At 64.0% G+C, this 113,524-nt stretch carries 100 protein-coding genes and 2 pseudogenes (2 of these 102 running past the window's edge); 41 read left to right on the top strand and 61 right to left on the bottom strand.

The genetic code is table 11. The features are described 5' to 3' along the window. On the top strand, window positions 1-630 hold the 3' portion of the coding sequence (locus ACOZ9V_RS18470; RefSeq protein WP_434592444.1) for an ABC transporter substrate-binding protein. The gene continues 351 nt to the left of window position 1, outside the view; the window shows 630 of its 981 coding nt (coding positions 352-981); the start codon falls outside the window, past its left edge; it ends in the stop codon at window positions 628-630. A gap of 31 nt (window positions 631-661) precedes the next feature. Then, a complete protein-coding gene (locus tag ACOZ9V_RS18465) occupies window positions 662-2,017 on the top strand; it encodes a D-serine ammonia-lyase (protein ID WP_434592442.1) in 1,356 nt (451 codons plus the stop codon). 33 nt (window positions 2,018-2,050) lie between these two features. Here ACOZ9V_RS18465 and ACOZ9V_RS18460 read toward each other — a convergent pair whose 3' ends face one another. Next, on the bottom strand, window positions 2,051-5,155 hold the full coding sequence (locus ACOZ9V_RS18460; protein WP_434592441.1) for a hypothetical protein: 3,105 nt from the start codon (window positions 5,153-5,155) through the stop codon (window positions 2,051-2,053). 173 nt (window positions 5,156-5,328) lie between these two features. Here ACOZ9V_RS18460 and ACOZ9V_RS18455 point away from each other — a divergent pair, with 173 nt between their 5' ends. Further along, window positions 5,329-6,195: a hypothetical protein gene (locus tag ACOZ9V_RS18455; protein WP_434592439.1), complete on the top strand. Its 867-nt coding sequence runs from the start codon at window positions 5,329-5,331 to the stop codon at window positions 6,193-6,195. 67 nt (window positions 6,196-6,262) lie between these two features. Here ACOZ9V_RS18455 and ACOZ9V_RS18450 read toward each other — a convergent pair whose 3' ends face one another. Then, on the bottom strand, window positions 6,263-7,684 hold the full coding sequence (locus ACOZ9V_RS18450) for an APC family permease (protein WP_434592437.1): 1,422 nt from the start codon (window positions 7,682-7,684) through the stop codon (window positions 6,263-6,265). Window positions 7,685-7,781: 97 nt separating this feature from the next. On the opposite strand from ACOZ9V_RS18450, the gene ACOZ9V_RS18445 reads away from it, so the two are divergent. Beyond that, window positions 7,782-8,174, top strand: a complete 393-nt coding sequence (locus ACOZ9V_RS18445; RefSeq protein WP_139467532.1) for a hypothetical protein — start codon at window positions 7,782-7,784, stop codon at window positions 8,172-8,174. Here ACOZ9V_RS18445 and ACOZ9V_RS18440 read toward each other — a convergent pair. Next, window positions 8,110-9,036, bottom strand: coding sequence for a LysR family transcriptional regulator (locus ACOZ9V_RS18440; protein WP_139909412.1), 927 nt, complete (start codon window positions 9,034-9,036; stop codon window positions 8,110-8,112). The genes ACOZ9V_RS18445 and ACOZ9V_RS18440 overlap by 65 nt on opposite strands. A 143-nt stretch (window positions 9,037-9,179) precedes the next feature. On the opposite strand from ACOZ9V_RS18440, the gene ACOZ9V_RS18435 reads away from it, so the two are divergent. Together ACOZ9V_RS18435 and ACOZ9V_RS18430 are read left to right on the top strand one after the other, a co-directional pair. Next, a complete protein-coding gene (locus tag ACOZ9V_RS18435) occupies window positions 9,180-10,550 on the top strand; it encodes an aromatic ring-hydroxylating oxygenase subunit alpha (protein ID WP_434592433.1) in 1,371 nt (456 codons plus the stop codon). Beyond that, window positions 10,547-11,821, top strand: coding sequence for a hybrid-cluster NAD(P)-dependent oxidoreductase (locus ACOZ9V_RS18430; protein WP_181271870.1), 1,275 nt, complete (start codon window positions 10,547-10,549; stop codon window positions 11,819-11,821). The genes ACOZ9V_RS18435 and ACOZ9V_RS18430 overlap by 4 nt, the downstream gene beginning before the upstream one ends. 9 nt (window positions 11,822-11,830) lie before the next feature. Here ACOZ9V_RS18430 and ACOZ9V_RS18425 read toward each other — a convergent pair whose 3' ends face one another. From ACOZ9V_RS18425 to ACOZ9V_RS18400, 6 genes are all read right to left on the bottom strand, one after another. Continuing rightward, a complete protein-coding gene (locus tag ACOZ9V_RS18425; protein ID WP_181271871.1) occupies window positions 11,831-13,372 on the bottom strand; it encodes an ABC transporter substrate-binding protein in 1,542 nt (513 codons plus the stop codon). Then, a complete protein-coding gene (locus tag ACOZ9V_RS18420) occupies window positions 13,372-14,187 on the bottom strand; it encodes an ABC transporter ATP-binding protein (protein WP_181271872.1) in 816 nt (271 codons plus the stop codon). Before ACOZ9V_RS18420 ends, ACOZ9V_RS18425 begins: the two co-directional genes overlap by 1 nt. Then, entirely contained in the window at window positions 14,184-15,014 is an 831-nt protein-coding gene (locus ACOZ9V_RS18415) for an ABC transporter ATP-binding protein (RefSeq protein WP_181271873.1), read from the bottom strand. The genes ACOZ9V_RS18420 and ACOZ9V_RS18415 overlap by 4 nt, the downstream gene beginning before the upstream one ends. A 2-nt stretch (window positions 15,015-15,016) precedes the next feature. After that, complete coding sequence (locus ACOZ9V_RS18410) at window positions 15,017-15,946, bottom strand: ABC transporter permease (RefSeq protein WP_181271874.1); 930 nt, start codon at window positions 15,944-15,946, stop codon at window positions 15,017-15,019. 11 nt (window positions 15,947-15,957) lie between these two features. Further along, window positions 15,958-16,896: an ABC transporter permease gene (locus ACOZ9V_RS18405; RefSeq protein WP_139467525.1), complete on the bottom strand. Its 939-nt coding sequence runs from the start codon at window positions 16,894-16,896 to the stop codon at window positions 15,958-15,960. Between the two features lie 92 nt (window positions 16,897-16,988). Then, window positions 16,989-17,663: a TetR/AcrR family transcriptional regulator gene (locus ACOZ9V_RS18400; RefSeq protein ID WP_181271875.1), complete on the bottom strand. Its 675-nt coding sequence runs from the start codon at window positions 17,661-17,663 to the stop codon at window positions 16,989-16,991. Window positions 17,664-17,708: 45 nt separating this feature from the next. On the opposite strand from ACOZ9V_RS18400, the gene ACOZ9V_RS18395 reads away from it, so the two are divergent. Then, a complete protein-coding gene (locus ACOZ9V_RS18395; protein WP_434592425.1) occupies window positions 17,709-18,677 on the top strand; it encodes a quinone oxidoreductase family protein in 969 nt (322 codons plus the stop codon). An 18-nt stretch (window positions 18,678-18,695) separates the two neighbouring features. Here the strand turns inward: ACOZ9V_RS18395 and ACOZ9V_RS18390 are convergent, their stop codons facing one another. Next, window positions 18,696-19,757: a proline racemase family protein gene (locus ACOZ9V_RS18390; protein ID WP_229664143.1), complete on the bottom strand. Its 1,062-nt coding sequence runs from the start codon at window positions 19,755-19,757 to the stop codon at window positions 18,696-18,698. Then, window positions 19,754-21,916, bottom strand: coding sequence for an FAD-dependent oxidoreductase (locus tag ACOZ9V_RS18385; RefSeq protein WP_219922420.1), 2,163 nt, complete (start codon window positions 21,914-21,916; stop codon window positions 19,754-19,756). Before ACOZ9V_RS18385 ends, ACOZ9V_RS18390 begins: the two co-directional genes overlap by 4 nt. Window positions 21,917-22,067: 151 nt before the next feature. Here ACOZ9V_RS18385 and ACOZ9V_RS18380 point away from each other — a divergent pair, with 151 nt between their 5' ends. After that, window positions 22,068-22,814 (top strand): GntR family transcriptional regulator, encoded by a 747-nt coding sequence (locus ACOZ9V_RS18380; protein WP_181271877.1) that lies wholly within the window; start codon window positions 22,068-22,070, stop codon window positions 22,812-22,814. Window positions 22,815-23,017: 203 nt separating this feature from the next. Here the strand turns inward: ACOZ9V_RS18380 and ACOZ9V_RS18375 are convergent, their stop codons facing one another. Beyond that, window positions 23,018-24,556 carry an MFS transporter gene (locus ACOZ9V_RS18375; protein WP_181271878.1) on the bottom strand — a complete coding sequence of 513 codons (1,539 nt, stop codon included), beginning with the start codon at window positions 24,554-24,556 and terminating at the stop codon, window positions 23,018-23,020. A gap of 312 nt (window positions 24,557-24,868) precedes the next feature. Then, a complete protein-coding gene (locus ACOZ9V_RS18370; RefSeq protein ID WP_434592420.1) occupies window positions 24,869-26,413 on the bottom strand; it encodes an aminotransferase class I/II-fold pyridoxal phosphate-dependent enzyme in 1,545 nt (514 codons plus the stop codon). Between the two features lie 91 nt (window positions 26,414-26,504). Between ACOZ9V_RS18370 and ACOZ9V_RS18365 the strand changes: the two genes are divergently transcribed. Next, complete coding sequence (locus ACOZ9V_RS18365) at window positions 26,505-27,509, top strand: LysR family transcriptional regulator (protein WP_181271879.1); 1,005 nt, start codon at window positions 26,505-26,507, stop codon at window positions 27,507-27,509. 34 nt (window positions 27,510-27,543) lie between these two features. Here the strand turns inward: ACOZ9V_RS18365 and ACOZ9V_RS18360 are convergent, their stop codons facing one another. From ACOZ9V_RS18360 to ACOZ9V_RS18335, 6 genes are all read right to left on the bottom strand, one after another. Further along, window positions 27,544-28,929 (bottom strand): tripartite tricarboxylate transporter permease, encoded by a 1,386-nt coding sequence (locus tag ACOZ9V_RS18360; RefSeq protein ID WP_181271880.1) that lies wholly within the window; start codon window positions 28,927-28,929, stop codon window positions 27,544-27,546. Further along, window positions 28,926-29,348, bottom strand: coding sequence for a hypothetical protein (locus ACOZ9V_RS18355; protein ID WP_181271881.1), 423 nt, complete (start codon window positions 29,346-29,348; stop codon window positions 28,926-28,928). Before ACOZ9V_RS18355 ends, ACOZ9V_RS18360 begins: the two co-directional genes overlap by 4 nt. A gap of 48 nt (window positions 29,349-29,396) precedes the next feature. Next, a complete protein-coding gene (locus tag ACOZ9V_RS18350) occupies window positions 29,397-30,332 on the bottom strand; it encodes a hydroxymethylglutaryl-CoA lyase (protein WP_434592415.1) in 936 nt (311 codons plus the stop codon). Beyond that, complete coding sequence (locus ACOZ9V_RS18345) at window positions 30,329-31,603, bottom strand: hydroxymethylglutaryl-CoA reductase, degradative (protein ID WP_434592413.1); 1,275 nt, start codon at window positions 31,601-31,603, stop codon at window positions 30,329-30,331. Before ACOZ9V_RS18345 ends, ACOZ9V_RS18350 begins: the two co-directional genes overlap by 4 nt. 150 nt (window positions 31,604-31,753) lie before the next feature. Next, the gene (locus ACOZ9V_RS18340) at window positions 31,754-33,652 is read right to left on the bottom strand and encodes a helix-turn-helix domain-containing protein (RefSeq protein ID WP_434592410.1); all 1,899 of its coding nucleotides are present in this window, start codon (window positions 33,650-33,652) and stop codon (window positions 31,754-31,756) included. Between the two features lie 78 nt (window positions 33,653-33,730). Beyond that, window positions 33,731-35,011: a pyridoxal phosphate-dependent aminotransferase gene (locus tag ACOZ9V_RS18335; protein WP_434592407.1), complete on the bottom strand. Its 1,281-nt coding sequence runs from the start codon at window positions 35,009-35,011 to the stop codon at window positions 33,731-33,733. A gap of 161 nt (window positions 35,012-35,172) precedes the next feature. Here ACOZ9V_RS18335 and ACOZ9V_RS18330 point away from each other — a divergent pair, with 161 nt between their 5' ends. The 3 genes from ACOZ9V_RS18330 (at window position 35,173) to ACOZ9V_RS18320 (ending at window position 37,488) form a co-directional block, all read left to right on the top strand. Beyond that, a complete protein-coding gene (locus ACOZ9V_RS18330; RefSeq protein ID WP_434592405.1) occupies window positions 35,173-35,808 on the top strand; it encodes a TetR family transcriptional regulator in 636 nt (211 codons plus the stop codon). A gap of 109 nt (window positions 35,809-35,917) precedes the next feature. Then, entirely contained in the window at window positions 35,918-36,757 is an 840-nt protein-coding gene (locus tag ACOZ9V_RS18325; protein WP_434592402.1) for an ABC transporter ATP-binding protein, read from the top strand. Continuing rightward, on the top strand, window positions 36,754-37,488 hold the full coding sequence (locus ACOZ9V_RS18320; RefSeq protein ID WP_434592399.1) for an ABC transporter permease: 735 nt from the start codon (window positions 36,754-36,756) through the stop codon (window positions 37,486-37,488). The genes ACOZ9V_RS18325 and ACOZ9V_RS18320 overlap by 4 nt, the downstream gene beginning before the upstream one ends. A 37-nt stretch (window positions 37,489-37,525) precedes the next feature. On the opposite strand, the gene ACOZ9V_RS18315 is transcribed toward ACOZ9V_RS18320, so the two are convergent. The 3 genes from ACOZ9V_RS18315 to phoA form a co-directional block, all read right to left on the bottom strand. Further along, on the bottom strand, window positions 37,526-38,998 hold the full coding sequence (locus tag ACOZ9V_RS18315) for an amino acid permease (protein WP_434592396.1): 1,473 nt from the start codon (window positions 38,996-38,998) through the stop codon (window positions 37,526-37,528). A 181-nt stretch (window positions 38,999-39,179) separates the two neighbouring features. Further along, window positions 39,180-39,755, bottom strand: coding sequence for a GNAT family N-acetyltransferase (locus ACOZ9V_RS18310; protein WP_410709215.1), 576 nt, complete (start codon window positions 39,753-39,755; stop codon window positions 39,180-39,182). 93 nt (window positions 39,756-39,848) lie between these two features. Next, a complete protein-coding gene (gene phoA / locus ACOZ9V_RS18305; protein ID WP_434592393.1) occupies window positions 39,849-41,642 on the bottom strand; it encodes an alkaline phosphatase in 1,794 nt (597 codons plus the stop codon). A 294-nt stretch (window positions 41,643-41,936) separates the two neighbouring features. On the opposite strand from phoA, the gene ACOZ9V_RS18300 reads away from it, so the two are divergent. The 4 genes from ACOZ9V_RS18300 to ACOZ9V_RS18285 all read left to right on the top strand — a co-directional run bounded on the left by ACOZ9V_RS18300 (window position 41,937) and on the right by ACOZ9V_RS18285 (window position 45,764). Next, window positions 41,937-42,902 (top strand): ABC transporter ATP-binding protein, encoded by a 966-nt coding sequence (locus ACOZ9V_RS18300; protein WP_172173423.1) that lies wholly within the window; start codon window positions 41,937-41,939, stop codon window positions 42,900-42,902. Between the two features lies 1 nt (window position 42,903). Continuing rightward, a complete protein-coding gene (locus ACOZ9V_RS18295; protein ID WP_434592390.1) occupies window positions 42,904-43,770 on the top strand; it encodes an ABC transporter permease in 867 nt (288 codons plus the stop codon). Window positions 43,771-43,870: 100 nt separating this feature from the next. Beyond that, complete coding sequence (locus ACOZ9V_RS18290; RefSeq protein ID WP_434592387.1) at window positions 43,871-45,181, top strand: sensor histidine kinase; 1,311 nt, start codon at window positions 43,871-43,873, stop codon at window positions 45,179-45,181. Beyond that, the gene (locus ACOZ9V_RS18285) at window positions 45,159-45,764 is read left to right on the top strand and encodes a response regulator (RefSeq protein ID WP_434592384.1); all 606 of its coding nucleotides are present in this window, start codon (window positions 45,159-45,161) and stop codon (window positions 45,762-45,764) included. Before ACOZ9V_RS18290 ends, ACOZ9V_RS18285 begins: the two co-directional genes overlap by 23 nt. Before the next feature lie 63 nt (window positions 45,765-45,827). Here ACOZ9V_RS18285 and ACOZ9V_RS18280 read toward each other — a convergent pair whose 3' ends face one another. The 3 genes from ACOZ9V_RS18280 to ACOZ9V_RS18270 all read right to left on the bottom strand — a co-directional run bounded on the left by ACOZ9V_RS18280 (window position 45,828) and on the right by ACOZ9V_RS18270 (window position 48,824). Then, entirely contained in the window at window positions 45,828-46,634 is an 807-nt protein-coding gene (locus ACOZ9V_RS18280) for a hypothetical protein (protein ID WP_434592381.1), read from the bottom strand. A gap of 163 nt (window positions 46,635-46,797) precedes the next feature. Beyond that, window positions 46,798-47,940: an ABC transporter permease gene (locus tag ACOZ9V_RS18275; RefSeq protein ID WP_434592378.1), complete on the bottom strand. Its 1,143-nt coding sequence runs from the start codon at window positions 47,938-47,940 to the stop codon at window positions 46,798-46,800. Next, window positions 47,937-48,824, bottom strand: coding sequence for an ABC transporter ATP-binding protein (locus tag ACOZ9V_RS18270; protein ID WP_434592375.1), 888 nt, complete (start codon window positions 48,822-48,824; stop codon window positions 47,937-47,939). Before ACOZ9V_RS18270 ends, ACOZ9V_RS18275 begins: the two co-directional genes overlap by 4 nt. A 178-nt stretch (window positions 48,825-49,002) precedes the next feature. Here ACOZ9V_RS18270 and ACOZ9V_RS18265 point away from each other — a divergent pair, with 178 nt between their 5' ends. The 4 genes from ACOZ9V_RS18265 to ACOZ9V_RS18250 all read left to right on the top strand — a co-directional run bounded on the left by ACOZ9V_RS18265 (window position 49,003) and on the right by ACOZ9V_RS18250 (window position 54,574). Then, entirely contained in the window at window positions 49,003-49,509 is a 507-nt protein-coding gene (locus ACOZ9V_RS18265; RefSeq protein ID WP_259357951.1) for a DinB family protein, read from the top strand. A gap of 292 nt (window positions 49,510-49,801) precedes the next feature. Then, window positions 49,802-52,165, top strand: a complete 2,364-nt coding sequence (locus tag ACOZ9V_RS18260) for a SpaA isopeptide-forming pilin-related protein (RefSeq protein WP_434592372.1) — start codon at window positions 49,802-49,804, stop codon at window positions 52,163-52,165. A 10-nt stretch (window positions 52,166-52,175) separates the two neighbouring features. Next, window positions 52,176-53,558 carry a SpaH/EbpB family LPXTG-anchored major pilin gene (locus ACOZ9V_RS18255; protein WP_434592370.1) on the top strand — a complete coding sequence of 461 codons (1,383 nt, stop codon included), beginning with the start codon at window positions 52,176-52,178 and terminating at the stop codon, window positions 53,556-53,558. Next, window positions 53,555-54,574, top strand: a complete 1,020-nt coding sequence (locus tag ACOZ9V_RS18250; protein WP_181271899.1) for a class C sortase — start codon at window positions 53,555-53,557, stop codon at window positions 54,572-54,574. Before ACOZ9V_RS18255 ends, ACOZ9V_RS18250 begins: the two co-directional genes overlap by 4 nt. On the opposite strand, the gene ACOZ9V_RS18245 is transcribed toward ACOZ9V_RS18250, so the two are convergent. The 5 genes from ACOZ9V_RS18245 to ACOZ9V_RS18225 all read right to left on the bottom strand — a co-directional run bounded on the left by ACOZ9V_RS18245 (window position 54,546) and on the right by ACOZ9V_RS18225 (window position 61,246). Then, entirely contained in the window at window positions 54,546-57,224 is a 2,679-nt protein-coding gene (locus ACOZ9V_RS18245; RefSeq protein WP_434592367.1) for a helix-turn-helix transcriptional regulator, read from the bottom strand. The genes ACOZ9V_RS18250 and ACOZ9V_RS18245 overlap by 29 nt on opposite strands. Window positions 57,225-57,413: 189 nt before the next feature. After that, complete coding sequence (locus ACOZ9V_RS18240) at window positions 57,414-58,070, bottom strand: response regulator (RefSeq protein WP_181271901.1); 657 nt, start codon at window positions 58,068-58,070, stop codon at window positions 57,414-57,416. After that, the gene (locus ACOZ9V_RS18235) at window positions 58,067-59,491 is read right to left on the bottom strand and encodes a sensor histidine kinase (RefSeq protein WP_434592364.1); all 1,425 of its coding nucleotides are present in this window, start codon (window positions 59,489-59,491) and stop codon (window positions 58,067-58,069) included. The genes ACOZ9V_RS18240 and ACOZ9V_RS18235 overlap by 4 nt, the downstream gene beginning before the upstream one ends. 124 nt (window positions 59,492-59,615) lie before the next feature. Next, window positions 59,616-60,746: a serine hydrolase domain-containing protein gene (locus ACOZ9V_RS18230; RefSeq protein ID WP_434592361.1), complete on the bottom strand. Its 1,131-nt coding sequence runs from the start codon at window positions 60,744-60,746 to the stop codon at window positions 59,616-59,618. Window positions 60,747-60,757: 11 nt separating this feature from the next. Continuing rightward, window positions 60,758-61,246: a hypothetical protein gene (locus ACOZ9V_RS18225; RefSeq protein ID WP_139467500.1), complete on the bottom strand. Its 489-nt coding sequence runs from the start codon at window positions 61,244-61,246 to the stop codon at window positions 60,758-60,760. Window positions 61,247-61,469: 223 nt separating this feature from the next. Here ACOZ9V_RS18225 and ACOZ9V_RS18220 point away from each other — a divergent pair, with 223 nt between their 5' ends. Then, a complete protein-coding gene (locus ACOZ9V_RS18220; protein ID WP_259357940.1) occupies window positions 61,470-62,123 on the top strand; it encodes a TetR/AcrR family transcriptional regulator C-terminal domain-containing protein in 654 nt (217 codons plus the stop codon). An 8-nt stretch (window positions 62,124-62,131) separates the two neighbouring features. Here the strand turns inward: ACOZ9V_RS18220 and ACOZ9V_RS18215 are convergent, their stop codons facing one another. Beyond that, window positions 62,132-62,560 carry a hypothetical protein gene (locus ACOZ9V_RS18215; protein WP_181271906.1) on the bottom strand — a complete coding sequence of 143 codons (429 nt, stop codon included), beginning with the start codon at window positions 62,558-62,560 and terminating at the stop codon, window positions 62,132-62,134. A 119-nt stretch (window positions 62,561-62,679) separates the two neighbouring features. Here ACOZ9V_RS18215 and ACOZ9V_RS18210 point away from each other — a divergent pair, with 119 nt between their 5' ends. Next, entirely contained in the window at window positions 62,680-63,408 is a 729-nt protein-coding gene (locus ACOZ9V_RS18210) for a hypothetical protein (RefSeq protein ID WP_181271907.1), read from the top strand. On the opposite strand, the gene ACOZ9V_RS18205 is transcribed toward ACOZ9V_RS18210, so the two are convergent. Both ACOZ9V_RS18205 and ACOZ9V_RS18200 read right to left on the bottom strand, forming a co-directional pair. After that, window positions 63,409-63,996, bottom strand: coding sequence for a class I SAM-dependent methyltransferase (locus ACOZ9V_RS18205; RefSeq protein ID WP_181271908.1), 588 nt, complete (start codon window positions 63,994-63,996; stop codon window positions 63,409-63,411). It abuts the gene before it with no gap. Between the two features lie 103 nt (window positions 63,997-64,099). Beyond that, entirely contained in the window at window positions 64,100-65,380 is a 1,281-nt protein-coding gene (locus ACOZ9V_RS18200; protein ID WP_229664145.1) for an MFS transporter, read from the bottom strand. A gap of 125 nt (window positions 65,381-65,505) precedes the next feature. On the opposite strand from ACOZ9V_RS18200, the gene ACOZ9V_RS18195 reads away from it, so the two are divergent. Beyond that, complete coding sequence (locus tag ACOZ9V_RS18195; RefSeq protein WP_181271926.1) at window positions 65,506-65,811, top strand: ArsR/SmtB family transcription factor; 306 nt, start codon at window positions 65,506-65,508, stop codon at window positions 65,809-65,811. A gap of 39 nt (window positions 65,812-65,850) precedes the next feature. Here the strand turns inward: ACOZ9V_RS18195 and ACOZ9V_RS18190 are convergent, their stop codons facing one another. From ACOZ9V_RS18190 to ACOZ9V_RS18175, 4 genes are all read right to left on the bottom strand, one after another. Continuing rightward, window positions 65,851-66,702, bottom strand: a complete 852-nt coding sequence (locus ACOZ9V_RS18190) for an anti-sigma factor (protein WP_181271910.1) — start codon at window positions 66,700-66,702, stop codon at window positions 65,851-65,853. After that, entirely contained in the window at window positions 66,699-67,274 is a 576-nt protein-coding gene (locus ACOZ9V_RS18185) for a sigma-70 family RNA polymerase sigma factor (protein ID WP_139467496.1), read from the bottom strand. The genes ACOZ9V_RS18190 and ACOZ9V_RS18185 overlap by 4 nt, the downstream gene beginning before the upstream one ends. A 228-nt stretch (window positions 67,275-67,502) precedes the next feature. Beyond that, window positions 67,503-68,195 carry a fasciclin domain-containing protein gene (locus ACOZ9V_RS18180; RefSeq protein WP_139467495.1) on the bottom strand — a complete coding sequence of 231 codons (693 nt, stop codon included), beginning with the start codon at window positions 68,193-68,195 and terminating at the stop codon, window positions 67,503-67,505. A 155-nt stretch (window positions 68,196-68,350) separates the two neighbouring features. Beyond that, on the bottom strand, window positions 68,351-69,928 hold the full coding sequence (locus ACOZ9V_RS18175; protein ID WP_434592354.1) for a molybdopterin-dependent oxidoreductase: 1,578 nt from the start codon (window positions 69,926-69,928) through the stop codon (window positions 68,351-68,353). Window positions 69,929-70,036: 108 nt separating this feature from the next. On the opposite strand from ACOZ9V_RS18175, the gene ACOZ9V_RS18170 reads away from it, so the two are divergent. After that, complete coding sequence (locus ACOZ9V_RS18170; RefSeq protein WP_052240173.1) at window positions 70,037-70,540, top strand: OsmC family protein; 504 nt, start codon at window positions 70,037-70,039, stop codon at window positions 70,538-70,540. Between the two features lie 68 nt (window positions 70,541-70,608). On the opposite strand, the gene ACOZ9V_RS18165 is transcribed toward ACOZ9V_RS18170, so the two are convergent. Next, entirely contained in the window at window positions 70,609-71,481 is an 873-nt protein-coding gene (locus ACOZ9V_RS18165; protein WP_181271911.1) for an alpha/beta fold hydrolase, read from the bottom strand. A 136-nt stretch (window positions 71,482-71,617) separates the two neighbouring features. Between ACOZ9V_RS18165 and ACOZ9V_RS18160 the strand changes: the two genes are divergently transcribed. The 3 genes from ACOZ9V_RS18160 (at window position 71,618) to ACOZ9V_RS18150 (ending at window position 74,141) form a co-directional block, all read left to right on the top strand. Further along, the gene (locus tag ACOZ9V_RS18160; protein WP_229664148.1) at window positions 71,618-72,310 is read left to right on the top strand and encodes a trimeric intracellular cation channel family protein; all 693 of its coding nucleotides are present in this window, start codon (window positions 71,618-71,620) and stop codon (window positions 72,308-72,310) included. A gap of 94 nt (window positions 72,311-72,404) precedes the next feature. Next, window positions 72,405-73,235 (top strand): hypothetical protein, encoded by an 831-nt coding sequence (locus tag ACOZ9V_RS18155; protein WP_181271912.1) that lies wholly within the window; start codon window positions 72,405-72,407, stop codon window positions 73,233-73,235. A 45-nt stretch (window positions 73,236-73,280) separates the two neighbouring features. Next, window positions 73,281-74,141 carry a PPK2 family polyphosphate kinase gene (locus tag ACOZ9V_RS18150; protein WP_181271913.1) on the top strand — a complete coding sequence of 287 codons (861 nt, stop codon included), beginning with the start codon at window positions 73,281-73,283 and terminating at the stop codon, window positions 74,139-74,141. A gap of 64 nt (window positions 74,142-74,205) precedes the next feature. On the opposite strand, the gene ACOZ9V_RS18145 is transcribed toward ACOZ9V_RS18150, so the two are convergent. The 3 genes from ACOZ9V_RS18145 to ACOZ9V_RS18135 all read right to left on the bottom strand — a co-directional run bounded on the left by ACOZ9V_RS18145 (window position 74,206) and on the right by ACOZ9V_RS18135 (window position 75,674). Beyond that, window positions 74,206-74,628: an OsmC family protein gene (locus tag ACOZ9V_RS18145; protein ID WP_101547144.1), complete on the bottom strand. Its 423-nt coding sequence runs from the start codon at window positions 74,626-74,628 to the stop codon at window positions 74,206-74,208. 67 nt (window positions 74,629-74,695) lie between these two features. Continuing rightward, complete coding sequence (locus tag ACOZ9V_RS18140; protein ID WP_139467489.1) at window positions 74,696-75,115, bottom strand: rhodanese-like domain-containing protein; 420 nt, start codon at window positions 75,113-75,115, stop codon at window positions 74,696-74,698. Further along, window positions 75,105-75,674 (bottom strand): cysteine hydrolase family protein, encoded by a 570-nt coding sequence (locus ACOZ9V_RS18135; RefSeq protein WP_434592349.1) that lies wholly within the window; start codon window positions 75,672-75,674, stop codon window positions 75,105-75,107. The genes ACOZ9V_RS18140 and ACOZ9V_RS18135 overlap by 11 nt, the downstream gene beginning before the upstream one ends. 94 nt (window positions 75,675-75,768) lie before the next feature. Here ACOZ9V_RS18135 and ACOZ9V_RS18130 point away from each other — a divergent pair, with 94 nt between their 5' ends. Both ACOZ9V_RS18130 and ACOZ9V_RS18125 read left to right on the top strand, forming a co-directional pair. Then, on the top strand, window positions 75,769-77,115 hold the full coding sequence (locus ACOZ9V_RS18130; protein WP_434592348.1) for an MFS transporter: 1,347 nt from the start codon (window positions 75,769-75,771) through the stop codon (window positions 77,113-77,115). Then, entirely contained in the window at window positions 77,096-77,935 is an 840-nt protein-coding gene (locus tag ACOZ9V_RS18125) for an MOSC domain-containing protein (protein WP_434592346.1), read from the top strand. The genes ACOZ9V_RS18130 and ACOZ9V_RS18125 overlap by 20 nt, the downstream gene beginning before the upstream one ends. A 75-nt stretch (window positions 77,936-78,010) precedes the next feature. Here the strand turns inward: ACOZ9V_RS18125 and kynU are convergent, their stop codons facing one another. Further along, complete coding sequence (gene kynU, locus ACOZ9V_RS18120) at window positions 78,011-79,303, bottom strand: kynureninase (RefSeq protein WP_181271916.1); 1,293 nt, start codon at window positions 79,301-79,303, stop codon at window positions 78,011-78,013. A 321-nt stretch (window positions 79,304-79,624) separates the two neighbouring features. Here kynU and ACOZ9V_RS18115 point away from each other — a divergent pair. Then, window positions 79,625-80,808, top strand: a protein-coding gene (locus ACOZ9V_RS18115) for an IS3 family transposase (RefSeq protein WP_434592332.1) whose coding sequence is annotated in 2 segments (ribosomal slippage) — window positions 79,625-79,882 and window positions 79,885-80,808 — 1,182 coding nt in all. Because the reading frame shifts where the segments join, the coding sequence is not laid out codon by codon here. A 13-nt stretch (window positions 80,809-80,821) separates the two neighbouring features. On the opposite strand, the gene ACOZ9V_RS18110 is transcribed toward ACOZ9V_RS18115, so the two are convergent. From ACOZ9V_RS18110 to ACOZ9V_RS18100, 3 genes and pseudogenes are all read right to left on the bottom strand, one after another. Beyond that, window positions 80,822-80,962, bottom strand: a complete 141-nt coding sequence (locus ACOZ9V_RS18110) for an IS110 family transposase (protein ID WP_181272576.1) — start codon at window positions 80,960-80,962, stop codon at window positions 80,822-80,824. Between the two features lie 881 nt (window positions 80,963-81,843). Then, entirely contained in the window at window positions 81,844-82,785 is a 942-nt protein-coding gene (locus ACOZ9V_RS18105; RefSeq protein WP_434592343.1) for a substrate-binding domain-containing protein, read from the bottom strand. After that, window positions 82,685-82,963, bottom strand: a pseudogene (locus ACOZ9V_RS18100) (recombinase family protein); the annotation flags it as partial. The pseudogene ACOZ9V_RS18100 and the gene ACOZ9V_RS18105, both read right to left, overlap by 101 nt. A gap of 216 nt (window positions 82,964-83,179) precedes the next feature. Between ACOZ9V_RS18100 and ACOZ9V_RS18095 the strand changes: the two are divergent. Next, complete coding sequence (locus ACOZ9V_RS18095) at window positions 83,180-83,470, top strand: transcriptional regulator (RefSeq protein WP_181272574.1); 291 nt, start codon at window positions 83,180-83,182, stop codon at window positions 83,468-83,470. Window positions 83,471-84,077: 607 nt separating this feature from the next. Here the strand turns inward: ACOZ9V_RS18095 and ACOZ9V_RS18090 are convergent. From ACOZ9V_RS18090 to ACOZ9V_RS18045, 10 genes are all read right to left on the bottom strand, one after another. Next, the gene (locus ACOZ9V_RS18090; RefSeq protein WP_181272573.1) at window positions 84,078-84,533 is read right to left on the bottom strand and encodes a hypothetical protein; all 456 of its coding nucleotides are present in this window, start codon (window positions 84,531-84,533) and stop codon (window positions 84,078-84,080) included. Then, complete coding sequence (locus ACOZ9V_RS18085) at window positions 84,526-85,641, bottom strand: HTTM domain-containing protein (protein ID WP_229664267.1); 1,116 nt, start codon at window positions 85,639-85,641, stop codon at window positions 84,526-84,528. Before ACOZ9V_RS18085 ends, ACOZ9V_RS18090 begins: the two co-directional genes overlap by 8 nt. A gap of 28 nt (window positions 85,642-85,669) precedes the next feature. Further along, complete coding sequence (locus tag ACOZ9V_RS18080; protein ID WP_181272572.1) at window positions 85,670-86,452, bottom strand: DUF5819 family protein; 783 nt, start codon at window positions 86,450-86,452, stop codon at window positions 85,670-85,672. Window positions 86,453-86,465: 13 nt separating this feature from the next. Next, the gene (locus ACOZ9V_RS18075) at window positions 86,466-87,755 is read right to left on the bottom strand and encodes an MFS transporter (RefSeq protein ID WP_434592341.1); all 1,290 of its coding nucleotides are present in this window, start codon (window positions 87,753-87,755) and stop codon (window positions 86,466-86,468) included. After that, complete coding sequence (locus ACOZ9V_RS18070; RefSeq protein WP_181272570.1) at window positions 87,755-89,263, bottom strand: condensation domain-containing protein; 1,509 nt, start codon at window positions 89,261-89,263, stop codon at window positions 87,755-87,757. The genes ACOZ9V_RS18075 and ACOZ9V_RS18070 overlap by 1 nt, the downstream gene beginning before the upstream one ends. A 307-nt stretch (window positions 89,264-89,570) precedes the next feature. Further along, on the bottom strand, window positions 89,571-90,617 hold the full coding sequence (locus ACOZ9V_RS18065; RefSeq protein WP_434592339.1) for a polyprenyl synthetase family protein: 1,047 nt from the start codon (window positions 90,615-90,617) through the stop codon (window positions 89,571-89,573). 225 nt (window positions 90,618-90,842) lie between these two features. Beyond that, a complete protein-coding gene (locus ACOZ9V_RS18060) occupies window positions 90,843-91,565 on the bottom strand; it encodes a hypothetical protein (RefSeq protein ID WP_181272568.1) in 723 nt (240 codons plus the stop codon). Next, window positions 91,562-92,143: a hypothetical protein gene (locus tag ACOZ9V_RS18055; RefSeq protein ID WP_434592337.1), complete on the bottom strand. Its 582-nt coding sequence runs from the start codon at window positions 92,141-92,143 to the stop codon at window positions 91,562-91,564. Before ACOZ9V_RS18055 ends, ACOZ9V_RS18060 begins: the two co-directional genes overlap by 4 nt. Window positions 92,144-92,323: 180 nt before the next feature. Then, window positions 92,324-94,672, bottom strand: a complete 2,349-nt coding sequence (locus tag ACOZ9V_RS18050; protein WP_181272566.1) for an LPXTG cell wall anchor domain-containing protein — start codon at window positions 94,670-94,672, stop codon at window positions 92,324-92,326. Window positions 94,673-95,084: 412 nt separating this feature from the next. Next, a complete protein-coding gene (locus ACOZ9V_RS18045) occupies window positions 95,085-95,972 on the bottom strand; it encodes a helix-turn-helix domain-containing protein (RefSeq protein ID WP_181272565.1) in 888 nt (295 codons plus the stop codon). 923 nt (window positions 95,973-96,895) lie between these two features. On the opposite strand from ACOZ9V_RS18045, the gene ACOZ9V_RS18040 reads away from it, so the two are divergent. The 6 genes and pseudogenes from ACOZ9V_RS18040 (at window position 96,896) to ACOZ9V_RS18015 (ending at window position 102,556) form a co-directional block, all read left to right on the top strand. Next, the gene (locus ACOZ9V_RS18040; protein ID WP_181272564.1) at window positions 96,896-97,258 is read left to right on the top strand and encodes a hypothetical protein; all 363 of its coding nucleotides are present in this window, start codon (window positions 96,896-96,898) and stop codon (window positions 97,256-97,258) included. A gap of 86 nt (window positions 97,259-97,344) precedes the next feature. Continuing rightward, a pseudogene (locus ACOZ9V_RS18035) lies at window positions 97,345-98,651 on the top strand (ISL3 family transposase). Between the two features lie 122 nt (window positions 98,652-98,773). Further along, window positions 98,774-99,139 carry an abortive infection family protein gene (locus ACOZ9V_RS18030; protein ID WP_434595447.1) on the top strand — a complete coding sequence of 122 codons (366 nt, stop codon included), beginning with the start codon at window positions 98,774-98,776 and terminating at the stop codon, window positions 99,137-99,139. A gap of 194 nt (window positions 99,140-99,333) precedes the next feature. After that, window positions 99,334-100,517, top strand: a protein-coding gene (locus ACOZ9V_RS18025; RefSeq protein ID WP_434592332.1) for an IS3 family transposase whose coding sequence is annotated in 2 segments (ribosomal slippage) — window positions 99,334-99,591 and window positions 99,594-100,517 — 1,182 coding nt in all. Because the reading frame shifts where the segments join, the coding sequence is not laid out codon by codon here. A gap of 366 nt (window positions 100,518-100,883) precedes the next feature. Continuing rightward, entirely contained in the window at window positions 100,884-101,960 is a 1,077-nt protein-coding gene (locus tag ACOZ9V_RS18020; protein ID WP_434589899.1) for an IS110 family transposase, read from the top strand. Window positions 101,961-102,127: 167 nt separating this feature from the next. Next, window positions 102,128-102,556, top strand: coding sequence for a VOC family protein (locus ACOZ9V_RS18015; protein ID WP_181271577.1), 429 nt, complete (start codon window positions 102,128-102,130; stop codon window positions 102,554-102,556). Between the two features lies 1 nt (window position 102,557). Here ACOZ9V_RS18015 and recQ read toward each other — a convergent pair whose 3' ends face one another. Together recQ and ACOZ9V_RS18005 are read right to left on the bottom strand one after the other, a co-directional pair. After that, complete coding sequence (gene recQ, locus ACOZ9V_RS18010; RefSeq protein ID WP_434592329.1) at window positions 102,558-104,393, bottom strand: DNA helicase RecQ; 1,836 nt, start codon at window positions 104,391-104,393, stop codon at window positions 102,558-102,560. An 89-nt stretch (window positions 104,394-104,482) separates the two neighbouring features. Then, on the bottom strand, window positions 104,483-105,787 hold the full coding sequence (locus tag ACOZ9V_RS18005; protein ID WP_434592326.1) for an MFS transporter: 1,305 nt from the start codon (window positions 105,785-105,787) through the stop codon (window positions 104,483-104,485). 122 nt (window positions 105,788-105,909) lie between these two features. On the opposite strand from ACOZ9V_RS18005, the gene ACOZ9V_RS18000 reads away from it, so the two are divergent. Next, on the top strand, window positions 105,910-106,368 hold the full coding sequence (locus ACOZ9V_RS18000) for a Rieske (2Fe-2S) protein (RefSeq protein ID WP_181271575.1): 459 nt from the start codon (window positions 105,910-105,912) through the stop codon (window positions 106,366-106,368). A gap of 81 nt (window positions 106,369-106,449) precedes the next feature. On the opposite strand, the gene ACOZ9V_RS17995 is transcribed toward ACOZ9V_RS18000, so the two are convergent. The 3 genes from ACOZ9V_RS17995 to ACOZ9V_RS17985 form a co-directional block, all read right to left on the bottom strand. Beyond that, window positions 106,450-106,824 (bottom strand): hypothetical protein, encoded by a 375-nt coding sequence (locus ACOZ9V_RS17995; protein ID WP_181271573.1) that lies wholly within the window; start codon window positions 106,822-106,824, stop codon window positions 106,450-106,452. Next, complete coding sequence (locus tag ACOZ9V_RS17990; protein ID WP_181271571.1) at window positions 106,821-107,933, bottom strand: serine hydrolase domain-containing protein; 1,113 nt, start codon at window positions 107,931-107,933, stop codon at window positions 106,821-106,823. Before ACOZ9V_RS17990 ends, ACOZ9V_RS17995 begins: the two co-directional genes overlap by 4 nt. Window positions 107,934-108,020: 87 nt before the next feature. Continuing rightward, on the bottom strand, window positions 108,021-108,650 hold the full coding sequence (locus ACOZ9V_RS17985; protein WP_181271570.1) for an ArsR/SmtB family transcription factor: 630 nt from the start codon (window positions 108,648-108,650) through the stop codon (window positions 108,021-108,023). Between the two features lie 124 nt (window positions 108,651-108,774). Here ACOZ9V_RS17985 and ACOZ9V_RS17980 point away from each other — a divergent pair, with 124 nt between their 5' ends. Then, a complete protein-coding gene (locus tag ACOZ9V_RS17980) occupies window positions 108,775-109,611 on the top strand; it encodes an HdeD family acid-resistance protein (protein WP_229664087.1) in 837 nt (278 codons plus the stop codon). A gap of 35 nt (window positions 109,612-109,646) precedes the next feature. Continuing rightward, window positions 109,647-112,292 (top strand): trehalose-phosphatase, encoded by a 2,646-nt coding sequence (otsB, locus tag ACOZ9V_RS17975; protein ID WP_181271567.1) that lies wholly within the window; start codon window positions 109,647-109,649, stop codon window positions 112,290-112,292. 154 nt (window positions 112,293-112,446) lie between these two features. Here otsB and ACOZ9V_RS17970 read toward each other — a convergent pair whose 3' ends face one another. Continuing rightward, on the bottom strand, window positions 112,447-112,899 hold the full coding sequence (locus tag ACOZ9V_RS17970; protein WP_139467477.1) for a MaoC family dehydratase: 453 nt from the start codon (window positions 112,897-112,899) through the stop codon (window positions 112,447-112,449). A 190-nt stretch (window positions 112,900-113,089) separates the two neighbouring features. Here ACOZ9V_RS17970 and ACOZ9V_RS17965 point away from each other — a divergent pair, with 190 nt between their 5' ends. After that, window positions 113,090-113,524, top strand: the 5' portion of a protein-coding gene (locus ACOZ9V_RS17965) for a DUF1990 family protein (protein ID WP_181271565.1). Its footprint extends 183 nt past the window's final position; only the first 435 of its 618 coding nucleotides appear in the window; its start codon is at window positions 113,090-113,092; the stop codon falls past the right edge of the window.

Genomic DNA, 113,524 nt, shown 5'->3' with positions numbered 1-113,524 from the left:
GCCGAGCCGGACATCCTCGTCGCCTACGGCAATGAGGCCGGCGACGGGTGGACCTGGTGGGACGAGAAGGTGAAAGGTCAGGTCAGCGAGCTCGTGCCGTTCGTCCCGGTCAAACTCGGCGGGCAGGGTCCCGACGCGATGTTCGCCCAGTACGCGGCCATCGCCGAGGCGCTGGGCAAGGACACAGACACCGGCGCCATCGCGGACAAGCGGAAGGCCTTCGACGACGCTCGGGCACGCATCCGCAGCGTGGCGAAGAAGCAGGACCAGCTGACTGTGCTGCTGGCGAACTTCACCGCGGAGATCAACTACACCTCGAACTCCTTGGGCATCGCCGAGATGCTCAACGAGGACGGGCTCACCCTCGTCGGCCCCGATGCCACGGGAGAGAGCAGTTGGGCAGAAGTCTCCTGGGAGAAGATGTCGGACTACCCGGCCGACGTCGTCCTCGTCCACGACGCCTCGACCGACTACGAAGACAACCCGGTGTACAAGAGCCTGCCCGCAGTCAAGGAGGACCAGCTCGGCACCTGGGACGACAAACGCGCCTACACCTATGACGGCTACGCGAAATGGCTGAACGAACTCGGCGACGTCCTCGAATCCGCGAAGAAGATCGTCAAGAGCTGAGGCCCGCACCCCGCCGGGCTACGATCGGTGCATGACCGACCTGCCTGACGAACTCAGCACCGACGAGATCATCCGATCCCTCGCATCGGGTGCCCCGACCACATGGCTCCGCTCCACCCCCACCGAGGCGGCCCTGCCCGACCTCGGCGACGTGATGGATTTCGCGGCGGCCCGGTTCGACCGCTTCGCCCCCTGGTTCGCAGAGACCTTCCCGGAGACGGCGACCGTTCCAGCCGAGCTCGCATCGGCGTTTCCAGACGTCAGCGGCGGAATGATCGAATCGGCTCTGGTTCCGGCGCCTGCGGCGCAGCACCGCCTCGACGGTCTGTTCGGATCCGAGCTGGGCGGACGGCTGTGGCTCAAACGCGACGACTCCCTGCCGGTGAGCGGGTCGATCAAGGCCCGCGGCGGCTTCCATGAGGTGCTCGAATTCGCCGAGGCGGTCGCCGCCGATCACGGACTCGACGCTCTTGATCCCGCCACCTATTCGACTCTTGAGTTTCGTGAGATCGCCGCGAACCACCGCATCGTCGTGGGCTCGACGGGCAACCTCGGGCTGTCGATCGGGATTCTGAGCGCTCGCCTCGGCTTCGCCGCCTCGGTGCACATGTCCGCCGACGCCCGGGAATGGAAGAAGACGAAGCTGCGCGACCACGGGGTCGACGTCATCGAACACGCCGGTGACTTCGTCGAAGCCGTCGAGGCCGGCCGTGCCTCGGCCGAGGCCGCCGAAAACACGCACTTCGTCGACGACGAGGACTCGAAGAGCCTCTTCGCCGGATATTCGGTGGCTGCCCTGCGGCTGGAGCGCCAGTTCGCGGCCGCAGGTGTGACCATCGACGAACAGAATCCGCTCACCGTCTACCTGCCGTGCGGAATCGGAGGCGGCCCCGGGGGAGTGACCTTCGGGCTCAAACGGGTCTTCGGCACGGCAGTGCGCTGCGTCTTCGTCGAACCGAGCCAGGCACCGGCGATGTTCCTCGGCGTGCGCTCCGATCGGCACAGCGGCATCTCCGTTCAGGACATCGGGCTGTCCGGAGCCACCGCGGCCGACGGGCTGGCGGTCGCCCGACCCTCACGCTTCATCGGACCGATGATCGGGCCGCTCATCTCCGGCTTCGCCGCGGTCCCCGACGAGGTCATCCGCGCGGGAGTCGGGGTGCTCCATGAGGCCGAAGGCATCGATGTCGAACCCTCCGCTACCGCCGGGCTGACCATTCCGTGGCGGATGGGCGACGCGGCGGCTCGGTCCGCGACCGGCGTCCACCTCGTGTGGCTCACCGGTGGGGCGATGGTCCCCGGCGACGAACGCGCCGCCTACGTTGACGAAGGACTGGGACTCGTCGAACGGATCAGCAGCCCCGCCTCGGCGATCTTCGTCGACTGAACGGCGTGCCCCGAGCGGGTCACGCGGCCTCGGTCACCAGTCCCATGGGTCGTCGTTGACGGTGATGACGATCTTGCCGTCGACGATCTCGGCCGTGCCGTTGAGGTCGAAGGTCACGGTGTCATCGAAGGGTTCGGACTCGTCGAACATGTCATAGCTGCCGGTCACGAGCGCCTCACCGGAGGTGTCGGAGGAGATCAGCCACGCCGGACCGCCGTTCGGACCGGTCGCGTCCTCGGGGTTCGAATACTGGTCGGCACCCATGGAGTCATCGGCGACGGTCACCGTCGGATACGACGAGATCGACCAGGTGAGGCCGGTGGCGTCATAGCTATCGGCCAGCGAGGATCCGAACGGGCACCCGTCGGGCTGGGCGACCGTCTTCTTCGCGCAGCTGTCGATGAGGGTCTTGACCTGCTTGTCGACCTCGCTGCGGAACGCGTCCGAGGGATGGGCGGCGAGCAGCGGCGTGTCCTCACCCTCCATGTTCGCGTCATCGCCGAGGAACGCCCGCACCTCGACTGCGTCTGCGGTGATGAGATCGGACTTCTCGGCCAGGTCGATCGTGTAGAGACCGGGGAAGGCCGGCAGGGACAGTGTCGACCCGTCGCTGTCGACGTCGATCCCATTGACCTTGACCTTTTTGAGGCCGGGAGTGTCGACGGTGAGAGTGAGCAGGTCGGGACTCTTGAGCGCCCAGTCGTCGAAGAACAGCGCCTTCTTTCCGGCTTTGTGCAGGGTCAGCGTGCTGTCGCCCTTGGAGCCGCCGACGTCGTAGGTGACCGCGACCGTCGCCGTGTCTCCGGAGATCTCGGCATCCTCGACGGTGACATCGTCGGGCCGTGCCTTGGAGCCGACGAGGACATCGTTGGTCAGCAGGGACCGTGACTCCTGCGGAACGTCGACGTCGGCGACCTCGAGGGCACCCTCGGCGTCACCGTCGGAGAGCTCCGAGAAGTATTTCTCCACCGTCGCTTCGGGACCGAACATGTGCCCGTTGAGCTGGGTGACGACGATGAGTGCGGCCACAAGGAGGAGGACGGCACCACCGGCGACGACCGATACGAGCGTCGTCTTCTTCTTGTCGAAGGGCTTGGCCGGGCCCGCGTACGGCTGCGGCGCATACATTCCCTGCGGAGCCGAGTTTGACTGCTGCCCGGCTGAGCCCTGCGGCGTCGAATAGGCCGGCTGGTCGGCGACACCCTGCGGGTAGGCATAAGGCTGCTGGTCGGACGGGGTCGGATGCTGCTGCGGACCGACCGGACCAGAGAACTGCTGCGGACCCTGCTGGAGATGTGGCGGCTGGCCCTGCGAGTCGAACGCATTCGGCGATGCGGGCGGGCCCTGATGGCCGACAGGTCCCTGCGGTCCGAACCCGCCAGGGTCGTGCGGTCCGACTTCGCCGGGGCCGGGAGCAACCGGCGGTGGCGTCGGGGCGGCGGCTCGAGCCAGATCGGGATGGATGAACGCGAACTGCGGTTCGCTCATGCCCAGGTATGGTCCCCAGTGCGGGTGCACGGTCCGTCCGGCGGCGATCCGCGCCACGGCCGGGAAGGTGAGGGCGAGTCGCGGGCCGAGGGTGCGCGAAAGCACCTCGATGATCCCGCCCCAGAGGGCGAAGATGAGGAACGTCCAGGCGAGGGGGCCGATCCCCGCACGGGCCGCACCGGAACCGCCGAAGAACATGGCCGCCTCGGCGGATCCGGACATCGACAGGTTCGCGGGGATGGCCAACAGCGACAGCAGACCCCAGACGAGGCAGAACGCCACAGGCAGCTTCCACGCGCTCGACCACTGCTGCTTGTCCTGCTCGATCACGGTCCAGGCCGGACGCCGGGTGACGGTGGCGACGATCGTTGCGATCAGCACGGTGGCCACGACGACGAGCAGGCCCAGCCACAGCAGCCCGGGAGCGTCGCGGCTGAACATGGTGAGGCTCTCGGAGAAGGTGTCCGAGTACAAGCCCAAGTCGCCTTGGGCGGTGGCGCTGATTCCGCCGAGGTGGGTCAGCGACGTGAGGATGAGGCCCATGTTGACGAACGTCAGCGGCACCAGCTGACCCGGCATCTCGACTGACAGCGGCAGGACGAAGAGCGCGACGATCGAGAACACGGCCACGGTGAGGGCGAGGTGGATCCAGGTCACCAGCAGAGGCGGAACAGCCCAGCGCAGGAACGGTGCACCGATCGCCTCGGTGCCCTTGAAATGTCCGGCGACACGACCGGCGATGCTCGTGATGAGGATGACGAGCATCGGCAGGAAGAACGATCGGACGGTGACCGCCGAGAAGGTGAAGGTGAACGATCCTTCCTCTTCGAAGGCGGAGGCGCGGGCGGCGAAGATGACCTGGAGGAGGAAGAGCACGAGCGTCATCGCCAGGGTCGCGACCCCGATGCGGATCCACGTGGACACTCGGTTGGGTGCGGGGGAGCGGCGTTCGCTCAATTTCGTCATCCACCACAGCAGACCCACGGTGACGATGGTGACCACCAGGGGTGCGCCGGTGGTGAAGATGCCCAGTTGGGCGTTGAAGGTGTCAGGGGCGTTGATGTCCAAGCGCAACGCCGCCGAACCGAACAGCGACAGAGCCATGAGGATGAACGGCAGGGCGTAGTTGAGGCTGTCGAGGTTGAGGCCGGTCTCCTCGGTCAGCGCGTCGAATTCCGACATCGACGTGAGGATGACGGTGAGGATGATGGAGACGATGATGCCGCCGAGGAGGGCGATCCCCGGCGGGATCAGGGCCGTTTTCCACGTCGCTCCCTTAGCCAGCGCCGAGGCGAATTTCGACTTCGGGGCATTCGCCGGGTAGCCCGGTGGTGCGGGGTAGGGCACAGGACCGGACTGGTAGGTGCCCTGCTGGTGAGGGACCTGCTGGTAGGGCACCTGCTGATAGGGCGTCTGCTGGTAGGGGGCTTGTTGGTAGGGGTCGACTGTCTGCTCGGTGGTGGGCGTGCCGTCTTCCGGCGGCGCCCAGCGAGCGGTCTCCTCGGTGGCCTCATCGTCCTGAGCTGCAGGATCATCCGAGGTCTCGGCGGCGTCCGGAACCTCGTCTTCGGGACTCTCCTGGTCCTCGGCGGTCTGATCCTTCGGATCCTCGGCGGCGGTCGGTTTCGTCTCGTCGGATTCGTCGTGCATACCCAGTCCTCAAGTGCCGTTGCCCGACAGCTCCGCAATGTCATTCAAATCGAAACAATCAACTGAGCAGATCAAGCATGTGTAGTTCACAACTTATATTAGGCTGTTAATGCAAGAGAAGTTCTATATTGGGACTTTTTCTGAAATACGGCGTGATCGATCTGGAGTGACGGATGAGTACGAACCCTCCCGGGCGCGGGGATGAGAACGAATGGGACGTCAACGACCGGTCGGGAAGCCAATGGTCCTCGCAGCCCGGATCCCAGCCGGGCAATGGATGGGGCACACCTCCGCCGCCTTCTCAGTCACCTCAGCCGCAGCGTCCCTATATCCAGACCCCGCACTCGCAGAGCGGCCCGCCTCATCGCAACGGTCAGCCTCCTCGCCAGCAGCCCTACGGCTACGGTCCGGGACCGTATCAGCAGGCCGGACCGCCGGCGCAGAAGAAGCGCGGCGGGATGATCGCGCTCCTCGTCATCGTCGGCATCGTCCTCGCAGGGGGCATCGGATGGGGCGCGGCGACGTTCTTCTCGAAGGACTCCGAGGACCCCGCCAATGTCGCCTCCACCGATGAGCCGACGAACGCCGCCAGCGATGACGGTTCGGCTGCGGCCAGCAATTCACCCGAGCCCACCGAGACCGAATCGGCGCTTCCCGACGACCCGAAGAAGGCACTCAAACAGCTCGCCGACTCCGACGGACAGACAGCGAAGAGCGAACTCAACGGCAAATGGGTGCCGCAGCTGAGTTCGAAGAAGGTCGGCCTCGAAGCCGAGGGGAAGACCTGGGACGAAGAAGCGATCCTCGAAGAATTCGAAGGGCTGCGCGAAGAGTTCCCCCGCGTGAAGCTCATCTGGTCGGGCGACTTCGGCAGCTTCAAGGAAGACAATTTCTGGGTCACCGTCGTCGGCATCGGCTACGACGACCCCGAGGACGCCCTGTCGTGGTGCTCATCGCACGGACTCGGCCCCGACAGCTGCTACGCCAAACAGCTCAACACCTCCGGCGGTCACGAAGGAACGACCCGCCTGCAGGACTGAGACTCCCGAGCCGGTCCGTCCGGTCACACCCGCAACCGGCGGCTGAATGATGGGCCGCCGGACCGGCTCAGACGTGGGCGCGCCGCCGGTTGTTCATCGCGAACACGGCAATGCCGATGACGAGCCAGACCGCCCCGATGACCAGGGCCAGCGGGTTTGCGCTGACGAGCACTGCGATGAGCAGACCGGCGCCGATGACCGGAATGACGCTGTGGTTGAACCAGTTGGGAGTCTCGCTGCCCTGCTTCTTCACGAGGAAGTATCCGACCACCGAGGCTTGAAGGAAGATGAACGCCGTCAGCGCCCCGACGTTGACGATCGAGGTCAGCTGGTCGAGACCATCGGCACGGGTCGCCGCCCACCCGGCCACGATCACATTGCCGCCGGCGGCCACGAGGATTCCCTTCCACGGAACACCGGTCTTCGGGGCCACCTCGGCGAGGAATTTCGGCACCTGACGGGATCGTCCCATGTCCATGAGGATGCGGGAGCCTGCGGCCTGACCGATCATCGCGGAGAACGCCGCGCCCACGGCCTTGGCCAAGGCGAGCAGCCAGTGCAGCCACGGGCCGAGAGTCGAGTCGACGGCGTCGTAGTAGGCGGCTCCCTCGAGCGCGGGATCGGCCTGCAGGTCCGCCGGAGTCAACGGTGAGAGCAGACTGCCCACCCAGGTCTGCGCGACGAAGAAGACACCTGCGAGCACGAGGCAGATCAGCGTGGCACGGCCGACGATCCGCGGCCCGCCCTTGGCCTCCTCGGAGAATGTCGCGAGCGAATCGAAGCCGAGATACGACAGGACAGCCACGGACACGGCAGCGAGCACCGCTGTCACGGAGAACGCATCGACCCCGGTCAGCGGGGTCAACCATCCCCGCGTCGGCCCATGCTGGACGAGGTAGGCGATGCCGAGGACGAGGACCAGGGCGAGGACGGCCACCTCGGCGAGGACGACCCCGGTGATCACGCGGGAGGCGACCTTGACCCCGGCGAGATTGAGCCCGGTGGTGAGGATGACGGCCACGGCCACGAACACCCAGACGGGCAGCGCGGGGAAGATCGAGTTCAGAGCGATCCCGGTGAACAGATAGGCGACCGAGGGGATGAAGAGATAGTCGAGGAGGATCATCCAGCCGGCGACGAAACCGGCCGGTTTTCCGATTCCCGCCGAGGCGTAGGCGAACACCGTGCCCGCGCGGGGAACCTCCCGTGACATGCGCATATAGCTGACCGCGGTGAAGGCCATGACGATCGTCGCGACGATGTAGACGAGTGCCACGGCCCCGCCCGAGCGGGCATCGAGGGTGCCGAATACGCCGACTGCGGCCGCGGGACCGATGAAGACGAGTCCGAAGAAGACGAGCTCGCTCAGGCCGATCGTCCGTTTGAGCGTCCCACCTCTCACCGAGGCGGCCGTGTCCTCGGGTGCGGAAGTCCGAGTTTCGTTGTCGACCTGGTTGGACCGATCATCGGCGGTCATATCGTCCATCATGGTGCCCGTCTTTCGGAGTATGTGCTTCAACTCTACGCGCAGGTCATGGCGCGGTTTCGAGTCCCCGATAGGATCGGGGGAGAGGAAGGAGGCCCGGATGACGCATCACCCGCAGATGATCCAGCCCGGTGGGTTCCCGCCGGGAGGTGTGCCTGCGAAGAAACCGTCCGTGGTGCCGGGAATCCTCCTCATCATCGCCGGAGTCCTCGGTCTCGGGGTGGGACTGTGCATCCTCGTCATCCCGATGTTCCTGTTCCTCCTCGGAGGCGGCGGCAACGTCGACGCCTTCGACGATTTCGCCTCCGGCTTCTTCATCACCGGTTTCGTTGTGGCCGTGGTTTCCGTTCTGGTGCTGATCGCCGGGATCGTCCTCACCACCGTCGTCGCGCGGAAGCGGCGTCGAATGCGACCGCAGGTCCGGATGGTCAGGCCTCCTGGTGGGCCGCCGTTTCAGCAGACTCCCGGAGGACCTCCAACGCCGAGGCGATGATCGGCTGAGCGCCCGAACCGCGGCGGATGCCCGAGAGGATCTTCCGGGACGGCACCGGATCACCGCGCAGCGGCACGCGCACCACATCGAAGCCGTCCGGCAGGCGTGCCAGGCGAGGAATGAGCGCGACCCCGAGTCCCGCCGAGACCAACGACGCACCCGTCTCCCACTCCCGAGACTGATGGGCCTGTTCCGGTTGGAAACCGGCAGCCGCACACGCCGTGCGCACCAGACGGTGATACGGCGAACCCGCCCGGTCGAGGATCCAGGACTCCTCGGCGGCCTCGCTCAACGCCACAGCTGACTTCTCTGCCAGGCGGTGTCCGACGGGAACCAGCAGATCGAGGCGATCGCTGAACAGTGCCGACTGCTCGAAGCGGGGATCGCTGCGCGGTGGCAGCGGGTCGGTGGCCACGACCACGGCGACGTCGGCATGGTCGGAGATGAGAAGGTCGAAGCACTCCTCGGGGTCGGCTTCGATGATCGTGACCTCGGCGCCCGGGAATCGCTCCATCACCGTCAGGGCTGTCGGTGGAAGCAGGGCGGCCGCGGCAGTGGAGAAGCCGCACAGGCGCAGCCGTCTGGTGCGCGTATCTCGGCTGGTGCCGAGGCCGTCGAGCTCGCCTCGGATCTCCTCCCACCTGGTGAAGAGCTCCTGAGAGCGTTCGAGGAGCAGCTGACCGGCGCGGGTGAGGACGAGTCCGCGACCGCGCGGTTCGACGATGCGCACGCCGAGATCTTTCGACAGGCCTCTGAGCTGGTGGGATACGGCCGAAGGGGTGTATCCGAGGCGGTGTGCCGCCTCGGTGAGAGTGCCGACTTCGGCAAGGACCCGAAGGACGTGGAGACGCGGATCGATCATGCAATAGTATTGCACGTTTCGGATGAAGAAGATTCGCTTTTCTTCAGCAAACCTCTGGCGGACACTGGGGGCAGGAGCACGAACTCCACGGTCGCGGTCGGCGAAGGGGCCGACAGCAGGCGCGGCCGAGACACGACGAGGTGGTGGACGAATTGACTCTGGCGCCAGAGCAGAAGCGGACCGATTCCAGCACGAGCGGACCCGCTGGGTCGGGTGCGGCTGTCGGATCGGGCGGGCACGGCAGGACCGATATCGACCGGCTCATCGACGAACGTGTGCCCGGCTATTCGCTGGCGGCGCCGTTCTACATCAGCCCGGAGTTCTTCTCCCGCGATATCGAGGCGATCTTCGCCTCGACCTGGATCTTCGTTGCCTCTGCTGCCGAAGTGCCCGAGTCCGGTGACTATCTCACGGTCGACATCGGCGCCTACTCCGTCATCGTCATCCGCGATGACGACGGTGAGATCCGTGCCCACCACAATGTGTGCCGTCACCGGGGGACTCGGCTGCTGGGTGACCTGTCCGGATCGGTCGGCAACATCGTGTGCGGTTACCACCAATGGACCTACACCCCTGCCGGAGAGCTCATCTCTGCAGGCGTTCAAGCTCCCGGCTTCGACCGGAGCTGCTTCTCTCTGCGCTCGGTGAACCTCCGCGTCATCGGCGGGCTCATCTTCATCTGCCTCAGCCCCACCCCGCCCGATGACATCGACGAGGTGGCCGAGGTCATCGAGCCCTACCTGACCGGGCATGACATCGCCGGGACGAAGGTAGCTGCGCAGAGTGACCTCATAGAGGACTCGAACTGGAAGCTCGTCATGGAGAACAACCGCGAGTGCTACCACTGCGAAGCTGGCCACCCGGAGCTGACGTGCACGTTCTTCCCCACCTACGGCTACGAACCAGACGAGATTCCGAAGCGATTGCAGCCGGCGTACCAGCGGTACCTCGACGCCGAGGATCAGCTTCATGCCGACTGCGACCGCAACGGCCTGCCGTATGCCCTCGTCGAGGAGCTGAGCGGACGGCCCACCGGATTCCGGATCGAACGGGCAGCTCTCGACGGAAAGGGCGAGTCGTACACGATGGACGGATCGGCCGCCTCGGCGAAATTATTGGGCGACCTCGACACCTTCGTTCTGGGCCGGGCCTCGCTGCACGTGCAGCCGAATATGTGGTTCCACGCGATGGGCGACCACGTGGTGACGTTCAGCCTGCTGCCGTTGGCCGAGGACAAGACGCTGGTGCGCACGACCTGGCTCGTCCACGCCGATGCGGAGGAGGGCGTCGACTACGACCTCGACAACCTCACGACGGTGTGGCTCAAGACGAACGAACAGGACGCGACCTTCTGCGAACGCGGGCACCTGGGAATCTCGTCGCCGGCGTACGTGCCGGGCCCCTACGCACCCACCGAATCGCAGGTCGACGACTTCGTCACCTGGTACATCGAACGGCTCAAGGCCCATAGAGAACAGCGAACCGTGCAGTTGGAAGGAGCTGAGCGACGATGAGGTACCGCCATTCGACATTCGCCCAGGCTGCATCCGCGCCCGTGGGCAAGGCGACGTTCCGAGTGCCCACTCGGGGCAGTCGACCCGCAACCGCGGCCGCTGCCCCGCCGGTCTTCGATACGGCAGTCGAGCCCGCGCTCGCCGCGTCGGTCGACCGGGTGCCGGCAGAATCAGCTGGCCCCGTGCTCGCCGAACTTCAGCTCGATCCCGAACTGCTCACCGGCCCCGTCGAGGTCACCGGCATCACCCAGGTGACCCACGATGTCAAGACCTTCGAGCTGCGGGCGGGATGGATGACCGCGGTCGATTTCGCCCCGGGTCAGTACGTGACGATGCGCATCCCCGAGCTCGGCCTCGAGCGCTGCTACTCGATCTCCTCGGCGCCCTTCGGCACGAACATCTTCACCATCACGGTCAAGCGCGTGGCCGGGGGAGCGGTATCGACCCATCTGCATGACAATGTGCGGGTCGGCGATCGGCTGCACGTGGACGGACCCTACGGGCTGTTCAGCACGAGCTTCCATCAGGCCGAACGTCACCTCTTCCTCTCCGCCGGCTCCGGAATCACCCCGATCATGTCGATGGTGCGCAGCCTGCTGGCCCGACAGGGAGGGTTCGGCACCGACATCGTCTTCGTCCACAGCGCCTCGACTCCGCTCGACATCATCTTCCGCGCCGAGCTCGAACAGCTCGCCGAGGTCGCCGGAGTCAGCGTCACCATCCTGTGCTCCAGGGATTCCGAGGTGGAGACGTGGGCCGGTCGGCGGGGTCGGATCGATGCGTCCACCCTCGCCGAGGTGGTCCCCGACGCGGCCGACCGCGAAGCCTTCGTGTGCGGGCCGGGTCCGTACATGGACGCGGTGCGGCCCCTGCTCGCCGAGGCGGGGGTGGCATCGGCGCGGATGCATGAGGAGTCGTTCGTCTTCGCCACTTCACCTGCCGATCGTTTGGCCAAGGCCGGTGCGAGAGCCAAAGCTGCCGGAGTCGGCGTCGTCGGCGGTACTGGAGTGAGCCACGTCGTCGAGTTCGCGGTCTCCGGGCGCGTGGTCGACTGCGATGAGTCCACGACCGTCCTAGACTCTGCTCTGGACGCCGGATTGTCCGTGCCCTCATCCTGCTCGGAAGGCGCGTGCGGAACCTGCAAGTCTGTGCTCATCAGCGGCGAAGTCGAGATGAAGCATGCGGGCGGAATCCGTCCGAAGGAGATCGCCGCAGGAAAGTTCCTGCCCTGCTGCTCGACTCCGCTGACCGACATCGTCGTCGACAGGTGAGCTGCCTGCTCAGTGCTTGAGCTTCGTCTCCTTCAGCCCGTAGGTGCCCAGCACATAGGGTTCGAAGCCGACGACATCCCGGCTCATTCCGTACAGTGCTCGCTGGTAGGCGATCGGTACGATCGGGGCCTCGTCGGCGACCTGCTGCTGGATCTGGGCGTAGAGCTCGTTCTGCTTCTCCGGATCCTCTTCGGCCACGGCCTCCTCCGCCCATTTCTCCACCTTGGGATTCGCGTAGCCGGAACGGATTCCCGAGTCGTCGGTGACGGCGAGGAAGTTGATCATCTGCGAAGTGTCAGAAACGTCGGAGGTCGCATAGCTGACCTGAACTTGGAAGTCGCCGTTCGTGCGGTTCGTCGTCAGAGTCGCATCGTCGAGCTTTTGGACGTGAACGGTCAGGCCGATGTCCTGCCACGCCTGCTGGGCGATCTGCGCCAGCAGCTCACGGTCGGCGACACCCGAGGGAATCTGGATGGTGATGTCGATTCCGTCTGGATGATCCGACTCCTTGACCAGCTGTTTGGCCTTCTCCATGTCGAACTGGCTGCTGTCAACCTTGTCCGCATGACCGGCGAGGCCCGGTGAGATGAACGAGGTCGCGGGCTCGGCATAACCTGCGTAGACCACCTCGACGATGGACTTGCGGTCGACCGCATACGACATGGCGCGGCGCAGCTTGGGATCGTCGAGTCCCTTCTCCTTGTTGTTGATGTTGAAGTAGAGGATCTTCGTCGAGGTGAACGCCTGGGCATTGATGTCCTGTGAGCGCGAGAGCTGACTCATGCTCAGCGGTGCAGGTTCCTGGTTGATATCGGCCTGACCTCCTTGCAGCTGCAGGCGACGAGTGTTGTCATCGGCGACGACGTTGAAGGTCACGGAATCCAGTGAGGGGACGCCGTCCTCCCAGTAGTCCGGATTCTTCACCAGTTCCAGGCTCTGTCCTTTATTCCAATTGCCGACCTCGAACGGCCCGGTGCCGTCTGCGTGCGCTGCCATGTACTCGGCGTCGTGTCCGCCGAAGTCGTCAGGGTAGATCGATGCGGCGAACAGCGCCATATAGCTGGGCAGGGGACCCCACGGCTGCTTCAGGTCAATGCGCACCGTGTGGTCATCGACTTTCTTCACGTCTTTGATCGGGTCGAATTCGGCTGCCCAGAGATTGTTCTCATCCTCCTGGTCCCGCGCATAGTTCAGGGAGAAGACGACATCGTCGGCGTCGAGGGTCTTGCCGCTGTGGAATTTCACTCCCTCACGCAGGTGGAAGGTCCAGGACATCTTGTCCTTCGATTCCTCCCAATCGGTTGCCAGACCCGGTTCGACCCCGGACCCGTCGGGTTTGTTGAGCGTGAGAGTCTCGTAGACCTGCTGCAGCGTCCAGATGTCTTCATTCTGGGTCGTCGTGGGTGGCAGCAGAGTTGTGGCATCGGCGGCGCGAGCGAAGGCGAGGTCGCCCCCGGGCCGGGCGGTCTTCTCTCCTGATGAACTGCACCCTGCGAGGACCAGGAGGCAGGCGCAGAGCGCGGCAGTCACCGCTGCGAATCTCTTGGCCATCACCCTTCCCCTCTTCGGATCCGATCGAGGTAAGCGCTGTCGAAGGTGGGTATCGCCTTCAGCAGCGTCTTCGTATAGTCGTCGCGCGGGGACGTGAAGATCTCCTCGGTGGTGTTCTCTTCGACGAGACGTCCGTTGTGGATGACGTAGATCCGCTCGCACAGCTTCTTGACGACCGCCAGGTCATGGGAGATGAAGAGGATCGACAGGTCGAGTTCCTCGCGCAGTCGGGCGAAGAGTGCGACGATCTCAGCTTGAACACTGACGTCGAGGGCGGAGACGGCCTCATCGGCGACGATGATGCTGGGCTCGACGGCAAGCGCTCGGGCGATCGCCACCCTCTGCCTCTGCCCTCCCGACATAGCGGTCGGGGTGCGGTCGAGGAACTCCGCGGGAAGCCGCACCATCTCCATGAGCTCCGCACACCTGGCCCACAGGGCGGCACCGGAGGCGAGACGGTGATGGCGGATCACCTCGGCGAGGGTGGCCCGCACTGTATAACGGGGGTCGAGGGAGGCGAAGGGGTCCTGGAAGACCATCTGCACGATCCGCCACTGAGCGCTTGTGCGCTTCTGTGCGAACTCCCGACCGTCGACGCTGACCTTTCCGTCGAATTCGCGCTGGAGTCCGCAGATGACTCGGGACAGCGTCGACTTCCCCGAACCCGATTCGCCGACGAGTCCGACGATCTCGCCCGGGCGGACCTGCAGGTCGGCGGAATCGACCGCGGTGAAGGCGCGGTCACCACGTCCGAAGGTGACGGTGACGTTCTCGGCGCGCAGACCGCGAGCCGGTGCCGGCTGAGTCTCGGTCATCGTGTCTCCTCGGCAAGGCCCGCATCGTCAACGCCCTCATCGATTCGCGGAGTCGCTGTCAGCAGTCGACGCGTGTACTCCTCCTGGGGATCGTCGAAGACCTCCTGCAGCACACCGTGTTCGACGATCTGCCCGTCCTTCATCACACTGATCGACGAGCACAGCTGAGCGACGACCGCGAGGTCATGGGTGACATAGAGCAGACCGAGGCCCTCGTCCTGCTGCATGGTGCGGAAGAGATCGAGCACCTGCGCCTGGATCGTCACGTCGAGCGCCGTCGTCGGTTCGTCGCAGAGCAGAACCTGCGGCTCCTGCGCCAACGCCGCCGCGATCATCACGCGCTGACGCATTCCACCCGAGAGCTGGAACGGGTAGTGCCTGGCTCTGCGGTCGGGATCGGTGATGCCGACACGGTCCATGAGCTCGACGGCGAGGTCCTGAGCCTGCTTCTTCGACAGTCCTCTGCGCTCGGCGATGGCATCGGTGATCTGACGGCCGACCTTCATCACCGGGTTGAGCGCGATGGCCGGTTCCTGGAACACCATCGAGATGCCGGTGCCGCGGATGCACTGGTCGAATCGTCCGCCCGGCCCGGAGCTGAGGATATTGCGACCGTCGAACCGGATCTCTCCGTCGACGACGGAGGCGCCGGGCGGGAGCATTCCAAGAATGCTGCGCAGCGTCATCGACTTGCCCGATCCCGATTCACCGACGAGACCCATCGGCTCACCGGCCTCGAGGCTGATCGACACGTTGTCGAGGATCCGACGCCGTCCGGCCTCTCCGTCGATGTCGACGGTGAGGGAGTCCACTTCGAGGATGGGCATGGTCACCTCTTCGGCTTCAGTGTGTTCGTCAGTCCGTCGCCGATGAGCGCCAGCGCGAAGGACACGATGACGACGGCGAACCCCGGCCACAGGATGAGGCCGTAGTTGCCGGTGCCCATGTACTGCTGACCGTCATTCATCATCTGACCCCAGTCGGCGGTCGGCGGGACGATGCCCATGCCGAAGTAGCTGAGGGTGACGACGACGCCGATGTTGAGCACGATGTCACTCATCGCGTAGATGACGCCCTGGCTGACGGTGTTCGGAATGATGTGGCGGGTGAGGATCCGGGGAGTGCTCAGCCCCGAGGCGCGGCAGGCGGAGATGAACTCCTGCTCTCTCAGGACGAGCACCTCGCCGCGGACTATGCGGGCGTAGGCCACCCAGGACACGGCGCTGATGGCGACGAAGATGCTGCCCATTCCGTTGCCCATGACGAAGACGAGCACGATGACCAGGACGTAGAACGGGAAGGCCGAGACGATATCGGCCAGGCGCATGATGACGATGTCGACCCAGCGACCGAAGTACCCGGCCAGCGAACCGAGGGCCGTACCGAGGATGAAGGGCACGATGACGGCGACGACAGCGACGATGAGGTCGACGCGACCGCCGTGAAGGAAGCGGGAGAGGACGTCGCGTCCGAGCTGATCGGTGCCCAACGGGTGTGCGACCGAAGACGGGGCGAAGGTGTTGAGCAGGTCCTGCCGATTGGGGTCGTCGGTGACGAAGAGCGGTCCGACGGCGAGCAGCAGCACCATCGCACCGAGAATGAACGCACCGATCCACAGCTGCAGATTGTGCCGTCGCAGGAATGCCGGCAGGGGAAGCGTGAACCGCGCGGTCGGCGTCGCTCGGGACGCAGTGCCGCCGCGAGTCCGCGGCGGTTTCCCGTTGGGGCCACCGGCACCGGTCGCCGTGGGGGAGGCCATCGGTTCGCTCATCATGCCCCCAGCCGCACGCGTGGATCGACGATGCTGTAGACGACATCGGTGAGCAGGTAGACGAGGACGACGAGGACACCGAAGATCACTGTCAGCGCCTGCACGACGTCGTAGTCGCGAGCGAGGACGGCTTCCATGAGGAGTGAGCCGACACCGGGGATCGCGAAGACGTTCTCGACGACGAGGGCACCGCCGACGAGGTGACCGACCTGGATGCCGAGGATCGAAACACCCGTGATTCCGGCGTTGCGGAAGGCATAGTCGATCACCGTCCGCTTCCTGCTCAGTCCCTTCGACAGGGCGAAGTTCGTGTACTCGGCCGACATCGAATCGTTCAGTGCCGCCGTGAGGCTGCGGATGAGCACGGGGCAGATCGTCAGCGCGACAGCGAGACCGGGCAGGACGAGGGAGTAGAGGTGCTCTCCGAAGTTGCTGCCGTAGCCGCCGACCGGGAAGATGCCCAGGTTCACCCCGAGGACGAGGATGAGCAGGGTGCCGACGAAGAAAGCCGGCATGCCCTGGACGGTGGCGGCGAAGACCCTGGACACGATCGCCGAGGCGGCAGATCGTTTCGCCGCCACCCACAGTGACAGCGGGACGGAGATGACGACAGCGAACACCAGAGACACGAGCATGAGCAGCAGGGTGGCCGGCATCCGCAGCTTCAGCAGCTCGAGGACGGAGGTCTGGAAGATGAATGACTGTCCGAAGTCACCGACGAGGAGGCCTGCGAGGAACTGGAAGTACTGGATGATCATCGGTTCGTTCAGGCCCCAGGCCTGACGAAGCTGAGCGACGTTCTCCGGAGTGGCTTTATCGCCGAGGTATGCGGCTGCGGGATCGCCGGGAGCCAGCTTCATGAGGATGAAGGACAGCGTGGCGACACCGAGGACGATCGGAATCATCAGCAGCACACGCCGGAGGATGTACTTGCCCACACCCACCCCTTCGCTGTGTGGCCTGGATTACACCTGTCATTCTATTCGCAATATTGCTTGTCGCGGTGGTCCGGGACGCGGCGTGTCGACCTCTACGGGGCGGCGATGACGGAGACGATCGTCTGGATCTGCGGAATGAGTTCCTCGAGGGTGCGGCCCTGCCTGTTCAGCCACTGATCGAGCTGCGCGGCGGACAGAACTGCCATGACCGCCTCAGCGCGGGTCCGAACCGGATCGGACGGGTTCGCATCTGTCGGCTCGGGGGCCGTGGGCGTCCACATCTCGGCGATGAGGATCTCCACGTGGCGACGCCAGAAGGGGTAGCTCTGCCGGTCGAATCGGCCTTTCGGCGAGCTGCTCTCGGTGAGCAGGACGAGGTCGAGGTTGCCGGCGATGTGCCGCAGGTACGCATCGACGAAAGCGGTGAGGCGCTCGCCCCCCGGAGCGCCCGGGCCCAGGGGCGGAGGGCCCTGGAGCATGCGGGCGTGCATGTCCCGGACCCGGTCGTCGAGCAGAGCCGAGGCAATCCCAGGCTTATCGGTGAAGTTGCGGTAGAGAGTGCCTTTGCCGACCCCTGCCCGCCGGGCCAGCTCATCCATCGTCAGCCCGTCCACTCCCTTGTCGGCCAAGAGGCCGGTGGCGGCATCGAGGATCTTCCGACGATTGCGCTGCGCATCGGCGCGCAGAGGGGCCTGCGAGGGAACCAGAGGGAGAAACTTCCCGTTCCCTCTTCCACAACCGGACTTCGGTCCGTTAATGTCGTCCATATACGGACTATAGTCCGAATCGGATTCGACTTCGAGGAGGCAGCAATGACATCGATCATCGTCAACGAACACGGGGGACCCGAGAAGTACGAGGTCACCGACGACTCACCAGCGGGTGCCGCTGCGCCGGCCGATGGTCAGCTGCAGGTCGGCCTGAGTCTGGCCGGGGTGAATTTCCTCGACGTCGTCCAGCGCCGTGCCGCCCTGCCCACTCCCTTCCGCCCCGGAGTCGAAGGTGTCGGCACGGTCACCGCCGTGGGTGCCGGAGTCGACGGCTTCTCCGTCGGCGACCGCGTCGGCTGGATGACCGGCGGACAGGGCAGCTTCTCATCCACAGCTCTCGTCAGGTCGGACAAGGCCGTGCCGCTGCCGGATGACATCGATGATGAGACCGCTGTTGCGGCACTCATGCAGGGCATCACCGCCCACTACCTGATCACTGACACCTACCCGGTCGCATCCGGCGAAGTCGTCCTCATCCACGCGGCCGCTGGCGGACTCGGTCAGCTGCTCACCCAGATTGCGGTGCTCAAAGGTGCCACGGTGATCGGCACGACCTCCTCCGAGGCCAAAGCAGAGGTCGCCCGGAAGAACGGCGCCGCCCACGTCTTCGGCTACGAGGACTTCGCTGACAAGACCCGCGAAGTCACCGACGGCCGGGGCGCTTCGGTCGTCTACGACGGGGTGGGCAAGACCACCTTCGACGGCGACCTCGAAGCCGTTGCCACCCGCGGCACCATCGTCGTCGTCGGCAACGCCAGCGGACCGGTCGACCCGGTCGACGTCAATACCCTCAACACCTCGGGCTCCCTCTTCCTCACCCGGCCGACCGTCGTCGACCATGTCAGGACGCCCGAGGAGCTGCGCTCGCGCACCGACGAGATCTTCGAATGGATCCGCAGCGGAGACCTCACCGTTCACATCGGCGACCGATTCCCCCTCGCCGAGGTGGCCGCCGCCTTCACAGCACTCGAATCCCGGGCGACGACCGGAAAGATCATCCTCGAACACTGATCGAGGAGGAGCAGAGACTCAGCGCAGCACGAACCCGGGCACGAGATCATCGAGCGGGTCGACCTCGAACGTCGAGGTGGCCACCCGGTGGGCGCTGCCGGTGACGACCGGGATGACGCCGTCGGCGGTCTCTTCGAGCACTCGCGCCCGGAATCGCGTGCCGACGATCGACTCATGGACGAGCGTCTGCCCCGGCGCGAGCTCACTGGCGGCATGGAGTGCGGCGACCCGAGCCGCCGTTCCCGAACCGCACGGTGAGCGGTCGACCTGACCGTCGGCGAAGACCGTGACATTGCGCTGATGCAGTTCGCCGCCGGGCAGAGTGCCGAACCGGTCGACGAAGATCGTGCCGTAGACACCGGAGAGCCGGTCATCCTCGGGGTGGACGGTGTCCGGATGATCGGCGAGACCCGCCTTGACCTCCCGGCCCAAGGCAATGAGCGCCGTGAGATTCTCGGGGATGACTTCACAACTCATCTCGCCGAGGCGGCCCACCTCGTCGGCCTGGGAGGAGCCGGCAGCGGCACCCAACTGAGCGATGTCGACGAGCGCATAGATCGCCCCGCCCCACGCGAGGTCGACCGTGATCGGCCCCCGATTCGTGTCCACAGTGATCCCAGAGCTGAAGAGCCGGCTGGGCACGTTGACGAAGTCCACCGAGGCGGCCCGGCCCTCGGCGTCCGTGTGCACCTGCGCGCGCACTCGACCCGAGGGCACGTCGATCGTGACCTCCGTGGTCCCGGACGGGTCGACGGCGACGATCCCGGAGGATACCGCCCATGCGCCGAGCGCCATCGTCCCGTGACCGCAGGCCGTGGAGAAGCCGTCCTTGTGCCAGAACAGAACTCCGAAGTCAGCCCCGTCGTCATCGGGTTCGGTGATGAATCCGCCGTACATGTCCGCATGACCGCGCGGTTCGAAGCACAGCAGCCTGCGCAGATCATCGGCCGCCGAACCGGGCCCGGCCAGTTCCCGCCGCTCTGCCACAATCCGACCGGGGATCTCGACCGGGGGTTCGGCGATGATCCGGAACGGTTCGCCGGCGGTATGGAAGTCGACGCTCGTGCAGATCGTGCTCACAGCCCCATTCCCACTCTCAGTCCTTCCAGCACCGCCGCATGCACATTGCGGGAGGCGACGGCATCACCGATCCGGTAAAGCGTGAACGGGTGCCCCGCCTCAGCGGAGGTGGTGACGGTCGTCGGTTCCGCGACTGCCGTCGCACCAGGGTGAGTGCTCGTCACACCGGCGTATTCCGGTTGCGGTTGTCCGTGCACCCACGCTTCGAGGTCCGTCGCCCCGTGGTTCGTCGACCGCGACTTGAGCTCGAAATAGACCTCATCGTTCGGCGTCGTCCCGAAATCGACGACCACGGCATCGGTGACGACTTCCGTCTCCCGATCCGAATAGTCGTTGTGCAGCACCGCCACGATCTCCTTCCCCTCGATCCGCGGCTTCGTCGCCAACCGTTCGCCGAGGCGGACCTCGACTCCGAATTCGGAGAACACCTGAAGATAGGCGGGAGAGTTCATCGACCCCACGTCGATGCCGATCGTGCGTTCGGGGCTGACATAGGTGACCTGCTGGCCGGCTCGGGCCAGGCGTTCGACGGCGTCGAGCGCCGGATAGAACCCGTGGTCGTCGAAGACGAGCACCCGCTGCTTCGACTTGAGTCGGTCGTCCATGACGTCCCAGACGTCGAAGCTCGGGCCCTGTTCACGGAAGGGATACCCGGCATCGGGAACCCCTCCGGTGGCGACGATGACGACGTCAGGGTCGAGTGCGAGGATGTCGTCCGCCTCGGCGAAGGTGTTCAGTCGCAGGTCGACACCGTGCTTCCGGCATTGCTGGACACGCCAGTCGATGATGCCGATGAGATCGCGGCGGCGCTGCGAGCGAGCGGCGATGCGGACCTGCCCGCCGGGGGCGTCCTCGGCCTCGAGCAGGGTCACCCGGTGACCGCGCACGGCCGCGACACGGGCGGCTTCGAGCCCGGCCGGACCGGCGCCGATGATGACGACATGTTTGGGCCCTGTCGTGACGTCGCGGGGAACCTCCTGCGGCAGATCGGCCTCCCGGCCGGTAGCGGGATTGTGGATGCAGGTGGCCGAACCTGAGGTGTAGATGGAGTCGAGGCACATGTTGGCGCCGACGCAGGGACGGATATCGTCCTCACGTCCTTCGGCCACCTTGCGCGCCAGGTGCGGGTCGGCCAGCTGCGCCCGGGTCATCCCGACGAGGTCGAGGCAGCCATCGGCGATCGCGAACCGGGCGGTCGCGGCGTCGGAGATGCGTGCGGCGTGGAGGACGGGGATGTCGATGGCCTCGCGGATGCGACGGCAGGTCTCGAGCCAGGGGGCCGAGGGGGTGCCCATGCCGGGGATCGCCTCGGCGAGCTGACGGTCCGAGTTGATCATCCCGACGTTGAGGTTGAGGAAATCGATGCCGTGATCGGTGTAGGTCCGGAGGATCTCGGTGGCCCTCGCTTCGTCCATGCCGTCTTCGCGGCGCTCGTCGACGGCCATGCGGATGCCGAGGACGAAGTCGTTGGGAACTGATGCACGCACGGCGTCGATGATGCGCATCGGGAACTTGATGAGATTCTCCAGTTCGCCGGAGTACTCGTCGTCGCGGTCGTTGAGCCACGGGGCGAGGAAGGAATCAAGCAGGTGACCGGCGTGCATGACCTCGAGTCCGTCGAATCCGGCGGCGGCGACGCGTTCGGCGGCGGACGCGAAGTCCGCGACGATGCGATCCATATCGAAGTCCTCGAGTGCCTTGGTGAACGACCGGTGAGCAGCCTCCCGGGTCCGAGAGGCCGAGACCAGCGGCAGCCAGTCGCCGGCGAAGTTCGAGGATCGGTGGCCCAGATGGGTCGCCTGGATCATGATCGCCGCGCCCTCGTCGTGGCAGTCGTCAGCGATCGCGGACAGCCACGGAACCACCTCGTCGGTGGACAGGTCGATATTGCCGAACGCGGCAGGGGAGTCCTTCGACACGATGGCCGAACCGCCGATCATCGTCAGGCCGACACCGCCGCGGGCCTTCTCCCGGTGATAGAGGCGGTAGCGGTCCTTCGGCAAGCCGAGTTCGGTGTACGCGGGCTCGTGCGAGGTCGAGACGATGCGGTTGCGCAGCGTGAGTCTGCCGAGTTCGAAGGGCTGGAGCAGCGGATCGGCGGACACGTCGGTCGCAGACGTGGTCGGTGCGGGTGTGCCGGTTGCGGGGTCGGCGGTCATGGGTTCCTCCTTCATTGCAGGAACGTCACTGTGGGTTCGACTCCGTGGGGAGTCCGGGTAGGTAATCGGTTACCGACTACTTAGTTCAATGGTGCGATCTCGCGGTTATGCTGTCAATAGTCGCCGACCACGATTCGAAGGGGAGTGTGCGATGGAGCGAGTGAGACCGCAGGCCGAATCGCTGCGCGAGCAGGCACTGGGCATCATCCGCGATGCCATCACCTCAGGTGAGCTCGCCGAGGATCGCATCTATTCGGCAGCGGGCCTGGCCAAGCAGCTCGGCATCTCACTCAGCCCGGTGCGCGAGGCGATGATGGCGCTCGTCACCGAAGGGACCGTCGAGGCCGTGCCCAATCGCGGCTTCCGTCTGGTCACCATCACCGAGGCGGACCTCGAGGAGATCATCGCCATCCGCGTTCTTCTCGCTGTCCCCGCCGCCCGCAGTCTGGCAGAGGCCGGCAGCGATGACATCGTCGGTCGCGGCCTGGGAGCTGGCGGTGTGCAGGCGGTGACTGACGGGTCGGTGACCGAGACCGGCAAGGCAGCGACCAAATGCGAGGCGATCGACCGACTGCGCGAACTCGCCGAGGCGACCGTGGACGCGGCCGAGGCCGGCGAGTTCGCCGATTTCTACACGCAGGACCGCAGGTTCCATGAGGCTCTTCTCGAGCACGGCCTCGGCGGGCGTGCCGCCGCGATCAGCCTGCGCCTGCGCGATCAGTCACGCCTCTACCGGCACCAGGATCAGATCGGGGCCATCGCGGTCGATTCCGCTCGCGAGCTGCCGAGGATCGTCGACCTCATCGAGTCCGGGGACGCCGCCGAGGCGGCCGACCTCGTCACGTCGAACCTCTACTTCTTCAAACGCGTCCCGGCCACAGCCGACGGCGAAGGCTGATTCGTCACTGTCAGAACGGCCCAGTTTCGGCTGAGTAGCCCAGTTTCGAACATGGGCTGCTCAGCTCAGAGTGGGCTGGTTGTCTCAATCGGCTGTAGTGCGAGCCGAGAAACGACGAAACGACGCTGGGCCGCCCCGAAACGGGACGGCCCAGCGTCGTTTCACTCGATCAGGTATCGCAGTCGATCAGGTTCTCACCTCGATCAGGCGGGTGCCTTGTCGGGGTCGATGTCGACGATCGGCATGGACTCGATGTCCATATCCGGGTTGTCGGCCTGAGTGCGAGCCAGCTCCTCGGCCTCCTCGTGGGTGTTCACCGTCGGGAACGAGCCCGGCAGCGGTCGGTGCGCCGATTCCTTCATGAGCAGCACGGCGACGAGTGCGACGACCGAGAAGAACATGATGTAGAACGCGGGCATGTACGAGTTGCCGGTGACATCGATGAGCGCCTGGGCGAACAGCGGCGTGGTGCCGCCGAACAGAGAGACGCCGAGGTTGAACGTCAGGCCCATCGCACCGTAGCGCGACGCGGTCGGGAACAGCGCCGGCAGGGTCGAGGCCAGGCAGGCGATGTAGAACCCGGCGGGCAGGGCGACCATGAACAGAGCCACCATCACTGCCCACATCTCACCGATCTGCATGACGGCGAACGCGGGAACGATGAGGACGATCGTCATGATGGCTGCTGCCAGGAAGACGAACTTGCGGCCCATCTTGTCGGAGAGTTTGCCGATGAGCGGCAGGCACAGCGACATGACGACGAGGACCGGGATCGTGGCCACGGCCGCCTGGACATTCGAGACCTTGACGGTCTCCTCCAGGTAGGTGGGCATGAAGCTCGTCAGCGCGTAGCCGACCGTCTGGGAGCCTGCGACGACGGCGATGCCGATGAGGATCTCTTTCCAGAAGTGACGGATGACGCCGATGAGGCCGTGGCGGGCGTACTTGTCGTCCTTGACCTTGACGTCGCGGCCGGCTTCCTCGCTCGATTCGAAGCTCGGGGTCTCCGGGATCTTCAGACGGAACCAGATGGCGACGGCGCCGAGCGGGATGGCGATGAGGAACGGGATCCTCCAGCCGCCGTCGAGCATGGCGTTCTCGCCGTTGATGGACGTGGTGATCACGGTCGTGAGAGCCACGGTTCCGGCACCGGCGGCGAAGCCCAGGTAAGAGCCGACATCGAGCCAGGAGGCCCAGTAGCCGCGGGACTTGTCCGGAGCGAACTCCGAGACATAGGTGGTGGCACCGGCGTACTCGCCGCCGGTGGAGAAGCCCTGGATCATCTTGAGCAGGTAGAGGGGGACGATCACCCACAGGCCGACCTGGGCCGCGGTGGGCAGGACGCCGATGAGGGCGGTGGCGGTGGCCATCGTGGCCATGGTGAAGAACAGGACCTTCTGGCGGCCGATCTTGTCACCCAGCGGTCCGAGCACCATGCCGCCGAGCGGGCGGACGAGGAAGGACACGGCGAAGCCGAGGAGGGTCACGAGCAGACCCATCTGTCGGTCCATGCCTTCGGTGAAGACGGAGGTCATCGTCACGGCCAGGTAGCCGTAGACGCCGAAGTCGAACCATTCCATGAAGTTGCCGACTGTGGTGCCGCCGATGGCGGTGCGGATCGATTTGCTTTCGACGACGATGCAGTCATCGGCCTCGAACCGCTTCTGTTTCTTTATTGCACGCCGTTCCTTGCGGGTCGGCTTCTTGTCTTTCTGCGCGGGTCTGTCGTGGCCTTCTGACATCAGTGGTTCCTCGTTTCAGCTGCTGCTAGGCAAGTTGCAGGGCCGAGTCGCCGGAATGGTGCGAACTCTGCGCGGCAGTTGCTGTCGGATTTCGACAATGCAGAACATCCTTGCTTGGTACTCAGGGAGTGTCAATAAAAATTGTGACACAGTTCACGAGGAATGCGCCGGATGGCAGATAGCTTCGTTGAAATTCGTCCAGTGGTCCAGAAAATACGCAAGAAATATGTTGCCTAATTCGCAGTGGCACTTGTCCAGTGGCGTTGTCGGCAGCGACCGGCGGCCACGGGGTGGATGGTGACTGCGCGAAGATCAGTTCCTGACGACGCGATAGGTCGCGAGGCCGGGATCGACGGCGCCGCGGACGTGGCCGGACGGACTCGCCGCCACGGCCTGGAGGAAGTCGACGGTGTCGGCGGTGATCTCCTCGCCGGGCAGGACATTGGGGATGCCGGGCGGGTACGCGGCCAGCGAGCTCACGCTCACCCGTCCGACCGCCTCGGCGGCGGTGACGAGTTCGGAATCGGCGAAATACGCCTCACGCGGTGTCATCGCCAACCGGCCGGGCGTGGGCAGCGGCGGGAGGGAGGCTGCCGGGCTCGTCACCGTGGCGGAGTCCGCGGTTTCGAGTCGCATGGTCTCCAGGGCGTCGATGAGGCGGCCGATGTCCGGGGACTTGCCGATGCCGATGAGGGCGACGAGGGTGGTCGCCGTCGACATCTCGGGGAAGATGTCGAATTCCTCGGCCAGGCGTTTGCGCACCGTGTGACCGTCGAGTCCGGTCGCGGTGATGTCGATGGGCAGGCGGAACGGGTCGATGTCGACGACGTCGGCATGACCGAGGAACTCGCCGGACAACAGGTGGTAGCGGTCGGTGGCTTCGATCTGCGCACGGATGTGGCGGATGTTCTCCAGCGAATCCGTGATCGCCTCGGTCGAGGTCATGAGTGCGCGGCGGGCGAGGTCGATCGAAGCCATGAGATGGGCGTTCTCGCTCGTCGAAGCGGTCATCATAAAGGCCCGGGCCAGCGCCGGTTCGAGGCGATCGGCGAATTCGGTGTCGCCGAGGTGGAGGAACGCGGACTGGGTGAGCGAGCCTGCGAGTTTGTGCGTGCTCATGATGACGATGTCGGCGCCCTGGGTGACGGGGGAGGCCGGCAGGTCAGGGTGGAAGCCGAAGTGGGCACCCCAGGCGGCGTCGACGATCAGTGCCGCGCCTGCTTCGTGGGCCGCCTCGGCGAGGGCTTCGACGTCGGCCACAGCGCCGAAGTAGCTCGGGGTCACGAGGTAGACGGCGGTCACCGGCTCGGGGTGATTGCGGATGGCCAGGCGCAGGGCGTCGGGGGTGACACCGTGGGCGATGCCGTTGACTTCGTCGACGTTGGGGTAGACGAAGCCGGGGTTGAGCCCGGCCAGCACGATTCCGTCGATGAAGCTCGAATGCGCGCTGCGCTGGGCGACGACGCCGGACCCGAGGGTGCCGATGGCCAGGGCGGCCATGCGGTTGCCCTGCGAGGAGCCGTTGGTGAGGAACCAGGTGCGGCGGGCGCCCCAGGCCTCGGCGGCCAATTGCAGGGCTTCGTCCTTCGGGGTGTCGACGCCGAGGTCGATGCCGTCGAAGAGCGGGGGGATGTCCAGGGAGAGGGTGTGCTCGCCGAAGAATTCGGCTTGACCTGCGGAGATGCCCTCGGTCGTGCCTCCGTGTCCGGGGGTGGACAGGAACAGCGAGTTGCGGTCGGCCGCGTGCGCCAGAGCTTCGGCATAGGGCGCGCGTGACTGCGTGAGGGCAGGATGCATCGGCGACCCCGAGGAGGAGTGCGGGGCCGGGGGCATGGGGGAGTCCTGGTGCACGGTCATGCGTCCAGATTAAGGAGGCGAGCAGGTACGAGAGAATAGCAACTTTCCTCTGTTGCTCTATAGTCAGTATTGAACTCAATGGGGGAGATCAATGGAACCACTCGATACCCGCGGCCTCACCGCTCTGCGCGCCGTGGCCGACACCGGATCCGTCGCCGCGGCCGCTGCCGCGCTGCAGTGGAGCCAGCCGACGGTCAATCATCATCTGCGCAATCTCGAGCGTGCCCTCGGCGCTACTCTGCTCGATCGCACACCGCGCGGATCACAGCCGACGACCGTGGGCAGCCTCGTGGTGACCCGAGCCGTGGAGATCCTCGGACTGTGCCAGCGCCTCGGCGCCGAGGTGGCTCTCTGGCGGGAATCTCAGGCCGTGCCGGTGCGCATCGGGGCCGTGCCCACCGTCGGTGCTCGCGTCATCCCGCGCCTCCACGATCAGCTGCAGGCTCGCCCGAGGTGGCAGACCCGTGACGCGGCGGTCGCCGGTGACCGGACCGACGTACTCACCGCGGCCCTGGATGTGACGATGGACGAGCACGCGAAGCTCGTCTCCCGGCTCGAGTCCGGGGACCTCGACCTCGCGCTGCTCGTGTCGACCGATCTCGACCGGACGTGGATCCCGGCGACGCTGACCGCCGCGCACCTGTATTCGGAGAGGCTGTTCCTGTGCGTGCCGCGCTCGATCGGTCCGATCGAGCGCGATTCCCACGGCATGCCCGACCTCGCCGTGCTCGTGTCGCAGACCTGGGCGTTCAGCATCGACCCCGGTGACGCCATCGACGAGGTGGTCCGCTCCTTCTGTCTGAGTGCTGGGTTCGAACCCCGCGTGGGGATGCGGATGGATGACTATGCGGCCATCAACCGGATGATCTCGGCCGGTCTGGCGGTGGCGATGATCCCCGAATCATCGCTGTCGACAGACCCGGACATCACCGTCATCCCGATGCCGCTCAGCGACTGCCGCCGTGACGTCCTGCTCGTCTCCCGGTCCTCGCGGCCACAGGGGCACGCCCGTCACGATCCGATCGTCGATGCGCACAATTCCGCCATCGCCGAGGTGGTCGCCGACGTCCGTACCGTCACCCGGCAGTGGCGGTGATGCTGCGGTTTCAGAGCGGCGGTCAGAACGTGCCTCACAGCGCGAGGATCGCGGGCACGGTGAGCACCGCGACGTAGTAGCCCATGAACTGGACGCCGGCGTGCATGCCGATGAACCGGTTGAAGAGTCCCCCGACGAGGCCGACGGTGATCGTCACTCCGAGCGCCAGCAGACCGCCTTCGTAGAGGCAGATGACGCAGATGAGAGCCGCGAACCCAGCGATGATCGCCTCGTGGGAGACCGATCGCATCACCCAGGTCGCCGCTCGGTGAGCGTTCGTCATCACGAATGGGTAGGCGATGGCGACCGCGATGACCGCCGCGATCACGGAGAAGAGCGCGAACTGCCCGGTCGTGAGCAGGTCGTGGAGGTTGTTCGTCGTCCCTGCCTCGGCATCGAGTGTATAAACAGGAGGAGCGTTGAACAGCGGTCCTGCGGGACCGGCTGCCATCGGTGACAGGGGCAGGCCGATCGCGATGAGCGGGATGAGAGTCTCGGCAATATAGGTCGACTCTGTGGTCCCGTTGCGGACAGTGATGACGGTGGTGAGTCGTTCATACCCGTTCTTGACCCGGCTTCCGACGATCTCGCCCATGAGCACAGCCATGGCCACGGGGGAGAAGACGAAGGTCGCGCTGGTGATCGCTGCCGAACCGCCCGTGTATGCCAGTTGCTTTCCGGTCAGCACCTTGAAGGGGTTCGGCATCCTCGATCCCCCTGCGGGCCGGACGTCGGGAGCAAGATTGAACTCCCGCTTGCCCGACTGCTGCATCGAGCGGCGTCCGGCGGGGGAGAGCGCAGCGAACAGGTCGAAGATGAGCGGCCCGGTGGCGATGCCGAGGAAGAACGAAGTGGTGAAGGTCGTTTCCTTCTGCTCCATGATGAAGGCCTGCAGGCCGACGATGAGCAGGACGAACGGGACGAGCCCCGCAACCGCAGCGAGCTTGCCCTTCGAAGTGTAGGCGACGAGGACGGCCGCAGCGATGAAGATCCAGGGAGCGGCAGCGCCGATCGCCTCGGCGAAAGGGGTGAGTACGAGGGCGAACACGATCGACAGCGGAATGGCAATGGCAACTGAGACGACTCCTCCGGAGATCGCCTTCTGAAGTGCGATATGCGGGATTCCGAGAGACCTCAGCAGCTGCGCCTCACGCAGCATCGGCACTGCCGTGGTGTCACCGGGAATTCCGAGGAGAGTTGTCGGCACGGCGTGGGAGATGTGTTTGGCAATGATCGCGGCGAGGAAGAACGCGAGCACCCCGGCAGGAGGCACCCCGATGAGGATGACAAGCAGCGCCAGCGGTGCCACGATCGCCGTCTCGTCCGTGCCCGAGATCAGTCCGATTCCGGTGAAGAGCACCCCGGAGAGAAGCGCCATCCCGACGGCCCACAGTACTGGTTCGATGAGTTCCGCGGTCACTGGTGCTCACCCTTCTCGCGGATGCGCGCCTCATGGTTGTCGACGAGGGCGTCGAAGAGACCGAGGGCTCGGACTTCTGCCTGAACCGCCGGACCGAGGTCGCGGGGGTCGCCGAGATCCCCGTATTCCTCGACGACCTCGTCGATGATCTCCTGCCGGTTGCGGGTGTCGGCCGCCGAGGTGGTGATCACTCTCTTGGGTTTGAACAGAAATCCGGAGATCACGGCGCCGACGATGCAGCCGACGATGCCGACGAGGAGCGCATAGGAGTGACCCAGCGCTTCATCGTCTCCGGCAGCGAAGAGATGATCGGCGATGAGGTAGGCCGGGACTGCTGTCCCGACGGCTATGGCGATACCGCCGATGAGATGTCTGGGGTCGACGGTGTCATTCCACACCTCGAGCAATTGCGGCATCATTGCCTGCCTTCTGTCGGCCGACGGCTGTCGGGAACGTGAACGATGGAACTACCGGCCGAGGATGGCCGAGGATGTTGCGGATGGAAGCGGAATGCCGAGCTGCTCGCCCAGCCACTGGCTGATCGAAGCCACGGCCTCGTTGTCGACGCCGGTGGAGATGCCCAGCCCCTGAAGCATCCAGAGAAGATCCTCAGTGGCCAGGTTTCCGGAAGCTGTGCGGGCGAAGGGGCAGCCACCGATCCCTCCTGCCGATGCGTCGAACTGACTGACACCTGCTTGAAGCGCGGAATAGACATTCGCAAGCGCCTGGCCATAGGTGTTGTGGGTGTGCAGGGCGATCCGATCGATCGGAATCCCGGCGCCGACCAGGCTATCAAGAACAGCGGTCACATGACCGGGAGTCGCGGTTCCGATGGTATCGCCGAGCGAGATCGTCAGGCAGCCGGCATCGACGAGGCGACGCGCAGCCGTAGCGACGCGATCAGGATCGACCGCGCCTTCCCAGGGGTCCCCGAAGACCATCGACAGATAGCCGCGCACCCGCAGGCCCGCCGCAGTCGCTGCGCGTGCCACCTCGAGGCTGCGATCGGTGGTGTGCTGGAGGGAACCGCCGAGGTTGGCCTGCGCGAACGATTCGGTGACGCTGATGAAGACCGAGGCATCCTTCGTTCCCGCCGCAACGGCATCATCGAGACCGCGCTGGTTTGGGATGAGGACGGGGAACGCGACTTCGGAGTCCAGGTCGAGCCCGGCAAGCACCGATCGGGTGTCGGCCATCTGGGGAACGGCCCGCGGAGAGACGAAGCTTCCGGCTTCGATGGTCTTCAGGCCGGCTCCGGAGAGCCGCCGGATCAGTTCGAGCCGTGTTGAGACAGGCAGTGTGCGTGCTTGCGACTGCAGACCATCTCGAGCGCTGACTTCGCAGATACTGACTTCGGTCGGCAGGTTCGACGACGCGAACTGCTGTGGAAGCTGTGCCGTCATCGCGACACACCGGAGCGGAGTTCGTCGAGGATTGACTGGACCCTGTCGAACCGGAAGGCCCTCTCCTTGATCAGGCGGTCCACGATGATCGCTGTCTCCTCGGCGTTCGCTCCGGCAGAGGCCGCGAGGTTCTTCGCATGAAGTGACATGTGTCCGCGCTGCACGCCCTCGGTGGCGAGAACTCGCAGTGCCGCGAGGTTCTGCGCCAAGCCGGCGGCGACGATCATCTCGGCGAGATCCTGTGCGCTCGCCACTTCGGCGATCTGCAGTGCTGTGCGCGCGGCGGGATGGACCTTGGTGGCACCCCCGACAAGGCCGACCGGCATGGGCACCTCGAGGGTGCCGACCAGGTCGCCGTCGGCATTCCTCTCAAACGTCGAGAGGGAAGAGTAGCGGCCGTCTACGAGCGCATGGGAGTGCGCTCCGGCCTCGACCGCGCGGGTGTCGTTCCCGGTGGCGAGGACGACCGCGGAGATGCCGTTCATGATGCCCTTGTTGTGAGTGGCCGCTCGATAGGGATCGGCTGCGGCGAGTTCGTATGCGTGGAGGATGTTGTCGATGACCTCGTCTCCGCCGAGCAGATCCCTGTCGAAGACTGCCCGTGCCCGAGACAGTCGACGGTCCGCCTTGTTGGTGAGGATGCGCAGGAGCGCGTCACCTCCGGCGATTACTGCCACGGTTCCGGAGACCGCCTCAGCCATCGTGTTGACCGCGTTCGCCCCCATTGCGTCTCGAACATCGACGAGGAGGTGGACGAGAACATACGTCATCGTCCGTGCCTCGACGAGGCGGACCTCGATGCCCTTGACCCCGCCGCCGACCTCGACGAGCTTGGGATCCTGCGCATTGGCCAGGTCGATGATCTCTGCTTGGCGTTCGAGAACACGTGTGCGCGCGGCCTGCGGGTCCGCCACGTTGATGAGTTGGATCTGTGCCTGCATGACGGGCTCGGTCGAGCTTGTGAAGAAACCGCCGTGCGGACGTGCCATTCGTGCTGCGTTGCTGGCGGCGGCGATGACCGAGGCCTCTTCGGTTGCCATGGGTACGAGCACGTCGGTGCCGTTGATCGTGAAGTTGGTGGCTGCGCCGAGCGGAAGCGAGAACACGCCGAAGATGTTCTCGCTGAGGTTGGCGGCGTCTTCGGGACCGAAAGCGTCCGCATCGAGCTGGCTGAATAGTTCGGCGTCGAGCCCAGTCGAGGCTGCGACGGCTTTCCTGCGATCATCGACCGACATATTTCGGAAGTCGGCAATTCGGCTGTTCACTGCCATCGTGTATCTCCAGTCAGGTCGTCATTGGCCGACATCGCCTGTCGGTCGGAGTTCCTCCGCAGATATCAGTCAAACAATGCACGCGGGAATCTGCCATGTCTTTTTCGGATGTGAATATCGCTCAGCTATGGCTGTTCCAGACATGGAAGCTTAGAAAGATGACTTCAGCTTGTCCAGGCGGAGCGCGACCTGGAGGCGGAACGCCCGCTCCGGTGACCTCCACTCCTGACCGAGCACGAGATCGGCTCTCTCAAGCCGTTGCTTGACGGTGTTGACATGCACTGACATCTGAGTCGCGGTTCTGCGGATGTTCATCCCGGACTCGAAATATTCCCGCAGCGTCGAGATCAGCTCGGCTGAATGGGTTCGGTCCCATCGGCGCAGCGGCTCGAGCATCCGTTGCATGAATCTCTCCGTCTGCTCCGGCGCGGTGCCGAACATTGCGGTGTAAGGCGCGAAATCTTCCGTGGGAAAGATTCCTTCGCTGATGCCGAGGGAATTGAGGATGCGGATGCACGACCACATTTCGTCCTCGGCAGTGCGCAGCTGATTCCTGTCGTAATCGGTGTCGGAGATGATCACCAGCGAACTGTCGAGGGAGCCCGACTCTTCGAACAGGGTGTCCAGAGTGGGCCTGTCGCGGATCACGGCGCTGGGGAGGAGCACCGTGATCCCGGGGGATCGCTGCGTCATGAGAATGCGCGGCTCGACGCGGACTAGGCGAGCGGCGATGCGGTCATCGTTTTCGATGTCGCCCTGAATCGTCATGAGTCTCCAGGGTCCGGAGAGGCTGAAGCTGCCGGTTCGGGAACGGGCCTCGAGCTCACTGAGATCACGAGTGCCGGCAATGATGTCGACTGCGAGTTCTCCACGGACTCGGTTCTCGGCATCAGCCCGGGCTTGTTCGTTCATTCGGATGAGCGCTAGCGTCTGCGCCGCCTGGGCGACGATGTTCGCGTCGCCGTCCGCCGGTTCGTCGTAGAAACGCACGAACAGTGCGCTGTGCTGTCGGCGGTGAGACGCCACCGAGGCGACGTACATGTGCTGTGCACCAGCGACCTGTGCGCTTCGGCCAGTCGCCCGGCTGTGACTCAGTGCCGTTCGGACGTCAGCATCGTCCACCGTGATGCCGTCGAAGAACGCCTCATCGGCGGGGAATCTCGGAGAGCCCAGACGCCCGCTGTCGACGACGATCACGTCGGCCTCGAGTAATTCGGAGATAGCGTCGAGAACTGCGGGGACTCCTTGTCCCTGCAGGACGAGCTGCGTCAGCTGCTCCTCGACCTCGACGAGCCGTTGGAGGGTGCTGGCCTGCGCGGCTGCCGTCTCCTCGGCTTCCGCGGAGGCTTGGGCCGCCTCGGCGAGGTCTCCCATCAGCTGCGCCGTCTTCAGCACCACGGAAGCGTGGTCCGCGAGAGCCGACAGCAGGGTGATCTCGTCGGTAGTGAATTCATGTGGGTAGCGGTTGGCCGCGAAGAGGGCGCCGAGGACTTCGCCGTCGACGACCATCGGCACTCCGAGGAGTGATTCCATGCGCTCGGCCTTCACCGCGGAGTCGACGCGTCTTTCGTGCGGCAGCCGGGTCAGATCGTAGTTCGACGTCCACTGTGCGGCGCGATCGCGCACGACCTGTCCTGCCAGTCCGACGCCGGGAGGCACACGCAGTTCTTTGAGATTCGCCGAGATCGCTCCGCGACTTGCCTGAACACGCAGGTCGTCGGTCTCCGGATAGTACTGGGAGAGGTAGGCGATATCGCATCCGATGAGTGTTCGGGCACGGTCGACGAGCTTCTGCAGCAGCTTCTCGGTGTCTCGCACACGGATGAGCTCTGAAGCGCTCTCCAAAAGAGCCGAACGCTCGCGATCTTTCTGCTTCCACCGGGTCATGGTCGCCGACAGATCGGAGAAGGATTCGATGAGGTCGTGGTGGTCCCCGAGACCACGGGATAGGGCCGCCCGGTCGAGATCTATCCCGCGGGAGAGAGCTCTGACGATCTCGGCCACGGCGGTGGCGGACACGGTCCCCGACTCATCATCGATCTCTGTCATGAGACCAGTGTCGCAGGGGCTCGGTGCCTCCGCCGCACCCGGCATCGGATGGGTGCTTCGCCTGAGCGGTCGTGGCCGTCAGCCGGCCGCGGGTGCTCCCGCGTGCTCGGGTTCGCGCACGACGGGCAGCTCGCACGTCGTCGGAGCGACCTGCCGGTAGCCGGAGAGGAAGGTGTCGAGGCGTTCGATCGCCTCGGTGAGCACCTCGACGGACGGCAGGGTGACGAGTCGGAAATGGTCGGGCTTGGGCCAGTTGAAGGCCGTGCCGTGGGAGACGAGGATCTTCTGTTCGCGCAGCAGGTCGAGGGCGAACTGCTCGTCGTCGGTGATGCCGAACTTCTCGACATCGAGCTTTGCGAACATGTACAGCGCACCGTCAGCCCGGTGGGCCGAGACACCGTCGATCGAGTTGAGCCCCTCGTAGGCGACCTGCATCTGCGCGCCGAGGCGGCCGGTCGGCAGAACGAGGTCGTCGATCGACTGCTTCCCGCCCAGGGCCGCTTGGATTGCGTGCTGGGCCGGAACGTTCGAGCACATGCGCATATTCGCGAGCAGCTTGATGCCCTCGAGGTAGCTGTGCGCCTCTTCCAGCGGTCCGGTGATCGCCAGCCAGCCGGAACGGTAGCCGGCGACCCGGTAGGCCTTCGACAGTCCGGAGAAGGTCAGGCACAGAACGTCGTCGCCGGTGAGAGTGGCCATGTTGACGAGTTCGACGCCGTTGTAGGTGATCTTCTCGTAGATCTCATCGGAGAAGACGATGAGGCTGTGGCGGCGGGCGATATCCGCGATCTTCTGCAGCGTCTCCTTCGAGTACACCGCACCGGTCGGGTTGTTCGGGTTGATGACGACGATTCCGCGGGTGCGTTCGGTGATCCGGGATTCGAGGTCGTCCAGGTCCGGCTGCCAGGCGTTTTCTTCCGCACAGCGGTAGTGGACGGGGGTGCCGCCGGACAGCGCCACCGAGGCGGTCCACAGCGGATAGTCCGGTCCGGGCACGAGGATCTCGTCGCCGGGGTTGCACAGGGCCTGCAGGCTGAGCGTGATGAGCTCGCTGACTCCGTTGCCGAGGAAGACCTCGTCGGTGCCGAGATTGTGGATGCCGCGGGTCTCGTAGTACTGGACGACGGCGCGGCGCGCGGAGAGGATTCCCCGCGAGTCGGAGTAGCCCTGCGTCACGGGCAGGTTCGCGGCGATGTCCTGGACGATCGCCTCGGGGGCTTCGAATCCGAAGGGGGCAGGGTTGCCGATGTTGAGCTTGAGGATCGTGTGCCCGGCGGCTTCCATCGCCTGGGCCTCTTCGAGGACGGGTCCCCGGATGTCATAGAGGACATTGGCCAACTTCGACGACTGCCTGAACATGTGAACCGAAAAACCTTTCATACGACTGCTGCTACATCCACGCTAGGACCCTCGCCGAGGTGGTTCTGACCAAACAGAGGCCCGTTTCCCAGACCTTTGCTCGGTTCGGAGGACCGTTGTGCAGACCTTTTGCAACTGGGCCTCACGATACTCTGGGGAGCATGGCGGATGTGAAGCCGGGGCCCCGTCGAAGGGGGCGCCCCCGTAAGGAAAACGGCAGTGAGGCGCGGACAGCGATCACCGATGCCGCCTCGGCCGAGTTCGCTGAGAAGGGCTATGACAAGGCGTCGATCCGTGGAATCGCCCGTCGCGCCCAGGTCGACTCCGCACTCGTCCACCACTATTTCGAGTCCAAGGCCGGCCTCTTCGCCGAGGTGGTCAAGCTTCCCGTGCGGCCGGACCGCATCATCCGCTCGGCCTTGGACGTCTCGGTCGACCGCCTCGGCGAATCAATCGTGAACACGGTGCTCAGCGCCTGGGAGCAGACAAGCGTGAAGTCGATCGGGGTGACCGTTCTGCGTTCTGCGGTGAGCGATTCGGCAGCCGGCCGTCTGATCAGACAATTTCTCCTGCGCGAGCTCAAAGGAGCAGTGGCGGGAAGGATCGCGGACAGCGGCGTCGACCGCGCCGAGGCCGATCTGCGGGCCACGCTCGTTCTCACGCAGATGGCGGGTGCGCTCATGTTCCGTCACGTCCTCGAACTCGAACCGCTGACATCGATGCCGGTCGACGACCTCACCGCGCGCCTGGCGCCGGCGGTGCAGGGGCATCTCGATGGAGTCGGCGACTCGATGTGAGCCCGAGTGGCGGTCGTGCACGTACCGCTCATCGGCGGCAGGGCGGCGGTCATGAAATCTCTCCGTGAGAACCCTTGACCGGAGCACTCTCGGATGTCATATTCAGCACATGATGAATAAGTCGGTGGAAGCACGAGGGCTGACAATTCGGCGGGGACGTGCCACCGTCATCGACTCACTGGATCTGGATGTGCCCAGGGGCGCGATCGTCGGTCTGCTGGGTCCCAGCGGCAGCGGGAAGACGACGCTGATGCGGGCGATCGTCGGCGTGCAGATCGTCGCGGGCGGACGTGTGCAGGTGCTCGGCCGACCTGCCGGTTCGGCAGATCTGCGGCATCGCGTCGGCTATATGACCCAGTCGGCGAGCATCTACGAGGACCTCAGTGTGCGGGCGAATCTGCGCTACTTCGCACGGGTGCAGGGAGCTCCGAAAACCGATGTCGACCGGGTGCTCGAACGCACGGACCTCATCGGTCAGGCCGATCAGCTGGCCCGGACGCTCTCCGGCGGTCAGGCCAACCGGGTGTCCCTCGCCGCGGCAATGCTCGGTTCTCCAGACCTGCTGGTCCTCGATGAGCCGACGGTGGGACTCGATCCAGTGCTGCGCAATGATCTGTGGGATCTCTTCCGCGGGCTCGCCGAGGAGGGGACCACGCTGATTGTGTCGAGCCACGTCATGGATGAGGCCACACGCTGTGACCGACTGCTGCTGATGCGGGAGGGCGCGATCATCGCGGACACGACACCGCACGATCTGCTCGCCGGCACAGGGGCCGCCTCGGCGGAGGAGGCGTTCCTCGACATCATCGAGAAGGACACGGCCGGTGAAGGACCTGCCGGGCACGGACGTCGGTCGGGGACCCATCTGCTTTCCCAGAACGCGAACGGCAACGGTCGACCAAGCCATGATCGATGGGGCCGCGGGACGAAGGAAGGAGGTCGGCGATGAACCCGATGCGCACCCTGGCCACGACGGGGCGTGTGCTCACCCAGATCCGCAACGATCCGCGCACGATCGCCCTGCTGCTCATCGTGCCCAGCCTGCTCATCGGCCTGGTGGCGTGGATCTTCGACGAGACCGAGGTATTCGCCGACATCGGCCCGGCGATGCTTGCGCTCTTCCCGTTCATCGTCATGTTCCTCGTCACGAGCATCGCGACCCTGCGCGAACGTCGGAGCGGAACGCTCGAGCGGCTGCTGTCGATGCCATTGGGGCGGGGCGATTTCATCCTCGGATACACCCTGGCATTCGGGCTGCTCGCCGTGGTGCAGACGGCCGTGGCCGTCTGCTACGCGACTCTGGTGTGCGGTCTGGAGATCGAGGGTTCGGTCGGGCTGCTCTTCGTCGTCGCGATCGCCGACGCCCTGCTCGGCACGGCGCTGGGCCTGCTGGCCAGCGCCTTCGCCCGCACGGAGTTCCAGGTCGTGCAGTTCATGCCTGTGTTCGTGTTCCCGCAGATCCTGCTCGGAGGAATCTTCTTGCCCCGTGATCAGCTGCCGGATGTGCTCGAGGTGATCGGCGACTGGCTGCCGCTCTCTCACGCGATCGATGCGCTGGATGCCGTATCGACCGGCAACGAGGATGACTCCTATATCTGGCTGCGGGTGCTCTTCATCGCCTGCTGGATCGTCGGCGCCGTCATCGTCGGCTCGCTGACACTGCGTCGCCGGACACCTTGAGGCGTGGCGACGGCGCGGACCATCGGAAGGCGGGGCGTCAGCTCCGTCCCGACCCCATGGGTTCGGTGCGGTCGGTGAGTGCGTACGGCCGACGACCCCGACCGCGGACGAAGGCGAAATAGCACAGCCACAGCGCGACGACCCACAGCAGACCGACCCACAGGGCCGGTCGCGAGTCGGGGACGATGCCGACCATGACGACGACGAAGACGATGAACGCGACGGTGATCCACGATCCCACCGGCCACAGCGGCATGGGGAATTCGCTGGGAAGGCGAGCCTCCTCGGCGATCGCCTTCTTCATCCGGATATGGGAAGCGAGGATGATCAGCCACACGAGCACCGTGGCGAAGGTGGCCAGTGCTCCGAGGAGGAACAGGGCCTGATCGGGGTAGAGGTAGTTGAGGACTACGCCTGCGAGAAGCGCGACGATCATCGTGACCACGGTCATCACGGGCACGCCATTGCGCGAGGTGCGGGCGAAGGACCGCGGAGCCTGGCCCTGTTCGGCGAGGCCGTGGAGCATCCTGCCGGCGCCGAAGATGTCGGCGTTGATGGCCGACAGGGCCGCCGTGATGAGGACGACCTGGAGGATGGCGGCCGCCGCATTGAAGCCGACGGAGTCGAAGATCGCGACGAAAGGGCTGATCTCGGAGGTGATCTGGTTCCACGGCAGGATGCACATGATCACGCCGAGGGTGAGGACGTAGAAGAGGAGGATGCGCACCGGCACCGAGTTGATGGCGGCCGGCAGCACCTGCTTCGGATTCTGCGCCTCTCCGGCGGTGACGCCGATGATCTCGATGCCGCCGAAGGCGAACACCACGATGGTGAACGATGAGAGCAGACCCCAGAATCCGTTGGGGAAGAAGCCGCCGTGGTCGAACAGAGCCTGCGGGCCCATCTGGTCGTGGTCGGCGATGCCGAAGCCGAAGATGATGATGGCTACTCCGGCGGCGATGAGGGCGATGATCGCAACGATCTTGATGAGTGCGAACCAGAATTCGAGTTCACCGAAGACCTTGACGCCGATCATGTTGACCGCGGCGATGAAGAAGACGACGGCGAGCACCCAGATCCAGCGGGGGACGCCCGGGAACCAGAAGCCCATGTACACGCCGATCGCAGTGGCGTCGAAGACGGCGACGAGAACCATCTCGAAGGCGAAGGTCCAGCCGACGAGGAAGCCTGCGAAGGGGTGGATGTAGCGGGAGGCATACTGGCCGAAGGAGCCGGAGACGGGGTGGCGGACGACGAGTTCGCCGAGGGCGCGCATGACCATGAAGACGGCGGCACCGCCGATGATATAAGCAAGCAGCACTGCCGGTCCTGCGGCTTGGATCGACTCCGAAGATCCCATGAAGAGGCCGGTGCCGATGGCGGAACCGAGGGCCATGAAGCGAATGTGTCGGGCGGTCAGGCCTCTTTTCAGGCCGGCGTTCTCTTCATATCCGTCAGCGTTTGCGTAGCTGGGGAGCGCCTCGTTGCGGTCCTTGTCGGCTGGAGCCATCGGTGTCTGCTGTCCTCTTCTCTCGACTGACCGTGGCCGCCTCGGCCCCGATGCGATCGACGGACCCGGCTCCACGGCCACCTCAGATTCTCACACCGGGGCGGCGGGCGAATACTGAAGCTGGCACAAAGAGTCCGAGATCTCAGAAATTCGGGTCGGACCGGCGTCTGGAACGGAGCAGTCAGGCTGTCTGCCGATCGCTGGAGAGCATCCCGAAGATGAGGGTGTCGGTCCATTCGCCTTTCGACCACCAGTCCTTGCGCAGGTGCGCTTCCTCCCGCATCCCGATCCTGCGAGCCAGATTCGCCGAGGCGGTGTTCCGGGAATCCATCTGCGCGAACACCCGGTGGAGGCCGTAGTGGTCGAAGGCGACGTTGAGGACCGCGATGGCCGCCTCGGTGGCGAACCCGTGGCCACTGGCGGCCGGATCGAGGATCCAGCCGATCTCGGCCTTCTGCTCACTGTCGTTGTCGAGCCAGATAGCGATGTCGCCGATGACGTGCGAACCTTCAAGAGAATCGAGACCGTCGGCCGTCTCGATGACCAGGGCCAGGGCACGGGATTCGGTCTCGAGCCCCGTGCGCTGCATGCGTTCTGAGACCTTGGTCCGGGCCACCTCGGCGGTCCAGGGATCTTCGAGGAGGAACCGGGAGACGTCCTCGCGGGAGAATATCCGCAGCTGCTCGTCGACGTCGGATTCGACATAGGTGCGCAACCGCAGTCGGTCGGTGGTCAGCGGAAGTTCGATGGGTTCCATGTGCCCACTCTGCCAGGTCGACCTGTGGAGACGACGAACGGTGCCGGACGCTTCGCTGGGAGGCGTCCGGCACCGTTCGCAGTCGGGCTGGTGTCAGGCGGGGAGGATTCCGCGGCGCTTGGCCATGCGGATCAGGGCCGATCCGCCGATGATTGCGGCCACGCCGAGGAAGATCGCGGCACCGATCTCGACGCCGGTGCGCGGCAGGGTTCCGCCGCCACCTCCGGCCAGTCCCGGACCTTCGTCTCCTCCGCCGGTCGAGGCATTGCCTTCGCCGCCTTCGGAGCCGCCATTGGCACCGGCGCCGCCGCCAGCGGAATCGGAGGAGCCGTTGGCGTCCTCGGATGCGTTCGAGTCTTCGGTACCTGCCGCACCGTCAGTGCCACCGGCATCGGACGATCCCGCGGCATCGTCGGAACCGGCCGAGTCGTCGGAACCGGCCGAGTCGTCATTGCCGTTCGCGTCGTCGCCCGGGCCGCCGGGCACTTCGGCGTCGGGGTCGAGTCCCAGACCGTCGGCGATCGTATAGTGCATGTCGGTCTGGTCGGTCAGCCCGACGACATTGGCGGCGCCCGGACCGTAGGCAGCGATGCGCAGCTGCGTTCCGGTGTGGCCCTGCGACTCCTCTTCGTCAGCGGTCGCGTAGTTCATCGTCATCTCACTGCCGTCGGCAGTGGTCAGGGTTCGGGTGAGACCCGGAGTGTCCGAACCGGCGCTGACGATCTGGCTGGTGTGAGCGTGGTCGGCGGTGGTGATGACGAGAGTTTCGCCGTCTTCCTTCGCAAAGTCGAGGGCGGCCTTGACCGCCTCGTCGAGGTCGACGGTCTCACCGATCTGACCGCACGGGTTGGCAGCGTGATCCTGCTTGTCGATGCTCGCCCCCTCGACCTGGAGGAAGAAGCCCTTGTCATTGTCGAGCAGATCGACAGCCTTGTTCGTCAGCTGGTCGAGCTTCGGCACGTCCGAGGTGCGCTCCGGGTTGTTCTTGCACTTCACGGCCGGTTCGGTGCCACCTCCGTGCGTGGCCTTCGGTCCCTCCCAGCGAACGGGGAAATTGCCCTCTGTGAAGAGACCGAGCACCGGTGCATCTTGGTTCGCCTCGGTGATGGAGTCGAGTGAATCGGAGTCGTCGACGAGCTGGTAGCCGCGTTCCTCCGCCTGCTCACGCAGCGTCTTGTCCTTCCAATCGCCGGCGGTTGCCTTCTGTTCGAAGGATGCCGAACCGCCGCCGAGGGTGACATCGGCGCGAGCATTGAGGATCTGCTCGCTGATCGAGCCGAGGCCGCCGTTCTCCAGGGTCTCGTCCGCGCAGTCCTTGGCCGTCTCCTCGGGGCCGTAGCAGCCGCGCTGGCTGATGTGGGCGAGCTGCGCGGCCGGAGTCGCGTCCTGGATCTCCGCGGTCGAGACGTCGCCGGTCTTCATGCCCTTGGCGCGGGCCATCTCGATGAGAGTCTTGTGCGGTTTGCCTGTCCGGTCGACGCCGAGCGCACCGTTGTAGGTCTTCGTTCCCGAGGACCAGCCGGTGGCGCTCGCCGCGGAGTCAGTGACATAGTCCGGCTTGCCGGAGTCCCTGTCCACCGCGTAGGTCGTGTACTGCCCGGTCAGCGGCAGTTCGTCGAGGCCGTCGAAGCGTCCGTGGGCGCCCTTCGCATAATTGCGGGCGGCGGTGATCTCGGAATCGCCCATGCCGTCGCCGATGAGGAGGATGACGTTCTTCGCGCCGGAGTCCTCGACCGCGTCGCGAATGGCATCGGTGTTGTCGCCGTCGAGTTGGCGGGCTCCGCCGGGTTCGTCGATTCCTGCCGCCGAGGCGGGGCTTGCGAATCCGAAGAGTGCGAGGCTGAGTGCGCCGGTTGCCGCGGCGAGACGCAGGGTTGTCTTGGCCATGTGCAGTCCTTTCATTGAGGTGCACAAGCGCTCACCGAAGAGGAGGCGTCGTAACGATTCGAGCGGTGCCGGAGGCAGGGCTCGGACGAGTGCGTGAGCGTCGTGTGCGAGCAGACGGCCTCCAACCTACTCAGCATTCACACAAGGCGAGTGGAGGGAACGTGAAGCCTGAGTTAACTCGCAGGTCGGTCTCTGCGTCTCCGCATTAGTTCTGCGAACCGATGACAAATGGCACCCCCGCCTCGGTGACAAATGGCATCTGTACACACCTGCTCCGATTTCTAGTCTGTGGACATGACTTCACAGACAGCGACTCACACAGCCCCTCCGACCCGGACATCCGCCGCGACCCCTGCAGCTGTCAGCCTTAACCGCCTGACCAAGAGCTTCGGCGAATTGACAGCCGTCGACGGCCTCAACCTCGACATTCGCCCCGGCGAAGTCGTCGCCTTCCTCGGACCCAACGGGGCTGGTAAGACAACGACCATCGACATGCTCCTCGGACTCAGCCGACCAGATGACGGCTCTGTCGAGATCTTCGGGATGCCGCCTCGGCGAGCGGTCGCGCTCGGGCTCGTCAGTTCGGTGATGCAGACCGGTGGACTGCTCGATGACCTCACCGTCCGCGAAACCGTCGACTACACCTCGGCGATCTTCGCCTCCTCCCTCGACACGGACCTCGTCCTCGAACGCGCCGGGATCACCGACATCGCCGATTCGGTGGTGAAGAAATGCTCTGGCGGGCAGAAGCAGCGCCTGCGCTTCGCCATGGCCCTGCTGCCGGACCCCGCCCTCATCGTCCTCGACGAACCGACCACCGGAATGGATGTCACCGGCCGCCGCGACTTCTGGCACCAGATGCGCGCCGACGCACTGACCGGCAAGACAATCCTCTTCGCCACCCACTACCTCGAAGAGGCCGATGAATTCGCCGACCGCGTCGTCCTCGTCGCAGACGGCCGGGTCGTTGCCGACGGACCCGCCCACGAGATCCGCGGCATGACCGCAGCGAAGACCGTGAGCGCAACCCTGCCGATGACCGACGACACCACCGAATCGGGCGTCAATGACCTGCTCGACCGCCTCGGCGGATTGGCCGGTGTCGAATCCATCGACGTCGCTGCCAAACGTCTGAAGATGCGCACCACAGACTCGGATGCAGCCGCGAAGATGCTCTTCGAGAACGCGTGCACCGACCTCGAGATCACCTCCCATTCCCTTGAAGACGCCTTCATCAGCCTTACCTCGAAAGGAGCCTGAAATGTCCGTTCGCCCCGACACCGCTGCCCACCCCGAATCCGCAGCCCACACTGACTCGCTCACTGACACCGAAACCCGCACCGCCGCCTCGGCGACGTTCCTCACCTCGCTGGAGAACCGACGGGTGCCCCGCCTCGGCGGATTCTCAGTCACCCTGCTGCGCCTCGAACTGCTGCGGAAGCTGCGCAACCGGCGCACATTGATCTTCACGATGATCATGCCCGCGGTCTTCTACCTCATCTTCGGCCTGACGAACAAGGGCGAGATGCTCGGCAGCACGGACGCCGCGCTCTACATCTCGGTCTCCTTGGCCACGTATGGGGCGATGATCGCTACCACCACGGGTGGTGCCCAGGTCGCCATCGAACGCGCGCTCGGGTGGAGCCGGCAGCTCGCACTGACACCGTTGCATCCGGCGGCCTACATCCTCATCAAAGTGATCGTGTCCATGGCTCTCGGCGCGGTGTCCGTCATCGTCGTCTTCGCCCTCGCCGCCGTTACCGGTGTCCACGCACCACTGGGCACACTCATCGCCTCCGGTCTCCTCGTCATCCTCGCCTCCGGTGTCTTCGCCGCTTTCGGTGTCATGCTCGGATACCTGCTGCCGGCCGAAAACGCGATCCAGGTGGCCAGCATGGTCCTCGGCATCCTCTCGCTCATCGGCGGACTCTTCGTTCCACTCGAGATCTGGCCCGACACCCTGCAGACGATCGCCCGCTTCACCCCGGCGTACGGGGTCGGCGAAATCGCCCGTGCACCGCTTGGCGGGGGTTACGATCATTGGGCGATCGTCAGCGTGATCGTGTGGCTGGGGATCTTCGTGGCAGGTTCGGCCTGGGCCCTGCGCCGAGACACCGCACGAGTGTGAGGCCAATGGTCGCGAACGGGCCACGACACCGCATAAGTGAACGACGCGAACACGACGACCAGCATGACGACCGGGGCACAGTGACCGAGGAAGGACCACAGTGACCACGCACGACACCTCCGGCGAGGCGAGGGCAGAGTCCTCGCCCGTCGGGCTGCGTTCGCTCAACTTCATGAGTTGGTTCTTCCCGTTCTTCTGGCTCGTCTTCCTCGTCTACCCCCTGAGCGCATCGTTCCAGCTCGGCGGAGCACAGCGGATCGGGGGCGTGAGCCTCACCGTCGCATTCGCCGTCATCTTCTACGGCGGAATGATCGCCGGCGGGGTCGGTCTCGGCACCTTCGCCCGCACGATGCGCAATCCCCACGCCCGCCGTACCCGCCAGGCGCTCATCGTCGTCAATGCTTCGATCGTCGCAATGATCGTCATCACGGCGGTGGCCGTTCCCATCGTCGGTGAGCAGGCGCTGGCATTCCTCGCCTATATCTCCGTCCTCTCCGTCGTCTCGATTCGTCGGGTGATACCTGGCCTCATCATTGCGGCATCGACGCTCATTGTCGCCGAGGCGGCCCAACGTCTCGTCCCCGGGTGGACTCACGATTGGTCCTCCACCTTCGGGATCTCGATCTCCGGGTTCGCCATGGTCATGGCGCTCATGGCCGGTGACCGAGCACGCGCGGCACGGGCAGCAGAAGAGGAGAACCGGCGACTCGAGCGGGAGGCCGAACGCTTGCGCGTGTCCCAAGTCGTTCATGATGTGCTCGGACATTCGCTCACCGTCATCGCGCTCAAGGCGCAGCTGGCGGCGAAGCTCGAAGCGGCCGGCTCGCCTGATGCGGCTCGGCATATCGCCGAGATCGAAGAACTCGCCCGTGGTGCGCTGGCCGATGTCCGGACCACAGTGCAGGGGACACGGACGATCTCCCTGGCCGAGGAGCTCGTCGAGGCGACTCGTGCGCTGCGCGCCGCCGACATCACGGTCGAGGCTCCTACCTCGGTCGATGTCGTCGACCCACGGCTGCGAGAACTCTTCGCCTGGAGTCTGCGTGAAGGCAGTACGAACATCCTCCGGCATGCCCGAGCCCGACGGGCCACCATCGTTCTCGAGAGGAATCGATTGACCATCAGCAACGACAACGGTCGCCGCGATGACCCCGCGCACCCGGTCACGGAGCTCAACCTCGGCGAGGTGGGTGCCGGATCGGGACTGCAGGGACTGCGGAGTCGGGCACGCGCACTCGGTGGGAGTCTGCGAACGCAGCAGACCGACGAAAGTTTCGAACTCATCGTCGAAGGAGCGGATGCGGACCTCGCGCGTCCCCGCGGGGACGCAGGTGGCGGCGAACTCGACGCGGGCGATGCCGATCTCAACGCTGAGAGAGGTGAGATCGGTGACGACGCTGCTCATTGCTGACGATCAGACCATGGTCCGTGAGGCGCTCGCCGCCCTGCTCGGCATGGAATCAGACTTCGAGGTCGTCGCCCAGTGCGCTCGCGGTTCCGAGGTCGTGCCGGCGATCACCGCGACTCGACCGGATGTGGCGCTGCTCGATGTGGACATGCCCGAACCCGATGGGCTCACCGTCGCGGCCACTCTCAAGGACAAGTTTCCCGAGGTCAAGGTCATCATCGTCACGACCTACGGGCGGCCCGGTTGGGTCAAACGCGCACTGGACGCCGGGGTCAGCGGGTTCATGGTCAAGGACGCTCCGGTCGATCACCTCGCCGAGGGGATCCGCCGGGTCATGGCCGGGATGTCGGTCATCGACCCCGAACTCGTCGTCGAGTCGACGATGCACGGGGCGTCACCGCTGACCGCGCGGGAGACCGATGTTCTGCGCGCGGCCGCGGACGGGGCGAGCGTCGATGAAGTGGCCACTCAGTTGTATCTGTCTGCCGGCACCGTGCGGAATCGACTGTCCTCGGCGATCGGGAAGACGAATGCCCGCAACCGTGCCGATGCCGCGCGGATCGCCGCGGAGAACGGCTGGCTGTAAGGGACGCCGACCCCGGCGGGACGAGAAGGAGGGGATCCACTTCGCAGCACGCCGAGACAGGGGTCACCAGCTGATGAGGTCCCGGACCGGACGCGGTACGCGCGATGACTCGTCGAACAGGACACGGGAGTGCGGAGCACGATTGCGCAGTAGGGTCAGACCGCACGGGACGAGCGCAAGAGCAAGACACAGCCCGCCGACTCCGGGCTCATGTTCCTTGAGGATTCCCAGCCCGAGCCAGCCAGCGGGAAGGATCAGCAGGCTTCGCACCAGCCCGAAAGTTCGAGATAGATAGGCGGCGACGGCGATGAGAACAGAGCCGAGAATGGTTCCGACGGAGATGACAACAGGAACTCGCCAGAAGGCATAGGCAAGTTCTCCGTAGCCATCGAGGAACAACGAGGACGCCGAGTCGCTTCCGAGTCGTTCGACCAGGTTGAAAGCGGTGGCATCGACCCCTAGATAGAAGATCCGCGCACTGAGTCCGAACGTCATCAGACAGGCTCCGAGCGCAGAGATCAGCGGAGCTCGGCGGGCCGCGATGTGAGCGAGCGCGATCATCGCCGGTATCAGTACGAGGGCACCGATGAACTGGAGCGTCCACCCCGCGGTGGAGAGTCCTGGTGCTCGTCCATGGACCACGAGCAGCATTGGTGCGGCAAACGCATCCGCATCGAGTGCATCGAGCTCAGTCGGAGTCAGGGCCGCTGACTGCCTGGCCAGCCACTGCAGAAACAAGCCCGACGTCCACGCCAGAGGACCGACGATCAGCGTAAGACTGCCGAGAACCTGCCCGGGAAACGGGCTCCAACGGTCGAACGTCGAGCCGGGCGCGAGGTGGTCGTCGGGAGTGCCCGGAGGAACCGACACTGTGAAGCCTCCTGACTGACGATGAGAGTCCAGCGGCGCGATTTCGGCTGAGGACAAGGTGCACTGCCCCGTTGACGAGTCTAGGCGAGGAATTCCCCCGGTTCCAGAGTCGGACGCAGATCCGCGGAGAACGGTTGGCTGTAGTGCTCAGCCAGTCAGGCTGTCACCGCCGCAGCGCCTGTCCCCAGGTCAGCTTCGGTCCCGACTTCAGGATCGAGCGTTCGAAGATCCTCGTGGCCAGCAGCAGCGCGAGCAGCGTGGTGACGATGAGGATGAACAGGGACACCAGCGGCTCCCACCATTCGATGGTGCCGAGGAAGACTCGCATCGGCACTGCCACCGCCGCGGAGAACGGAATGTAGGACAGCACCGCCATGACCGTTTCGTTCGACGAGAAGATGATGACGCCCATGTAGGGGAGGAATATGAGCATCATGATCGGCGTGCTCGTCGACGGCAGGTCCTCGGTGCGAGAGACCATCGATGCCGCGGCCGCGTAGAGGGCGGCGACCATGACGAAGCCGACGATGAAGAGCGGGACGAACCAGGCGATCGGTTCGGCGACCTTGCCCAGCACCAGGTCGTTTCCGCTGATGGCAGCGCCCGCGAGGACCGCAATCGCGGTGAGTCCGATCTGTGCGAAAGCGAGGATCGTGCACGCGATGACCTTGCCGAACATGAGCACCCGCGCCGACGTGGACGCGAGCAGGATCTCCACGATCCGCGACTGCTTCTCCTCCACCACTGACGAAGCGATCGTGTTCCCGAACGTCATCGCCGCCATGAAGAACACCAGGCCGAGGCCGAGCCCGATGAAGTAGGTGAGCGCCGGGTCGGGGGCGTCGGGATCGAGGAGTTCGACCTCGGGGGTGAGGCTGAGTGCCCCGATGAGTGATTCCGGTGCCGAGCGCAGGGACAGCACTGCGACCCCGGTCGGCGAATCCTGGGATTCGACGACGGCGGATTCGACCTCCTCGGAGGCGATCAGGGCTTTTGCCTCGTCGACGTCAGCGACTTCGACGGTCTCGATATCGTCGATCCCCTCGACGGCTTTCGCTCCCGCCGAGGTGACCGCCACCTTGTCCGTGGAGGAGAACAAAGAGGGCAGCGCCCCGGAGACCCCGACGAGGACGCCGAAGAGGACGATGCTCAGGATCGTCGAAACCATGAACGCCTTCGACTTGATTCGCACCATGATCTCGCGTTCGATGACCAGGCCCATGGCAGTGGTGAAACCGGCTCGGTTCGTGCTGACTGGAGCCTTGCGGGTGCTGTCGGCTGCGGTGGTCGTATCTGTGGTGCTCATGCCTGCGTGACCTCCTGGAAGAGACGGTTGAGGGCGACTTCATGCGGAGCGAAGGACGACACCGATGAGACGGTGAGCGCTTTGCGCAGAACCGCCTCGGCAGTATCGGCGTTCGGGGCTGTGAACCGGGCCCAATTTCCGTCGAGTTCGACGACGGAGATATCGGGCAGACCACGCACCCAGCCGAGGTCCGCATCCGTCTGCAGCGTCCACTCGGGCAGGCTGCGCTGACGGCGCAGTTCCGCGGTGGTGCCAGCTGCGACGAGGCGGCCGTCATTGATGATGACGAGGTCGTCGACGAGACGTTCGACGAGGTCGAGCTGGTGACTGGAGAAGAGGACCGGAGCGCCGGAGGAGGCAAAGTCGGTGAGGACGCCCAGGGTGCGTTCGACGGCTACGGGGTCGAGGCCGGAGAACGGTTCGTCGAGGACGAGTGCCTGCGGGTCGTGAATGAGAGCCGCGGCGATCTGGACCTTCTGCTGATTGCCGAGGCTGACTGATTCAAGGGTGTCGGTGGGTTCGCCCTTGAGGTCGAGCTGATCGAGGAGCTCGAGCCCGCGCCTCTTCGCTGCTTGGCGGGTGAGTCCGTGGAAGCGGGCGAGGTAGACCAGCTGATCGATAATCGGCATCTTGGGGTAGAGGCCGCGTTCCTCAGGCATGTAGCCGATCGCGCTGCGGTGGCCGGCGGTGATAGGGGTGCCGTCGACGAGGATGCGCCCGGAATCGGCGGCAAGGACGCCGAGGATGATCCGCATGGTCGTGGTCTTGCCGGAGCCGTTCGAACCGACGAAGCCTGTCATCCGGCCGTCGCCGATGTCGAAGCTGAGGTCGTGCAGCACCTGCTTGTCTCCGAAGCTGCGGTTGATGTTCTCCAAGGTGATCATGCTTCAACGCTATGCGGAGACCGGCCTGAGCGGATCAGTCTTGAGGGTGAATTCGGTACCCTGCGTGAGGGGGATCGCGGCTCTTCGCGATCGAGGGTGCAATCGGGGTCGGTCGGCGCTTGCGAAGACTCCGAATATCCCCTGTTGCGTGGTTCGGTACGCGAGTATCATTCAGGCTATGACGAGACCGAGTGAGATCCTCGGCAGCGTAGTCGCCGCCAGCGAGCGCGAGCAGCTTGAGACGTTCCTGGATTATCTGCGCGACGCCGTCGTGCGCAAAGTCAGCGGCCTGTCGGAGGAGGATGCTCGGCGCAGCCCAGTGCCGAGCGGCACCAGCCTCGGCGGCTTGATCAAACACCTGCGTTGGGTGGAGTTGGGAGCGTTCGCTGAGCAGATCGGGCAGATCCCCGCCGCGGAACTGCCCACACCGCCGTGGACCGACGCAGACCCTGAGGCCGACCTGCGGTTGGAGCCGGACGAGAAGCTGCACGATGTCATCGGTGCCTACCTGGAGGAGTGCGACCGCTCCCGAGAGATCGCCGCCCAGCACAGCCTCGACTACGTACCGCCGGGCGGAAAGTTGACGTTGCGGTGGGTGTACCTGCACGTGATCCTGGAGACCAGCCGGCACGCGGGACACGCGGACATCGTGCGCGAGATGATCGACCGCAGCGTCGGCGACTGACTGCTCGCCGCGCGCCATCGGTCCGTGTTCCGGCGGCCGGGCAGATGCTTCAGTAATTGAAAGTCGAGCTACTGAGTAGTCGAAACCGAAACTACTCAGGCGGCCCCGGACTACCTGTCTATTGCTGAAGAGCGGGGTCTGAGCAATGTAGTTGAGTCTGCAATTCCATAGCTTGGAGGAGTTCGACCAGCTCCTTATCTCCCCATCCCCGAACTTGATCGCACTTAGTCGTGCGCGGTCAGGGATTCGAAGCGAGCTGAAATATCCTGCTCGACTTCGAAATGAGGAATGTATGACCCTGTTAGGTCTGCGCGTGCGCGCCTGGTGGGCTGCACTCACAGCTGTGCTCATGGTTGCTGCCGGCGGCGCCATTGTGCTGCCAGCCGCTCCGGCTCAGGCGGCACCCGTTTCGATCACCTGCGAGCCGGGCGTCGTCTATTCGGTGTCACAGGCGGGGCAGATGCGTGAAATCTCTGGCGGATCGCCAAAGAATGTTGGCGATGCTGCAAGTGGCGTCAGCAACTTCAACGGACTGGGCATTGGAACGGACGGTTCTGCAGTCTATGCCTATGAGCGCAACTTCAACTGGTTGGGTTCGGAAACGGGTCTTACCGTCTACAGGTTCAACTCGAGCACGGGCAAGTGGGCGTCAACGGGCAAATCAGTGACCGTAAGCGGAATCGGTTTCATCGGCGGGGCGGTTGATCTCTCCACTGGACGGTACTACTTCGGCGGCTACACCAGCAGCGGCACGTCATTCAGGCTCTATGTCTACGACGCCTCGACCAATGCCATAACCTACAAAGGCACCATCGATACGAGTGCCGACTCCGGTGGCGCGGCCAACGGTGACATCGCCTTCGATACCAACGGAAACCTCTTCATCGTCAGGGGATCTGGAACCACAACAACCGTCTTCTCAGTGACTTCGGCCAACTTGGCGAAGGCAAACGGCGGCACCATCTCCTCGTCGAAGTCCGCGGGCTTCACGACGAACTCCAATGTCAATGGCGTGTCCTTCGACGCCGCCGGCAAGGCGTATCTCGGTACCGGCGACACCATCACGAGCTACGACATGCCCAACTGGTCGAACAAACAGTCGTTTGCCAGCGGATCTTGGTCGAGCACCGACCTCGCGTCGTGCTCCTCGCCGGCGACCATCACTCTTCAGAAGGACGTGCAGGGCGGGCGTGCGAAATCGAGCGATCAGTTCGGTCTCTCCCTTAAGCAGGGCAGCACGGAACTCGGTGCCACCACAACCACTGGGACTCAGACCGGGATCCAGGACGAGATCGTCGGACCACTGCCCGCCAAGCGCGGCGCCGAGATTGTCTTCTCCGAATCCGCTGCCACAGGTGCCGACCTGGGCAACTACGCCAGCACCTACTCGTGCGCCGTCGATGGCAAGGCACTTTCGGGTTCCTCCGGTACCGGAACCTCGGGCACAGTCACCATCCCGAACACCGGCGACGCCGTCGTCTGCACGATTACCAATGCTCCGCTGACTGCCAACGTCTCCATCCACAAGGACGTCGTCGACGAGAACGGTGAGAACAAGAAGCCGGGCAAGGACTGGACAGTTGGCGCGAAAGCGACGGCCACAACCGACTCGGTGACCTCGGCCCCGACGGCAGCCACGCAGAAGACCGACGCGAACGGCAATGCGAAATGGGGGCTGAAGTTCTCGAAGACCACCGGCCGGGCTACCGTGGCGATCTCGGAGACCCAGCAGGACGGGTTTGAGTTCAAGAGCGGCAGCTGCGACATCACTCGAATCGACGGGTCCAAGACCACCACGAAGCTCACGAGCGACAAGAGCACCGACCTCACGGGAATCAAGCCCGGCGACAACGTCGACTGCACCTACCTCAACAAGGTCAGCGACACCGCACTGACCCTAGTGAAGAAGGTCGACAACAAGGCCGCCGCCGGCACTTCCAAGGACACCGACTGGACGCTCAAAGCCGCGGGCGATGCCGCCTCGGGCAACAAGACGATCGAAGGCAAGACAGGATCGATCGAAGTGACCAAGGCAAAGGTGAAGGCGGGCAAGTACGCTCTCTCCGAAACCGGCGCTCTGAAGGGCTACGAAGCCTCCGACTGGGTGTGCAAGCCGTCCTCCGGCTCCGGAACAGTCACCTCCGATAAGAGCTCGGTGACCTTGAAGTCCGGCGACGATGTCACCTGCACCGTCACGAACACCGCGAAGACCGGTGCCGTGACCTGGGGCAAGACCGACGAATCCGGCACCGCTCTCAAGGGTTCGGTGTGGACTCTCACCGGACCCGACGGGTCCGAGCTCACGATCGAGGACTGCGCAGCCGCCTCGGCGAGCGAATGCACCGGTCAGGACAAGGATCCGGCAGCAGGGAAATTCTCGGTCACCGGCCTCAAATGGGGCGACTACACGCTGACGGAGAAGAAGGCCCCGGCCGGATACCTCCTCGACGACACACCACACACGTTCACGGTCTCCGGATCCGAGCTCGACAAGTCGCTCGGGTCGTACACCAACGAGCAGAAGCCCCAGGTGGCGCTGCCGCTCACGGGTGGAACCGGAAGCCAGATCTACCTCATCGGCGGAGCAGCTCTGCTCGCAGCCGCCGGTGCCATCGCACTTCTCAAGGGCCTGCGCCGCAGGAACCGGAAGCACTGAAAGGGAAACAATGAAAACTAAGAAACTGGGTCTTCTGCGGCGTCTGACCGCGGTGGCCGCGATCGCCTCGCTGAGCGTGCTCGGCATGACCGGCACGGCGCAGGCCGACAGCAACGTGGGCAACATCGACACCGGTCGCTCCGGTTCGATCATCGTTCACAAGTACGACGGCGCCTACGGCACCGACGGTGGCGACGGCTCGGTGAAGACCGACACCTCGAACCTCGGCACCCCACTCGACGGCGCCGAGTTCACTGTCAAGCAGGTCACGGCCAAGGGCGGCCAGGCCATCGACCTGAAGACCCCTGAAGGCTGGGACCTCATCAGCGGGCTCAAGGCCTCCGAGGTCAAGGCCGGCGGATTCTCGCTGGGCAACGGCATCGCGAAGACCACCGCAAACGGCGGACTCGCGACCTTCGAAGGTCTGCCGCTCGGTCTCTACCTCGTGGAAGAGACCAAGGCTCCGACGAACGCGACCTCGACCACGGATCCATTCCTCGTCACGCTGCCGCTGTCGCAGTCGAGCGGCAAATGGCTCTATGACGTCAACGTCTACCCGAAGAACTCGGTGAACAAGACGCAGCCGACGAAGGAAGTCTCCAACCCGACTGCGCCCGTCATCGGTTCGACCGTCGACTGGACGATCACCGCGCCGGTCCCGGCCGCGAACAACGGCTACAGAAAGTTCTCGATCGTCGACCAGCTCGACTCGCGCCTGGAATTCGTATCTGCCAAAGTGGCCGGTTTCACCGAAGGCACCGACTACAACATCGTCAGGGACGGTCAGACCGTGACGATCAACTTCACCAAGGTCGGACTCGGCAAGCTCACTGCCGGTCAGAAGGTCGTTTCCACCATCACCACGAAGGTCACCTCTCAGGGTGATGGCACCATCGAGAACACTGCGCTCGTCAACACCAACGATTCGACCGTCGAGACCCCGGCCGTGAGCACGAATTGGGGCTCGCTGCAGATCATCAAGCACGTCGCCGGCGACAAGGCACACACTCTCGCCGGAGCCGAGTTCGACATCTTCTCCGACAAGAACGGACAGAACAAGGTCGCCTCGGTCAAGACCGCGGCTGACGGCACTGCAACGATCACACTGTGGGTCGGCAACAACGATGACACCACGCAGAAGTACTGGGTCAAGGAGACGAAGGCTCCGACCGGCTACATCCTCGATGACTCCCTCAACGAGGTGACCGTGAAGGCCGGCGCCACCACCGCAGCCGTCAAGTACGAGTTCGCCAACACCCAGCAGGGCCACCCCGAACTGCCGCTGACCGGTGCTGACGGCAAGCTGCTCGCGATGATCGCCGGAATCGGCCTCATGCTCATCGCCGGCGGTGCAGGCGTCGTCGCAGCCAACCGCCGCAAGAACCAGGTGTGATCCACTCACCTGAGGGCAGGCATTCCACCGAGGCTGCCGTGCCGGGCACGTCCACGCGGCGTCCGTCCCCCGACGGGCGCCGCTGGCGCGTGCCGATTCTCTCCCTCGTCATCGCGCTCATCGCTCTGACCGGACTGAGCATCTGGACCTACCCGAGTGCGGCAGCGTGGTTCTCCCAGCTCGACCAGTCGAAGATCATCGGAAAATCGGCGACGACGACCGAGGGCGACAAAGTCGAAAACGCCCGTCAGATCGCGCTCGCCCACAAGTACAACCAGGCTCTCGAATCCGGTGCGCAGTTGGAGTCGAACCACCGGCTGCCTTCGGGGAAAGGGACCTCGGCCGAGGGTGCCCCAGCGTACGAGGATGTGCTCGACGACGGTGGACCCGGAGTTATGACCCGTCTGCGGATCCCCTCCATCGATGTGGACCTGCCCGTCTACCACGGCACCGACGACGCGACCCTGCTCAAAGGGCTCGGCCACCTCGAGGGCACGAGTCTGCCTGTCGGCGGGGACGGCACCCATTCGGTCATCACCGGCCACCGAGGTCTGGCCGACGCGACCATGTTCACCAACCTCGACAAGGTGGGCAAGGGCGACCGATTCACCCTGACGACGTTCGGACAGGTGCTCAGCTACCAGGTGGTTCGCACCCAAGTAGTCGACCCGGACGAGACCGAATCTCTGGGCACGATCTCCGACCGCGACCTCGTTACGCTCGTTACCTGCACGCCCTTGGGCATCAACTCCCAACGGATCCTCGTCACCGCTGAACGCGTGTACCCGACCCCGGCCGCAGACCAGGAATCCGGGCTCGCGGAATCCGACCTGCCCGGCTTCCCTTGGTGGATCGTCATCATGGGTACGGGTCTCGTGGCAGCCGGAATCTACGTCTGGTGGTCAGGCCGTCCGGTCCGCCCGAAGGGCGAGAGGCCGAAGACCGATACCCCCGCCGAGGCGGACGCTCAGGCCCGTTCGACGAGGGTTAAGCCTTCGCGCTTCCCACGGCATTGATCCGGCCAGTGTCGCGGAGCTTGAGCAAGTGTTTCGGAATGTCGCGGCGCCGTTCGGCACCGAGCTTCGCTCGAGCCTGCAGCACATGTGACTCGACAGTGCGCACTGACAGGACCAGGCGTTGACTGATCTGCACATTCGTCAGTCCCTCGGCGACGAGTCGGCACACCTCGAGCTCCCGTTCGGTCAGGGTGACGGCTGGAGCCGCAGCATCGGAGATCGCGGTGTCCTCAAGTGGCTGCGGATCTTCCGGAGGCGTGGCAGCCCGCTGTCGCAGCGCGTCGAGTGCCTCGCCGGCCACGCGTGCGCGGGAACTGAGACGTTGAGCGAGGAACAGAGCCCTGGACTCGGCGAAGGCGTGGCGGGCGGCACCCCGGTAGCCGACGGACCGCAGTTCCAGACCGGCGGCCAGGAGCGCCTCGGCGTCCTCAGCGGCCGAGGCATCGAGATGCCGCCGCGCGGCACGCGGCCCGGGCAGATTCAGGTCGGTGGATTCGTCCGGAAGACTCTGGACCGCCTCGGCGGCGGTGATGGTGCCGTCGAGGACGTGCGCATGAGCGAACACGGTACGCATCCACGCAGGCATCGGGCCGGGATTCGACGCCCCGGGTCCCAGCAGGAAGGCGGCTAATCCATCGTGGAAGCGATAGCCCTGCGTCGGAACCGAGCCATCGCCCGACGTCGGGCGATAGTACGGCGCATTGCTGCGTTGCCACCGTCCGAGGGTGTCGCGCAATCCCCATCCCACCGCCAGCAGTGCCGGGGTGACAGTGGCTGCGACGGCCGCATAGTCCCGTGCGGCCAGATCGGTCTCTCCATCAAGCAGGCGCTGGATGCCGATGCACCAGGATGCCGTCGCATTCAGCTGCCAGCCGCTGTGGGTTGAGGCCCCGCTCGCGGCTTCCAGCAGCTTACGGGTGATGAGTTCAGATCGCTGTGGTTCGATTCCGGCCAACAGGCAATTCACCGTCGCTCCGACCATGAAGTACCAGGCCATGGTGTAGGTGAAACCCGTGAGTGACCTGGGGTTGGCGCCGGTGAGTCCGACGTAGTATTCGTAGCCTTCCTTAGCAGCTGCGATGAGTGCCTCTGCGTTGTCCGTCTTGAGGTGGTACTGGCACAGAGCCGCATATGCGGCGAAGCGCAGAGCATCCGGCGCTGACTGAGAATCGGCGACCGCGCGAGCGTCATCGAGGCGGGTCATGCCACTCCCGGCGAACGAGGTGACGAGGTTCGCGATACCCGGAATGACCGGATCGACTTCGTCTCGCAGGTGATCGGTCCACCACTGAGGAAGCTCGGGTTCACCTGCGAGTGCCGCGGCCGCAGTGAAGAGCAGCTCGAGCAGAACCGGTTCGCGCTCGCAGCCCAGAGGTCCGTGCTCGACACCGGATCTGATGAGGGCGATCGCTCCAATTCGATCGCCGCTGAGGAGTCGGGCTGTGATCGTCTGCAGCTCCCATTCGAGCAACATCGGCGCATCGTTCCGGGCCACATCTTCAACCAGGTGGAGCATGATCGATGCCTCCATCGGGTCACCGAGCCGATTGAGTGTGCGCGCCGCCTTGAGCAAGAGCACTGCATCGGAGCGGTCGATCTCGCGGCTCTCACCGATGACATCACGAGCCAGACCGATCTCCGCAGCTTCACCGACCGGATAGCCGGCTTGCCACAGGATCGCGAGCCGACGATTGAATTTCTCCTCGTCCGCGGAATCGGCTTCTCCGATGAGCTGGTTGGCCATGGCACCGATGTGCAGAGGTGGGACCGCCACGGACGGCTGACCGCTGACCTCGAACTCTCGGGCCAGACGCAGGTCGATAAGGCGGGAGACAGCCGAATCCCCGAAGAGCTGTTTGGCTGTTCGGGTGGGCATGGGGCTGAGATCGCCGAGGCGGCGAGCAGCGATGAGTGTGGAATCAGGCATCCGCGGATACAGCGGAGCAAGTCGCGACAGCACCCTGGTGCCGAAGAACGGCGTATCGAAGCTGGCGTGCGGGTAATGGCGGGGAACTCGGTCGGGGTCCTCTTCTGCCCAGGCGACGAGGTCGGCCGCGACCAAGGGTCTGCCTCCGCACAGTGCCGCCAAAGTGCGCAGCTGCAGGTCATCGAGTGGAGTCGTCGCAGACAGACCCGCTACGAGTGCCATGGATTCGCTGCCGGTGAGCGGCGCCAGATCGATGCGATCGACTTCACCGGCGCTCCAGCTCATGGCGATCTGCTTGAGCACGCTGTTGCCGCCCTGATGGACCGTGCGCAGAAGATCACCATCGACGAGGTAGGCCACCGGTACTCGAGAGACGTGGAGAGCCTGGTCGATCACGGGCGCGGTGTCGCCCGTGAGCAGGTGGGCCCCGCTCATGATCCTCGGTCCCCCGGCGATCCTGCCGGCGTCGACGAACTCCGCGACCTCCTCGGTAGTGGTGTGGGCACTGATCCGCAGCAGGGACTGATCGGGACGACCAAGAGCAACAGCCAGCGACCGTCCGAAATCCAGGGCGCCGTCGCCGGTCAGACAGACCACGATGACGGAGCGACCGGAGCGGAGCAGGTCGAGGATCTGGTTCGATTCCCGGCTGCGCGTCGGTGCCAAATGCACAAGACGGTCGTAGGCGGGGTCGACGGGGACGAAATCGTCCGAGCTGTGCATCGGATGCTACCTTTCCGGTCGTCGCAGTGACACAGCCAAGGGGGATGAGCTGTGATGCGTCGGTTCGACCGTGAACGCAGTGGTGGGGTCATCTGGGGAGCGGCGAACCGCCGAAAGGCGGTCCGCTGGCCAGTATATTACTCCCGTCGTCGCCGCGGTCTCGACTGGTGAGATATCACGGTCATGGCCTCAGCCCCCGATCTTCGCCACCCCGTTCTCGTACGCCCAGATAACAGCATGGATGCGGTCACGGATTCCCAGTTTCGACAACAGGTTCGACACATGCGTCTTCACGGTCGCCTCACCGACGAAGAGATTCCCGGCGATCTCGGAATTGCTGGCCCCGGTCGCCACCAGCCGCAGCACCTCGAGCTCCCGGTCGGTGAGGTACTCGAGTTCCGGGGCCGTGGTGGTGGCCGGTTCCGGGGTGGACACAGAGCGTTCGATGACTCGCCGAGTGACCTCGGGGGAGAGCAGGCCGTCTCCGGCGGCCAGGGCGGTGACGGCGTCGATGAGCTGTTCGGCCTCGGCGGTTTTGAGAAGGAACCCGCTGGCCCCTGCGGCCAGAGCCTGGAAGAGGAAGTCGTCGCGGTCGAAGGTTGTGAGCATGAGAACGGCTCCGGCTGCCCCGCGGCGGACGATCTCCTCTGTCGCCTCGAGCCCGTCCATGACCGGCATCTGCACATCCATGCAGATGACGTCCGGGGCGAGCTCAAGTGCCTTGTCGATGGCGATCTGCCCGTTCTCAGCCTCGCCGACGACAGCGATGCCGTCCTCGCTTTCGAGGATCGTGCGGAAACCGGTGCGAACCATCGACTGGTCGTCGACGAGGAGGACGCGGATCATGTGGATGCCTTCGCTGGAGATTCGGGGGACAAGTGACCTGCGGTGCTGCGAGGGTAGGGGATCCGCGCGCGCACGATCCAGCCGCCGCGGGATTTCGGCCCTGCCTCGAGGCTGCCGCCGAGAGCATTCATACGTTCTCGCATGCCGACGATACCCAGGCCGAGCCCTTCGCTCGTGGAACGAAGTCCGGAGTCTGCCTGGACGCTGTCGGGTGCTGCTGATGCCGGCCTTCCGGCAGAACGGGTATCGCTGACCTCCACCTCGAGATCGGTGCTGCCGTAACGCAGCCGCACATCCACCTCGGCGCTGGCGCCCGCGTAGCGCGAACAGTTGGTCAGGGATTCCTGAATCACGCGGTAGATCGACATCTCGGTGATCGGAGTGAGCGGGCGAGGGGCCCCGATCGTCGTGTACTCGACAGTTTGGTCGAATCGTCGGGCTGATTCGATGAGTTCCGGAAGGTCGCCGAGGCCGGGGTTGCCTTTCGTCGAAGCTGCCGTAGCCGTGTCGGCCGGTCTTTCAGCCGTTTGGCCACCGGACGCGGCTGTGGCGTCCGTGGCGGCGGTGACGTCGGTCGACGAGTCCGTGTCGCGCAGCGTGTAGACGAGGGCACGGAGTTCGTCGACGGTCTCGCGGGTCGAGGATTCGATGACCTGGAGCGATTCCTTTGCCTTGTCGGGGTTCTTCTCGAGGCTGCGACGTGCAGCGGCGGCGTGGATGCCGACCCCGGCGATATGGTGGGCGACTCCATCGTGGAGTTCCCGCGCGATGCGCACGCGTTCGAGGTCGAGGGCTTGCCGAGTCAGCTGCTGTTCCTGCTCGCGGACTTCTTCGTTGGCCGCGCGGAGTTCCTCGAGCAGTCGACGCTGCTTCCACGCGCGGTTGCCGAAGAGCCACGCGCCGCCGAAGAAGACCGTGTTGATCAGGAAAGTCACCCCGGTAGCCGCGGCGAACTGGACGAAAGTCAGGTCGCCGAGATCCTGGAACTGCAGGGCCGCCGAGACGATGACATAGATGAGAATTGCCAGACACAGCAGACAGCGTGAGATGAAAGCTGCGCGTTGACTGTAGCGAAACGCGCCGATCGCGTAGACCGATGTGAAGAGAACGATCTGAGAGACACCGGGTTCCATCATCTGCAGGATCTGCGCGGTGACGTAGAGCGTGGTGATTAACCATGCGACGAAATTCGGGAAACGACGACGCCACAGCAGGGGAACGGTGACTGCGATTGAGAGCACGCAGACAACCCACAGCGGTGCTTTGAACTCCCAGAACCCGCTGCCCTCATAGAGGACGGCGAAGATGAGCGAGCCGAAGGTGAGGGCGGCAACGAGCCAGAGGTCGGACCGGTTCGGCTTGCGAGCCGCGGCCGACAGGCGTGCCGAGGTCCGTGGTTCTCTCGTCCTGTCCTCCGTCATCCTTCCAGCTTAGACAGTGACGTGCCCGGCCGGTATCCGCCGCAGTGGGGAAATCAGATGCCGCGGCTCCGGCAGTCGGTGGAGGGATTGAGCGTGCGGGACCGGGCGGCTGCCGGCAACCGGATCAGCCCATGCTCCCTGTGACGACACGAGCCAACGCCGCGTCGATCGGATGCGGCTGCGGGCGCCCGGATTCATCGAGAGTGTTCCAGCGCTGACGATTGGTGAACACCGTCACCTGCTTGCCTGTGTCCGCCCGGGTGAATGTGAGCGCTCCTCCGCCCCACACCGAACCGTCATGTCCCCACCAGACGGTTCCGTCGTCGGATTCGCGTCGGTGCAGGCCGAGCCCGTATTCGATCGTCGTGCCCTCGAACGAGATCACCGGAACTGTGCTCTGCATTTGTTCGAGCGATTCCGGTCGAAGCAGCTGACCGTCGATGAGGAGGCCGAAGAACCGATTGAGATCGGCCGTCGTCGACACCAATGAGGCGGCGGGACCCACCCACGACATGTCGCAGTCGGTGAGGTCGACCGGCGGATCGGCCATGCCGAACCACGACTCGTACAGATGAGTATGCGCAGCCGCCAGCACGGACCCGACCGGAAAGTAGGTGTCGGGGAGATCGGCAGGCTCGATGACCTCGGAGCGGATGTGCTCTTCGGCAGAAGTGCCGGTGACGGACTCGATGAGTTCGGCAAGGAGCAGATAGTTCGTGTTCGAGTATCTGCCGGGCAGGCCGCCGGGTTCGCCTGAGGGAGGAGCTCCGACGCCGATGTTGATGAGCTCTCGTCGGTCGAAGCGGGTGAACTGCTGCTCGATGAGGCTGCGCGGACTCGTCTGCGCCAGGTTCGGAAACGCCCGCAGCGAGTCATAGATGACGGGTAGGTATTCGTTGAGTCCGCTCGTGTGATTCGCGAGCATCCGCACGGTGATCGCCTCCCCGCGAGTTCCGGGCACGAGCTCGGGGAGGTAGCCGCCGATCGGGGCGTCCAGGTCGATGATCCCCTTCTCGACGAGCCGCAGCAATGTCACCGTCGTGAAGGTCTTTGCGATGCTGCCGACCCGGTGGTGGAGCTCGGGCGTCATCGGCGTCTTCGCTGCGACCTCGGCGAACCCTGCGCATTCACACACGATCTCTCCGTGGTCGACCACCTCGGCGATGATGCCGGGCAGGCCTGCCCGGTGGGCCTCGAGTACCGCCACGGCCAAGTCGTGTCGGGTGTGAGTCTGGGAGCTGATGGAGTGTGTCACGGTTCTTCCTTTCATGCTGTTCGTGCGCGTGGTGAGCGGTGCAGGGGTCGTGGATCGTTGTTCGCCGAGGTGGCTGCTCGGGTGAACATGAGGACGACCGCGATAAGCCCTGCCGCACAGGGGAGGAGCCCGATCGTGCCGATGAGCGGCGGCAGTCCGGTGTCTCCCGAAGTGTCCCGGACGAGAAGGGCGAATGCCGCGACCGAGGTGCCGGTGAGAGCGAGCACCACGGCTGCCCACCGAATCCTTCGGCTGCCCCGATGTGCTCGCCAGATCGTTGCGACCCAGCCGAGGACGCCGAGCACACCGACGATGGTCAAGGACGCGGCGTAGAAGTTCACGCCTGACGTGATCTCATCCTGGGGCATCGATGGGTAGCCGCTGCGGATGTGTTCGCCGATGAGCGGCCTGCCCAGCTGTGCGCTGACGATGGCCAGTACGGTGAGTCCGAGTCCGACCCAGAGGGCGACGTAGGTCGAACGAGAATACTGCCTATTCATGATGGTGCCCTTTCTCTTGTGTTATACAGCGTAAACCGTGGTTCTCATGCTAGTTTTACGCTGTAGAGCAGGTCAATGGAGGAAAACCCGAGAGTTCGTGAGGGAGGCGGCCATGGTGAAGCGAAGTGATCGCGCAGCAGGTGCGACTTCGAGCGGCAGGCGGAGCGAGTCCGGCGCGGCGCGTACGCGGGGCCAGCATGCTGGTCTGAAGCCGGAATCGATCGTGAGGACCGCGATTGCCATTGCCGACGAAGAAGGTCTGGCCTCTGTGTCGATGCGCAGGATCGGCGCCGAACTCAAGGTCGAGGCGATGGCGCTCTACCACCATTTCCCGAACAAGGGTGCGCTGCTTGACGCCGTCGTCGAGCAGATATCGACTTCCGTGCCGCCAGTCGAAATCGCCGGATCACCGTGGGACGACGTTCTGAGGGGGTACGCCCGGTCGCAGTTGAACACTCTGTCCGAGCATCCGAACCTCGTCGATCTCGTCATGACCCGCCCGGCGGTGACCACCGGAAACCTTGCTCTGTTGGAGGCACTCGTCGACTTCCTCTGCGCCGCCGGGTTCTCAGCTCGCCGCGGGCTCGACATGATCTACACCATCCATGAGTTCGTTCTCATGCATGCCGCGCTCAATGCCGAGGTTGGAAAGGCCGCCCGCAGAGGCGTGGTGCGAGCCGAGGGTGGCGAGCCGGCCGGAGGCATGAGCGGCGAGCTGCGCCAAGCGGCTCACCTCGAGGGAATCTCCGAGGCGGACTTCCCGCGTCTCGCGGAGGCGGTCAGTGCGGCTTCACGTCGACCCTCAACCGCTCGATTCGAATTCGCACTCGACGTCCTCATCGCGGGATTCGCCGATGTGCCCGAAGGCGGTCGCTGAGGCGGGGGTCACAATGCTCGGCTCGTTCGGGGCTCGGCGCGTCTCCGTGTCGCCAGGCCGAGCCATAGTGCTCCCACGACAGGCGGAAGGAAGAAGACGAGCTTCACGGCGGGTGGGAACTCCGGCTGTGCGGCGTTGAAGATCGCCACTGCGAATCCGACGGCGATCAGCACGCCCCCGGTCCATCGCCCAGCGCGAGACTGGGACACGGTATCCGAGAAGCTGATGAGAGAGGCGAGGACTGCCACCCCGGCGGTCGCGAACAGGTAGGTCAGCGTCGATGAGGCCGCTTCGCCGAGGCTGGTTCCGGATGGGTTCGGGTATGAGTACGCGGAGGTGAGCAGGTGTGAGATCTGGTCCGCGCTGGCAATGGTCGTGATGATCGCGGCGACGGCGGCGGTCCCGCCTGCGAATGCGGCAATGCGGATGGCCTTCATTGTTCGGTCCTGTTCTGAATTTGGTTGATACATTGTGTCTCAATTGCACTCGTCACTCTATTTAGACATAATGTATCAAGTCAAGGGTTGATGGTTCGTCGATTCATCGAAGGAGGGCGATGGCACGCACGCATCGGAGTGAGGCTGATACGCGCATCCGTGTATCCGAGGCGATCATCGACTACGTCGCCGAACATGGCGTGGGGGTGCGCCCCGAGATCCCGATGGAGGTGATCCTCGAATCAGCGCAGGTCTCTCGGGCCTCGGCCTATCGCATCTGGAGGGGCAAGGAGGCGTTCGGCGCTTTTGCGCTCGAGCAGTGCGTGAGCGGGCACGCGATGGCCACCCTCAACGCCGATCGTGCGCTCGAGCTTGCGCGGGCCGCGGAGAGTTCGACTCCCGGTCGTCTCGAGGCCGCAGCTGAGTTTCTCTGCTCGGCCGCGGACGAAGAGCTCGACATCCTCCTCGAATCAGACCGGTGGCGTGCGTTCGTCCGTTTCCAGGCGATCGCTGCCGACGATCCCACCTCCGAGGTCGGTACGCTTCTGGCGAAGATCGAATCCGAGGACATCGAGCGAATCGCTCGGATCTATGAGACGGTCGCCGCCGTCTGGGGACTCGTCCCGATTCCTGAAAGTGGAACCCGATCCATCGCCGAGGCGGTGCTCCTGCTTGCCCGCAGCTCCATCGGTCGCATCGTCTCCGGCCGCGATGAGACTTCGGCGCGAGGGATCTACGCCGAGGCGCTGAGAGGACTCATCCGAGGGTCGTTCCGTGAGGTGCCGGGCACTCGTGTGGATCTCGACGCCGCGAGAAGGCAATGGGGCGAAGGCTCTGGCGAAAACTGATCAGTCCTTCTGAGCGACGACGACGGCCAGATCCCGGTGCTGCCAGTGCATATGGGTGGTCAGTCCTGCCTCGGCGAGCCAGGTCAGCTGCTCATCGAGCGAACTGGGGGTGTCGTCGATCCAGTCGATCGGCGTGACGACGTCCGCTGGGTCGGCGGGTACGACGAGATCACCGAGGACGAACCTCCCGCCTGTCTCGAGCACCGATGCGATGCGGGCGAAGAGGTCGGCCTTGCCGGGGCCGTCGAGGTGGTGGACGGCGAGCATGGACATGACCAGATCGAAGGGCCCGTCCGGCAGCGGTTCTTCCAGGCGACCCGACTGCAGTCGGGTGCGTTCGGGGTCGAGGGTCGCCTCGGCGGCGGCGAGCATCTCGGAACTCGCGTCGACGCCCAGCAGTTTCGCCTCCGGCAGGGCTTCGAGAACGCGCTGTGCGGTCAGCCCGCTGCCGATGCCCAGATCGAGGATCGACGTCGGCGCTCCTGTCGCTGCCGCAGCCGCCACTTCCGTCTGCAGACGCGGGTAGTCGGGGATCTCCTCGGCCATGAGCGCCAGATAGGTCTCCGGATCCCACTCGAAATCGGACATAACAGCTCCTTCGCCGCCCGGTGTGAGTCGGTGTCCCGACGCTACCAGCATCAACGAGGCGGCGGAAGACCGCCGGGGAGCGATCAGTTGCCGAGCGCACAGATCATGGCACGGCATCGGTCGCCACTGAGTAGGCGGCGTTGTGGGCGGCTCTGGTGAGAACCGTGAACGCGATCCCCAGGATCAGGACAAGGCTGATCATCGTCAGCGCGGCAACGACGAGACCGTCGTGGTAGATCCACGGGTGCCCGGTTCCGCCGGCGGCGATCAATTGTCCGGATGGGCCGGGCAACGCGCGAGTGACGACAGCAGTGAGCACCGCCGCGTAGGCGGCAACGAAAACCGCTTCGGAACCGATGCGGAACAAGTTGAGGACTCCTGATGCGGCACCGGACCGATCGGCAGGAACTGCGGCGAGGGCTTCGGCATCGACGAATCCGAGCGGAAGGCCGAACCCCAGGCCGAGCAGGACCATAGGAGCGACACTGACGGCAACTGGCATGTCTGGACGGAGCAGAAGAAGCACACCGATTCCCCCGGCAAGCAGGCAGAGGAATGAGGCGCCGACAATGAGAGTCGGCGAGATGCTTGTGCGCGACATGATCCGGTGAACAAGGAGCGGTGAGAGCAGCACAGGGATGGTCATCACCAGCATCAGGGTTCCGGTGGCTCCTGCCGGAAGCCCGTGCGTTGCTCCCAGCGCACTGGGGAGATAGGTCAAGAAGGTGACGAAGCCGACTGCCCCCGCAATTGGTACGAGCGTCATTGCGAGGAACTGTGGCGACTTCAGTGCAGAGAAGTCGAGCATCTCGCGGAGCGAGGTTGCGCTTCTTCCCAGCTGCGGAAGACGTGCGGAGCCGAGCAGAGCGAGGGCCAAGACAATTGTGTGACCGGCGAAGATGCCCTGCCAGTCGTAAACGGCAAGAAGCAGCCCCGATAATGCCGGACCGGCGGCGAGCCCAAGTCCGTTGATCGTGCCGAACAATGCGAAGGCCTGAGCTCTGGCCTTCCCTGTGAAGAGATGACTCAGTATCGGGGCGGCGCCGGTGAGTACGGCGGCCGAACCGATGCCGGCAATGGTGCGGCCGATATCCAGAACGATGATGCTCGACGACAGCATGCTGACCGCGCCACCGGCAGCGGCGACGACGATGCCGATGCGAAACGAGCGCGTATAGCCGATCCGGTCGGAGCAGGCGCCCCACACGATCGTGCAGATCGCGAATGACACATTGAATCCGTTGACGACCCATTGCAGCGGTGCCGGATTCGAGCCCAGGTCGTCGGCAATTGAGGGTAGTGCGACGGCAGTTCCGGAGATGGACAACGGGATCACGAATTGGGCGAGCAGGATTGCGAGCAGCAGAAGCCTTGGTCGCGGCACAGAAAACTCCTCGTATTCGATGGCAGACGGAGGTTCGAGCAATTGCGAACCTGATAAGCCTGACACGGCGATGAGGTACGATGCAAGTCGAACCTTGATCATTTCTGAGGAGGCCGATTCTGGTGATGGAATGTGTGGAACCGGACGAGATCGAACTTGGTGCGGTGCTGTCCGCGCTGGCGGACCCGCATCGGCGAAAGGTCGTTCGAGACTTGGTGAACGATGCGGAGGAAGACGAACGGTCGTGCACGAGTTTCGGCCTGGATGTGTCCAAGTCCACGCGCAGTCATCACTTCAAGGTGCTTCGCGAAGCCGGGTTGGTGCATCAAGTCGATCGAGGCAACCGCAGTGGGGTGACTCTGCGAAGACGCGATCTCGATGCACGTTTCCCGGGTCTGCTTGCACTCATCGGAGACGAGCGCGAATTCTGAGCGTCTCTCCCCAGGTTCCCAGCGACTGGCTGACGAAGTCTAGAGGTCGATGGCGACAATCGGATCCGTGGTCGGCTGCTTCGAGCCTCCCTCGGGCTCGACGGTGATGCCGAAGACGCTGCCCGAGGCGAACGTCTCGCCCGCAATGGTCACCGGATCGTCCGACATCAGACCGGCGCTTTCCGGACCGTCGGCACCGATGACCCACATCTGCATCGACTTTCCGGCCGGTGGCCGCCCGATGTCTTTCGGACTGAGACGGATGAGCTGCTCGCTCTCGGAGGAGAGCACGGTGACGGAGCCGCCCTCCGGCATGTCTGCGGTGCTCGTCTTCAGGTCACTGGCCTCCATGAGACGAGCGGAGTCATCGAGCTGCTGCTGAGTCGCCGCCAAGTCCTCTTCCAAGGAATTCTGTCGCTGATTCTGCTGCCAGACGGTGGCGCCGAGTCCTGCGGCGACGACGATCGCCGCCGCAGCTGCCGCCCAGGGCAGCCAGGAACTGCGGCGAGGCTGTGACTCGCCGGCGCCCTCTGCGCGGGCATCGGACCGGCGTGCCTCCCGATGGTCGGCGAGCGATGCCGGAGCGGCCGGCTCATCGGCGGAGGCCTCCGCAGCGACCGACGAAGTCTCAGGCTCGACAGCGGGTGAGGTCTCCGGTGCCGACTCCTGGGGGTAGTTCTCGGGGATCGACAGAATTGCCTCTTGAGTCGCCGAGCTGACCTCGACCGGTTCATCGGATTCGGCCGCGTCGGCCATCACGTCGGCATAGGCGGCGACTTCGGCCCGGAAGTCGGCGTCGGCATCGGCCAGCGCCTGAGCCTCGGTGAGTTCTGAGTCGCTGAGCCCGCCGAGGGCCAGCCCGGCAGCCAGATAGTCACGATCTGCGCTCATCGGCTTGCCTCCAACTCTTCTCGCAGCTTCTTCATTCCGTCCCTGATCCGTGACTTGATGGTACCCAGGGGCACCTGGAGATTCTCAGAGATCTGGGTGTGGGTCATGCCTTGGTAGAAGGCCATGACGATCGGTTCGGCCTGCTCATCCGGGAGGATCCGCAGAGCCGAGACGGTCCGGTCCGATTCTGCACGGGCGATGACGGTCTGCTCCACCTGGTCGCCTGCTTCGGCGGTGGTGCGGAGCCCGTCCGCATAGTCTCTGTCCTGTTGAGCCTGGACGCTGCGCACACAGTCGATGGCTCGCCTGCGGCACAGGGTGATCAGCCATGCCCGTCCGCTGCCGCGCCCCGGGTCGAAGCCCGAACACCGGGTCCACACCTCGGTGAAGCAGTCCTGGAGGACCTCCTCGGCCAGTGTTCGGCTCTTGACGATTCGCAGGATGACGGCCATGAGGATGCGGGAGTGAGTGGTGAACAGTTCTTCGAATGCGGACCGGTCGCCCTCGGCGATGCGGATCAGCAGGGCACCGCCGGGATCGGCGGAATCCGCCGGCTGGTGATCAGAACTCATTGCCCAATCATGCCATGCATGCAGAAACCGATCACACCTTTCCCAGGTGAGCGAGTCGAGCGGGGTGGGCGCAGTGGTGGGAGCGTGTGCAGCAGAGACGGTCAGTCGACGTTCGCCTGAAGCCGCACGAACCGGCGAGGAACCGAAAGCGGCCGGGAGCCGATCCTGTTGCTGCTGATCGGTTCCCGGCCACTGCATCGTGGTGTTCTCTCGCTGTGGACTCTCCGGTCACTTCTTGGGCATCATCACGGCGTCGACCATGTAGACCGTGGCGTTGGCGGTCTTGACTCCGCCGCAGACCAGTCCGGCATCGTCGAACTTCATGTCCTCGCCCTCACCGGAGATCTTCACCTTCGAACCTTCGACGGTCTCGTGTTCACCGGCGATCTCATCGGGGGAGAGCTGTCCGGGGATCACGTGGTAGGTCAGCACCTTCGTCAGCTGGTCCGAGTCCTTGGCCAGGGCGTCGAGGTCGTCCTTGGGCACATCGGCGAAGGCGTCGTCGACCGGGGCGATGACCGTGAACTCGTCGCCGTTGAGGGTGTCGACGAGGTCGACATCGGGGTTGAGCTTGCCCGAGACAGCCTTGGTCAGGGTCGTGAGCATCGGGTTGTTCGAGGCGGCAGTGGCCACCGGATCCTGGCCCATGCCCTCGACAGAACCGGCCCCGTCCGGGTTCGCCTCGGCGTAAGCCGAGCAGCCCTTGCCGACGAGGTCAGAATCGGCCATGGAGGAGTCGCCGGACTCGTCTGGCATCTCGGACTCGCCCGAGTCAGCGGGCTGAGATTCGGAGCTGCCCGATTCCGAACCGGACTCCTCCCCGCCGGAACCAGAATCCATTCCGCAGCCGCTCAGAGCCAACAGACCGATGGCGCCGGCCGAGAGGATGGTGGCGGTGCGTGTGCGAAGCAGTGTCTTCATTGTTCTTCTCCTAATCAACAGTGATGCGTATTCGCGCACAGCTGTGAAGTGATCTCCATTGCTCGCTGTGTACTGGGTATTCGGCGCGGTGCTCGGTTCGGATGGGTGGATGGGGAAGAAATCTTGAGAATCTCTTCGCCGAGGCGGCTGCGGGCTCATTCGACGCGGAATTGGATGTGGTGGTGCCCGGTGGCCGAGTTCGGGATCGAATCCCGACGTTTCGCTGTCTGCACTGTGCCGTCCTTGTCCGTGGCACGCACGGTGAGGGTATGTGACCCCGCGGCCACCTCGGCGAATTCGGTCCGCCACTGTCGCCAGGTGTCGATCGTGACCTCCTCGGCCAGATCCGCCTGCGTCCATTCGCCGTCGTCGAGCTTGACCTCGACGCGGTCGATCCCTGCACGCTGCGCCCAGGCGGTGCCGCCGACTCGGATGTCCCCAGCAGGGACCTTGGCCAGCGGCTTGGGGACCTCGATGCGCGAAGCGACGAGGATGGGGGCCTTGGCATCCCACCCGCGGTCGGTCCAGTAGGCGGTCTTCTCATCGAAGCGGGTGACCTCGAGTTCGGTCACCCATTTCGTCGCGGAAACGAAGCCGTAGAGCCCGGGAACGACGAGGCGGGCGGGGAAGCCGTGGATCGGGGTGAGCGGTTCGCCGTTCATTCCCACCGCCAGGAGGGCGGCGCGGTCATCGGTCAGTGCACCGATCGGGGTCGAGGCGGTGAATCCATCGAAGGAGTGGGAGAGGACCATATCGGCTTGCGAGTTCGGGCGTGCTCGGGCGAGGAGATCACGCACGGGATATCCGAGCCAGGTCGCGTTGCCGACGAGGTCCCCGCCGACGGGATTGGACACGCAGGTGAGCGTGATGTGGTGTTCTTCCAGCGGCAGGTCGAGGACGTCGTCCATCGTCAGGGTCACCTCCTCTTCGACCATGCCGTGGATGCGCAGGGACCACTGTTCCGGGTCGATGACCGGTGGTGAGAGCACCGTGTCGATGCGGTAGAAGTCCTTCGCTTCGGTGACGAAGGGGACCGTGCCGTCGAGGTCGGTGCTCGCGGCGGCGGGGATCGCGGCCGCCTTCTTCGCGGGGTTGGGCAGCACCAGCTTGGCCACCGCTGCTCCGGCTTCCTGTGTGAGGGAGACGAGGGTCTGGCCGGCGGCGATGGTGACGGCCCCGATGGTGCCGACGGCACCGGCGAGGCCGAAGAAACGGCGGCGGCTCAAGGGCTCCGAGGTTCGAGAACCGCGCGCGACATCGGGACTGTCGGTCGCCTCGGCGGTGGAAGTCGGTACCCCGAAGCGCAGCAGAAGCAGGAAGACCGTGATGCCCACGGCGATGCCGATCAGCGTGGGAATGACATCGATGGCACCCGCTTCGGGGCGCAGGACGATGACGATGACGGGGACGAGCCCGGCGACGACCAGCAGCGTCGTGGCCAGACGCCGGCGGGAAACCGCCAGGGCTCCGATGAGACCGGCGAGGACGATCGCACCGAGGCCGGTGGAGAGGACGAGGACGAGTTTGTCGTTGTCGCCGAACAGGGCGATGACGGGTTTGATCGCCGCCGGGGGAGCAAGTGGGATGATCGCCTGACCGAGGGTGAGCAGGGGTGCGGCGCTCGGGGTGAAGGCACGCGCGATGAGGTCTGCGAGACCGAACATCATGACTGTGGCGACGATGCCTGCCACGACGCCGCGGAAACGGTGGGTTGCACGGGTTTTCCGATTCATAGTGATCATTCGGAGCCGCCGGGACGGCGGATGGGTCTGCGGGTTTTGTTACTGACCATTCACTGAAACGCCAGTGACCTTGTTGCGTGCCTGTCGTAGCATGGTGCAATGACTGAGAAACCCGGATACGCCCAGCCGCAGGCTCCGACCGGAGACGCGGATGAGCCGAAGAGCCCGAGTGCCCCGATCTACACCGCGAAGGTCGAGAACCTCGGCGGCACCTCGGGCGAGGTGCGCGTCGAAGACGGCCAGACCCTGTCCACCGCCCCGACCTCACGGGTCGAAGAGGGCAACAACCCGGAACAGTTCCTCGCCATGGCCTGGTCGACCTGCCTCGGCGAGACGCTCAAGGTCGTCCTCGCGGTCAATGAGATCGAGGCGCTCTCACGCGTGCGCGTCGAGGTCGAGCTGCACAACGAACCCTCCGGCAACGGCTTCTACTTCGCTCCGAAGGCGTTCATCTCCATCGAAGGGGTCTCGGACACCGACGCCGAGAAGTACGCTGCCCGCGCCCACGCTCGCTGCCCCATCTCCAAACTGCTTATGGGCAAGGGCACCCCGGTCGTCGAAATCGAACCGTACAAGAACCCGGACAACTTCCAGCTCAGTTGAATCGGCTGAGCAGAGAACGAGAGGCCCCGACTGTCACGGTCGGGGCCTCTTCCGTCGGCGCCTGCGCTTTACCTGTCGGACTCCGCGGCAAAGTCGGCGGCGATCTGCGCCAACTGCACGGCCGCCTCGGCGGGGCGGATCAGCCATCCCACGTGGGACGACGCCAGCGTGCGCACCCGGTAGGGATTGTCCGGGGTGAGCGCATCACCTTCGCGGATGAGGCGATCCTGCATCGCGGTCGGCACGCTCCGATCCTCGCCGAGGCGGACGAACGTACGCGGAATCGTCCCCCACGTGCCCGCCTGCGCCCGGTGTTCGGGGCCTCCCGCGTCGAGGTTCTCATCCGGCTGCAGTGAGCCCAAGAAAATGCGGAACTCGTCATCGCTGACGTCGGCGCAGAAGAGTGCTTTCAGGCCGTCGAGGACCACCGGGTCCGCCTGGCGGAAATTGCAGCGCAGCAGACCCAGCTGCCCGGGATCACCGGCCAGGGCCCGGGCGAGAGCCGCATTGTCGACGGTCTTCATTTCGGGTTCGGCATTGTATTCGGCGGCCGGGAGGTCCACCGGTGCCCATGCGGAGACATAGACCATGTGGTCGATGAGCTCCGGATGCGCATTCGCCAAGGCTGTCAGCGTGGCCCCGCCGCGGCTGTGGGCGACGATGACCACCGGTCCGTGCTCCTTGGCGCGGGCGGCCGCCTCGGCGAGAGCCCGGACATTGTCGTCGACGGTCACACCTCTGATCGATCCCGGCTCCGAGGTGAACCGGGCGAGATCCTGAGGCGCCTGATACCCGAGCGGGAAGGTGGCGGCGAAACCGTGACCCGGCAGGTCGACCGCAGCCGAGCGCACTCCGTGGAAGGCGAGTTCGGCCTGCAGAGGGGCGAAAGAGAAGGAAGTGGCGAAAGCGCCGTGGACGAGGATGAGCGTCGGCTGCGTCATCTCCTCAGCCTAGCGGCCGCCTCGGCGATGGGGAACGGAACACCAGACAAATGGCTCACTGGATGTCGAAGCGGATTACAGTGGCTGGTAGGACGCTCGGCACCGGGCCGGGCACGGAGCGACGAGAGGAGCCGAGGTGGAGGTGAACTTGCAGGAGTTCCTGTTCCTCGCCCTCGACCTCACCGGCACTTTCGTATTCGCAGTCTCCGGAGTGCTGCTGGCCGCGCGACGCAATTTCGACATCACCGGCGGGTTGGTGCTGGGCACGATGACGGGCATCGGCGGAGGCATGATCCGCGATGTGCTCCTCGACCGGGTGCCCAACGCCATCGGCCAACCGATCTACCTCGCCCCGCCGGTGATTGCGACCCTGCTCATCTACATCATCGGCTCCCACATCTCCCGGGCACGGATATGGATCGTCGCCTTCGACGCGATGGGCCTCGGCCTCTTCAGCGTCACCGGCACGACGATCGCGCTCGCCGCAGGGACGAACTATCCGGCGGCGCTGCTCATGGGTGCGCTGACCGCGTGCGGCGGCGGACTCATGCGCGATGCCGTGGCCAGTGAGGATCCGGCGATCTTCCGCGGCACCGACCTCTACCTCATCCCCGCCCTGTTCGGTTCGGGGCTGACGATCATCGCCGAGGTGACCGGACTGTTGGGTGCCATCGCCTCACTCATCATCGCGGCTGCCGCCTTCGGCTTCCGCATGCTCGCCTGGAAGCTGCAGTGGCGTGTGCCGCAGCCGATGCGGCAATGGTCGTACCGGGACACCGGTCAACGCGTGAAGAAGAAGCTGCCGTCGGTTTTCCGGAAACCGGACTGAGGGCGTCGGTGTCTCGCTTCGTCGAAATCAGCGGTGTCGAGGCTGACACATCGCTGCCTGTATGGGGCGCCTGTGGGTGTGCGACGATGAAATCATGAGTGAGACACCGCCCGGACCACCGCCACCGGGGCCGCTTCCGCTGCACGAGGAGGAACCGGTCCCGACGTGGACACGCGACTTTCTGCGCGTCCTCGGCTTCACCCTCTTCGGTGCGCTTTTCTTCACCTTCTTCATCTGGCTCGCCTCGACGGGGCTGATGGTCAGCAACAACTTCGACATCATCGAAGCGGATGCGATGTGGATGGGAATCTGTGCCGCAGGCCTCGCCTTCTTCTTCCCGTTCCTGTTCATGGAGCACAAACGACCGGATGACGGGTTCCGGCGTGAGGGTCTCATTCCGCTGATTCTCCTCGGCGTGGTCGCCTCCGCAGTGATCGTCTCCCTGGTGGCGCTGGTCTGGCCGTTCTTTCTCGGCGTGCGGGCCGTTCCCGGAACGGTTGCCGCGGAACTCAATGCCGATCCGGCGAGCTTCTTCCTCGTTCTGCTCTTCTTCATCGGCGGCATGGCGTGGAGCACGTGCATGATGATGCCGATGATGATCGGCGGCTACAAAGTCGCGCTGTGGCTGCTGTTACCGTATCTCGGATTTGCCTTCCTCATCTTCTTCGCCGGTGTGCAGGTCTTTGAGAACCCGCCGAGCCTGCTTGTCATGATGATCTGGGTGGCCGTGGCGCTGTCCGGTCTGGCGGTGCTGACGGCGCTCGCGGCTCTGCGCAATGTCATTGACAAGCCGAAGCCGCAGATGACTGCGAGCGAACGCGATGCGGCCTACCAGGGGTACCTTGCGGACAGGCGTCGGCGCGGACTGACGAATGAGAATCCGCTGCCGGGTATCGACGGACCTCAGCAGCCGCCTCGGCGGTGAGTTGTCGGTATAGACGCGGCCCTTCCCACCTGGAAAGATGAACGCATGAGTGAGCCGACGAGCAACTGGACGACCGATCCTGCACCACTACTGCGCGCTGGGGAGGGATTCCGCCTCGGCGAGGTCGATCCCGAATCCACCCCCGGCTACGACGGGGACAAGAAGAGCGGGAAGAAAGATCTCGAAGCGCTGTCTGCTGAGCTCAACGACCTGCAGGAGCGCCTCTTCGCCGCCCACCACGACGAGGACTCCGGTCCCGCCGTCCTCCTCGTCCTGCAAGCCATGGACACGGCGGGCAAAGGCGGAATCGTCCGCCACGTCGTCGGAGCCGTCGATCCGCAGGGTGTCGAGCTCGCCGCCTTCAAGAAACCGACTGAAGAGGAACTCGCCCACGACTTCCTTTGGCGCATCCGACCGCGCGTGCCCGGGCCCGGCATGATCGGAGTCTTCGACCGCTCACACTACGAGGATGTGCTCATCGGCCGCGTTCGTGAACTCGCCGACGAGACCGAGATCGAGCGCCGCTACACCGCCATCAACGACTTCGAAGCTGAACTGATCGCGGCGGGAGTGCGGATCGTCAAGGTCATGCTCCACATCTCTCCGGACGAGCAGAAAGAGCGTCTGGCCGAACGCCTCGAACGGCCGGACAAGTACTGGAAGTACAACCCGGGTGACGTCGACGAACGACTCCTGTGGCCGGATTACATGGACGCCTATCAGGCCGTTTTCGACCGCACCTCCACCGAGGCGACCCCGTGGTTCGTCGTGCCCGCGAACCGGAAATGGTACGCCCGGCTGGCCGTGCAGCGGCTGCTGCTCGATGCCCTGGTCGACATCGACCCGCAGTGGCCGGCCGCCGATTTCGACGTCGAGGTCGAGAAGAAGCGGCTCGCCGAAAGCTGAGGGTCACGTCCGTACGGAACGGCGGTCCGCCTCGGCGAAGGATCTGCCGTGACGAATCGCGACGTCAGTCGCGACGGATGCTGAAGTCGACCTTCGTGGGGTGTTCGACGGTGCGGGAGACAGTGCAGTACTTGTCATGGGAGAGCCCGACGAGGCGTTCGATGCGGGCATCGGCCTTTCGGCCCTCCTCGTCGTCGGGGAACGCGAGGTCGAAGTCGAGGTGGACGTTGTCCACACGAGAGGCTCCGTCTTCGTCGATCTTGTCCGCGGTCGCGGAGACGTCGAACTTCGTGGGTTCGGTGTGACGGCTGGTGACGGTGTCGACGTCGATCGACGAGCAGCCGGCAACGGCGGCCAGCAGCAGTTCGACGGGGGTCATGAGGCCTTCGCCGCGGCCGAATTCGATGCTTGCTCCGCTCGGGGCGGTGGCGCGGTAGTGGTTTTCGGCGATGCGGGTCAGTTCGATGCTGCGGATGTCTTCACTCATGGGGCCATGATGCCAGGTTTCGGAGGCCGCCGTTGTGGTCACGGTCGGCGGGCGGGTGAGCCCATGGTTACGGTCGGCGGTCGGGAGCCTCATCGGTCGTCGGCAGATGCGCTGCCTGCCACGCCTCAAAGCCGCCGATGACATCGGCAGTGCTCGTCAGACCCATCTGTCGCAGGTTCCACGCGGCCAGCGATGAGGAATAACCGTGGCGGCAGATGAGGATCCACCGCCGATCGGTTCGATCGGCCTCGGGGATGCGCCAATCGAAGCCGGGGTCGAGACGCCACGGCAGCACGGTCAGGTCGATGGCGAGGGATCCGGGGATCGACGGAGCAGACTCGCGGTGGACCTCGGTGCGGACATCGACGATAATCGCCCCTTGCTGCTGCTCGATGAAGGCGGCGTGTGGAGTCAGCCGGTCGATCTCGGCGCGGGCGCGATCGAGCAGTGCCAACGAGCCGGGTCGGGCGACACCGTCAGCGAGCACCGAAGTCGACCTTGTCGGCTTCCTCGACCTTCGCGGTGCGACCCGGACCCGATTCGAATCCCCAATAGAGGTTCGTGTGTGAGACCACCTGCTCCGGTGGGGGAGCACCCCATTCGGTGAGATCCTCGGTGGTGTGGGCGTCGGAGACCAGCGTGACGTCGTAGCCGCGGGCGAATCCGCCGTGGATGGTCGAGCGCACGCAGGCATCAGATTGGGCACCGGTGACGATGAGGTGGCCGACGTTCTTTCCGGCGAGCACCTCCTCGAAGTCCGTGCCCTCGAATGTATTGCCGTGGGTCTTCTCGATGATCGCTTCGCCCTCAGCGGGGGAGAGCGTGTCGACGATCTGCCATTGCGGGGAATCGATCGGCAGCTCACCGGAGCTGTGCCGGACCCAGACCACCTCAGTGCCGGTGTTCCGGGCACGGTCGACGAGATGGGAGATCGTGGAAATGACCGATTCGGAGTTCCAACTGGCTTGCATGACGCCGTTTTGGACGTCGATGACGACAAGGGCAGAGTTCGGGCGGGTGGACGTCGGCGGCTGAGCTGTGGACATGTGATCCTCCTTGATCAAGGATCATTGTCCTCGCCTCGATCCCAGCAGACAAGAGCTCGACGCCGGCCGGTTCCGCGGGTGTGAGAATGGGGGAGTGAGCGATACCTCCCAGAACCCCGGCGACGAGGCGGACCCCGATGAAGTGGGCGCCGGACGAGCTGGCGCGGGGCAAGCCGGCGCGGGCAGTGCGGCCGGTCCGCGACGTTTCAGCGTGCTCCGCAGCTGGAAGACTGCGCCCTACTTAGTCGGGTCGGGCACGGCGATGATGGGCGACAACATCGAACACGTCATCACCTACTGGGTGCTGTGGCAGAAGTTCGAATCCCCGGCGCTCGTCGGGTTCCAGCTCATCAGCCACTGGCTGCCGTTCCTGCTTCTGTCCGTCTATGCCGGGTCACTGGCCGAACGATTCGACTGCCGCCGCCTCATCCAGATCGGGCAGATCATGTTCATGGTCGTGTCCCTGTGCTGGGGGATCCTATTCCTCACCGATTCCCTGCAGCTGTGGCAGGCCTGCGTGCTGCTCGTCATCCACGGGCTCGCCGGATGCCTGTGGGGTCCGGCCGAGCAGATGATGCTCCATGACTTCGTCGACCGGAAGGAGCTGCCGAGCGCGGTCCGCCTCAATGCCACGTTCCGCAGCCTCGGTATCCTCTTCGGTCCCGTCGTCGGTTCCGCTCTGCTGCTCGGGGTCGGCGCCACGTGGGGCATCTTCATCAACATCGTCTTCTATCTGCCGCTGACGATCTTCCTCATCCGCACCCCCTTCACCGGGCATCTGCGCAGCGGAGGAGTGCGCACCGCGCGGACGACTCTCATCCAGTCGCTGCGGGTGCTCATCGACGTCCGCCACAATCGCGCGATCGTCGGCATGCTGTTGCTGGCCGCGCTCGCCTCGACGACGATCGGGGCGGTGCTGCAGACGGCGATGCCGGTGTTCGGCGACATCCTCAACCCGGTCGGCGGGGACAGCGACTTCACCTATGGCGTGCTGCTCTTCGCCATGGGCGCCGGCGGGGTGCTCGGCGGCTTCGGGCTCGAAGCGACCGGGTGGATCAAGGCCGTTCCGGCTGCGGCTGCTCTGGCTGCTGCGGCGATGGGTGTCAGCTCACTGCTCTTCGCTCTGACCTCCCACCTGTGGGTGGCCGTGATCATGCTCGTCATCGCCGGAGTCTCGAAGATCACCGCCGAGTCGACCGAGATGGCGATCATCCAGCTCGAGGCTCCGCCCGAGATCCGCGGTCGCGTCATCGGCTCTTATGCGACGTTCGGCCCCGGCATGCAGACCTTCTCCGGAGTCACCGTGGGAGTGCTCGGTACGATCGCCACGATCCCCGGAGCCGTCATCATCGGCGGCACGGTCCTGGCGATCGGCGCGGTGGCCATCGGAACCTACGTCGTCACAGGAAGACGCAACCCCCATGCCCCAATTGCTACCTGACGGCGGCGCAGCCACCTGGCGCCAGGTATCTGGGCCGCCGTCACCTGCTTCTGCGCGGGAATTCGGTGTGCGGTCGCTCGGGTTCGCCCACGTCAAAGGCACACGGCATGAGGCCCGACCGAGTGCAGCCGTCGACGTTCACGGCCCGGTCGGCGATCGTGAGTTCTGCTTCGTCGATGTCGAGCGAGCGCAGGTGCTCAAGACCGTGCAGAATCCTCGGCTCATCCGCATGACCACCTCACTCGTCGACGACATTTTGACGATCGCCCTGCCCGACGGGCGCTCTGCCTCTGGGATGCCAGTAGGCTCGGGTGAGCGCCTGACCTGCTATTACTGGAAGCGACCGGTCGACCTCGAACTCACTGACGGTCCGCATTCGGCACTCGCCTCCGAGTGGCTGGGAAAGCCGGTGCGGCTGGCCCGCGCACGTCGTGGAGACGTGATCTACGGAGCTGGCCTGTCGATCGTCACGACCGCTTCGATGAGGGAACTCGCCGATCAGTCCGGTCACCACGAGCTGCTAGATGAGGCCGCCCGCTTCCGTGCCACTCTCGTCCTCGACACGGACGAACCCTTCATCGAAGAGACCTGGCGAGGCCGGGATGTGACGGTGAACGTGCCGGACGTCGGCGCGCTACGTGTGCGAATCGGGGATCCGATCGCGCGGTGTGCCATCCTCGATCTCGACCCGATCACTGGGGAGCGGGGCAGCAATCTGCTCAAGACGCTTGTCGCCAGCCGCCCGCGAAATGAGGTTGGTGAACCGTACTTCGGAGTCAATGCCGAGGTCATCGAAACCTCTGCGGCTCCGGACACCTGAGTGGCCACGTTCCAACGCAGGCGACGGCGGCCCAGATACCTGGCGCCAGGTTGCTGCGCCGCCGTCAGGTAGTAATCAGGTGACGGCGCCGCGGACTTTGTGAGCGTCTGTGTCCCAGAGGTGGTTGTCGAGGATGTCGCGCAGGGCCTCGACGGTGTCCCACACCTCGGTGAACCCGATATAGAGCGGGGTCAGCCCGAACCGCAGCACCTCCGGTTCGCGGTAGTCGCCGATGATTCCGCGCTCGATGAGTGCGCTCATCACCGCAAACCCCTCCGGGTGCCGGATCGAGACCTGGGATCCGCGATGAGCGTGCTCACGTGGGGTGACGACCTCGACCGGGTGATCGGCCAAACGCTCATCGACGAGGTCGATGAACAGGTCGGACAAGGCCAGGGACTTCTCCCGCACCAGGTTCATGTCCACCCGAGAATGGATGTCGAGGCCGAGCTCCGCCACCGACATCGACAAGATACCCTGCGTTCCGGTGAGGTACCGGCGGATGCCGTCGGCCGGTCGATAGTCCGGGGCCATCTCGAACGGTTGGGCATGAGACCACCACCCCGACAGGGGTTGGCTGAATCGGTTCTGCAGCGCCTCGGCGACCCAGATGAACGCCGGTGAGCCGGGCCCGCCGTTGAGGAACTTGTACGTGCAGCCGATCGCCATGTCGGCACCCGAACCGGTGAGATCGATGGGCAGAGCACCCGCCGAATGGCACAGGTCCCAGATGACCATGGCCCCGCCGGCATGGATCGCCGAGGTGGTCGTGCCTATATCGAAGAGACGACCCGTCCGGTAGTTCACGTGGGTGAGCACGACGAGGGCCACCTCGTCGGACATCGTCGTCGGGAACCCTGCGGTGACTTCCTCATCGTCGACGAGGCGGACTTTGTATCCGTCGCCGAGCTGTTCGGCCAATCCTTCGAGCATGTAGATATCGGAGGGGAAGTTCTCCCGCTGAGTGAGGATGACCCGCCGGTCCGGGGAGTCCTCGGCCTGCATCTTCAGCGCCGCCGAGGCGGCCTTGAACAGGTTGATCGAGGTGGTGTCCGTGACGACGGTGGACCCGGCCCCGCCGCCGACGATCCCGGCGATCTTCTCACCCAATTTAGCGGGCAGGTCCCACCAGCTGGCGGAGTTCCATGACCCGATGAGGCCGGTGCCCCATTCGTCGGCGATAACGTCCTGGGCGCGCTCGGCCGCGCCTTTCGTGCGGGGACCGAGCGAGTTCCCGTCGAGGTAGATCGTGCCTTCCGGGAGCAGGAAATCGTCGCGGAAATCACGCAGGGGATCGTTCGCATCGCGTTGTTCGCAGTTCGCGCGGGTGATCGCCGAGGTGGTGGAGACCGGGTCAGGAGTCGTCATCGTCGCCTTCCAAGTAATCGAGAGGGCCGGTGGGCCCGTGCGCTTCTCAGGCTACCCCGTCACTTCCCTCCCAGAACTACCCGACGGCTGTGAGTCTTGGTAGTGGCTGGTCTGGGACCGGCTGGCAGAGTAGGTGTTGGCCGTACCCATCCCGTGATCGTGACTCAACCCGGCGGTGACCCACCCCTCTTTGGTGGTGTCTTCGGGCCGATTTGTCCGATCACATGGGTGGTGCGGCCGGCACCAGCCCGGCCCACCTCTGGGACTGCTGAGGGTTTAGTTGACTTCACGACTGGATAAGTTCCAGGAAGGATGGAAGTCATGCCAAAGATCTACACCGATGAGTTCAAGCAATCAGCGCTCGAGCTCCTGGGCGACGGGATGACCCAGAAGCAGGTGTGTGCCGACCTCGGTATCTCGAAGTCAGCTCTCCAGGCCTGGGTGCGTGACTCGCGCCTGCGTGAGCACGGACTCGAGCCCTCTCGTGATGTCGAGGAGTCTCACGCCCAGGCAGCAGCACTGAAGCGGATCAGGGAACTCGAGCGTGAGAACAAGATCCTCCGCGAGGCTGCAGCGTATCTCTCGCAAGCGAACTTGAAGCTCGGTGGTCATCACCCAAAATGATGTACCCGCTGGTCCTCGACCTTGCTGCCGCCGGGGTGCCGGTGGCAGTGGCCTGCCGGGTGCTCGGCTTTACCAAGCAGGGTTTCTACAAGTGGTGCGCGAAACCTGTCTCTGACCGGGAACTCGAGGAGGCGCACTTGATCAATGCCGCATACGACGTTCATACGGACGATCCTGAGTTCGGGCACCGGTTCATCGCTGATGAGCACCAGGCGTGCGGATACAGCGCCTCTGAACGTCGTGTGTGGCGGCTGTGCTCGCAGCAGGAGCTGTTCCCCCACACGATCAAACGGGCCCGGAAGCACGGTAAGAAGCCCGGCCCGCCAGTGTGTGATGACCTCGTCGAACGCGACTTCACAGCAAAGGCAGTCAACGAGTTGTGGCTGACCTATATCACCGAGCATCACACCAGTGAGGGCAAGCTGTATATGTGCGCGGTCAAGGATGTGTTCAGCAACAGAATCGTCGGTTATGCCATCGATTCGAGGATGAAATCTCGCCTGGCTGTGGCGGCGATTGATGACGCTGTGGCTCGTCGTGGCGGACCGCGAGCCGTGGCAGGATGTGTCGTTCACTCGGATCGCGGGTCGCAATTTCGTTCTCGTAAGTTCCAGCAGGTTCTACGGCGTTACGGGCTCGTGGGATCGATGGGTCGGGTCGGCGCTGCTGGTGATAATGCGACGATGGAATCGTTCTTCGCTGTGTTGCAGAAGAACGTCCTCGACCGGGGCCGTTGGGACACGCGAGCGAGGTTGCGGACATCGATCGTCCACTGGGTCGAGCGGACCTATCACCGGAAGCGTCGGCAACGGCGTTTGGGTAAACTGACTCCGGTTGAATACGAGCTTGTTCATCACAAGGCTGTCGCTCTGGCGGCATAAACCCCGGGGTCAACTAAACCGTCAGCAGTCGCTTCTGCGGCAGGGCCTTTGACAGTACCTGTTTGCCGTCGCGGTCGAGTGCGACGGCGTGGTGGTTGTGTTTGCCGACATCGATGCCGATGAATACGTCGATGTCAGCGTGGTTGGTGATCATGTCACTCATCTTCTTCGACTCATGTGACCGGATATTGGTTGTGGTTGGGCTGGCCGGTGCTGCAGTGGTGGCTCCTGGGTTCGGCATCCAAGTTACGGTCGGGCTCAAGGCATGGGTTCTGCCAGTGGTTCTGGCCCCTATCAGCGATTTCCCTGGTGCCTTCGAACCCCGGTGACTACACCCTCCGGATCATGGTGACTGGGGGCATCAATCATGCCGGGGTTCTCAGGCCAGCGACCTCTTTCTATCCTGACGGATGAAGGGGCTACTTAAAAGGTAACGGGGGGCGATGGCTGCGCGCATACCGGGATTCGCCTCCCCGAAGCGCCACCACCGCTCCCGTCTTGCCTTTCGGCGATTTGAATCTCTCACAGGTTTTACGCGGTCCCGGACTATGTCGAGTGCGGCCGGGTACGCCATCGCATCCTCCAAACCCATCATCGCAAAGTCGATGATCCATCCGTCGGGCATGAGGTCTGGTCTATCCGCAATGTCATTACTTCCCAAATGTCGAACCACGACATCCGAGTACCGAGCTTCTTGACGCTGGAGCAGATCCCTCGCCTCAGCGTATGGGAGCAGGAGGCCTTTTCCTACGGGGGCGCAACCTTGAAAGCAGATGCCAGCGTTAGCTTGTAGGGGCAATGCGGCGTGGCTGGCTGTTCTTGGCCGCAGTGAACTAGTTATCCCGGGCGTCTCTCGTTTGTCGAGCACATATACGTCTGGGAGCTTGGCCGGATTCTTTACCCAGTTCACTATCTCGACGTCGACCGCTGCTTCCCCGGGCCAATCTTGTGACGAGACTGCTTCGGTGATGACTGCGGGATCTGGAGCCGACGGCAGACGCGACTGTGATGCGTTCCGCTCCTAGCCGACGTCGATCACTCTTGTATCGGAGAGCCACAGTGCGGAAGTTTTCGTATACGAGATCTTGGGGCAAGGATCATGTGAGTGCTCTGGTTGTTCTGGGGCTTTTGCGGGCTGAAGTCTGGCGGACGACGATTTGGTGGGGGGGGGAGGAGGGGTTTGTCTAGGGTAGGAGCCTCCGGGTTGATGACGTGGGTTGCCGCTGTTGCTCCGAGTTCGTGGAGAGGCGCTGCGGCGGTGGTGAGATCCACGAGCGCGGCCAGCCGAGTGCCACCGATTCCGGCGACCGAGATGTCATCGGGGATCTGTATGCCGGAGTGACGCAGCGCGGTCATCGCACCCACTGCCGTCTGGTCATTCGCGCCGATAACGGCGTCAGGCGGCTGACCCTGCGACAGTAGCGAGATCACGGCGTTCGTTCCCGAGTCAGCGGAGAAGTTGCCGGGAATGACGCGGTGCTCGAGCGAAGCCTGATGCATCGCAGCCTCGTAACCCTTCCGGCGCTGTTCGGCGGAGTAGACGTCAGCGGTACCATCGATGAACGCGATGTCGCGATGTCCCAGCTGGATCAGGTACTGCGTGAGCGCGCGCGCCTCTACATTGTCGTAGCTCACCACGTCACTTGGGAAGTCTCGCGTGGCGAGTGAAACCACCGCCATGCCTTCGCTGCGGACAGTGTCCACGGTGCGAATGAGATGCTCCGTCTCCTCTTCGTTCTGACGAATTCCGGATCCCGCGAACACGACGCCCGCGGCGTTGTAGGTACGTAGCATCTTGACGTGTTCGATCTCGCGCCGACTATTGCGATCTGCATTGCAGATGATCGTGAGACATCCGGCTTCATTTGCGACGTCGTCGCAAACCCGCGCCTCGGTCTCGGAGTTCCTGGGCGAACGCGAGCATATTCTGGGTGGAACGGCCGAGGCGATCGAGAGTAGTGATGACAAGAGTGTCACCGTCGATAAGCGCGTTGAGTGCTCGATCAAAGGCAGGGCGGGATGCTCGTGCGCCCGAGACTCCATGGTCGATGTAGAGATCGTCGCGACGCACACCGGCAGCGAGGAGGTCAGCTTCTTGTCGGTCGGCAGATTGATCGCGGGTCGATACACGGGCGTATCCGATCAGTTTCGCCATGATGGCTCCAATGTGTCTCGTAACTAACGGCGTTTACGCCGATTCATGGACTAGGTTACAAGACATAGTTATAAAGAAATTGCATTCAGCTAAGAACGCCGAAATTGCGCAGAACTTGGCCGGTAGCCTGGAGCGTGCGAAGCTGCGCCGCCGAGACGTCTCGTAACCCTAGGGTTACGAGATCTTGATCGCGACGAACGGCGAGTCTTCGACGAGGTGATTCACTCATCCATCCGATTGCAGGTGCGCGCTGTGTTGGTGGCCTCTGCAAGTCCGGTGCGATTTTCAAAGGTTCAAACAGCGCTCGGTATCACCGACTCGCATCTGTCAAAGAACGTGGGGGTACTGCTCGACGCCGGATACGCCGACCAATCGAAGCACTCTGCCCAAGAGGGTGCCCGTTCGCACTCGGTCACAATGCTTGCCCTCACCAGTGAGGGGCGGACGGCCTATCGAGGGCACGCCGCTTGGCTGGAACACCTCACCCGTGCTCGTGCGCAGTCATAAAACCACGCCGCAATCAGGTTGAGGAGAGATCATGCCTACGCTCGAAGAAGCGCTGAACGAGACTTTGTCGGCGGAAGCTGTGGAGGCGTCATTCGTCCACGCCATCGCCGGTATCCGAACAACTGAGAATGTCTATGTGAGCCCCCGCGATGGTGTCGCCCACTCGCGTACTCGTTTCAAGATGCCTGAAGCAGCGGGTCCTGGTGCCGACAACCGTGGTGAGAGCCTTGCGAGTCATGACTTGCTGCACACCTGCGCTGTGGGCAGCGATGACTGGATGACAGTCGATCTGCCTCGACCTGCGCTCGGGTCGTTGGCCCTTCTGACGCTCCTTTACAGCGCGGAGATCGAACAGTCCGTGGGCGTCGACTCCGGGTTGTTCGAGGTTGAGGTCCTCGCCTTCCCGGGGCGAGCACTGCCCGTGCGTCTGTCGGTGGCTGGACGCTTCATATTTCGGAGATGGCGGTCACCGTATATCGCGGCAGGAAAGCGGAGACGTTCGCGCTGGAGGTTCATCCAGTATCGGCGAGGACGGTGAGCGTCCCCGGCGGCTATGACTAAGGCTCATCTGAATTGTTCCCTGCAGTTTCTTCTTCATCGAGTTGGTTCATCGGGAGGGCTCTTTGAGCACACGCCGCCGGTGTTTTTCGCTCCATCGCAGAAGGGTCTCTTGAATTTGCTTTATCGTTTCGGCTGGTGCGTCGGGCATGACCCAGTCGAGTCCTTTGACAACCTCGACTACTGACAACTCGGGCAGGATCTGTCGTCGACGCAGTTCGTTGTAGCGCCCCATGTAAGTACGTGCGACGAGAGTTGCTTCGCCAATACTGTAGCTTTGCGCAGCCTCACGGATGAGTCGTCCGCACTCGGTCCCGGGGTGATGGGTACCGTATGGGTAAACCTCTTCTCGGTATTTGAACAGAACTTCATAGAACATGACTTCCGCTGCGATACCCGCTTGCTGATGGAGTGTTTCTAAACGCGTCGCTGGGGGCGTGCGAACAAGCGATTCACTGTTAGTGGTGTTTGCGTAGTTGACTCGCTCCGGTGTCTGTTCACGCATTGTGGTCATCGCTTGTTGACGTCAGTTGTGCGCGAAACTCGTGATTCCCTCGGCGGAGGAACGCACTGAGTTTCTCAAAGCTGTGGTCACGGATGAAGATCGCGTCCACAGCGATCATCGTCAGCGAGAACCACGGCAGACCCATGAGCAAAGCGATCCCCAAGTGGAAGGCGAGGATGCCGAGCAGACCGATGATGCGGGTATAGCGGTTGAAGAGCATGAACGGGAACGCACACTGGAAGAGCACCGATGCCCACGAGATCGCCACGACCACCGGACCCCAGGCGGTGACGAGGTCGGAAAGAACGGGCCAGGTCCCGAACTGCTGTGTCTGCAGGGGGTTGTAGACGGCGAAGCCGTGCTGCCAGGCACTGCCGCCGGCTTTGTAGAGACCACCGGACATGTAGATCGCGCACACCTGGAAGGCGAGCACCACGATCGCGAGGTTATTGGCCATGACCAGCGCCCACCGCCACTGACCACCGTCGGCCTCGGGGAAATCGGCTTTGCGCCGACGCCGGCGCGCATCCAGCGACCAGCGTCTGGTCGTATCCGCGAAGAGCAGGGCGATCATGAACATCCGGTAGGCGTTGTCGCCCTGATCTCCAGCACCGTCATTGAGTTCGATGAAGCTGACCCACAAAACCAAATAGAACGGCAGAATGATCCGGGTGTACCAACCCAGCGTGATGACCACGGCGAGAGCGGCCAGGGCGAGCATCATCACGGTCAACATCGGCGGGGTCGTCACCACCCGGTGGAAGAGGGAGAAGAGCCAGATGTTCGGGAAGTCGCTCTGCGGCTCTGCGAGCTCCCCGCTCCAGGCGTTGCCCACCCCGAAGATGTAGTGGCGGGCGTTGAAGTTCGTGAGGATGAGTCCGAGTCCGGTGATGCCGATGAGAATCCGTGTCACCGCAAGCCCGTAGCTCGCGTGGTAGCGGCCGGCGAGCATCTCCTCGAGCCAGTTCCAGCCGCGGGAGATGCTGGTGCGCACCTGGGTGGTGATCGGCAGGCGCTCCTCCGCCGAGGCAGTCCCGGAGTCGCGCGTGGACTCGGTGTCTCGCGCGGTCTTGGCATCACGTGACGCTTCGGCGTTGGGCGTGGTCACGGGGTCCACCTCAGTTCGCGTGGTCTCGTTACTGCTCACCGACGCACCTCACTTCATCGGAAGCGCAGAAGTACTTCGCGAACTCCTCTTCCGACTGATTCTCCTCCGTCACGAGCGCCCTCCACCCGACGGGGACAGGTTGGATTTTTGGTCGCTGCGCGGATCTGTCGTTGCGCTCGGAGAAGGGCACAACGTTCTGCCGGGCCGCCTGGTACTGGACACGCTGGACATCATCGCCCCAGATCGCCTTCGCGACTTGGGTGGCATAGGCCGTGGCAATGTGTTCGCTGGCCAGATAGGAGCTCACGGTGTTCTTCGGGTCCTCATATTCGGCGAGCTTCGTCTTGAGTCTGTCGACCGAATCGTCGCCCTTGAAGTAGTCGAGCTTGACGATCGCCTTCTGATCATCAGGCAAGTCCTCCCACGTACCTTTGAGGTCGGAGGCCACACCGACGCCCAGGCCCGCAGAGCGGGGAGGGAAGAGCTTGTAGGTCGAGTGGTCGAGCTCGACATCGGTCGCCCGCACCCACTCGGTGATCTCCTCACCATTGTCGGTCGAGATCACCGCGCGGACATCGAAGTAGTAGTCACCGTTGATCGGCTCGGGAGCGAAGACGCTCCAGGACTGCCCCCACATCGGAATCATGTACTTCGAGAGCAGGTCGCCGGGAATCACCTCCCGCAGCGCCGAGGACGGAGCGATCCACAAAAAGCTCGCGAAGAGGTGAAAAGCCGTGATCGCCATGGCGATGACCATGAGCGTCCGCTTGATCACCGGCCGAGGCCGTAATTTGTCAGGGGTGGTTGTCATCGTAGGTCTCCGGTCATAATGAATCAGCTCGCTTCGTCGGGTCGATTATCGATTCCGTTGCTGTTGTCTTCAGTGTCTTCAGGGAAGGGGAGAAGAGCGCGAAGAAGACGGTGACGACCCAGATGCCGGTGATAGCGAGTCCGGCGTGGTTGATGTTGTTGACTGCGATGAGCAGGATCGCGGCAGCAATTCCGAATGGGGGAGCGATTGCTTGGAGTGCGTTCTGGGCAGCGAATACTCGTCCACGCATCTGGCCCGGGACTCGTTCGATCATGAGTACCCCGACGAGCCCACTGAGGCTACCTGTGGCTATCCCGAGCACGGTAGCCGCTGAGAAGAGCATGACCGTTGGTGGCAGTATTCCTATCACAGCGATTGCTATGGCGGATAGGACAAGTCCTGTGCGCATCCACCATTCTCGCCTGCCGAAATGTCCGGCCAGGGCGTAGGCGGTACCCCCGACCAGTGCGCCAAGGGCGAAAGCGGCAAGGACGAATCCTGTCACTTCTTCGCGTCCTGTTGCAGAGAAATGAACGGGAAGGATAAGGGCTTGTAACGCTGAGATCACCATCATGATCGTCGTGGTAATGAGCGTGAGCGTGAGCAAAAACGGATCCTGAACTATTGCTTTCCACCCGAGGTGAATGTGGCGCCACTGCGACCGATTGGCAGATTCGATGGGGAGCTGGACGGACCCTAGCTGGTGTGGGATCAGTATGGTGACAATGATGGCTGCTAGAGAGGTGGCAGATGTGATGTAGAGAAGTGTGGATGAGCTCAAGGTGGAGAGCATGAGGCCGGCGGATGCTGGCCCGATGAGCATGGCTGTTGCCGAGACGCCTTCCCTGACGCCGGTCATTGTGTGTGCTGGCGTGCTCGTTGCGGTGATGATTGCTGGTAGCAGAGCTTCTCGCGCGGTGAGTCCAGGTATATCGCCGATCGCGCCGAGGGACGCGAGGATGAGGAGCCATTCGAAGTTCAATCCCCACACGGTATCGACGACGGGCAGAGCAACTACTGCGAGAGCCGAGATACTGTCGGAAACTATTGCGCAGGTTCGTCGGTTGATGCGGTCAACAATTGGACCGATGAAGATTCCGCCCAGGAGGGAACCTGCTCCGGCGCTGATAGCGACGAGGCCTGCCAGCGTCGGGGATCCCAAACGTTGGAGAGCCAGGATGGGAAGGGCAATCGTAATGATTGAGTTTCCCAATGATGAAAGCCCGTAAGCACCCAGGTAGGCGACCGCAACGCGACGACGTCGAGGAAGGGTGTGACCGAGTGACTCCTGGCGCGTATCCATCACAGGCGTTGGACCAGAGCCGGTTCTGGCTGATTGGTTGCGTACGGTGAGTATCTGCTGAGGTCGGCCAGCAGTTTGGTGAGAGAAGTGGTGGTGTCCTCACCGTGTGCGATGTGGTGGAAGAGATTGCAGAATGTCTCGGCGTAGATTGCGACGGACTCACATGCAGTTGTGGTGTCGGGGTGGATGAAATTGAGATCCATGCCCTCGCGAGTGCGGTTGACCCAGAGGAAGACTTCGCGGGAGTCGTCGACGCTGCCGTGAACGGTCATGTTGTTTCGTGAGACGAGGTCGTTGCCGGGCATGCTCCGGGTATCGAGGTACGAAATCATCGGTGCAGCAAATCCGGTTGGTACTGCTTCGGGGGCGAGAGGAGCGAGGAGCTTAGCGACGTGGTGGAGCGGAGTATGGATGAGTTTCTTCGACTCGCGGACTGCTGCGTGTGCTGCTGTTACTGCCGACTGAAAATCTGGTACACCACTGTCGAGCCTGTACTGTACGGGCACCAGGCGGGTGTACCAGCCGACTGAAAGTATCTGTGCCCGGGTGAGGCGTGTTGAGACTGGTGTGAGCATTGAGAAGACGGGATTATTCGTCGCAGCGTGGTGAATGAGCCCGGCGAGGGCCATGATTCCGGAGTTAGTGTTCGCCCCGTACCGTTTGCACACTGCGTTGAAGTTCTCACACTCGTCAGCAGTAGCGAACTCGGTAAGAATCGTCGATGTCCCCTTAGCTCGGGTTTCTAGTTCCAGTCCGAGGGGGAGTGGGAAGGAGGGGAGTTGCCACGACGCGTTTTCGATGAAGGATATCCAGCCGCGAACGTCATCGGATCCGAGATGGAGTTCGCTGGTGTGCTGCACCTCAGCCTCACAGTAGTCCGCATACGACTCGACATTGGGCAGGTCAACATCTTCGCCGCGCAGTAGGCGCCGATATGAAGTCAATAGTTCGTACATGATGATTCCCAACGACATGCCATCGGTGTAGAAATGGTCGACTGCAAAAATCACTCGGAATCGAGGTTCGGGCGAGTCCTGACGCGCATTTTCTGTCCCAGTTGCAGCGAAGAGGAACATATCCCAGTCAGTGATGTCGGGCAGTTCTGCCGTGATGACATCGCGGATATCGAGCGAGTCATCTGAGTCGACGACGCGGGTCAAACTGATGTCGTGGGGGTGAATGGTTCGACCTTGGTAGCCGTTCTCGGTTTCCCATACCCAGGTGTGGTAAGTGCCGTGTCGGCGAAGATGTTCGCTGAAGACTGCCTCGAGCAGTGCCGCATCGTATGCTTCATCGATCTCGAAGCTGAGAACAGCGAAGCTCGAGCGATGCTGACCCTCTTCGCTGGATGACTGCAATGCATCGTTGAAATGTCGGCGTTGGATATAACTGGGAAACGCGTCATGGACCGGTGCAACACTGATTGCGGTGCGAGATTCATCACTTGCCCGCCAGACGGTGGTGTGCCCGGGCTCGGGCTCCCACTCAGGCAGTAGACCACTGAGCATAGACCAACTCTCAAACGTGTGTGGTGTTGGTCCTCGCCTTAAAAGTCAGACCCATGCAATTGAGATTGCCGACATCTGACCAGGTCAGAACCAATATGATCACAGAATGCCCCAGCCGCGCAAGAGCGAATCCAGTGAATTTGAAAACAACCTACGTTGGCACGCACCCGCGCAGCGTGCTTGCGCACAACTAGATAAGACTGGTGACGCGCGCCATTTGACTGTCGATACTCATCCTTGGAGACCTAATTCGGGTAGCACAGACAGGGAACTTAGCAGGAACGAACACTGACCGTTTCGGTTGTGGTCACCTGGGCAGACAGTCTGGTAAGTATTTGGACTGGCTTTGCCGCACGATCAGCCGGAGTAACGTGGCCAGATCTTTCTGGTGGTAGCCGGGGAAGTCAATTTCCTCTGAAGCGGCAAGCGCCATACTGAGCTCACGATCACTAAACTCAACAGTTCTATCGCGAATCTCTATGCTTCGACTGCGATCCCGGACCTGCTCGGAAGACGACTCAGCACGGTTAGCAGACGACACACTTTCTACATCTTCGGCCGCAAAAATCAGGGGAAGTGTGGATTTGCCCTGTCGTAAGCTCAACTTCCCAGTTTGTGTTGAGTCGCACCAGATGCCTTCCAGGTCGTTACTTGCCTGCCATGACAGTCCCAGGTGGTGACCGACGCGAGTCGCTGCGTCGACATCAGCATCGCCTCCGCCTTGCAACATCACACCGAGCGCTAAAGAGGTAGAAAGAAGAGCTCCCGTTTTGGACGCGGCCACGCCAATGTATTTGTCCCTATCGGCTCCCTCGGCACCCTGGGCGAGAACCAGTTCGCATGCTTGACCAGACACCAACTTCAGCATGGTCTCGAGGAGAATTTCCACGTGAATGTTGGTGTTGCGGAGTCTCATGAGCATTCGCACCACTTGTGCTTGAATGGCATCTGCTGTCAGCAATGTCAGTGGTATTCCGTGTACTGCCCAGGTGGACGATCGTCCTCGCCTTACTTCGTCATTGTCTATGATGTCGTATACCATCAGTGACCACTGATGGATCATCTCAACTGCCGCTGCGGTGATACTCACGTCTTCGCGAATCTTTGTGGGCAGCGAGCTGAGGGGCCGTCCGAGTGTAACTAGTGCTGGGCGGAGCGCCTTCCCCTGAACAGCGAATTTCGCATTCCCTTGGTCCCCCTCGATCCCACCCAAATGATAGCGAGCGACTTTCGCTAGTACCGGGCCAAGTGGAGCAATGGAGGCATCGATGATGGGATTGATCGCATCTCGGATCTCCTCAAAGCAGAACTGAGTGCTGGCATCATCAGTCGATACGTTGTGGTCGGTTTTCAAAACGGGTTCCTTCTCCAGGGCTTCTTATTCAGCAAATTGCTCACCATAGGATTGCGCAATAGAACGTCGAGAACACCACGTAGACAAGACTGCGCAGTTGAAATGCGCTCAGTGAGCAGTATTCGTTCCGCAGCGAAGCGAGTACAAGTGCAAGAAGGCTGTGCGCGACGAGCCTGCCGCATTGCACTACTTACTGAACTCGGCTCTCGGTTAACCAGTTAAGCGTCACTGACCTTGAGCTTGCGCAACGTCGTCTGGATCGGGGGCAGAGATATCTACTTCGGTATCGAAATTGTCGATGGTGATGGTCGCGTCGATACCCTCGGCACGACTGACGAGAACTGCACTGTCGATCTCACCGGTAGCGGGGACGTCAAGGAGAGTCGACTTTTCCTCTTCTCCGAGCCTGTAACGCATGTATTCGAGGTCGTCTTGTTCGACTTCGCCTTCAACGGTTACTTCATCCACTCCGATCGACTCGACAGTCGACACGAGGCGGTCGTAGTCGTACGTTTTGGCGATGCTGTCGCCTTGAGCTGCTTTGAACACTACGTACTTGCCGATCGCTGGTGTCGCGTCGTAGCCGAATGACTCCCAGTACTCCTTCGGGCCCTTGATCCATAGCAAGCTCGAGGCCCGGACCAATTCGATACTGAGGTCGACGGAGCCGGATTTAATAGATGCCTGGCCTTCGAATGCGTCAGTCTGCCGGTCAAAAACGAAGTCTGTGCTCTGGGTTCCGTCGTCGGCCTTCACTGTTCCCTGAGCATGATAGCTGTCGATCGATCTCAGATCGTCTTTGAACGTCTCAAACCGGTCCATTGCTGTAGCTTCAGCGTCGGAGTCAACTGGGGTGACGTGAGCGTCTACTGCACTATCAGAATTCGAGCATGCACACAGACTTAGTGCAGTGGCCGCGGCGACGGTGAGGCCGGTGAGTTTGTTCATTTCTCCTCCCCGATGAGCTGTGTAATATCGACACCGCAGTTTTGCTCGACCTGCTCGGACTGGTGCCTATATGTTGTATTCGCAGTCGTTGTCGCTTCGGAGAGCAGAAGCAGGAAATCTGTGTTGGACACTTGATTGCCGCTGCTCTTATACAAGTCCGCGGCTTTCTGGTAATCGTCGCTCATCGCTTGCCAAGCATGCTCTGCATCGTCGTTGGGAGCGAGTTCGCTGATGTTCTTCGTACCCGAGACAAGCAAGTCCAGTCGAGTTCCCAACTCTGTGACTGTCGTACTCTCGTCTACTTTGCTGGCCTCTTTGTTGAGAGTGACGAGATCTTCGATAGCTGTACAGTACGTGTCGGCTTTCGACGGGTCGGTATAAGAAGACTGTGCAGCTTCTGTCGCCGTCGGGGCTTCTGACGGCTCCGTTGCTCGAGTGGGGGTATCAGTAGATGCCTCCGTGGGAGCCGGAACCTCCCTTTCGTCTGATCGAGGACCGGTTGACTGGCAGCCAGCTAAGAGGAAGGCAGACACCGTTATTGCAAGCGCGGTGAAACAGACTGAAGTGGTGGATGACATTTGAGCGGATCCTCCCCACCTGCCGATGGAAACTTAGACAGGTAGCAGACAAAGAGTAGTGTGGTGGGAGCCAGAGCTGCCCAAGCTTGGCCCCCACCACGGGGCCTGCTACTACGCGGGCATTGCGGCGTGTGGAGAATCGCCGTTGTGCCCGCGAGTAGCAGGAGTTATTACCTTTGTTTACTTCGTGGCACGACGGCGCGTGAAGTAGGTTGCTGCTGCACCAGCAGCCAGCAGGACTGCGGCAGCTCCGAGCAGCGGTGCTGTTGCATCCGAACCGGTACGAGGCAGATTTCCGCCCGCGTTGCTGCCATCGCTGTCACCGGTAGCCGCGCTACCAGCTCCTGCAGCGGATGCCGTGTCGGTTCCGTTGGCGTCAGCTGATGCTTCGGACGAAGAATCGGCCGTTGCCGCAGACGATGCTGCTGCGGTCGGGTCTGCATCGGCTGCAGACGAGGCATCAGCGTTGGTCGAATCCGAGTTGTCACCATTGGCTGCAGCGTTGGCTGCCTGCTGGGCCGATGCGTTCGGGTCCGAGGTGGCATCTGCGGAGGTCTCCGAGGATGCATCCTCAGCGCCTGCGGATTCAGCTGCTGCTTCAGCATTGTTGTCAGCTGCGGCCGATGCGGTGGTGTTGGCATCGTTGTCGGCGGCTGCTTCTGCTGCTGCTTCGGCGGCGGGATTTCCGTCGTCGTCGGCATTTGCAGATGCAGAAGCCGAGGCCGCTGCGTTCACGTTTCCGTTGTCATCAGCCGAAGCCGAGTCATCAGCGGATGCCGTGTCGGTTCCGTTGGCGTCAGCTGATGCTTCGGACGAAGAATCGGCCGTTGCCGCAGACGATGCTGCTGCGGTCGGGTCTGCATCGGCTGCAGACGAGGCATCAGCGTTGGTCGAATCCGAGTTGTCACCATTGGCTGCAGCGTTGGCTGCCTGCTGGGCCGATGCGTTCGGGTCCGAGGTGGCATCTGCGGAGGTCTCCGAGGATGCATCCTCAGCGCCTGCGGATTCAGCTGCTGCTTCAGCATTGTTGTCAGCTGCGGCCGATGCGGTGGTGTTGGCATCGTTGTCGGCGGCTGCTTCTGCTGCTGCTTCGGCGGCGGGATTTCCGTCGTCGTCGGCATTTGCAGATGCAGAAGCCGAGGCCGCTGCGTTCACGTTTCCGTTGTCATCAGCCGAAGCCGAGTCATCAGCGGATGCCGTGTCGGTTCCATCAGCGTCAGCCGAAGCGGTGGTATCTGCGCCATCAGCGTCGGTCGAAGCATCGGCAGTGTCGGTGCCGTTATCGTCAGCCGTGGCTTCAGCTGCATCCGTTCCGTCGGCATCAGCAGAGGCTGAATCGTCTCCGCCGTCGTCGGTGCAGTTGATTCCACCCTCGGAAATGTCTGCGAACACGTCGGCGCGTTCGAAGCCGAGCTCGATGCTTCCGAGCCCATCAGGTGCAACGACCGGAACCGAGGCAAGTGCCAGGTCGGCCTGCAGTCCGCCCATGGTGCCCGAGGCGTGGGTACCGTCGGCGGATTCTTCGATGTTGGTGGGCCCACCATAGGTGATTTCACCAGACACAAGGTTGGCGAGATCGCCGAGGCCGCCGTCTTCGAAGATCTGGTCGAGCTCGATTGCTCCGCCGGGTTCAATCACGAAGTCAGCGTCGCCGACCTTGATCGCCATGCTGGGCAATGTCGAGACTTCGACCTCTGCGCCGTCGGTCACACCGTTTGCGCGGGCGATCATCTCGCCCTGGGGTGCGCTTCCTGTTTCCCCACCCCAGGAGACGCCGACTTCTCCGCCGAAGAGGTTGACATCAGCAAACCGCCAGGTGGCAGTGCTCTCAACACCCAGACCGGTATCGCAGGCTGCGCCCTCGCTCGTCAGGCTCACGTCGCTGGTGCTCAAGCCCAGGTTCGCTTCGCCAACAGGGAAGAGATCATCAATGCCGGGAAGTGGGACATCACCAAGGCCGGTGATGAGGTCCAGGTCACCAGTGGTGGATTCTGCGTTTGCGACACTTCCGCCGCCGGTGAGAGTGCCTTCTGACCAGTCAGTTGTCGCTGCTCCGGTCAGACCTTCGAGCGTGCCGAGGATTGGAATGTCGAGATTGCCGAAGTCGTTGGTGTCTTCATCGGACGGGCTGTCAGTGGTCGAACTCGCCTCGGCGTTGACGAGGTTGATGTTGAGCCCGATGGCACCGGCACCTACGGGGGCAGCGCGGGAGTATGCACGAGCAGTCTCGTCACCGGCAATAGTGCCAGGGACCGCGTACTCGCCGGTTCCTGTCCCGCTGTAATCGGCGAGGCCGCTCGAGTCCGCGACGACGACTGATTCGGCGATATTGGCGCGAACGTTCGCGAGATTGTTGACGAGGCCGACACCGGCGAATGCACCGTAGTTGCGCACCCCACCGGAGAACGAACCGTCCTCGACGTCAGCCGCGCTGGCGGGTGCAATTGGGCCGAGCAGGGCGATGCCAAGGGCACCGACTCCTGCTGCGCCGAGGACCCGGCGCAACCCCTTAGTCTTCTTTGGCTTCATATTTCTCTACCTCTACATTTAGGCGTTTCGAAAATGAGTCCTCGTGAGCCTGCTGCTGAATCGACCTGGAGGACCAACTGCCATGAAAGTTCCACACAGCAGGCTCACGAGAAACTCCAAGACTGAGCCTACCGATTTAGTTCTCATTTTGGTTACGAAGAGGCAACATTTTTGCGAATGAATATAGTTGCTATCCTGTTGGGGTTCGTAGCCCCTAGCTTTAGGCGGATGCGCGTATAAAAATACGGCAGGGTGGAGTTATATACGTTTCGGGTACGTGACCACAATGACCAAAATGTGACCAGATGGTGACCAGCGAATACTCAGAGACAGTGTTCAGGGGCTGTAGATACTGACGAGGTTCGCCGATGGGCTGACGTTTTGGTGCGAGCTGGTCTCTTTTGCTGAATGCTCAGTTATCGAGCTGGAGGGCTCGCTTGAGGTTTCGTGGTGAGCCGAATCCGGCCGTCACGGCAGCCTCGTGAGTGGATGTGCCCTCCTCGAGGAGGCGCTTTGCGACATGGAGGCGCGCCTTTCTCAGCTCCACTGAGGGGGTCGTTCCTTGGGATTTGAACGCGCGAAGCAGATATGAGCGCGAGACCTGGAGGTCCTGCGCAATCGATTTGATGCTGGTGCTCACGTCTGTTGCCATCGACCTAATCAGTGCCAGGCCGCGCACATACACTTTTCGCAAAGAGTCGATATCGGCATCGGTGTAGAGGTGCGCTCCGATTGCGGTCGCCTTCGCGATCTCTTCCAGACCCCGCTGAATCTGGGTAAAGCCGGGCTGAAGGCGGTCCGGGAGGTCTTGCAGCAAAGAGAATGCTGCGGCCTTGAGTATGCGTAGGTAGACCACATTTGAAGGCCCGGCCAGCATTTCATAGTGCTTGCTGGCCTCGGTGGATCTGTAGATGATGAACATGCCGGCCGTGGACGATTCGCACACGGCTCCCCTGAACTCTTCGAGCTGGACCAACGCGATGTCGAGGGGTTTGAGATTCGCTGAGCCTGTCGTTGAGCGCAACACTATGCTGCCGCTGAGGCAGACATGGAGCAGGAGCTGATTGTTGAATGATTGGCCGAGAGGCGGGATGTAGTCGAAAGCTGCTGAGTCGTGGCTGTATCGGGCAACAACGAAATCATCATTGAGGACGGTGTCGCCCTTGAAGTTGAGCGTCGACGGGTCGGACCTGAGATGAAATCCCATGGCGGCAAGGAACTTGATTGCCTTTGAGGGGCTTGCGTCTACGCTCGTATACCCCCTATGTCGATCCAGATAGTCGTCTTGTGAAGCGTCCATTCTTCCTCCCGATGCCAATGAGCACGTCCATCTGGGCGCGTTTAAACAGGAAGAGCACCAGATCTCATTATGTGATACTGAATTATACTTGGTGAACGTCAAAAAATTCGGAACAACGGCTGATAGAGAGGTTGACCCGACCTTCTCCAACACAATTTAATAGGGCGCACGAATACAGACCAGGTGCCCGGTGCCCGAAGTGGCAAGCGTGTCCCAGAGCGTGATATCAGAAGTTCTTGGATGAGCGGCGAGCTCTTCTGCTGCTTTGTATTTTGAGCGTCCCGTGCTGATATTGGGCTGACCTGGACAAATGCTTCCATGTGAGTAGGGTGAAGGCTCTGAGTCGGGAGCAAGGGCCGACGCGTACACGACTGGAGGTGCCTCCATGTCTCAAGGCCAATTTCCCGGAACAGAGACCAAATGCGATGCCGCTTCCTCGAGTCGAATCTATGGCCACTACGGCCCCTGTCCGAAGCGTTCTTCGGCGTGGCGTGCCACGTTGAGGTGCTTGCCATTCGGCGGGTGCCCAAAGCCTGAACTCACAACTCTTAATGCTGCGATGGTGCGCATTCCCGTTCATGCTGTTCAATCGCTATACCCGCATCATCGGGCTGCTCGGCATCCTCTCGTTCCACTTGGGGATCGCTTAACTCATGGGTCTGCCGTGGTTCTCGCTGACGATGATCGCCGTTGACGCCATCTTCATCCGCGACCGCAGCTTTGAGAAACTCAACGGAGCTTTAAAGCGGTGGTGGATCTCCAGCTCTGAGGGGGAGGAATGGGTGAGGGTAAACTCAGCGCGCCGAATATGATCGACGGACAAACAGGTTTACAGTAACTGTCGCGCTTGCGCTGGGCCGATTGCGGTCGTAATCGGCTTGTGGTTTTCGCGATCTTACGCGACACAAGGGCATACTTGCTGGATGAGCACAGAGGACATATGGGCCGTCGCGGCATCGTTCGGAGAAATCTTCGCGGTGGAATCGCCTCCAACACACAGCGATATGGATGTTGCCTTTAGGCGTGCGAGGGTTCTTTCCCCGCAATCCGCGCCAGGGAGCGGCATCTTTTCGATTTCGAAAGCACGCCGGATCACCAATGCGTTCGATCAGGCAGACGAAGGCAAAGTGGACGGCCTGATCCGTGCATTGGTTTCGTCGCTCGTTGCAAAGCGGGTATTTGAAAAGACGCACGACGAAGTTACGCAGAATCTGCTGGCCGAGCTACGCAGAAACCTGGCGCGCGTCGAGCGGGAGTTAAGCGGCTCTTCACAGAAGAGGGTGTAGGAGCTGGCGGCGCGGCGGTGTCGGGATAGACGTCGAGGTCTCCCGATGATGGAAGTTCCTACGCTCGCCATCTGGAAGACCTCGACGTGCTCAACGCTACCTTCACCGCGCCCGATCTCGATACCTTCAGCCAGCTTGACCGGCTGGGCCTAACCGTGACGGGCCAGCTGATCGAGCCGCACCGATCGGTGTTGGAGTGTCGCGTGCTCGAACCGGACAACTGGTGCCACGGTTGCGGCCAGCAAGGCGTCTCCCGGGGCACGGTGATCCGGCGTCTCGCCCACGTCCCGCTGGGCTGGCGTCCCACGACGCTGCAGGTCAGAGTGCGTCGTTACCGATGCCCGGACTGCCGCAGCGTGTGGCGCCAGGACACCTCGACCGCGGCCGAGCCCCGCGCTGTCCTCTCCCGGCACGCCGCGCTGTGGGCGCTCAAGGGCGTGGTCATCGATCGCTTGTCCGTCGCCCGGATCGCCGCCGGGCTCGCAGTCGCCTGGAACACCGCCAACGATGCGATTCTGGCCACCGGCCAGCAGCTGCTGATCAACGATCCCACCCGCCTCGACGGGGTCCGCGTCATCGGCGTGGACGAGTACGTGTGGTCCCACACCCGCCGGGGCAGCAAGTACGTCACCGTCATCATCGACCTGACCCCGATCCGCGACGGCACCGGCCCCTCCAGGCTCCTGGACATGGTCCCGGGGCGCTCGAAGAAAGTGTTCAAGACCTGGCTCGAGGGCCAGACCGCCCAGTTCCGGGACGGGGTCGAGGTCGAAGCGATGGACGGGTTCTCCGGCTTCAAGACCGCGACCGCCGAGGAGCTGCCCGAGGCGACCGCGGTGATGGATCCCTTCCCCGTCGTCGCCCTGGCCGGCGAGAAGATCGATCAGTGCCGCCAGCGCGTCCAACAGGCCACCCTCGGCCATCGGGGCCGATCTGGGGATCCGCTCTACGGGATCCGGCGCGTGCTGCACACCGGCGCTGACTTGCTCACCGACAAGCAGATCACCCGCCTGAAGGCCGTGTTCGCCCGAGACGAGCACGTCGAGGTCGAAGCGACCTGGGGCATCTACCAGCGCATCGTCGCCGCCTACCGCCACCCCGACCGCGCGAGTGGGAAGAAGGCTCTGCAAGCCGTGATCGACGACCTCACCCAGGAAGTGCCCACGCAGCTCACCGAGCTGATCACCCTCGGTCGAACCCTGAAACGACGGGCCCTGGACGTGCGGGCCTGCTTCGACCACCTCGGCACCAGCAACGGCCCCACCGAAGCGATCAACGGCGACTCGAGCACCTCCGTGGCACCGCGCTCGGCTTCCGCAATCTCGCCCACTACGTCATCCGCGCCCTACTCGACACCGGAGGATTCAGAACCGAACTACACCGTCATCTGTGAAGAGCCAGTTAAGCCCGGCAGGCGCCCTCGCCCCTCTGGGGGTAATCGATGTGCAGGTAGGCGGGCGCGAGGCGCTAGAGCAACAAATCCCGCGTCTGCGGAATTCGGGTGACGATGTTTCGTTGATTCTCGGCGCGGCGAAAGATCCATTAGAGGCGGGAGCTAAGTTCGTCCTCGAAGAGCGGCAAGAGAGATACCAGCCCGACGAGTCGCTCGAAGCGCTCCTCAATAGAGCGATGAAGTTGGCTGGCATCAGCACACGCCCCGACGATGTGAGCAGTGAAGCTTCCAAAGCACTGGCCACTATCAACCAGAGCGTCCCGAAGATAGCGGAGGCTGTTCGGAAAGTTCGCAACGATCAAGGTTCGGGGCACGGGCGCACAGTTATGGCGACTATGAGCATGCCCGAGGCTGCTTTCATTCGAGACTTGACACTCAGCGTGGTCAACTTCCTGCTTTCGGAGCACGACGCACACCCTCGATGGTGACCCGTCATAGTCACGGAGAGTTCGTCGTGCGATGGCAACGCGCCAGCGGTTGACGCTTACAAAGCTACATCGCCATACGAGCAGTCGAATCGCAAACGGTCGTATACGGGACGTGTCGTTTTCAGTAGGCGACTGGGACTGCTGAGGGTTTAGTTGACTTCACGACTGGATAAGTTCCAGGAAGGATGGAAGTCATGCCAAAGATCTACACCGATGAGTTCAAGCAATCAGCGCTCGAGCTCCTGGGCGACGGGATGACCCAGAAGCAGGTGTGTGCCGACCTCGGTATCTCGAAGTCAGCTCTCCAGGCCTGGGTGCGTGACTCGCGCCTGCGTGAGCACGGACTCGAGCCCTCTCGTGATGTCGAGGAGTCTCACGCCCAGGCAGCAGCACTGAAGCGGATCAGGGAACTCGAGCGTGAGAACAAGATCCTCCGCGAGGCTGCAGCGTATCTCTCGCAAGCGAACTTGAAGCTCGGTGGTCATCACCCAAAATGATGTACCCGCTGGTCCTCGACCTTGCTGCCGCCGGGGTGCCGGTGGCAGTGGCCTGCCGGGTGCTCGGCTTTACCAAGCAGGGTTTCTACAAGTGGTGCGCGAAACCTGTCTCTGACCGGGAACTCGAGGAGGCGCACTTGATCAATGCCGCATACGACGTTCATACGGACGATCCTGAGTTCGGGCACCGGTTCATCGCTGATGAGCACCAGGCGTGCGGATACAGCGCCTCTGAACGTCGTGTGTGGCGGCTGTGCTCGCAGCAGGAGCTGTTCCCCCACACGATCAAACGGGCCCGGAAGCACGGTAAGAAGCCCGGCCCGCCAGTGTGTGATGACCTCGTCGAACGCGACTTCACAGCAAAGGCAGTCAACGAGTTGTGGCTGACCTATATCACCGAGCATCACACCAGTGAGGGCAAGCTGTATATGTGCGCGGTCAAGGATGTGTTCAGCAACAGAATCGTCGGTTATGCCATCGATTCGAGGATGAAATCTCGCCTGGCTGTGGCGGCGATTGATGACGCTGTGGCTCGTCGTGGCGGACCGCGAGCCGTGGCAGGATGTGTCGTTCACTCGGATCGCGGGTCGCAATTTCGTTCTCGTAAGTTCCAGCAGGTTCTACGGCGTTACGGGCTCGTGGGATCGATGGGTCGGGTCGGCGCTGCTGGTGATAATGCGACGATGGAATCGTTCTTCGCTGTGTTGCAGAAGAACGTCCTCGACCGGGGCCGTTGGGACACGCGAGCGAGGTTGCGGACATCGATCGTCCACTGGGTCGAGCGGACCTATCACCGGAAGCGTCGGCAACGGCGTTTGGGTAAACTGACTCCGGTTGAATACGAGCTTGTTCATCACAAGGCTGTCGCTCTGGCGGCATAAACCCCGGGGTCAACTAAACTGTCAGCAGTCCCGATCGGCCCAGATACCTCGCGCTGTGAGTATTGACAGTGGCTGGTCTGGGACTGGCTGGCAGAGTAGGTGTTGGCCTCTCCGTCCAGTGATCGTGACTCCACCTCGCGCTGACTCACACCGTGGTGTCTTGCCCTCGATTTGTCCGATCACATGGATGGTGCGGCCGGCACCAGCTCGGCGCACATCGGTAACTTGATCAGAAGGCTGTCCACCCCCGAAAATCCGGGGGTGTGACTCATCACAGTGTTGTTCCGAAGTGATCTCTAACCCGGACCGGTACCGGCCGCAAGCGGCCACGCAACCCATCGGTCAAACAGGGAGCTTCGAACCGCTATGTCTATTGTCGCGCACTTATACAGTTTCTTCATCGGTGTTGATACACACGCCAGAAACCACGTGTATTCCATCGTCACCAACACCGGAATTCTCGTCGAAACCCGTTCCTTCCCCACCACGTCAGCAGGAATCAAACGAGCCCTCACCTGGGCCGGCAGGCGCACCAGCGGTGACCTCGACACCCTCTGGGTCGTTGAAGGTGCGGCCTCGTACGGTGCGGTGCTGACCGGACACATCGCCGCAGCCGGGTACCCGGTAGTCGAAGCCGGGCGTATGGATGCCAAAGCCCGCCACGGTGTCGGTAAGAGCGACGAGCTTGATTCCCGCCGGATCGCGGCATCTGTATTGCCTCTCGACGCCGATCAACTGCGGTGGCCGCGTCACGGTGAAGGTGTCCGGCAGGCGCTGCGTGTCCTGCTGTCAGCCCGGGACGCGATGAGTACGGAACGGACTCGTGCGATCAACTCTCTGACCGCGCTGGTGCGCACCATCGATCTTGGCATCGATGCCCGCAAGTCATTGAACAGTGACCAGGTCGACGAGATCGCGAAATGGCGAACCCGCAACGAAGACGTCGACTTGTCCACCGCCCGGGAAGAAGCGATCCGTCTGGCCAAACGCGTCCTCGCTTTGAACGATGATCTGCAGACCAACCATGACAGGCTCACCGAGCTTGTTGAAGCCAGTCCGGCCGCACCCTTGCTGGATGAGCCCGGGATCGGCCCATTCAGCGCCGCTGTGTGCTTCACCGCGTGGTCCCACCCGGGGCGGGTGCGGAACGAGGCCGCGTTCGCAGCTCTGGCGGGAGTGAACCCGATACCTGCGTCGTCGGGCAACACGCGCCGGCACCGGTTGAACCGGGGCGGGGATCGGCAGTTGAACCGGGCCCTACACACGGTGATCATGAACCGGATGGTCCATGACGAACGGACCAGGAACTACGTGGCCCGCCACTACGGTGAAGAACCGACGAAGAAATCCAAGAGGGAGATCAAGCGCAACCTCAAACGGTATCTAGCGCGCCGGGTCTACAAGATCCTCAACGCGCTAGATACCGTTCCTCAACCCGCTTGACAAGACATAGAAGGATCGAGGTTGCTGGGCCGCCGTCAGGTAGCAGGGTGTTGACTTGGGGTGGGTGCGCGGAGAGAATCAGACTCCCATCGTTCAGCCGTCCGGCTGTCATGGTTCGTCTGGGCTCGCATCCGCTCATGCGTCGCCGTCACTGCAAGGGAGCAGTTATGACGCAGATCTTCGTCAACCTTCCGACCACCGACCTCGAGCGTGCCAAGACCTTCTACCAGTCCATCGGCGCCGAGGTGGTGCCCGAGTTCACCGATGACAATGCGTCGTCGTGCATCAGATGGACCGACGACATCTTCTTCATGATCCTCACCCGGGACTACCTCGCCACTTTCACGGACAAACCGATTGCCGACCCGCACACCACAGCTCAGGCGCTCACTGCCCTCAGCCGCGAATCCCGCGACGAGGTCGACGCGATGCGCGCCTCGATCCTCGACGCCGGTGGTGGGGAGAACAAGGAACCGCAGGATCTCGGGTTCATGTACGGCATCAGCATGACCGACCCCGACGGCAACATCCTCGAGTTCATGTGGATGGACCCGACGGCAGCCGAACAGGGCCTCGAGGCCTTCGCCGAAGGCTGAGTCAGCCAGCGTGCGCGGCGAGCACTTCGAGCACGGAATCGCCATAGCGGTCGAGCTTCTTCAAGCCCACACCGCTGACCTGGCCGAGTTCGCTGATCGTCGTCGGTTTGACATCGACGATGCCGTAGAGCGTGGCATCGGGGAACACGACGTAGGCGGGCACGCCCTGCTCCTTCGCCTGCTCTCCGCGCCAGGAGCGCAGGGACTCGAACAGGGAGGCATCGGAGGGGTCGAGCTCGACCTCGGGGCCGCCTCGGCGACGGGATCCGGCCTTCTTCGACCCTGCCTTCTTCACCGGGTCGACACGCAGTGAGATCTCCTCTTCTCCGCGCAGGACGGGGCCGGCGGCCTCACCGATCACGAGCACCCCGTAATCACCGTGGGATTCGAGGAGTCCGCGGGCGAGCACCTGGCGGATGACGGTCTTCCACTGACTCTCGGACAGGTCTTCGCCGACGCCCCAGACGCTCAGGCTCTCATGGTCCGAGGCTCGGGACCGGTCGTTGTGGTTGCCACGCAGCACGTCGATGACCTGGCCCGATCCGAAACGCTGCCCGCATTCCCTATCGAGTCGGATGACCGCCGAGAGCAGCTTCTGCACGGCGACGGTGGCGTCCCAGGTCACCGGGGGTGTCATGCAGTTGTCGCAGTTGCCGCACGGTGCGGATTCCTCGTCGAAGTAGCGCAGCAGCTGGACGCGTCGGCAGTCGACGGTCTCGCAGAGGGCGAGCATGGAATCGAGGTGGCTCATCTGACGGCGTTTGAACACCTGGTCGCCCTCGCCGGATTCGATGAGGCGGCGTTGGGAGACGACATCGCCGAGTCCGTAGACCATCCACGCATCCGCGGGCAGTCCGTCACGGCCGGCGCGACCGGTCTCCTGGTAGTAACCTTCGACCGACCGTGGCAGGTCGAGGTGGGCGACGAAGCGGACATCGGGTTTGTCGATGCCCATGCCGAAAGCGATCGTGGCGACCATGACGATGCCGTCTTCGCGGAGGAATCTCGCCTGGTTCTCCGCGCGCACCTCACCGGGCAGCCCTGCGTGATAGGGCAGAGCGGTGATGCCGCGAGCTGCCAGCGCTTCGGCCAGCTGGTCGACACCGCGGCGGGACAGACAGTAGACGATGCCCGAGTCGCCGGAATGTTCGGTGGTGATGAAGTTCAGCAGCTGTGACCTCGCCGAGGCCTTCGGTTCGATCCGATAGGTGATGTTGGGTCGGTCGAAGCTCGCGACGAAGTGCTCGGCATCCTGGAGGTGGAGGCGCTCGGTGAGTTCGGCATGGGTGGCCGGGGTGGCCGTGGCGGTCAGGGCGATGCGGGGAACATCGGGGAATCGTTCGGCCAGAACGCCGAGCCCCAGATAATCGCTCCGGAAGTCATGGCCCCACTGCGACACGCAGTGGGCCTCGTCGATCGCGAACAGGGAGATCTGCGCCTGTTCGAGCAGCCGCATCGTCCGCGGCAGGACGAGACGTTCGGGCGCAAGGTAGAGCAGGTCGATCTCACCGGCGAGCAGTTGCTGTTCGACCTGCTGCGCGGTATCGAAATCGAGAGACGAGTTGAGATATGCCGCCCGCACACCGAGGTTCTCCAACGCCGCGACCTGATCGGCCATGAGCGCGATGAGCGGGGAGATGACCACGCCGGTACCGGGCCTGACCAGGGCAGGGATCTGATAGCACAAGGACTTTCCGCCGCCGGTGGGCATGAGCACGACCGCATCCCCGCCGCCGACGACTTGGTCGACGATGGCCGCCTGCTGACCACGGAACTCCTCATAGCCGAAGACATCGTGGAGGACATCGAGGGCGGAGGTCGTGGCTGCGGAGGTCATGGCACCCACCCTAGTTCACGTCACTGACCCGAATCTTCGCACCGCACGACCGCGGCCCCGCACGGCCCCACCACCCGGGAGCTCTGGCCCTACCGCACTGAGAACCTCCGTGCCGCCACGAGTCCCAACACGCACACCACGGCTACCGCGACGGCGAAGATCACGGTCGCGTTCGCCAGTCCCACCGTGGCGGCGAGGAATCCGGCGCCGATGGCCGGCACCGACTTGAATACGTAGGCGAGGATGAAGTACGAGGTGGTCGCCTCGGTGCGGCGTTCGGGTGCTGTCACCGCGGTGATCGCGCGCATCCCGGTCATGAACACGAGTCCTTGCCCGGCTCCTGCCAGCACCGCGGAGGCGATGAGCACCGGCAGGGACCCCGCCATGAGCGCGAACACGAGCGCGCCCATGCTCACGATCATGGTCACGGTCCCGCCGACGATGAGCCGGCGGTCGCTGATCCCGCGCAGCAGCACCTGCGCGGTCGCCGAGGCCCCGAAGAGGAGGAACACGACGGTGCCGGTGGCCGCGGTCGACGTCACGTGCAGGGTCTGTCCGATGAAGCTCGGCGCGATCGCCGAATACAGCCCGCACACCGCGAATCCGGTGATCGCCCCAGGTGAGGCGGCCAGGAACATCCGTTTCGCCGAGGCGGGAATCCCCGGCAGCTGCAGTCGCACAGCCGTTGCCCCGCCCCGCGTCCGATCCCGGACGAGGAGAAGCGCCATCCCGGCGATGACCAGCATGATCGCGTTGACGAGGAACGGTGTGAGCAGGGGAGAGGGAGCGAAGCGGGCGAGCAGTCCGGAGGACAGGATTCCGAGCCCCAGCCCGCCCATGTTCGCCGCTGTGGCCAGGGAACCAGCGAGCCGTTCGCGGCCGGCAGGGGCGTTCTCGAGCACGGTGACGGTGGCCGTGGACGTGAAGATCCCCGCAGCCAGCCCGGACAGGACCCGGCCGGTGAGCAGCAGCCCGGTGTGGGAGCCGATGAGGAAGAGGGTCGCCGAGGCGATCGAGAAGATCACCCCGAGCCTGAGCATCGGACGCCGCCCCAGTCCCTCGGAGAGCCTCCCGAAGACGACGAGCGCGCCGATGACCCCGACCGCGTAGATCGCGAAGAGCTGAGTGGTGAACGCCGTCCCGAAATCGAATCGCTGCTCATAGAGCGGGTAGAGGGGCGTCGGCAGGGTGGTGCCCATCATGACGACGGTGAACACGTACACCGAGGCGGCCAGACCCCATCCCGTCGCGACGCGCGGTTCCGGTCGCGGCCGGTGTGCTGCCGCCGTTTCGTCGGCCACTGCCGCACCCCCTTCTCCGTCCGCAATCGTCTCTCGCCGAGGCGGCTCACCGCACCCGTTGACCAGGTCGTCCAAGGATCGGTCGGGTGCCACTCGATCCTGACAGGTGTCTGCAGGCGGTGAACCGACTGCGATTGTACGCTGGAACTGCCGAGGCCCATGCCCGTCAGAGAGCATGGCGGATTGTGCGCACCCGCGAGAAGGAGCAGATTCCGATGACGACGACCCCGAACAGCCCCGCCGAAGCCGACCAGGCCGCACCGGCGGATCCGAGCCGGCGCCGCATGATGAAGACGGCGGGCGTGGCCGGAACGGTGGCGGTCATCGGCGGCTCCGTGGCGGCCACCTCGGCGTGTTCGTCCGACGAGGAGGCGGAGCCGACGAAGGATGCGAGCCTGCCGACCTCCGACGTTCCCGTCGGTTCCGGCACCGTCATCGAGGACACGTACGTGATCACTCAGCCGAAGGAAGGCGAGTTTTTCGCGTTCTCATCGGTGTGCACCCACCAGGGCTGCCAGGTCACCCGGGTCACCGAGGAGGCCATCATCTGCCCGTGCCATTCCTCGAACTTCTCGGTGACCACCGGAGAGGTGATGTCCGGTCCGGCCGAGGAACCGCTGCCGAAGTACGACGTCTCCGAAAGCGGCGGCACGTTGACGGTCAAGGGGCAGTAGGGCACGTAGAGCCCGATGCGGGCCGCTGCCGGCCTACGCAGCCCGCCGCGGTCGGCCGTTCGCGGAGTCGGGCACTCTCCGTCAGAGGAAGAGCCCGGGGAGGACGAGGGCTCCGGCGATGAGGAGCGCGAGCAGGGCGGAGAAGCCGAGTCCGCTCGCTTCATTCCGACGTGACTTCTCATCGTCGGACCGCCACGGCAGGCCCGACCAGACGAGTGCGGCCCGGAAGACGGAGACGACGATGACGAGCATTCCGGCCAGCCAGACGTAGATGAACCAGCTCTCCCAGCCTCCGAACGGTGTGATGAGGCGGATGAGCAGGATGAACACGACCGCCGTGACGATCCCCGAGAGCAGCCCGATCCGGGATGCCGCGTGGGGAGCTCGCCACGCGGTGAACGCACCCCAGGCCACGATGAGTGCCCCGATGACCGTCGAAACGAGTTCGGGACTCATGAGCGTTCTCCCTTCGCTGAAGTTTCGGCCCCGACGAGTGCGGCGGCCGCGTCGACGTCATTGGCGGAGTCGTTGAGCACGATGATCCCGGCTCCGGACTTCGGGTCGAAGCCGAGGAACGACCGGTAGCCGCCGGTGCCGCCGTTGTGCCAAGTGATGGTCGAGTCGCCGTGCGTCGTCGTGAACCACGCCCAGCCGATGCGGTCATCCTCGAAATCGGCACGGGGTTCGGCCGCCTCGGCGCCGGGGGCGTTCCCGTCACGGACGGCCCGCAGCCAGATCGCCAGATCATGAGTCGTCGACCGGATCGCCCCGGCCGGAGCCGCACCACCGAGGGTCCACGGGGCGGCCGGCAGCCCCGATGCCGTGAACCCGTGGGACAGCCCATCGGCCGAGTCCGGGACGAACGTCTCCTTCATTCCCAGCGGCTCGGTGAGGCGGTCACGGACGAGCTCGGCATAGTCCTGCCCGGACGCCTCGGCGAGTGCTTGGCCGAGAACGGCGAACCCGAAGTTCGAATACTCGGGCTCGGGTTCACCGACCTCCACGTCATCGAGGCTGGCCACGATGTCCCCGGCGTCCCCGCGATAGGGGTCGGTGTGGAGGTAGTTCGACAGCACGCTCATCACCCCGTCGCTGAAGCTCGGAGCGGGTTCCTGGGAGGGCAGACCGGAACGCTGCATCGCAATCGACTCGAGCGTCACCTCGGCGACCTTCCCCTCCAGGTTCGGCCAGATCTCGCCGAGGCGGGTGTCCGCCTCGACCTCGCCTCGCTCGATCGCATCGGCGAAGAGCGCGGCCGTGAACGTCTTCGTGATCGATCCGATCTCGAACTCGGTGTGCTCGTCGGCTCCGGTGCCCGCGAAAGTCACTTCGTCGCCGTCGATGCGGGCGGCGACCACGTGCTGCCAATGCTGGCTGCCGAGTGCGTCCTCGAGTTCGGTCATGAGCTCGGCGTCCCCTGTCGGCGTGCCCTGGAAGCCGCGCGGCCACGGGGTGATCGCCGCGAGCACGGCAGCCGTGACGGTTGCCGCGATCACGGCAATCAACACTCGCCGAGGCGGCCGTCCCGCAGCCGCAGATGTGCGGTTGAGATCGGAGTCAGTCATCGTTCCTCCTGGTCAGCAGGGGTGGAATGGGTGATGGTCGGGTCCGGGTCGCGCAGTGGGCGAGCGGCCCGCCGGCGACAGGTTCTGTCAGTGCGTTCCGATGAGGACGAGGGTGAGCAGCGGAACGACTCGCTGAGCGGGCACGCGCCAGTGCCCGCGGCGGGCACTCTCTAACCAGCCGGCTCCGGCGAGGGCATGCACATGGTGATAGATCTGCCCGGACGTGCCGAACCGTTCGTCCTTGCCCAGTTCGGCCACCGTGCTCGTGCCCTCATAGATCGCTTGGAGCAGCTGCAGGCGGACCGGGTGACCGAGGGCTGCCAAGGATCCGGCCGCCTCGGCGAAATCGATCTGCGCCAGCCCTGCGCTGCTCAGACCCATCTGCCACGCCACGGGACCGCTGCCGCCCGGGGGAGTCGTGTACCCGGTGTAGGTCACTCCGCCCTCCTCGCCGAGGTGGTCGACGAGCCCGTGCAGCGCCCAGAACGTCTCGGTGTCGCCCGGCAGGGCTGTGTTCCCGGCGGCGGGTTGGACTGACGATTCCGGGCAACCGGATGGCGCCGGTGATTCCGCTCTGATCGACGACGTTCCGTCCGCCTTCTGAGGCGTCGCGCCGGGCTCCTGCGATGCAGAGGATTCTGCGGCTGCAGCCTCGAGCTCGGCGACTCGCTGTTCGAGAGCGGAGAGGCGATCTTCTGCCGACGGTGTTGGTTCCATGCTTCGACAATACAGGAAATACGTAATTACGTAAATGCATCAAACGCGAAGAACCGCCACTCACTCGACCCTGAACCGACGCTGATCGGACAGACTCAGGCAGGCGACCTAGACTGGTGCCGTGATGAGTACCGAAGATCCGCGCACCGAATCCACAGCCCCGCGTAACGAAGCCGCCCCGCAGGCCATTGCCGCAGCGAGTCGACTCGGCTGGCCCATGGTCGTACGCGGAGTCCTCGGCGTCGCCTTCGGTATCGTCACCGTCTTCTGGCCCCGCGATTCGAGCAATCCGCTGCAGCTGAGCCTGCCGACCGACGTCGTCGACCACCTCGCGATCGGCTACCTCATCCTCTTCGCCTTGGCCCTGGTCTTCCAGGCCGTGCGCTCGGCCTTGAACGTGCGCACCGCGATCTTCGGGCAGGCCGTCATCGCGATCCCGGCAATCGTCTTCCTCTTCCTGGCCGACCAGCCCGCCGAGCTGCGCGCGGCCCTGAGCATCTGGGCCCTGCTGCACGGCGCTCTCGAATTCTGGGCCTACCGGCAGCTGCGGTCTCAGCCCATGGCCTCGGACTTCCTCATCGCCTCCGGAGTCCACGTCCTGCTCGGCATCATCCTCGTCTTCGGCGACGGCATGGAGGCCCTGTCGATCCTCGGCTTCACGGGAGCGGCGACCCTCATCGCCGGCGTGATCTTCATCATCGGCGGCTACTCCCGCCTGAGCAAGGGCCGTCAGCTGGCCAAGCTCGGTGCCCTGCCCGAACAGATCGACTCCCCCGCCGAGGCGGCCGACCCCGCCGACGCTTCCCCCTCGGGTGCCGCTGAAGCCGCCGACGATGCGAACTCGTCCGATGCCGCGGACACGTCGAACCCAGCCGATGCCGCCGGCGAAGCCGATCGCACGGCCGATCCCGGAGATCCGGACGATCCGGACACCGATACCCCAGTGAAGAAAGAGCCCTGACCGGCACCCGAGCCAACCGAGACACCCGAGGTGAGATGAGCACTGTCGAGCACGAGAGCGCAACCGAATCCCGATTGGCCACCATCGCCGCCTCGGTGAGGTCCTCCGAGTTATTGGGCGACCTTGCCGAAGCCAGCCGAGCACTCGACCCCGTCCTCTTCCGGCGCCTCTTCGAACTTTCCCGTTCCCCATCGCTGCTGGTGGCCACCGACTACGACGGGACGATTGCCCCCATCGTCGACATCCCCAGCCAAGCCTTTCCCTTGGAGAGCTCGGTCGACTCACTGCGCGCGCTCGCCTTGCTGCCGTCCACCTCGGCGGGGGTGATCTCCGGTCGCAGTCTGCGTGACCTCGCGGCAATGTCGCGCCTGCCCCGGGAGGTCCACCTCTTCGGGTCCCACGGCGGTGAGACCGACACATTCACCATCGACACGCTCACCGAAGAGCAGCGGGCGGTCCTCGCCGACTTCCGCGCCGACCTCACTCGCGCCCTGCCGCGCGACGTCATCGAGCACAAGACCACCGGCGCGGCCGTGCACCTGCGCGGACTCGACGAGACCGACCGGCGGGAGATCGAAGCCGCCGTCGAGAAGCTCGCCGACGCCCACCCGATCCACCCCACCCGCGGCAAGCAGGTCATCGACCTGTCCGTCGTACCGTCGTCGAAGGCCGACGCGCTGACCCGTCTGCGCAGTCAGACAGGGGCGGAAGCCGTCGTCTTCATCGGCGATGACACCGCCGACGAGTTCGCTCTCGAAACCCTCGGCGCCGATGACCTCGGGCTCAAGGTCGGAACTCAGACCGCACCAACTCACGCCGACTTCCGGCTGGACTCACCGGCCGAGGTCTCCACCGTCCTCAGTGCCCTGTTCGAGCTGCGCAAGTCCTGGCTCTTCGGCCGCCGCGCCACCCCGATCCAGCGGCACAGCCTCATCGGCAACGGACAGTCGACCGCGCTCATCGACCCCACCGGCAGCATCTGCTGGATGCCGCACCCGCTGCCGCATTCGGCGTCGATGTTCTCCGAGATCCTCGGCTCCGAGGCGGCAGGATTCTTCGCCGTGGCACCGGCCAACGGGGCCGCCCCGCTGACCCAGCGCTACCTCGGGAACTCGACCCTGCTCGAGACCCGGTGGGCCGGACTGAGCTGTGTCGACTACCTCGCTCCCGTCGACGGGCACAGCGATGACACGATCGTCGTCCGCGTGCTCACCGGCGACACCCCGACCCGCATCCGCTTCGCACCCAGGCTCGACTACGCCACGGTTCCCACCCGCATGACCCGGTCCGATGATGGTGTGGCGGTGCTCGGCACCGCCGAGCCGATCGAACTCCACGCCCCCGGAATCGACTTCGACATCGTCGAGAACGGCGACTCCCACACCGCCGAGGCGACCGTCGTCCCCTCGCAGCAGCCCGGCGGATCCGTCGTCCTCGTCCTCGCCTGCGGGACGGGCACGGGCGACGCCGGATACATGGCCACCGGCGGCGAGCATCATGTGCGCGAACGCGCCCTGAACTTCTGGACGAACTGGGTCGAATCACTGACTCTGCCCGGTCACCACCGCGAAGAGGTCATCCGCTCCGCGATCACCCTGCGCGCTCTGTGCCACGAACCCACCGGCGGAGTCCTCGCCGCCCCCACGACCTCCCTGCCCGAGGGAATCGGCGGCGTCCGCAACTGGGACTACCGCTATACATGGCTGCGCGACGGATCGATGACCGTCCGCGCCCTGCTCGCCCTCGGTTCCACCGGTGAGGCCGAAGGATTCCTCTCCTGGCTGTCGGGGGTGCTCGAGCGCACGGTCTCACCCGAACAGCTGCATCCGCTCTACGCCGTCGACGGCTCGGCCCTGACCACCGAGGCGGTGCTCAACCACCTGCCCGGATACGCCGGATCACGGCCGGTGCGGGTCGGCAACGCCGCCGAACATCAGGTCCAACTCGACGTGTTCGGCCCGGTCACGGAGCTCCTCGACGAACTCAGCGACCACCTCGGCGAGTTGCCCGAGGATTATTGGACGCTCACCTGTCAGATGGTCGAGGCCGTGGGCAAACGGTGGTTCGAGGCCGATCACGGGATCTGGGAGGCGAGGCGTCCGCCGAAGCACAACGTGTACACGCGCGTGATGTGCTGGGTGACGGTCGATCGGGCGCTGCGGATCGCGGACCGGTTCGATCGTGAGCCGCCCGGTGCGTGGCGGCAACTGCGCGAGGAGATCGCCCACGACGTGCTCACGCATGGCTTTAACGAGGAAGTCGGAGCATTCACCGTCGCCTACGGTGAGACGGACCTGGACTCGGCCGCACTGTTCGTCGGACTCTCGGGACTGCTCGCCGCCGACGATCCGCGCTTCGTGTCCACCGTCGATGCGATCGAACGCGAGCTGCGGGTCGGCCCGACGGTGTTCCGCTATCGCTACGATGACGGGCTGCCCGGGCTCGAGGGCGGATTCCACATCTGTACGACCTGGCTCATCGAAGCCTTCATCAAGGTCGGTCGCATCGACGACGCCTGGGATCTGTTCCGGCAGGTCGACAACTTGCTCGGGCCCACCGGGCTGCTGTCAGAGGAATACGACCCCGTCGCCGAGATGCACCTGGGCAACCACCCGCAGGCGTACTCACACCTCGGCTACATCCGCGTCGCCCAACAGCTCGACGCCCACCGCCCGAGCTGAGGCAACGCTGCCTGCCGCGGCGGACCATGTCCGCGCGATAAATGTGCGCAGATTGCCAACTCCGAGCTGGAAATGGGCAATCTGCGCACACTTATCCTGCCGTCAGACGACCAGCACTCGGTGGAGCCGACCGTCCTGTGGCACCGAGCCTCGCTCACTCGACGAGGAGGGTGACCACCTCGGCGACGCAGGCGGGGCGGTCCTGGCCGTCGATCTCGATCGTGTGTTCGAGGATGACTTGCGTGCCCTTCTCTCCGCGGATGACGTCCTTGACGCTGATGGTTCCGCGCAGTCGGGAGCCGACGAGGACGGGCTGGAGGAAGCGGACCTTGTTCAGGCCATAGTTGACTCGGATCGACACGCCTTCGATCGTGAAGACCTCCGTGGAGAACTTCGGAATGAGCGAGAGGGTGAAGAATCCGTGGACGATCGTCGCACCGTAGGGCCCTTCGGCCGCGCGCGTTTCGTCCACGTGGATCCACTGGTGGTCGCCGGTGACATCGGCGAAGGTGTTGATGGCGTCCTGATCCATCGTCATCCATTCGGAGGAGCCGAGCTCCTGGCCGATGAGCGATTCGATTTCGTCGATGCCGTTGATTGTGCGCACGTGGTTCTCCTTTGATCCTGGCTCAGATGCTGAGCGGACATTCGATTGAGGTCCGCTGTTCTTGGCATCATACGTGGCCGTCCGGTCGACGCCGCACAGCCGTCCGGACTGTGAGTCCCACGGTCCGGGTCCGTTAGGCTGACGGTCCGAGTCCGTTCGGTTGACGGTTCAAGTCCGTTAGGTTGGAGGCATGGCCGAACAATCACAGGAGCGCCCGGAGACGCTGACGCATCCCCTCTCGCCGAGGTGGCTGGAACGTCCCGACGGCTACCGTCACTTCGAATCCGCGTACTTCGTCGGCCACGGGACAGACACGTTCGAGCGCTGCGCCGAGGAGCTACTGCACTGGGAGGTCAAGATCCGCAGCGGCTTCGACATCGAGGTGGACGTCGGCGACGTCCTCGTCGGAAGTGCGGACACGGTCAGTCGAGCGGCTGGAGCGGAGTCGACGGCCGATGTCGACGCTCGCGCGGACGGAGTGAGACCTGGTAGGCCGCCTCGTGTGGAGCCGGGGCAGGAGCCGACGATCGGCGTGCGCCTCGGGCCCTTCCGCCTGCCTGAGCCCTCACGAGTCATCGACGTCTTCGAAGCGGAGGACCGATGCGGCTTCACCTATGGCACGAAG

Source organism: Brevibacterium sp. 1718 (genome assembly GCF_051131255.1).
Taxonomy (GTDB): domain Bacteria; phylum Actinomycetota; class Actinomycetes; order Actinomycetales; family Brevibacteriaceae; genus Brevibacterium; species Brevibacterium sediminis.
The sequence above is the reverse complement of the archived record's forward strand: the minus strand, read 5'-3'. Positions and strand labels throughout refer to the sequence as shown.

Excerpts from the sequence above, each read along its gene's own strand:
- ACOZ9V_RS18465 (WP_434592442.1), top strand. The coding sequence starts at position 662 with ATGACCGACCTGCCTGACGAACTCAGCACCGACGAGATCATCCGATCC.
- ACOZ9V_RS18460 (WP_434592441.1), bottom strand. The coding sequence starts at position 5,155 with ATGCACGACGAATCCGACGAGACGAAACCGACCGCCGCCGAGGATCCG.
- ACOZ9V_RS18455 (WP_434592439.1), top strand. The coding sequence starts at position 5,329 with ATGAGTACGAACCCTCCCGGGCGCGGGGATGAGAACGAATGGGACGTC.
- ACOZ9V_RS18450 (WP_434592437.1), bottom strand. The coding sequence starts at position 7,684 with ATGATGGACGATATGACCGCCGATGATCGGTCCAACCAGGTCGACAAC.
- ACOZ9V_RS18445 (WP_139467532.1), top strand. The coding sequence starts at position 7,782 with ATGACGCATCACCCGCAGATGATCCAGCCCGGTGGGTTCCCGCCGGGA.
- ACOZ9V_RS18440 (WP_139909412.1), bottom strand. The coding sequence starts at position 9,036 with ATGATCGATCCGCGTCTCCACGTCCTTCGGGTCCTTGCCGAAGTCGGC.
- ACOZ9V_RS18430 (WP_181271870.1), top strand. The coding sequence starts at position 10,547 with ATGAGGTACCGCCATTCGACATTCGCCCAGGCTGCATCCGCGCCCGTG.
- ACOZ9V_RS18425 (WP_181271871.1), bottom strand. The coding sequence starts at position 13,372 with ATGGCCAAGAGATTCGCAGCGGTGACTGCCGCGCTCTGCGCCTGCCTC.
- ACOZ9V_RS18420 (WP_181271872.1), bottom strand. The coding sequence starts at position 14,187 with ATGACCGAGACTCAGCCGGCACCGGCTCGCGGTCTGCGCGCCGAGAAC.
- ACOZ9V_RS18415 (WP_181271873.1), bottom strand. The coding sequence starts at position 15,014 with ATGCCCATCCTCGAAGTGGACTCCCTCACCGTCGACATCGACGGAGAG.
- ACOZ9V_RS18410 (WP_181271874.1), bottom strand. The coding sequence starts at position 15,946 with ATGGCCTCCCCCACGGCGACCGGTGCCGGTGGCCCCAACGGGAAACCG.
- ACOZ9V_RS18400 (WP_181271875.1), bottom strand. The coding sequence starts at position 17,663 with ATGGACGACATTAACGGACCGAAGTCCGGTTGTGGAAGAGGGAACGGG.
- ACOZ9V_RS18395 (WP_434592425.1), top strand. The coding sequence starts at position 17,709 with ATGACATCGATCATCGTCAACGAACACGGGGGACCCGAGAAGTACGAG.
- ACOZ9V_RS18385 (WP_219922420.1), bottom strand. The coding sequence starts at position 21,916 with ATGACCGCCGACCCCGCAACCGGCACACCCGCACCGACCACGTCTGCG.
- ACOZ9V_RS18380 (WP_181271877.1), top strand. The coding sequence starts at position 22,068 with ATGGAGCGAGTGAGACCGCAGGCCGAATCGCTGCGCGAGCAGGCACTG.
- ACOZ9V_RS18375 (WP_181271878.1), bottom strand. The coding sequence starts at position 24,556 with ATGTCAGAAGGCCACGACAGACCCGCGCAGAAAGACAAGAAGCCGACC.
- ACOZ9V_RS18370 (WP_434592420.1), bottom strand. The coding sequence starts at position 26,413 with ATGACCGTGCACCAGGACTCCCCCATGCCCCCGGCCCCGCACTCCTCC.
- ACOZ9V_RS18365 (WP_181271879.1), top strand. The coding sequence starts at position 26,505 with ATGGAACCACTCGATACCCGCGGCCTCACCGCTCTGCGCGCCGTGGCC.
- ACOZ9V_RS18355 (WP_181271881.1), bottom strand. The coding sequence starts at position 29,348 with ATGATGCCGCAATTGCTCGAGGTGTGGAATGACACCGTCGACCCCAGA.
- ACOZ9V_RS18350 (WP_434592415.1), bottom strand. The coding sequence starts at position 30,332 with ATGACGGCACAGCTTCCACAGCAGTTCGCGTCGTCGAACCTGCCGACC.
- ACOZ9V_RS18345 (WP_434592413.1), bottom strand. The coding sequence starts at position 31,603 with ATGGCAGTGAACAGCCGAATTGCCGACTTCCGAAATATGTCGGTCGAT.
- ACOZ9V_RS18340 (WP_434592410.1), bottom strand. The coding sequence starts at position 33,652 with ATGACAGAGATCGATGATGAGTCGGGGACCGTGTCCGCCACCGCCGTG.
- ACOZ9V_RS18335 (WP_434592407.1), bottom strand. The coding sequence starts at position 35,011 with ATGTTCAGGCAGTCGTCGAAGTTGGCCAATGTCCTCTATGACATCCGG.
- ACOZ9V_RS18330 (WP_434592405.1), top strand. The coding sequence starts at position 35,173 with ATGGCGGATGTGAAGCCGGGGCCCCGTCGAAGGGGGCGCCCCCGTAAG.
- ACOZ9V_RS18325 (WP_434592402.1), top strand. The coding sequence starts at position 35,918 with ATGATGAATAAGTCGGTGGAAGCACGAGGGCTGACAATTCGGCGGGGA.
- ACOZ9V_RS18320 (WP_434592399.1), top strand. The coding sequence starts at position 36,754 with ATGAACCCGATGCGCACCCTGGCCACGACGGGGCGTGTGCTCACCCAG.
- ACOZ9V_RS18315 (WP_434592396.1), bottom strand. The coding sequence starts at position 38,998 with ATGGCTCCAGCCGACAAGGACCGCAACGAGGCGCTCCCCAGCTACGCA.
- ACOZ9V_RS18310 (WP_410709215.1), bottom strand. The coding sequence starts at position 39,755 with ATGGAACCCATCGAACTTCCGCTGACCACCGACCGACTGCGGTTGCGC.
- phoA (WP_434592393.1), bottom strand. The coding sequence starts at position 41,642 with ATGGCCAAGACAACCCTGCGTCTCGCCGCGGCAACCGGCGCACTCAGC.
- ACOZ9V_RS18300 (WP_172173423.1), top strand. The coding sequence starts at position 41,937 with ATGACTTCACAGACAGCGACTCACACAGCCCCTCCGACCCGGACATCC.
- ACOZ9V_RS18295 (WP_434592390.1), top strand. The coding sequence starts at position 42,904 with ATGTCCGTTCGCCCCGACACCGCTGCCCACCCCGAATCCGCAGCCCAC.
- ACOZ9V_RS18275 (WP_434592378.1), bottom strand. The coding sequence starts at position 47,940 with ATGAGCACCACAGATACGACCACCGCAGCCGACAGCACCCGCAAGGCT.
- ACOZ9V_RS18270 (WP_434592375.1), bottom strand. The coding sequence starts at position 48,824 with ATGATCACCTTGGAGAACATCAACCGCAGCTTCGGAGACAAGCAGGTG.
- ACOZ9V_RS18265 (WP_259357951.1), top strand. The coding sequence starts at position 49,003 with ATGACGAGACCGAGTGAGATCCTCGGCAGCGTAGTCGCCGCCAGCGAG.
- ACOZ9V_RS18260 (WP_434592372.1), top strand. The coding sequence starts at position 49,802 with ATGACCCTGTTAGGTCTGCGCGTGCGCGCCTGGTGGGCTGCACTCACA.
- ACOZ9V_RS18255 (WP_434592370.1), top strand. The coding sequence starts at position 52,176 with ATGAAAACTAAGAAACTGGGTCTTCTGCGGCGTCTGACCGCGGTGGCC.
- ACOZ9V_RS18245 (WP_434592367.1), bottom strand. The coding sequence starts at position 57,224 with ATGCACAGCTCGGACGATTTCGTCCCCGTCGACCCCGCCTACGACCGT.
- ACOZ9V_RS18240 (WP_181271901.1), bottom strand. The coding sequence starts at position 58,070 with ATGATCCGCGTCCTCCTCGTCGACGACCAGTCGATGGTTCGCACCGGT.
- ACOZ9V_RS18235 (WP_434592364.1), bottom strand. The coding sequence starts at position 59,491 with ATGACGGAGGACAGGACGAGAGAACCACGGACCTCGGCACGCCTGTCG.
- ACOZ9V_RS18225 (WP_139467500.1), bottom strand. The coding sequence starts at position 61,246 with ATGAATAGGCAGTATTCTCGTTCGACCTACGTCGCCCTCTGGGTCGGA.
- ACOZ9V_RS18215 (WP_181271906.1), bottom strand. The coding sequence starts at position 62,560 with ATGAAGGCCATCCGCATTGCCGCATTCGCAGGCGGGACCGCCGCCGTC.
- ACOZ9V_RS18210 (WP_181271907.1), top strand. The coding sequence starts at position 62,680 with ATGGCACGCACGCATCGGAGTGAGGCTGATACGCGCATCCGTGTATCC.
- ACOZ9V_RS18205 (WP_181271908.1), bottom strand. The coding sequence starts at position 63,996 with ATGTCCGATTTCGAGTGGGATCCGGAGACCTATCTGGCGCTCATGGCC.
- ACOZ9V_RS18195 (WP_181271926.1), top strand. The coding sequence starts at position 65,506 with ATGGAATGTGTGGAACCGGACGAGATCGAACTTGGTGCGGTGCTGTCC.
- ACOZ9V_RS18190 (WP_181271910.1), bottom strand. The coding sequence starts at position 66,702 with ATGAGCGCAGATCGTGACTATCTGGCTGCCGGGCTGGCCCTCGGCGGG.
- ACOZ9V_RS18185 (WP_139467496.1), bottom strand. The coding sequence starts at position 67,274 with ATGAGTTCTGATCACCAGCCGGCGGATTCCGCCGATCCCGGCGGTGCC.
- ACOZ9V_RS18180 (WP_139467495.1), bottom strand. The coding sequence starts at position 68,195 with ATGAAGACACTGCTTCGCACACGCACCGCCACCATCCTCTCGGCCGGC.
- ACOZ9V_RS18175 (WP_434592354.1), bottom strand. The coding sequence starts at position 69,928 with ATGAATCGGAAAACCCGTGCAACCCACCGTTTCCGCGGCGTCGTGGCA.
- ACOZ9V_RS18170 (WP_052240173.1), top strand. The coding sequence starts at position 70,037 with ATGACTGAGAAACCCGGATACGCCCAGCCGCAGGCTCCGACCGGAGAC.
- ACOZ9V_RS18165 (WP_181271911.1), bottom strand. The coding sequence starts at position 71,481 with ATGACGCAGCCGACGCTCATCCTCGTCCACGGCGCTTTCGCCACTTCC.
- ACOZ9V_RS18155 (WP_181271912.1), top strand. The coding sequence starts at position 72,405 with ATGAGTGAGACACCGCCCGGACCACCGCCACCGGGGCCGCTTCCGCTG.
- ACOZ9V_RS18150 (WP_181271913.1), top strand. The coding sequence starts at position 73,281 with ATGAGTGAGCCGACGAGCAACTGGACGACCGATCCTGCACCACTACTG.
- ACOZ9V_RS18145 (WP_101547144.1), bottom strand. The coding sequence starts at position 74,628 with ATGAGTGAAGACATCCGCAGCATCGAACTGACCCGCATCGCCGAAAAC.
- ACOZ9V_RS18135 (WP_434592349.1), bottom strand. The coding sequence starts at position 75,674 with ATGTCCACAGCTCAGCCGCCGACGTCCACCCGCCCGAACTCTGCCCTT.
- ACOZ9V_RS18125 (WP_434592346.1), top strand. The coding sequence starts at position 77,096 with ATGCCCCAATTGCTACCTGACGGCGGCGCAGCCACCTGGCGCCAGGTA.
- kynU (WP_181271916.1), bottom strand. The coding sequence starts at position 79,303 with ATGACGACTCCTGACCCGGTCTCCACCACCTCGGCGATCACCCGCGCG.
- ACOZ9V_RS18110 (WP_181272576.1), bottom strand. The coding sequence starts at position 80,962 with ATGATCACCAACCACGCTGACATCGACGTATTCATCGGCATCGATGTC.
- ACOZ9V_RS18090 (WP_181272573.1), bottom strand. The coding sequence starts at position 84,533 with ATGCGTGAACAGACACCGGAGCGAGTCAACTACGCAAACACCACTAAC.
- ACOZ9V_RS18080 (WP_181272572.1), bottom strand. The coding sequence starts at position 86,452 with ATGACAACCACCCCTGACAAATTACGGCCTCGGCCGGTGATCAAGCGG.
- ACOZ9V_RS18075 (WP_434592341.1), bottom strand. The coding sequence starts at position 87,755 with ATGGATACGCGCCAGGAGTCACTCGGTCACACCCTTCCTCGACGTCGT.
- ACOZ9V_RS18070 (WP_181272570.1), bottom strand. The coding sequence starts at position 89,263 with ATGCTCAGTGGTCTACTGCCTGAGTGGGAGCCCGAGCCCGGGCACACC.
- ACOZ9V_RS18060 (WP_181272568.1), bottom strand. The coding sequence starts at position 91,565 with ATGAACAAACTCACCGGCCTCACCGTCGCCGCGGCCACTGCACTAAGT.
- ACOZ9V_RS18055 (WP_434592337.1), bottom strand. The coding sequence starts at position 92,143 with ATGTCATCCACCACTTCAGTCTGTTTCACCGCGCTTGCAATAACGGTG.
- ACOZ9V_RS18050 (WP_181272566.1), bottom strand. The coding sequence starts at position 94,672 with ATGAAGCCAAAGAAGACTAAGGGGTTGCGCCGGGTCCTCGGCGCAGCA.
- ACOZ9V_RS18045 (WP_181272565.1), bottom strand. The coding sequence starts at position 95,972 with ATGGACGCTTCACAAGACGACTATCTGGATCGACATAGGGGGTATACG.
- ACOZ9V_RS18040 (WP_181272564.1), top strand. The coding sequence starts at position 96,896 with ATGAGCACAGAGGACATATGGGCCGTCGCGGCATCGTTCGGAGAAATC.
- ACOZ9V_RS18020 (WP_434589899.1), top strand. The coding sequence starts at position 100,884 with ATGTCTATTGTCGCGCACTTATACAGTTTCTTCATCGGTGTTGATACA.
- ACOZ9V_RS18015 (WP_181271577.1), top strand. The coding sequence starts at position 102,128 with ATGACGCAGATCTTCGTCAACCTTCCGACCACCGACCTCGAGCGTGCC.
- recQ (WP_434592329.1), bottom strand. The coding sequence starts at position 104,393 with ATGACCTCCGCAGCCACGACCTCCGCCCTCGATGTCCTCCACGATGTC.
- ACOZ9V_RS18000 (WP_181271575.1), top strand. The coding sequence starts at position 105,910 with ATGACGACGACCCCGAACAGCCCCGCCGAAGCCGACCAGGCCGCACCG.
- ACOZ9V_RS17995 (WP_181271573.1), bottom strand. The coding sequence starts at position 106,824 with ATGAGTCCCGAACTCGTTTCGACGGTCATCGGGGCACTCATCGTGGCC.
- ACOZ9V_RS17990 (WP_181271571.1), bottom strand. The coding sequence starts at position 107,933 with ATGACTGACTCCGATCTCAACCGCACATCTGCGGCTGCGGGACGGCCG.
- ACOZ9V_RS17985 (WP_181271570.1), bottom strand. The coding sequence starts at position 108,650 with ATGGAACCAACACCGTCGGCAGAAGATCGCCTCTCCGCTCTCGAACAG.
- ACOZ9V_RS17980 (WP_229664087.1), top strand. The coding sequence starts at position 108,775 with ATGAGTACCGAAGATCCGCGCACCGAATCCACAGCCCCGCGTAACGAA.
- otsB (WP_181271567.1), top strand. The coding sequence starts at position 109,647 with ATGAGCACTGTCGAGCACGAGAGCGCAACCGAATCCCGATTGGCCACC.